This window comes from Paraburkholderia sp. RL17-337-BIB-A, assembly GCF_046025895.1.
In the GTDB taxonomy this organism is placed as follows: Bacteria; Pseudomonadota; Gammaproteobacteria; order Burkholderiales; family Burkholderiaceae; genus Paraburkholderia; species Paraburkholderia fungorum_C.
The window spans coordinates 3,733,790-3,849,132 of the sequence record NZ_JARESY010000001.1 but is presented as its reverse complement, the minus strand read 5'-3'; the positions used below and the strand labels follow the sequence as shown (position 1 = coordinate 3,849,132).

92 protein-coding genes, 1 tRNA gene, 14 pseudogenes and 1 riboswitch (2 of these 108 running past the window's edge) are annotated in these 115,343 nt (G+C 62.0%); of the genes and pseudogenes, 55 read left to right on the top strand and 52 right to left on the bottom strand.

Translation table 11 applies throughout. From position 1 onward, the window contains the following. Window positions 1-137, top strand: partial view of a DedA family protein gene (locus tag P0D84_RS17265; protein WP_408338273.1) — the 3' portion only. 535 nt of this gene lie to the left of the window's left edge; only the last 137 of its 672 coding nucleotides appear in the window; its start codon lies beyond the left edge, outside the window; it ends in the stop codon at window positions 135-137. A 167-nt stretch (window positions 138-304) separates the two neighbouring features. Here the strand turns inward: P0D84_RS17265 and P0D84_RS17260 are convergent, their stop codons facing one another. From P0D84_RS17260 to ydfG, 12 genes are all read right to left on the bottom strand, one after another. Continuing rightward, window positions 305-1,117, bottom strand: a complete 813-nt coding sequence (locus P0D84_RS17260) for a mechanosensitive ion channel family protein (protein ID WP_408338271.1) — start codon at window positions 1,115-1,117, stop codon at window positions 305-307. A gap of 192 nt (window positions 1,118-1,309) precedes the next feature. Next, window positions 1,310-1,774 carry a hypothetical protein gene (locus tag P0D84_RS17255; protein WP_408338269.1) on the bottom strand — a complete coding sequence of 155 codons (465 nt, stop codon included), beginning with the start codon at window positions 1,772-1,774 and terminating at the stop codon, window positions 1,310-1,312. Between the two features lie 266 nt (window positions 1,775-2,040). Next, entirely contained in the window at window positions 2,041-2,700 is a 660-nt protein-coding gene (locus P0D84_RS17250) for a hypothetical protein (protein ID WP_408338267.1), read from the bottom strand. Window positions 2,701-2,931: 231 nt separating this feature from the next. Further along, a tRNA-Lys gene (locus P0D84_RS17245) sits at window positions 2,932-3,007 on the bottom strand. Window positions 3,008-3,215: 208 nt separating this feature from the next. Further along, on the bottom strand, window positions 3,216-3,965 hold the full coding sequence (gene ybgF, locus P0D84_RS17240; protein WP_408338265.1) for a tol-pal system protein YbgF: 750 nt from the start codon (window positions 3,963-3,965) through the stop codon (window positions 3,216-3,218). A gap of 19 nt (window positions 3,966-3,984) precedes the next feature. Beyond that, a complete protein-coding gene (pal, locus tag P0D84_RS17235; protein ID WP_408338263.1) occupies window positions 3,985-4,494 on the bottom strand; it encodes a peptidoglycan-associated lipoprotein Pal in 510 nt (169 codons plus the stop codon). A 32-nt stretch (window positions 4,495-4,526) separates the two neighbouring features. Further along, window positions 4,527-5,819: a Tol-Pal system beta propeller repeat protein TolB gene (gene tolB / locus P0D84_RS17230; protein ID WP_408338261.1), complete on the bottom strand. Its 1,293-nt coding sequence runs from the start codon at window positions 5,817-5,819 to the stop codon at window positions 4,527-4,529. Between the two features lie 139 nt (window positions 5,820-5,958). Further along, window positions 5,959-6,957 (bottom strand): cell envelope integrity protein TolA, encoded by a 999-nt coding sequence (gene tolA, locus P0D84_RS17225; RefSeq protein WP_408338259.1) that lies wholly within the window; start codon window positions 6,955-6,957, stop codon window positions 5,959-5,961. Continuing rightward, a complete protein-coding gene (gene tolR / locus P0D84_RS17220; RefSeq protein WP_408338257.1) occupies window positions 6,954-7,397 on the bottom strand; it encodes a protein TolR in 444 nt (147 codons plus the stop codon). Before tolR ends, tolA begins: the two co-directional genes overlap by 4 nt. 10 nt (window positions 7,398-7,407) lie before the next feature. After that, a complete protein-coding gene (gene tolQ, locus P0D84_RS17215) occupies window positions 7,408-8,085 on the bottom strand; it encodes a protein TolQ (RefSeq protein ID WP_012431821.1) in 678 nt (225 codons plus the stop codon). 155 nt (window positions 8,086-8,240) lie between these two features. Then, window positions 8,241-8,720, bottom strand: coding sequence for a tol-pal system-associated acyl-CoA thioesterase (gene ybgC, locus P0D84_RS17210; RefSeq protein ID WP_408339876.1), 480 nt, complete (start codon window positions 8,718-8,720; stop codon window positions 8,241-8,243). A gap of 80 nt (window positions 8,721-8,800) precedes the next feature. Next, window positions 8,801-9,547 carry a bifunctional NADP-dependent 3-hydroxy acid dehydrogenase/3-hydroxypropionate dehydrogenase YdfG gene (gene ydfG / locus P0D84_RS17205; protein ID WP_408338255.1) on the bottom strand — a complete coding sequence of 249 codons (747 nt, stop codon included), beginning with the start codon at window positions 9,545-9,547 and terminating at the stop codon, window positions 8,801-8,803. A 238-nt stretch (window positions 9,548-9,785) separates the two neighbouring features. Next, window positions 9,786-9,894: riboswitch (ZMP/ZTP riboswitch) on the top strand. Window positions 9,895-10,060: 166 nt separating this feature from the next. Between ydfG and glyA the strand changes: the two genes are divergently transcribed. The 7 genes from glyA to P0D84_RS17170 all read left to right on the top strand — a co-directional run bounded on the left by glyA (window position 10,061) and on the right by P0D84_RS17170 (window position 14,840). Further along, complete coding sequence (glyA, locus tag P0D84_RS17200) at window positions 10,061-11,308, top strand: serine hydroxymethyltransferase (RefSeq protein ID WP_408338253.1); 1,248 nt, start codon at window positions 10,061-10,063, stop codon at window positions 11,306-11,308. A gap of 6 nt (window positions 11,309-11,314) precedes the next feature. Further along, on the top strand, window positions 11,315-11,797 hold the full coding sequence (nrdR, locus tag P0D84_RS17195; protein ID WP_091796645.1) for a transcriptional regulator NrdR: 483 nt from the start codon (window positions 11,315-11,317) through the stop codon (window positions 11,795-11,797). Window positions 11,798-11,995: 198 nt separating this feature from the next. Then, a complete protein-coding gene (locus P0D84_RS17190; protein ID WP_408338251.1) occupies window positions 11,996-12,562 on the top strand; it encodes a GspH/FimT family pseudopilin in 567 nt (188 codons plus the stop codon). Between the two features lie 83 nt (window positions 12,563-12,645). Next, the gene (locus P0D84_RS17185) at window positions 12,646-13,017 is read left to right on the top strand and encodes a hypothetical protein (protein ID WP_408339874.1); all 372 of its coding nucleotides are present in this window, start codon (window positions 12,646-12,648) and stop codon (window positions 13,015-13,017) included. Next, complete coding sequence (locus tag P0D84_RS17180) at window positions 13,014-13,823, top strand: PilW family protein (protein WP_408338249.1); 810 nt, start codon at window positions 13,014-13,016, stop codon at window positions 13,821-13,823. The genes P0D84_RS17185 and P0D84_RS17180 overlap by 4 nt, the downstream gene beginning before the upstream one ends. 128 nt (window positions 13,824-13,951) lie before the next feature. Further along, window positions 13,952-14,398, top strand: coding sequence for a pilus assembly PilX family protein (locus tag P0D84_RS17175; protein WP_408338247.1), 447 nt, complete (start codon window positions 13,952-13,954; stop codon window positions 14,396-14,398). 10 nt (window positions 14,399-14,408) lie between these two features. Further along, window positions 14,409-14,840: a type IV pilin protein gene (locus tag P0D84_RS17170; protein WP_408338245.1), complete on the top strand. Its 432-nt coding sequence runs from the start codon at window positions 14,409-14,411 to the stop codon at window positions 14,838-14,840. A 71-nt stretch (window positions 14,841-14,911) separates the two neighbouring features. Here the strand turns inward: P0D84_RS17170 and P0D84_RS17165 are convergent, their stop codons facing one another. From P0D84_RS17165 to P0D84_RS17155, 3 genes are all read right to left on the bottom strand, one after another. Next, complete coding sequence (locus P0D84_RS17165) at window positions 14,912-15,391, bottom strand: DUF3318 domain-containing protein (RefSeq protein WP_408338243.1); 480 nt, start codon at window positions 15,389-15,391, stop codon at window positions 14,912-14,914. Between the two features lie 125 nt (window positions 15,392-15,516). Then, window positions 15,517-15,903, bottom strand: a complete 387-nt coding sequence (locus tag P0D84_RS17160; protein WP_179736340.1) for a phage holin family protein — start codon at window positions 15,901-15,903, stop codon at window positions 15,517-15,519. Between the two features lie 140 nt (window positions 15,904-16,043). Further along, a complete protein-coding gene (locus P0D84_RS17155) occupies window positions 16,044-16,346 on the bottom strand; it encodes an ElaB/YgaM/YqjD family protein (RefSeq protein ID WP_028198798.1) in 303 nt (100 codons plus the stop codon). A 358-nt stretch (window positions 16,347-16,704) separates the two neighbouring features. On the opposite strand from P0D84_RS17155, the gene P0D84_RS17150 reads away from it, so the two are divergent. Then, complete coding sequence (locus tag P0D84_RS17150; RefSeq protein ID WP_408338241.1) at window positions 16,705-17,343, top strand: peroxiredoxin; 639 nt, start codon at window positions 16,705-16,707, stop codon at window positions 17,341-17,343. 170 nt (window positions 17,344-17,513) lie between these two features. Here the strand turns inward: P0D84_RS17150 and P0D84_RS17145 are convergent, their stop codons facing one another. Then, entirely contained in the window at window positions 17,514-18,704 is a 1,191-nt protein-coding gene (locus P0D84_RS17145) for an acyl-CoA dehydrogenase (protein WP_408338239.1), read from the bottom strand. 103 nt (window positions 18,705-18,807) lie between these two features. Between P0D84_RS17145 and P0D84_RS17140 the strand changes: the two genes are divergently transcribed. Then, the gene (locus P0D84_RS17140; RefSeq protein WP_408338237.1) at window positions 18,808-19,593 is read left to right on the top strand and encodes an IclR family transcriptional regulator; all 786 of its coding nucleotides are present in this window, start codon (window positions 18,808-18,810) and stop codon (window positions 19,591-19,593) included. 44 nt (window positions 19,594-19,637) lie between these two features. Here the strand turns inward: P0D84_RS17140 and P0D84_RS17135 are convergent, their stop codons facing one another. Then, window positions 19,638-20,471, bottom strand: coding sequence for a diguanylate phosphodiesterase (locus P0D84_RS17135; RefSeq protein WP_408339872.1), 834 nt, complete (start codon window positions 20,469-20,471; stop codon window positions 19,638-19,640). Window positions 20,472-20,836: 365 nt separating this feature from the next. Between P0D84_RS17135 and P0D84_RS17130 the strand changes: the two genes are divergently transcribed. The 3 genes from P0D84_RS17130 to fahA are packed head-to-tail and all read left to right on the top strand — an operon-like array spanning window position 20,837 to window position 24,921. Next, complete coding sequence (locus P0D84_RS17130; protein WP_408338235.1) at window positions 20,837-22,201, top strand: MFS transporter; 1,365 nt, start codon at window positions 20,837-20,839, stop codon at window positions 22,199-22,201. A gap of 48 nt (window positions 22,202-22,249) precedes the next feature. After that, window positions 22,250-23,596: a homogentisate 1,2-dioxygenase gene (gene hmgA, locus P0D84_RS17125; RefSeq protein WP_408338233.1), complete on the top strand. Its 1,347-nt coding sequence runs from the start codon at window positions 22,250-22,252 to the stop codon at window positions 23,594-23,596. After that, on the top strand, window positions 23,593-24,921 hold the full coding sequence (gene fahA, locus P0D84_RS17120; RefSeq protein ID WP_408338231.1) for a fumarylacetoacetase: 1,329 nt from the start codon (window positions 23,593-23,595) through the stop codon (window positions 24,919-24,921). Before hmgA ends, fahA begins: the two co-directional genes overlap by 4 nt. Before the next feature lie 779 nt (window positions 24,922-25,700). Here fahA and P0D84_RS17115 read toward each other — a convergent pair. From P0D84_RS17115 to P0D84_RS17105, 3 genes and pseudogenes are all read right to left on the bottom strand, one after another. Next, the gene (locus tag P0D84_RS17115) at window positions 25,701-26,867 is read right to left on the bottom strand and encodes an MFS transporter (RefSeq protein ID WP_408338229.1); all 1,167 of its coding nucleotides are present in this window, start codon (window positions 26,865-26,867) and stop codon (window positions 25,701-25,703) included. A gap of 37 nt (window positions 26,868-26,904) precedes the next feature. Further along, complete coding sequence (locus P0D84_RS17110; RefSeq protein WP_408338227.1) at window positions 26,905-28,071, bottom strand: MFS transporter; 1,167 nt, start codon at window positions 28,069-28,071, stop codon at window positions 26,905-26,907. 224 nt (window positions 28,072-28,295) lie between these two features. Beyond that, window positions 28,296-29,118 (bottom strand): annotated as a pseudogene (locus P0D84_RS17105) (crotonase/enoyl-CoA hydratase family protein). Between the two features lie 76 nt (window positions 29,119-29,194). Here P0D84_RS17105 and P0D84_RS17100 point away from each other — a divergent pair. Beyond that, window positions 29,195-29,836, top strand: coding sequence for a plasmid fertility inhibition factor family protein (locus P0D84_RS17100; RefSeq protein ID WP_408338225.1), 642 nt, complete (start codon window positions 29,195-29,197; stop codon window positions 29,834-29,836). Here P0D84_RS17100 and P0D84_RS17095 read toward each other — a convergent pair. Then, window positions 29,833-30,831, bottom strand: a complete 999-nt coding sequence (locus P0D84_RS17095) for a 2-hydroxyacid dehydrogenase (protein ID WP_408338223.1) — start codon at window positions 30,829-30,831, stop codon at window positions 29,833-29,835. The two genes, P0D84_RS17100 and P0D84_RS17095, sit on opposite strands and share 4 nt — an antisense overlap. Before the next feature lie 550 nt (window positions 30,832-31,381). Between P0D84_RS17095 and aspT (P0D84_RS17090) the strand changes: the two are divergent. The 4 genes and pseudogenes from aspT (P0D84_RS17090) (at window position 31,382) to P0D84_RS17075 (ending at window position 37,999) form a co-directional block, all read left to right on the top strand. Beyond that, a pseudogene (aspT, locus tag P0D84_RS17090) lies at window positions 31,382-33,063 on the top strand (aspartate-alanine antiporter). Window positions 33,064-33,193: 130 nt separating this feature from the next. Further along, window positions 33,194-34,876 (top strand): aspartate-alanine antiporter, encoded by a 1,683-nt coding sequence (gene aspT / locus P0D84_RS17085; protein ID WP_408338221.1) that lies wholly within the window; start codon window positions 33,194-33,196, stop codon window positions 34,874-34,876. Between the two features lie 112 nt (window positions 34,877-34,988). Then, entirely contained in the window at window positions 34,989-36,653 is a 1,665-nt protein-coding gene (locus P0D84_RS17080) for a bifunctional aspartate transaminase/aspartate 4-decarboxylase (RefSeq protein ID WP_408338219.1), read from the top strand. A 113-nt stretch (window positions 36,654-36,766) separates the two neighbouring features. Then, complete coding sequence (locus tag P0D84_RS17075) at window positions 36,767-37,999, top strand: pyridoxal-phosphate-dependent aminotransferase family protein (protein WP_408338217.1); 1,233 nt, start codon at window positions 36,767-36,769, stop codon at window positions 37,997-37,999. Between the two features lie 776 nt (window positions 38,000-38,775). Here P0D84_RS17075 and P0D84_RS17070 read toward each other — a convergent pair. Continuing rightward, entirely contained in the window at window positions 38,776-39,987 is a 1,212-nt protein-coding gene (locus P0D84_RS17070; RefSeq protein ID WP_408338215.1) for an MFS transporter, read from the bottom strand. Window positions 39,988-40,377: 390 nt separating this feature from the next. On the opposite strand from P0D84_RS17070, the gene xdhA reads away from it, so the two are divergent. The 3 genes from xdhA (at window position 40,378) to xdhC (ending at window position 44,985) form a co-directional block, all read left to right on the top strand. Further along, a complete protein-coding gene (gene xdhA / locus P0D84_RS17065) occupies window positions 40,378-41,907 on the top strand; it encodes a xanthine dehydrogenase small subunit (protein ID WP_408338213.1) in 1,530 nt (509 codons plus the stop codon). A gap of 109 nt (window positions 41,908-42,016) precedes the next feature. After that, window positions 42,017-44,383, top strand: coding sequence for a xanthine dehydrogenase molybdopterin binding subunit (gene xdhB / locus P0D84_RS17060; protein WP_408338211.1), 2,367 nt, complete (start codon window positions 42,017-42,019; stop codon window positions 44,381-44,383). Between the two features lie 32 nt (window positions 44,384-44,415). Further along, entirely contained in the window at window positions 44,416-44,985 is a 570-nt protein-coding gene (gene xdhC / locus P0D84_RS17055) for a xanthine dehydrogenase accessory protein XdhC (protein WP_408338209.1), read from the top strand. A 32-nt stretch (window positions 44,986-45,017) separates the two neighbouring features. Here xdhC and P0D84_RS17050 read toward each other — a convergent pair whose 3' ends face one another. From P0D84_RS17050 to P0D84_RS17040, 3 genes are all read right to left on the bottom strand, one after another. Continuing rightward, the gene (locus tag P0D84_RS17050; protein WP_408338207.1) at window positions 45,018-46,001 is read right to left on the bottom strand and encodes a LysR substrate-binding domain-containing protein; all 984 of its coding nucleotides are present in this window, start codon (window positions 45,999-46,001) and stop codon (window positions 45,018-45,020) included. Window positions 46,002-46,220: 219 nt separating this feature from the next. Beyond that, a complete protein-coding gene (locus P0D84_RS17045; RefSeq protein WP_408338205.1) occupies window positions 46,221-46,865 on the bottom strand; it encodes a 2-hydroxychromene-2-carboxylate isomerase in 645 nt (214 codons plus the stop codon). A gap of 167 nt (window positions 46,866-47,032) precedes the next feature. Further along, window positions 47,033-48,523 carry a TAXI family TRAP transporter solute-binding subunit gene (locus P0D84_RS17040; RefSeq protein ID WP_408338203.1) on the bottom strand — a complete coding sequence of 497 codons (1,491 nt, stop codon included), beginning with the start codon at window positions 48,521-48,523 and terminating at the stop codon, window positions 47,033-47,035. 809 nt (window positions 48,524-49,332) lie between these two features. Between P0D84_RS17040 and P0D84_RS17035 the strand changes: the two genes are divergently transcribed. Beyond that, complete coding sequence (locus P0D84_RS17035; protein WP_408338201.1) at window positions 49,333-49,680, top strand: BON domain-containing protein; 348 nt, start codon at window positions 49,333-49,335, stop codon at window positions 49,678-49,680. Between the two features lie 364 nt (window positions 49,681-50,044). Next, complete coding sequence (locus tag P0D84_RS17030) at window positions 50,045-50,293, top strand: hypothetical protein (protein ID WP_408338199.1); 249 nt, start codon at window positions 50,045-50,047, stop codon at window positions 50,291-50,293. Between the two features lie 61 nt (window positions 50,294-50,354). On the opposite strand, the gene P0D84_RS17025 is transcribed toward P0D84_RS17030, so the two are convergent. Then, window positions 50,355-51,143, bottom strand: a complete 789-nt coding sequence (locus P0D84_RS17025) for a sulfite exporter TauE/SafE family protein (protein ID WP_408338197.1) — start codon at window positions 51,141-51,143, stop codon at window positions 50,355-50,357. A gap of 155 nt (window positions 51,144-51,298) precedes the next feature. Then, window positions 51,299-52,225: a LysR substrate-binding domain-containing protein gene (locus tag P0D84_RS17020; protein ID WP_408338195.1), complete on the bottom strand. Its 927-nt coding sequence runs from the start codon at window positions 52,223-52,225 to the stop codon at window positions 51,299-51,301. 63 nt (window positions 52,226-52,288) lie between these two features. Here P0D84_RS17020 and P0D84_RS17015 point away from each other — a divergent pair. Further along, window positions 52,289-53,222, top strand: a pseudogene (locus P0D84_RS17015) (DMT family transporter). A 51-nt stretch (window positions 53,223-53,273) separates the two neighbouring features. Here P0D84_RS17015 and P0D84_RS17010 read toward each other — a convergent pair. Further along, the gene (locus P0D84_RS17010; RefSeq protein WP_408338193.1) at window positions 53,274-53,966 is read right to left on the bottom strand and encodes a LysE family translocator; all 693 of its coding nucleotides are present in this window, start codon (window positions 53,964-53,966) and stop codon (window positions 53,274-53,276) included. Window positions 53,967-54,346: 380 nt separating this feature from the next. On the opposite strand from P0D84_RS17010, the gene P0D84_RS17005 reads away from it, so the two are divergent. Beyond that, window positions 54,347-55,240 carry a LysR family transcriptional regulator gene (locus P0D84_RS17005; protein WP_408338191.1) on the top strand — a complete coding sequence of 298 codons (894 nt, stop codon included), beginning with the start codon at window positions 54,347-54,349 and terminating at the stop codon, window positions 55,238-55,240. 140 nt (window positions 55,241-55,380) lie between these two features. Here P0D84_RS17005 and P0D84_RS17000 read toward each other — a convergent pair whose 3' ends face one another. Then, a complete protein-coding gene (locus P0D84_RS17000) occupies window positions 55,381-55,518 on the bottom strand; it encodes a hypothetical protein (protein ID WP_408338189.1) in 138 nt (45 codons plus the stop codon). 42 nt (window positions 55,519-55,560) lie between these two features. On the opposite strand from P0D84_RS17000, the gene P0D84_RS16995 reads away from it, so the two are divergent. From P0D84_RS16995 to P0D84_RS16985, 3 genes are all read left to right on the top strand, one after another. After that, window positions 55,561-56,535, top strand: a complete 975-nt coding sequence (locus P0D84_RS16995; RefSeq protein WP_408338187.1) for a hydroxymethylglutaryl-CoA lyase — start codon at window positions 55,561-55,563, stop codon at window positions 56,533-56,535. Further along, window positions 56,535-57,782: a CaiB/BaiF CoA transferase family protein gene (locus P0D84_RS16990; protein WP_408338185.1), complete on the top strand. Its 1,248-nt coding sequence runs from the start codon at window positions 56,535-56,537 to the stop codon at window positions 57,780-57,782. The genes P0D84_RS16995 and P0D84_RS16990 overlap by 1 nt, the downstream gene beginning before the upstream one ends. A gap of 363 nt (window positions 57,783-58,145) precedes the next feature. Further along, window positions 58,146-59,630: an MFS transporter gene (locus tag P0D84_RS16985; RefSeq protein WP_408338183.1), complete on the top strand. Its 1,485-nt coding sequence runs from the start codon at window positions 58,146-58,148 to the stop codon at window positions 59,628-59,630. A 47-nt stretch (window positions 59,631-59,677) separates the two neighbouring features. Here the strand turns inward: P0D84_RS16985 and P0D84_RS16980 are convergent, their stop codons facing one another. Continuing rightward, complete coding sequence (locus P0D84_RS16980) at window positions 59,678-59,818, bottom strand: hypothetical protein (RefSeq protein ID WP_179736412.1); 141 nt, start codon at window positions 59,816-59,818, stop codon at window positions 59,678-59,680. Window positions 59,819-60,228: 410 nt separating this feature from the next. Between P0D84_RS16980 and P0D84_RS16975 the strand changes: the two are divergent. Together P0D84_RS16975 and P0D84_RS16970 are read left to right on the top strand one after the other, a co-directional pair. Beyond that, a pseudogene (locus tag P0D84_RS16975) lies at window positions 60,229-61,354 on the top strand (IS110 family RNA-guided transposase). Between the two features lie 267 nt (window positions 61,355-61,621). Further along, window positions 61,622-62,497: pseudogene (locus P0D84_RS16970) on the top strand (IS110 family transposase); the annotation flags it as partial. Between the two features lie 580 nt (window positions 62,498-63,077). On the opposite strand, the gene P0D84_RS16965 reads toward P0D84_RS16970, so the two are convergent. Beyond that, window positions 63,078-63,641, bottom strand: a complete 564-nt coding sequence (locus P0D84_RS16965) for a tyrosine-type recombinase/integrase (protein WP_408338180.1) — start codon at window positions 63,639-63,641, stop codon at window positions 63,078-63,080. 255 nt (window positions 63,642-63,896) lie between these two features. Further along, on the bottom strand, window positions 63,897-64,874 hold the full coding sequence (locus P0D84_RS16960) for an IS5 family transposase (RefSeq protein ID WP_408338178.1): 978 nt from the start codon (window positions 64,872-64,874) through the stop codon (window positions 63,897-63,899). Window positions 64,875-64,946: 72 nt separating this feature from the next. Here P0D84_RS16960 and P0D84_RS16955 point away from each other — a divergent pair, with 72 nt between their 5' ends. After that, window positions 64,947-65,276 (top strand): reverse transcriptase N-terminal domain-containing protein, encoded by a 330-nt coding sequence (locus P0D84_RS16955; protein ID WP_408338176.1) that lies wholly within the window; start codon window positions 64,947-64,949, stop codon window positions 65,274-65,276. 228 nt (window positions 65,277-65,504) lie between these two features. Here P0D84_RS16955 and P0D84_RS16950 read toward each other — a convergent pair whose 3' ends face one another. After that, the gene (locus P0D84_RS16950; protein WP_408338174.1) at window positions 65,505-65,861 is read right to left on the bottom strand and encodes a MerR family transcriptional regulator; all 357 of its coding nucleotides are present in this window, start codon (window positions 65,859-65,861) and stop codon (window positions 65,505-65,507) included. Between P0D84_RS16950 and P0D84_RS49065 the strand changes: the two are divergent. From P0D84_RS49065 to P0D84_RS16930, 5 genes and pseudogenes are all read left to right on the top strand, one after another. Beyond that, window positions 65,836-66,087: pseudogene (locus tag P0D84_RS49065) on the top strand (IS91 family transposase); the annotation flags it as partial. The gene P0D84_RS16950 and the pseudogene P0D84_RS49065 sit on opposite strands and share 26 nt — an antisense overlap. A gap of 384 nt (window positions 66,088-66,471) precedes the next feature. Next, window positions 66,472-66,835, top strand: a pseudogene (locus P0D84_RS16945) (transposase); the annotation flags it as partial. Window positions 66,836-67,120: 285 nt separating this feature from the next. Beyond that, window positions 67,121-68,289, top strand: a pseudogene (locus P0D84_RS16940) (IS4 family transposase). A gap of 107 nt (window positions 68,290-68,396) precedes the next feature. Next, a complete protein-coding gene (locus P0D84_RS16935) occupies window positions 68,397-71,561 on the top strand; it encodes an acetoacetate--CoA ligase (RefSeq protein WP_408338172.1) in 3,165 nt (1,054 codons plus the stop codon). Window positions 71,562-71,731: 170 nt separating this feature from the next. Next, window positions 71,732-72,334, top strand: a pseudogene (locus tag P0D84_RS16930) (IS110 family RNA-guided transposase); the annotation flags it as partial. A 174-nt stretch (window positions 72,335-72,508) separates the two neighbouring features. Here P0D84_RS16930 and P0D84_RS16925 read toward each other — a convergent pair. Beyond that, window positions 72,509-73,618 (bottom strand): IS110 family RNA-guided transposase, encoded by a 1,110-nt coding sequence (locus tag P0D84_RS16925; RefSeq protein ID WP_408338170.1) that lies wholly within the window; start codon window positions 73,616-73,618, stop codon window positions 72,509-72,511. Between the two features lie 1,393 nt (window positions 73,619-75,011). Here P0D84_RS16925 and P0D84_RS16920 point away from each other — a divergent pair. Next, window positions 75,012-76,472 (top strand): tyrosinase family protein, encoded by a 1,461-nt coding sequence (locus P0D84_RS16920; protein WP_408338168.1) that lies wholly within the window; start codon window positions 75,012-75,014, stop codon window positions 76,470-76,472. Between the two features lie 100 nt (window positions 76,473-76,572). On the opposite strand, the gene P0D84_RS16915 is transcribed toward P0D84_RS16920, so the two are convergent. Next, window positions 76,573-76,755 (bottom strand): hypothetical protein, encoded by a 183-nt coding sequence (locus P0D84_RS16915; protein ID WP_408338166.1) that lies wholly within the window; start codon window positions 76,753-76,755, stop codon window positions 76,573-76,575. A 672-nt stretch (window positions 76,756-77,427) separates the two neighbouring features. Here P0D84_RS16915 and P0D84_RS16910 point away from each other — a divergent pair. After that, window positions 77,428-77,793: a hypothetical protein gene (locus P0D84_RS16910; RefSeq protein WP_408338164.1), complete on the top strand. Its 366-nt coding sequence runs from the start codon at window positions 77,428-77,430 to the stop codon at window positions 77,791-77,793. Here P0D84_RS16910 and P0D84_RS16905 read toward each other — a convergent pair. From P0D84_RS16905 to P0D84_RS16890, 4 genes and pseudogenes are all read right to left on the bottom strand, one after another. Then, window positions 77,772-78,259 (bottom strand): annotated as a pseudogene (locus P0D84_RS16905) (IS3 family transposase); the annotation flags it as partial. The gene P0D84_RS16910 and the pseudogene P0D84_RS16905 sit on opposite strands and share 22 nt — an antisense overlap. Window positions 78,260-78,347: 88 nt before the next feature. Beyond that, window positions 78,348-79,160, bottom strand: a complete 813-nt coding sequence (locus P0D84_RS16900) for a group II intron maturase-specific domain-containing protein (protein WP_408338162.1) — start codon at window positions 79,158-79,160, stop codon at window positions 78,348-78,350. Between the two features lie 66 nt (window positions 79,161-79,226). Next, a complete protein-coding gene (locus P0D84_RS16895) occupies window positions 79,227-80,243 on the bottom strand; it encodes an IS630 family transposase (RefSeq protein WP_408338160.1) in 1,017 nt (338 codons plus the stop codon). Continuing rightward, the gene (locus P0D84_RS16890) at window positions 80,240-80,671 is read right to left on the bottom strand and encodes a reverse transcriptase domain-containing protein (protein WP_459252206.1); all 432 of its coding nucleotides are present in this window, start codon (window positions 80,669-80,671) and stop codon (window positions 80,240-80,242) included. Before P0D84_RS16890 ends, P0D84_RS16895 begins: the two co-directional genes overlap by 4 nt. Before the next feature lie 29 nt (window positions 80,672-80,700). On the opposite strand from P0D84_RS16890, the gene P0D84_RS16885 reads away from it, so the two are divergent. Next, window positions 80,701-80,988, top strand: coding sequence for a Y4bD/Y4pK family protein (locus P0D84_RS16885; protein WP_408337079.1), 288 nt, complete (start codon window positions 80,701-80,703; stop codon window positions 80,986-80,988). Between the two features lie 52 nt (window positions 80,989-81,040). Next, entirely contained in the window at window positions 81,041-81,373 is a 333-nt protein-coding gene (locus P0D84_RS16880; RefSeq protein ID WP_408337077.1) for a DUF6788 family protein, read from the top strand. A 24-nt stretch (window positions 81,374-81,397) separates the two neighbouring features. Here P0D84_RS16880 and P0D84_RS16875 read toward each other — a convergent pair. Then, a pseudogene (locus tag P0D84_RS16875) lies at window positions 81,398-82,510 on the bottom strand (transposase); the annotation flags it as partial. Between the two features lie 191 nt (window positions 82,511-82,701). On the opposite strand from P0D84_RS16875, the pseudogene istA reads away from it, so the two are divergent. The 4 genes and pseudogenes from istA (at window position 82,702) to P0D84_RS16855 (ending at window position 85,613) form a co-directional block, all read left to right on the top strand. Further along, a pseudogene (istA, locus tag P0D84_RS16870) lies at window positions 82,702-84,200 on the top strand (IS21 family transposase). Continuing rightward, on the top strand, window positions 84,197-85,030 hold the full coding sequence (gene istB, locus P0D84_RS16865; RefSeq protein ID WP_115531504.1) for an IS21-like element helper ATPase IstB: 834 nt from the start codon (window positions 84,197-84,199) through the stop codon (window positions 85,028-85,030). Before istA ends, istB begins: the two are co-directional and overlap by 4 nt. Beyond that, the gene (locus P0D84_RS16860; RefSeq protein WP_096509064.1) at window positions 85,027-85,338 is read left to right on the top strand and encodes a hypothetical protein; all 312 of its coding nucleotides are present in this window, start codon (window positions 85,027-85,029) and stop codon (window positions 85,336-85,338) included. Before istB ends, P0D84_RS16860 begins: the two co-directional genes overlap by 4 nt. A gap of 116 nt (window positions 85,339-85,454) precedes the next feature. Beyond that, window positions 85,455-85,613: a hypothetical protein gene (locus P0D84_RS16855; protein WP_162826291.1), complete on the top strand. Its 159-nt coding sequence runs from the start codon at window positions 85,455-85,457 to the stop codon at window positions 85,611-85,613. 97 nt (window positions 85,614-85,710) lie between these two features. Here the strand turns inward: P0D84_RS16855 and P0D84_RS16850 are convergent. Beyond that, a pseudogene (locus P0D84_RS16850) lies at window positions 85,711-85,929 on the bottom strand (IS4 family transposase); the annotation flags it as partial. Window positions 85,930-86,196: 267 nt separating this feature from the next. Here P0D84_RS16850 and P0D84_RS16845 point away from each other — a divergent pair. Further along, on the top strand, window positions 86,197-88,269 hold the full coding sequence (locus P0D84_RS16845) for a recombinase family protein (RefSeq protein ID WP_408337075.1): 2,073 nt from the start codon (window positions 86,197-86,199) through the stop codon (window positions 88,267-88,269). Window positions 88,270-88,653: 384 nt separating this feature from the next. On the opposite strand, the pseudogene P0D84_RS16835 reads toward P0D84_RS16845, so the two are convergent. The 5 genes and pseudogenes from P0D84_RS16835 to P0D84_RS16815 form a co-directional block, all read right to left on the bottom strand. Further along, a pseudogene (locus P0D84_RS16835) lies at window positions 88,654-89,592 on the bottom strand (IS630 family transposase); the annotation flags it as partial. Window positions 89,593-89,901: 309 nt separating this feature from the next. Then, window positions 89,902-91,434, bottom strand: coding sequence for a transposase family protein (locus tag P0D84_RS16830; RefSeq protein WP_408338158.1), 1,533 nt, complete (start codon window positions 91,432-91,434; stop codon window positions 89,902-89,904). Between the two features lie 901 nt (window positions 91,435-92,335). Further along, window positions 92,336-92,776, bottom strand: coding sequence for an IS3 family transposase (locus P0D84_RS16825; RefSeq protein WP_408338156.1), 441 nt, complete (start codon window positions 92,774-92,776; stop codon window positions 92,336-92,338). A gap of 109 nt (window positions 92,777-92,885) precedes the next feature. Continuing rightward, on the bottom strand, window positions 92,886-93,500 hold the full coding sequence (locus P0D84_RS16820; protein WP_408338154.1) for a transposase: 615 nt from the start codon (window positions 93,498-93,500) through the stop codon (window positions 92,886-92,888). Further along, entirely contained in the window at window positions 93,446-94,150 is a 705-nt protein-coding gene (locus P0D84_RS16815) for an IS110 family RNA-guided transposase (protein ID WP_408338152.1), read from the bottom strand. The genes P0D84_RS16820 and P0D84_RS16815 overlap by 55 nt, the downstream gene beginning before the upstream one ends. Before the next feature lie 195 nt (window positions 94,151-94,345). Between P0D84_RS16815 and P0D84_RS16810 the strand changes: the two genes are divergently transcribed. Next, complete coding sequence (locus tag P0D84_RS16810) at window positions 94,346-95,491, top strand: ISAs1 family transposase (protein WP_408331415.1); 1,146 nt, start codon at window positions 94,346-94,348, stop codon at window positions 95,489-95,491. A 94-nt stretch (window positions 95,492-95,585) separates the two neighbouring features. On the opposite strand, the gene P0D84_RS16805 is transcribed toward P0D84_RS16810, so the two are convergent. Then, window positions 95,586-95,915, bottom strand: coding sequence for a transposase (locus P0D84_RS16805; RefSeq protein WP_408338150.1), 330 nt, complete (start codon window positions 95,913-95,915; stop codon window positions 95,586-95,588). A 101-nt stretch (window positions 95,916-96,016) separates the two neighbouring features. Then, window positions 96,017-97,600, bottom strand: a complete 1,584-nt coding sequence (locus tag P0D84_RS16800) for a hypothetical protein (protein WP_408339868.1) — start codon at window positions 97,598-97,600, stop codon at window positions 96,017-96,019. Here P0D84_RS16800 and P0D84_RS16795 point away from each other — a divergent pair. From P0D84_RS16795 to P0D84_RS16785, 3 genes are all read left to right on the top strand, one after another. Beyond that, a complete protein-coding gene (locus P0D84_RS16795; protein WP_408339940.1) occupies window positions 97,521-97,979 on the top strand; it encodes a hypothetical protein in 459 nt (152 codons plus the stop codon). The genes P0D84_RS16800 and P0D84_RS16795 overlap by 80 nt on opposite strands. Window positions 97,980-98,177: 198 nt before the next feature. Continuing rightward, entirely contained in the window at window positions 98,178-98,336 is a 159-nt protein-coding gene (locus P0D84_RS16790) for a hypothetical protein (RefSeq protein WP_408338148.1), read from the top strand. 479 nt (window positions 98,337-98,815) lie between these two features. Continuing rightward, complete coding sequence (locus P0D84_RS16785) at window positions 98,816-99,901, top strand: glycosyltransferase family 4 protein (protein WP_408338146.1); 1,086 nt, start codon at window positions 98,816-98,818, stop codon at window positions 99,899-99,901. 49 nt (window positions 99,902-99,950) lie between these two features. Here P0D84_RS16785 and P0D84_RS16780 read toward each other — a convergent pair whose 3' ends face one another. The 4 genes from P0D84_RS16780 to P0D84_RS16765 form a co-directional block, all read right to left on the bottom strand. After that, entirely contained in the window at window positions 99,951-102,332 is a 2,382-nt protein-coding gene (locus P0D84_RS16780) for an RICIN domain-containing protein (RefSeq protein WP_408338144.1), read from the bottom strand. A 151-nt stretch (window positions 102,333-102,483) separates the two neighbouring features. Beyond that, the gene (locus P0D84_RS16775; protein WP_408338142.1) at window positions 102,484-102,936 is read right to left on the bottom strand and encodes a GDP-mannose mannosyl hydrolase; all 453 of its coding nucleotides are present in this window, start codon (window positions 102,934-102,936) and stop codon (window positions 102,484-102,486) included. Window positions 102,937-103,005: 69 nt separating this feature from the next. Further along, window positions 103,006-103,155: a hypothetical protein gene (locus P0D84_RS16770; RefSeq protein WP_408338140.1), complete on the bottom strand. Its 150-nt coding sequence runs from the start codon at window positions 103,153-103,155 to the stop codon at window positions 103,006-103,008. Between the two features lie 254 nt (window positions 103,156-103,409). Next, window positions 103,410-105,713 (bottom strand): hypothetical protein, encoded by a 2,304-nt coding sequence (locus P0D84_RS16765; RefSeq protein WP_408338138.1) that lies wholly within the window; start codon window positions 105,711-105,713, stop codon window positions 103,410-103,412. Between the two features lie 799 nt (window positions 105,714-106,512). Here P0D84_RS16765 and P0D84_RS16760 point away from each other — a divergent pair. The 6 genes from P0D84_RS16760 to gmd all read left to right on the top strand — a co-directional run. Next, on the top strand, window positions 106,513-107,499 hold the full coding sequence (locus P0D84_RS16760) for a helix-turn-helix domain-containing protein (protein WP_408339866.1): 987 nt from the start codon (window positions 106,513-106,515) through the stop codon (window positions 107,497-107,499). A 106-nt stretch (window positions 107,500-107,605) separates the two neighbouring features. Then, the gene (locus tag P0D84_RS16755) at window positions 107,606-109,207 is read left to right on the top strand and encodes a sugar phosphate nucleotidyltransferase (protein ID WP_408338136.1); all 1,602 of its coding nucleotides are present in this window, start codon (window positions 107,606-107,608) and stop codon (window positions 109,205-109,207) included. A gap of 55 nt (window positions 109,208-109,262) precedes the next feature. After that, complete coding sequence (locus tag P0D84_RS16750; RefSeq protein WP_408338134.1) at window positions 109,263-110,648, top strand: undecaprenyl-phosphate glucose phosphotransferase; 1,386 nt, start codon at window positions 109,263-109,265, stop codon at window positions 110,646-110,648. A gap of 67 nt (window positions 110,649-110,715) precedes the next feature. After that, window positions 110,716-111,855 (top strand): polysaccharide biosynthesis/export family protein, encoded by a 1,140-nt coding sequence (locus tag P0D84_RS16745; protein WP_408338132.1) that lies wholly within the window; start codon window positions 110,716-110,718, stop codon window positions 111,853-111,855. Between the two features lie 48 nt (window positions 111,856-111,903). After that, on the top strand, window positions 111,904-114,138 hold the full coding sequence (locus P0D84_RS16740; RefSeq protein WP_408338130.1) for a polysaccharide biosynthesis tyrosine autokinase: 2,235 nt from the start codon (window positions 111,904-111,906) through the stop codon (window positions 114,136-114,138). 91 nt (window positions 114,139-114,229) lie between these two features. Then, on the top strand, window positions 114,230-115,343 hold the 5' portion of the coding sequence (gene gmd, locus P0D84_RS16735) for a GDP-mannose 4,6-dehydratase (RefSeq protein ID WP_408338128.1). The gene runs 5 nt beyond the window's last position; the window shows 1,114 of its 1,119 coding nt (coding positions 1-1,114); it begins with the start codon at window positions 114,230-114,232; the stop codon falls past the right edge of the window.

The window sequence follows — 115,343 nt, the reverse complement described above, 5'->3', positions numbered from 1 at the left end:
TCGGCAACATTCCGTTCATCCGGCAGTATCTGAATGTGATCGTGCTGGTGGGTATCGGCGCGGCCGTGGTACCGGTTGTGTTAGGTGCGTTATGGAAGATGACGCGTAAGAACTCGACCAAGGCGGGCACCCGCTGACGCTTCACGTTGCATGGAGCACACGAACAAACGGCGTCGCGAATCTCGCGACGCCGTTTTCATTTCGGGTCCTGATTCAGCCGAGCCGGATCGCGGAAGTTGTGAGCAAATTTGTCAACCCGGCGAGCTGCGACCTCGATCATTCGTGTACCTAACCTTGGTCGCGTTCACGTCACCACGCGCGGCGCAAGCGGCGTTTCCGGCGTCGGATAGCCGGCTTCCTTGAAGGTCTGAACGATCGCGCGATTGGTGTCGAAGTAGACTTGCCAATAATGCTCATTGTTCGTATAGGGCCGCACGCATAACAACGGTCCCTCCGGCGTGAAGCTCAGCACCTCGATATCCGGCGCGGGGCTTTCGGCCACGTTCGGAATCTGCGTGACGGCCGCCTTCAGCCGGTTCATTGCATCCGTAGGGTCGACGCCGTTGGCGATCTTCGCTGTCAACTCGACACGCCGTACCGGCAGTACGCTGTAGTTCGAGATTGTGTCGGAAAAGATCTTGTTGTTGCCGACGATGGTCGTCACGTTGTCCGGCGTCACGATGGTCGTGCCGAACAGTCCCAACTCGGAGACCGTGCCGGTCACGCCGCCGGCAGTGACAAAATCGCCCACCTTGAACGGCCGCAGCACCTGCATGAAGATGCCAGCCGCGAAGTGGGCGAGCAAGCCGCCCCACGCAGTGCCGATCGCGAGACCGAGACCGGCGAGCAATGCGGCGAACGAGGTAGTCTGGACGCCGAACACCTGCAGGATCGCGAGGATCAGCAGCAGATTCAGCAACGCGCCGAGAATCGAACCGAGGTAATGCGCGAGGGTTGGATCGACGCGGCCGTTTTTCGACAGCAGTTTGCGAAGCAAGCCGGTTATCAGGCCGATGACCCAGCGGCCAACGACCCACAACACGATCGCGCCGAGTACCTTGGTGCCGAGGTCGATGCCTCGGGTCATGATGAACACGCGTACGGTTTCGAGATCCAAGATGTTCCTCGTTGGTTAAGTTGCCTTCGACTGATTGAACGGCGGTAGTGCAATACAGCGGCAAATGCCCGGTGGCGGGCGCAAACGGTAACTCTCGGTCTTCGGAAGTTATAGGCGACGGGGCGCCCATACGCAAGGTCCGTTCCTGGCGATGATGCGCAATGCGTGGCGGGGAAAATGAGCCGCGTGCGGTTACATCGGCAGATGTGATTCGGAATACGGCGACGTGCGAATGACCAGTGTGTTCATGTTAGCTTTGGCGGTGCGCATGCGACGTGTGGCGTACCGCCACGCCAATGCGGCAATGGCGGCCAGCACATACGTGCTGGCGCGTTCGAAGAATGCGCTCGAGTTGCTGAACTTGCCGTAGCGGTTCTGCGCGTCGGCGAACACGAGAAAGGTCAGCGCGGCATCGAGCAGCAAGGCGGTCCAAGCCAGCGCGATGAAGATGTGCGCACCATTGAGCGCGGCGCCGGGTACGAGCCGGTTGCACAGATGACACGCGAACAGCACGATAGCCAGCAAGGCAAGGTTCGCGACGAGGTCGAACAGAAAATTAGTCATGTTGACGGAATGAAAGCGCAGAGATTTGCGGCGTTGGCAAAGCGTCTGCTCACGCAGCATTGCAGCGTGATGCGCAGAATCGGCGGCGATCATTGCACGTCTTTACGTCTCAATAAATATCAATGTTCGGAGTCCGTTGCATCGGTTTCGTATTGAAGAGACGTGATGTAAGAGCTCCTGCATGGTTGTGTGGGGCATGATGATTGGCGCTGTGAGAAACTTTCGCGCCGATGCACAAGATCGAGGCGATATCGATCGGATTCCGTCGATGTCGCACGTCCGGAGCGGTACCGGTGCCGTCGAAACTATGCTGCGCGAGTCGCTCGTGCGCCAGCGTTTGCCGGGACTTTGCCCGCTGATCAGAAGTGGTACGAAAGACCAATTTGCAGCGTCGGATACCATCGATAGGGCGAGGCTTTGTCCCTCAGTTGTTGCAAGCCCGTCGAGGCAATCTCCTGGCTCATGGCAGGACCCGCGGCCTGAGCCAGGGCCGGTGACAATGTATAGGACGATCTCGGCACGCCATACGCGACGCCGAGATCGACCACCAGACCGAATCCCTTGGCCGCGGGTCGCAAGCCATAGCCCACCCCCAGATAAGGCATGACGGTCGGGTACTTGACGGTGGCGGTCGCATACTCGCCCGGAAAGGCCGGCGTTCTCTGGCCTTTGAATATGTAGGTGCCGTTCGTGGGAACGGAATTGCCGCTCACTTCGTCGTCCGTGAAGCGAAGGCCGGCGGTGACGCGAAAGCCGCTGTTCGACCACGGGAACAGATCGCCGTAGATGCCTCCCTGGCGAAGCCGCAAGTCGTCGGCATAACGATTTCCGCCCACCGTAAAGTCATGCGAGAGATTGATCGCGTTGAAGTCCGCGTGCACGCCGAACCAGGAAGTGACGTTCAGTGCCGCGCCAATGCCGACACCAAGCGTTCCGCCCTCCAGGAATACTTCCTGAGCGTGCGCCGTTTCGATCGAGATCGCCAAACCTACTACCCAGATTACTTTTGCAGTGTTCATGGGCGGCCCCCTGGGCGGGTTGGGCCGCGGGATCGTGCGTCCCTTGGCAGCCCTGTCTTGTGGTCTTTTTTGCGGCGCTTCTTATCGCGCCGTGACGCGATCATGCGTGCGCAAGACGGGGGCGGTCTGTGGGGTGTCGAACTATTTGGGGGATCGAGCGAAGAGGGTGGCGCGCGGGCCAGAAAAAGAAAAGGGCTTGCGACGCTGACGCGTGCAAGCCCTTGAATCTTTTGGTAGGCCGTACGGGATTCGAACCTGTGACCAACGGATTAAAAGTCCGCTGCTCTACCAGCTGAGCTAACGACCCAAAAGAGAAGCGAGATTATAGCGATAGCAGCCATGGGCTGTCAACCCATGGTGGTAAGCCAAACTATCCCTACTTCAGATAGTGAAAAGCCCGAGGTATCGCTACCCAGGGCTTTCCAGCGAGAGGCGCGCGTGGCTGGTTAATTTGCGAACCGCGATGTGAACTGCGTGGCCACTGCGCGTGATGCCAACTGCTAAAGCTTGTACGACTACTTGATCTGCGACAGCTTGCTCTGAGCCGACTGCGCGACGTCCGAGCCGCTGTATTGCGCGACGATCTGCTCCAGCGTCTTCTTGGCCGCAGCCTTCTGACCTTGCTCGAGCTGATTGTTCGCAATCGCAAGCAGCGCTTCCGGTGCACGCGGATGCTGCGGGTAGTTCTTCACCACACCTTGCCAGATCGCCGTCGAGCCCTTGTAATCACGCAGCGCATACAGCGCATTGCCGAGCCAGTACTGCGCGGTCGGCTGGTAGGGGCTGTTCGGGAACTTGGAGATGAAGGTGCGGAACGACGCCGCCGCATTCTTGAAGTCGCCGTTACGGAACTGCTGTGAAGCCGCATTGAACGAATCGGTTTCACCCGGCTGCACCTCGCCCTGGACGCCGTCCACGGTCTGTTGCTGCGGCTCGAATTTCTTCAGCCGCGTGTCCAGATCTGTGTAGTAGTCCTTCTGCTGCTTTTGCAGCGTGGTGAGCTGGTTGCCCATATCTTCGTTCTGCCCACGCAACGTCGCGACCTGCTGATTCAGCTGGTCGAGGCGGTTGGACTGATCGAGGATCGTGCGCTGTGCAGCCGACAGTTGGCTCGAAAGGCTATCGGTCTTCGAACGCAGATCGAGAATGGCCTGACGGGCCTGATCGTCGTCGAAGATCCCTGCGTGCGCAGGCACAGCCGCGAAGGCCGTGCCTGCGACGCAGGCCGCTGCGGCAAACCGCAGCCAGGAGAAACGATGCGTCATTCGGCTCATCACCCGTTACTTACTGTTGGTATACGAGGTCGGCGCGGCGGTTTTGTGCCCACGACGATTCGTCATGACCGGTAGCTTGCGGCTTTTCCTTGCCGAGGCTCACGGCTTCCATTTGCGAGTCCGTCACGCCCATCAGCGACAGCGAACGGCGCACAGCTTCAGCACGCTTCTGGCCGAGTGCCAGGTTGTACTCGCTGGTGCCGCGTTCGTCGGTGTTGCCCTGGATCAGGACGTGACGTTGCGGATGGCTCTTCAGGTATTGCGAGTGTTGTTGCAGCAGCGATTGGTAGTCGTCCTTGACCGAGTAGCTGTCGAAGTCGAAGTAGATGCTGCGCTTGGCGAGCGGGCTATTCGGATCGTTCAGCGGATCGACGTTGACCTGAGCGACATCGGTCGGGTTCGGTTGCGTTGAAACAGCGCCGCCCTTGTTAGCGTTTTCGTCGAGCTTGACGCCCGAGTGACACGCGGCCAGCAAACCGACCATCAATACGGCAAATGCGAAACGAAGTTTTGAAATCATTTGGTAACTCTCCTTGTGTTGTTGCATGAACGTTATTGCATAAATGGGCCCCAGGACGGTTCGCGTACGCTGCCGCCCTGAACGGACAGGACCTGCCGAGTGCGACCGTCGGTCGATACTGCGGCCAACACGCCACGGCCGTTCACCTGTGTGGCGTAAAGAATGTACTGACCGTTCGCCGCGAAGCTCGGCGATTCGTCATGTGTGGTGTCCGTCAGGCCCGTGGCGGTATTGCCTTGCAGGTCCTGAATGTACAGCTTGAACCCGCCGCCGACGCGCGAGATATAGGCGAGCTGCTTGCCATCCGGGCTCACGCGCGGGCTGGTGTTGTAGCTGCCCGTGAAGGTCACGCGTTGTGCGGGGCCGGCGCTTTCGCCCTGGGCCGACATTTTGTAGATCTGCGGTTGGCCGCCACGGTCGCTCGTGAAATAGATCGACTGGCCGTCAGGCGAGAAGCATGGCTCGGTGTCGATCGAGCTGCCTTGCGTCAGGCGCCGCAGGCCGCTGCCGTCCGCATTGACCGCGAAGATCTGCGTATTGCCGGTGCGCGAAAGCGCGACGGCGAGTGTACGGCCATCCGGCGACCAGGCCGGCGCGCTGTTGTTACCCTTCTGGTCCGATACGATCACGCGACGGCCCGTAGGCAGGTCGTGGATATAGACGATCGGCTTCTTCTTTTCGAACGAAACGTAAGCGACCTTGGTGCCGTCAGGCGACCATGCCGGCGAGATGATCGGCTCGGGGCTCGACAGCGCGATGTGCGCGTCCTGGCCGTCCGAATCGGAGATCTGCAACTGATAACGGCCGCCCGTCTGGATGACGTACGAGAGGCGCGTGGCGAATACACCGCGGCCGCCCATCAGCTTCGCGTAGATGTAGTCCGCGACCTTGTGTGCGCTCATGCGCAAGCCGCTTTCTGGGCTCACGAGTACGAGGCCGCCGAGGCTTTCGCCCTTGACGGTGTCGTACAGCTTGAAGCGCACTTCGAACTGGCCGTTCGGCAGACGGTTCACGCTGCCCGACACGAATGCGTTGGCGCCCTTGGCTTTCCAGCTGCCGAGGTCGACGGAATCCGTTTCGGAGACTGGCGTGCTGCCCGCGTCGATATTCGTGAATTTGCCGCTGCGTTGCAAATCCTGACGCACGATCGTGCTGACCTGCTGCGGCGAATTCGCTTCATTGGCGAAATTCGCCGTTGCGATCGGAAACTGGGTGGACCCGACGCCTGTCACGAGGACGTTGAGTTGTGCGTGGGCGGCACCGCCGACGGCGATCAGGCACGACGCTACAAGTGTCCGCAGGCCTAGCTTGGTCATCAAACTCATGCTGTATGGTTTCCCCAAAAACGGTTTTACTAACACTTCACGACAGCAGACAGACCCGCAAACAACTAATTCGTTCCCGGGTGCGCCGCGCTGGGCGGGGCGCTGCGTCTGCTGTCAACTGACTGTCAAACTATTGCAATCACCCTGCCGGGCGCATCGTAATCTTGAAACTGGTGGGCGTTTTCCCGTCGATATCCTGAGGCATCGGATTCGAACGCTGGACAGCCCGCAGTGCTGCATCGTCCCACGCCGCGTTGCCGCTACTGCGCGAAATTTGCGCGTCCAACAGCGTGCCGGTCGGCGAGCAGCGTACGGAGATGACCGTCTCCAGGCCATCCGTTTCGCCGCCCCACGAGATGTTCGGACGCACCACACGACGCACCTTGTCCGCGTAACCCGGCGATGTCGCCGTGCCACCCGAACCACTGCCAGTGCCGCTCTTCGCAAGCCCATTGCCGGTCGAACCTTCGGCGCCCGCCGAACCTTGCAGCTGGGCAAGCCGCGCACGACGTTCCGCGTCCAGCTTCTTGGCTTGCGCTGCAGCGTCTGCTTGCGCCTTGGCCTTCGCTGCTTTCTGCGCGTCGGCCTCGGCCTGTTTCTGCTGCTCCTGCTGTTGTTCCTTCAACTGCTGCTGCTTCTGCTGGTCGGCCAATTGCTGTTGTTTCAGCCTGTCGGCCTGCTGCTGTTGCTGCAACTGTTTCTGTTTGGCCGCCGCTGCTTTTTGCGCGGCCAGTTGCGCTGCCTGATCAGCCGCCAGTTGCTGCTGACGCTTCGCCTCGGCCTCCTGCTGGGCTTGCAGCTTCTGCTGACGCTGCTGCTCGGCCAGTTGCGCCTGACGGGCCGCTTCCTGTTGCTGGCGTTTCTTTTCCTGCAGCGCGATGTCGGCCTGTTCGTCCGGCAGCGGCGGGGCAGGGGCGACGGGAACAGGCGGCGGTGGAGGCGGGCGTGGAATCGCCGAATCCGGCACCTCGGTCCACAGTTCTGCCTCCGCGCCAGCCGGCGTGCTGTTCTGCCATTGAATGCCGTGATACAGGAAGAATCCCAGCAGCGCGTGCATTACCAGGGCGAACACAAAGGCTCGCCAGGTGCCGCGTTCACGCGGCGGCTGAAGCGGGTATTCGGAATTCTTGCGGATCATTGTGATTTGACGAGCAATCCAACGCGCTTGACGCCCTGAGCTTTCAGATCGGACATCACGTTCATCACGACTTCGTACTTCACGGTTTTGTCGGCGGCGATCACGACAGGCTGATCAGGGTGTGACTGCGCGCGGTCGGCGATAAACCCGTGCAGATCGGCCTTGCTCATGTTTTCCTGTTGCTGCGCGCCGGAATCGTCCTTGTATTTGACGCTCATATTGCCGTCCGCGCGGATGTTCACGATCACGGGCGGAGTTTGCTGCTGCGGCGCGGCGCCGCCGACAGTCGGCAGATTGACGATCGACGGGGCGACGAGCGGCGCGGTCACCATGAAGATCACGAGCAATACGAGCATCACGTCGATGTACGGCACGACGTTGATGTCGGCCATCGCGCGGCGCTGACGGGAGCCGCGCATGCTGGAGGAAGAGCCTGCCATCGTGGACCCCTTACTGTGCCTGACGCTGCAAAATGTTCGAGAACTCTTCGATGAAGGTCTCGAAGCGGATCGCCAGACGGTCGATGTCGTGTGCGTAGCGGTTGTAGGCGACCACCGCCGGAATCGCGGCGAACAGGCCGATTGCGGTGGCGGTCAGCGCTTCTGCAATGCCCGGTGCGACGTTCGCAAGCGTTGCCTGCTGCACGTTGGCGAGGCCGCGGAACGCATTCATGATCCCCCACACCGTGCCGAACAGACCGATATACGGGCTGACCGAACCGACCGACGCGAGAAACGCCAAATTTGCTTCGAGCACGTCCATTTCACGCTGGAACGCGGCGCGCATGGCACGGCGCGCACCGTCGAGAATCGCGCCGGAATCGTTCAGGCGCTTTTCCTTGCCCTTCAGAAATTCGCGCATGCCGGATTCGAAAATCCGTTCCAGTGCGCCGATCGTGTGGCGGTTGTTGGCGGCGCTCTGATACAGCGCCTGCAGGTCGCCGCCCGACCAGAAATCGCGTTCGAAGCGTTCAGTTTGCGCGCGTGCCCGGCGGATCGCAAACCACTTGCGGAAGATGAAAGTCCACGACAACAGCGACAACAGAAGCAGCAGCGCCATGACGGCCTGCGCCAGCAGGCTCGCATTGAGTACGAGAGAAACGATCGACAGATCTTGTGTAGTGTTCATAAAGGTTCGTTTTAACGTCCCGGAAGGGGGCGTCCGGCTGCAAGGTCACTCGAAGCTTGCCGTGAGCAAAACGGAAGCATCGGCGATATTGCAAGCCGAACCATGCTTTGTGTTGCTTGATCGATACGAGTTCACTGGCCCCGTAACAACGGGATTCAGTCGTTGTCCGTTGACATGCCGCGGTCGTTCACGTTCGGCCCGCGCCGCAACGCAGCGAGAACCGGCGGAGGAATCGCGGCCGGCCGCAGCGCAATGCGCTCGACGCAGCCGACCCGGATGGAACCGGAAGCAAGCAACGTGCCGTCGCGCCACGCTTCCTGTGCAAAATCGACGGAAGCCCGGCCAAGACGCTCGATTCGGCTCACTACTTTGACGACATCGTCGAGGCGGGCCGGCGCCCGATAATCGACTGCGGTGCTGCGCACGATGAAAATGGCCCCCGCTTCACCGGCGAGCCGGTTCTGGTCGACGCCGCACGCGCGCAGCCATTCGGTGCGCGCCCGCTCAAAAAACTTCAGGTAATTCGCGTAAAACACGATGCCGCCGGCGTCGGTATCTTCGTAATACACGCGGATTGGCCACGTGAAGCCGATTTCCGTACCGGGCTGGATGGTCGACATATTCATGCCGCGCATTTTACCGGAACGCATACCCTGAGGTCTGTTTCAAGATGTGCGCCCCGCCTGGCTTGCCTCAACGGCGCTTTCGGCCGTGATTAACCGCGATGGATGGTCAAGCCGGCAAAAGATTGGGCCACCGGCATCAGCTCGATCGTGTTGATATTGACGTGCGCCGGACGCGTGGCAATCCAGTAGATCGAGTCGGCGATATCTTCCGCCGTCAGCGGTTGCACGTTCTGGTAGACGTTGGCCGCTTTTTCGTCGTCTCCGCGAAAACGCACGTTCGAAAACTCCGTGCCGCCGCACAGGCCCGGCTCGATGTCGGTCACGCGCAGTGCGGTGCCGGCCAGATCGGCGCGCAGGTTCAGGCTGAACTGACGCACAAACGCCTTGGTGGCGCCATAGACATTGCCACCCGCGTACGGCCATCGGCCGGCCACCGAACCCAGATTGAAAATGTGCCCACGGTTACGCTCCACCATTCCGGGCAGGAGCGCATGCGTGACCTGCACGAGGCCCGTGCAGTTGGTGTCGATCATGGTGTTCCATTCGTCCAGATTCGCTTTTTGCGCCGGCTCGACGCCGAGCGCGAGGCCGGCGTTATTGACGAGTACGTCGAGTGCGGCGAAGTCGGCGGGCAGCGAGGCCGGCACGGCTTCGACGGCGGCGCGGTCGCGCACGTCGAGCTCAAACGGCAGGAGGGCGTCGCCGAGTTCGTCGGCGAGTGCCTGCAGGCGGTCTTTGCGGCGCGCGGTGGCGACGACCCGATGGCCGCCCTTGACGAAGGCGCGAGCGATAGCGGCGCCGAATCCCGCGGACGCTCCGGTGACGAATACGATCATTGCAGTTCCCTGGCTGGTAAATGAGAAAGGCCCCAAGCCTACTTCCAATGCGGCGCCGCGGCAAGGATGAACCAGCCTTACAAGGGGCTGCGGCAGGGACGCGGAGCGGATTGCGGGCGCCCTTTCATCAGATGTTTGCGCGCCGCTTGCGGCGCCGCTGTGACCGGCTGTGTGAGCGCCCACCGGCCCAGCAGGAAGCCGGTTGCCTATTCGATCCTCTTCCAATAAACTAACGCGCTCATCCCTGTGTGACTGGCGATAGAACCGGTTCAAGCAATCGGGTTCAAGGTGGAGCAACCCACCGTGAAGCGCAGGGAGCCGTTTTGCCGTTCGCCTGGGCAGCCGTGATCCGCGCGCATTGATCTGCGCTGACGGTGGCTGTCCTGCCTCGCGTGTGCGGCGATTCTCCATCCGCCACGTCAGGGCTGGCCCAGCCGCCAGCAGCGCTGCGTACCCTCTACGCAAGATTCGGCGCACGATCCGGTCAACCTGAACACACTCAACGGAATCCGTATGTTTGACAGAGCCCAAAGCACCATCGCCAATGTCGATCCTGAACTCTGGAAGGTTATCGAGCAGGAAAATCGCCGTCAGGAAGAGCACATCGAACTGATCGCGTCGGAAAACTACACGAGCCCGGCCGTGATGGCTGCGCAAGGCTCCCAACTCACCAACAAATACGCCGAAGGGTATCCGGGCAAGCGCTACTACGGCGGCTGCGAATATGTCGACATCGCCGAGCAACTGGCGATCGACCGCGTTAAGCAACTGTTCGGCGCCGAAGCCGCCAACGTGCAGCCGAACTCCGGTTCGCAGGCGAACCAGGGCGTGTTCTTCGCCATGCTCAAGCCGGGCGACACGATCATGGGCATGAGCCTCGCGCACGGTGGCCACCTGACTCACGGTTCGCCGGTCAACATGTCGGGCAAGTGGTTCAACGTGGTGAGCTATGGCCTGAACGAAGCCGAAGACATCGACTACGACGCGGCTGAGAAGCTCGCGCAGGAACACAAGCCGAAGCTGATCGTGGCCGGCGCGTCGGCGTTTTCGCTGCGCATCGACTTCGAACGGATGTCGAAGATCGCGAAGTCGGTGGGTGCGTATTTCATGGTCGACATGGCGCACTATGCCGGCCTCGTCGCCGCGGGCGTCTATCCGAACCCGGTACCGCACGCCGATTTTGTCACCACCACCACGCATAAGAGCCTGCGCGGCCCGCGCGGCGGTGTGATCCTGATGAAAGCCGAGTTCGAAAAGCAGATCAATTCGGCCATCTTCCCGGGCATTCAGGGTGGTCCGCTGATGCACGTGATCGCCGGCAAGGCAGTCGCGTTCAAGGAAGCACTGTCGCCGGAGTTCAAGGCATATCAGCAGCAAGTGGTCGAGAATGCGCGCGTGCTGGCTGAAACGCTGGTCAAGCGCGGCCTGCGCATCGTCTCGGGTCGTACCGAAAGCCACGTGATGCTGGTCGACTTGCGCGCCAAGAAGATCACCGGCAAGGCCGCGGAAGCTGCGCTCGGCGCGGCGCACATCACGGTCAACAAGAACGCGATCCCGAATGACCCGGAAAAGCCGTTCGTCACGAGCGGTGTGCGTCTCGGCTCGCCGGCCATGACCACGCGTGGCTTCGGCGTCAAGGAAGCGGAGCAGGTAGGTAACCTGATCGCCGACGTGCTGGACAACCCGGAAGACGCAGCCACGATCGAACGTGTGCGCGCGCAAGTCGCCGAGCTGACCCAGCGCTTCCCGGTTTACCGCTAAGCCGCCATGCACTGTCCCTTCTGCCGTCACGCCGATACGCAAGTTGTGGATTCCCGCGTATCCGAAGACGGCGCGACGATACGCCGGCGCCGCCGCTGCCCGGCCTGCGACAAACGTTTCACGACGTATGAGCGGGTTGAGCTGGCGTTGCCGTCGGTCGTCAAGAAGGACGGCAGCCGCACGGAATTCGATCGCCGCAAGATCGTCGCAAGCATGCAACTGGCGCTGCGCAAGCGCCCGGTAGCAGCGGACGCGATCGACGCGGCCGTCGCGCGCATCGAATATCAACTGCTCGGCAGCGGCGAGCGCGAGGTGCGCAGCGAGCGCCTCGGCGAACTCGTGATGAACGAGTTGCGTGCGCTCGATACTATTGCCTATGTTCGTTTCGCCTCTGTCTACCGGCGCTTCGAAGACGTCTCCGAATTCGAGGACGTGATCGAAGAATTCCGTCGCGCCTCTTCTCCTCCCAAGCCACCCCGCAAGCGCTGATTGCTGTCGCGCCTGAAGTTGCGCTCCAGGCTCTGTTCTCTTCCGCGTAAGTTCGCGCATCCACATCTCCGCTCCCGTTATGTTCGTCACGCGTGCATTTTTGCGCGGGATAGCGTCTGAGTGCCACCTGGCCATTCGGCCGATTGTCGACCCGTTTGCGAATCGCTAGATTGGCTGCATTCTTTGAAACGATCAGGGATGCAGATGAAATGGGATGCAGTCTGTTTGAGGCCGCGCCGCGGCTTTACGCTTGTCGAAACACTGGCTGTTGTCGCGCTGCTGGCGATAATCGCGGTGATGGCGACGCCGGCGTTCGTCGCATGGCACTTGCGAGACCAGGTTGACGCACGCGCGAAAGCGCTTGCCTCCACGCTCGCCTATGCGCGCAGTGAAGCAATGCGCCGCGGCGCTCGCGTCACCGTATGCCGAATCGACGCGGCGCGGCATTGTCTTGCCACCGGGCAAGCGTGCGGCAACGGGGTTGCCGACTGGTCGTGCGGCTGGGCCGTATTGGCCGAACGAGGCGGCACGCTCTCGCTACTGCGCGCGCATCCTTTGCTGGCGGCGGTCAGTATCACTGGAACGCAGACGAATCTCACGTTTACGCCGCCGGCGGGGCAGTTGATCGGCACCTTTCGCAGCTTTGATATCGCACCGCGCGTGCCGTCGAAAGCGACCCAGGGCGACAAATGGCGGCGTTGCATCCGCATCGCGGCGGGCGGGCGTGCGCGGATTGTCGAGGGCGCGTGTGGAGCGGTATCGTGAGCCGATATTCGTCGAGCCCGTGGGCACGCAGTTGCCCCGCAAGGCACTCAACAACGCATAGAGGCAGTTCGCTGATCGAAGTGATGCTGGCCGTCGCCCTGATGGCAGTGACGGCGCTCGGGCTGCTCGCCGGCCAATTGTGGACCGCGCGCGAAGCCCGTGCGATGGCGATGCGCGAGCACGCCGCATGGATAGCCGATTCCGCCGCCGAAGCGATGCGCGAGTCCTCGGCCGGCGACGCTGCGATCAGACAATGGAGCGCGCGTGCAACGGCCCTGCTGCCGCACGGCGAAGCTTCGGTAGGGGAACGCAGTGGCGTGTCCATCGCAAGTGTCACGTGGAGGGCTCTGCACGACATGCCGCGCGCCGACGATGTCATCGACAAGCCCGAGTCGTGCGGTGGTGCGGATGTTCCCACTGGCACCTCATGCGTTGCGCTGGCGTTCGCAAAATGACGCAACGTATCTCTATCGCGCTTGGCCACACGCTCGTCGAGTTCGTGATCGCAATTGCGTTGGGGCTGGTCGTGACGGCCGGCGCGGTCTCGCTTTATACAACGCAGCGTCATGTGTTCGAGCGCTCGAACGACGCGATGCGGATCCGCGAAGCCGGCCTGACCGCACTGACGCTGATGGGCCAGCAACTTCAAATGGCCGGCTTTGTACCCGTGGACGTCGTGAGGTTCACTAGTCCGCCGCCGTTGTTCGGTTGTTCGGGCAGTCGCCCGACCGGTGCGGACGACAACCTCGCCTGCGAGGCGTTGCCGAGCCGCTCGGACGGTATCGCGGTTCGTTATGTCGGTGACAACGTTTCGACCTGGCCGTCAGCGACCGGCCAATCAACCGACTGCCTCGGCCAGGCCGTAACGAACAACGATGCGGCACTCGGCGGGCAGGGCGTGTTGGTGGTCAACCGATACTTCGCGAGGGTCAGCGGGTCGACGGGCGAGCCGGAACTTTACTGTGAGGGCAATGGCAAGGCGGGGTCCGCGCAACCGCTGGTCGAAGGTGTCGAACGCGTACGACTCAAGTACTGGCTAGCCGGCGGGCTGAGCGCAATAGACGCGTCGGCGATAGCGGCCGATCAATGGGCAAGGGTCGTCGCCGTCGATCTTTGTGTGCTCGTTCGCGGTGCCCCGCAAGGACGGAGCACGCGCTACGCCGATTGCGATGGCGTGAGCGCTGTGGCTACCGACATGCGGGCACGGCAGGCTTTCTCGCGGCGAGTGGCGATACGCAATCACGCGGAGGATTCTCTGTGACAGACGGACCTTACAGTACAACGAACCGCGCGACATCGGCTCGGCGAAATCCCGATGGTCATGCCGTTCGGAGATCACGCGTTCACAACAGCGGCACCGTCCTGCCGATCGTCCTGCTGATTTCCGCGATGATGTTGACCACCTCCGCGGCCTGGTTTGAAACCTCGCTTGTTGCGGCGCGGGGCGCCAACAACATGCGCGACTATTTGCAGGCATTTCATGCCGCGGATTCGGCGCTGACCCTGTGTGCCCGGAGCGTGGTCGCTGCGGCAACTGTCGAACCGGAGCCCGTGGCATCGCTCTCACCCGGCGAGCCGACGCAGTGGAAGCACGAAGCCGCTTTTGAGGCCGGCGCTGTCGCACCTATCGCGCAATGGCCCGGATCGTTGCGCCCGCCGCAATGTTTGATCGAAGCGTGGCGTCTTGCCACGCGCGCCGATGCCCGAGCCTATTTATTGACGTCCCGCGGCTTCGGCCGAACCAAAGAGTCACAGGTGTGGTTGCAGATGGAACTTGTGATCACAGGTGAACAGAGCGAGCGTCATTGGCGTCGTATCGCCGCACGCCCATTTTGACGGGAGGTTTATGACGAGATTGCACACATCCGCATTTACGCTACTCGAACTGATGATCGCGCTGGCGATAGCTGCCACGCTGCTCGGGTTTGCAGTGCCTTCGTACCGGAGTCAAGTCGCGCGAACACACAGGGTCGACGCGGCGTCCGCCCTTTATCGGGCAGCGCAATTCGTCGAGGGAGCGGCAAGCGATGGCACCGCGATATTGCCGCCGGGTCTGAATCAGGCGCCGCAATTCGGCACGCCGGTATACCGGTTGCACCTGCTGCCGGTGGACGACACAAACGGCGGCTATTCACTAGAGGCAGCGCCGATCGAAACCGGCCCCATGCGCGACGACGCTTGCGGCGTTTTCACGCTGGATGCGACAGGGCTGCGAGGGAATAGAAGCAGCGCAAACGGCGTGGCGCCGGCAAATGGCGAGTGCTGGAACACAAGCTAGGGAGCGCTGTTGGACATGGCGCGGCAATGCCAGACGATGAACCTGATACTCGGGCGCGTACTACCCGGGCCTCAGTACCCGCTATCAACCGCCTCTTCCTTTTTGCCGGCGGACGCAGCGGACTCATTCTTCATCTGCTGCCAGATTCGATATGCTTCCCAGCCGGCAAGCGCAAGGCTGCCCCATTTGAGCGCCGGCTTCGCCCCCGCTGCGATAGTCGCGCGCAGTGGCTTGGCTAACACCAGCGAAGCGATCGAACTGATGAGCGGATACTGTTTGAGGAGCGCGCCGATGCTGCCTGCGTTGATAAAACTCGCCTTCGAGCCCCTGCCCACACGCATGCCGCCGAAGCCCGGCAGAATGAATTTGAGCCAGCTGAAATGCGTGACTGCCTGCCGCAATTCGATCGTCGCCTGAGCGAGTTCCATGCGCTCGACATCCGCGCGCACCAGCAGCAATTCCTTGCGCAGCGCTCGCAGGTGAGGCGTACTCAGATCTTTGGCTTGGTGGCGCTTGTTGCGGAACGCGGTATCGGAATGGGTTGAGCTCATGGCGTGTCGGCGGCAGTGGAGGTGGGGCAATAAAACTAAGCTGCAAATCGGTCGAAGTGTCTGCGAGGATTCACAAAGGCGCCGGACGTTTGAGGCACGCCCATGAGCCGGTTATACGCGCGGCTTCACGGTTTGCGGAACACGTCGCGATCTTTCTCGAACTCGGCAATCGTAGCTTCGAACACCATTGGCGCGTTGCGCAAACCACTGCGCGCTTTTAGCGCACAGGCTATTCCTGCGATGGCGTACACCGCCGTGATGCCGGCGAGCGCTTGCCATCGGTAGGTGTCCCAGAACGCGATGGCGATCAGCGCCGTCAATGCGATCAAGGCCATCGTCGCAAGCATCATGGCCGCGAGGCCGAGAAACAGCACGCCCAGCAGGCGGTCTTTTTCTTCGGCGAGTTCGATGCCGACCAGTTCAAGCCGCGTTTGCAGAAGAGCAAACACGGATCCAAAAATACGGCGCAACGGACTGTGTTCGCCGTGCTGCGATTGTGTTTCGATCGTCATGGCTTTGAGCGTTGCGCGTGAAGGCCTAACCGGCGCGTGAAAACGAGCGCGCCAAGAGAAGCGGACCGGCCAGGCTTGCGCCGGTCAACCCGATTCGCTGGTCTGCCGCGCACGCTTCGCGCGGCAGTGTCACCAGAGTGTTACTTGCGGTTGATCAACAGCCCCAACAGCACGCCGGCGCCAGCGGCGATGCCGATGGATGCCCATGGATGCTCATGCACGTAGTCGTCGGTAGCGCGTGCGGCCTTCTTGCCCTTTTCGACCACCACGACCTGCACGTCAGCCGCCTTTTCCTTAGCCTGCTTCAGGCGCGTGAGCGCCGTTTCACGCAGTTCCGAAGCGCGCTCGCCGGTGGCGCTCGCGGCCTGTTTCAGCAAATCTTCAGCGTCCGCGAGGACGGTTTTGATATCCGACATCAATCTCTCCTTGTTGACTTCCGACATTGACAGCTCCCCTTCGTCTCACGCCACGCGTGAATCGTAACCAAAGAAACGGCCGCTGGCGAGCGCAGTGCTCGGTTCGTTGAAAACAATCGCACGAACCGTTCCCGGTTGAAGTAAGGTTCCGAAAACTCCTCATCTGCTACACCCTACAGCAGAGTTTGCCTAAGATGGAGTTGATCTGTCCCGCAAAGTTTCCACTAAATCGGTGAAAATTACAAAAACGCATAAAGTAGTGACGCGATGTTGGTTCGGTATGTACCGTCGCTCCCGTATGCTGTAATTTGGCGAAGCGCGCTTGAGCAGAGCGTCGCGCGCGAATGCTCGCGCAGAATGTCCGAATACAACAAGGAGCTGCACTATGAGTTTACGTCTTGGCGACATTGCACCGGATTTCGAACAGGAGTCGAGTGTCGGCCGCATCAAATTCCACGAATGGCTGGGCGATAGTTGGGGCGTGCTGTTCTCGCATCCCGCTGACTTCACGCCGGTTTGCACGACCGAACTCGGTTTGACGGCGAAGCTGGCCGGCGAATTCGAAAAGCGCAATGTGAAGACGATCGCGTTGTCGGTCGACAGCGCCGAGTCGCACAAGGAATGGATCAAGGACATCAACGAGACCCAGGCCGCCAACGTCGGCTTCCCGATTCTCGCTGACGGTGATCGCAAGGTCGCTGAGCTGTACGACATGATCCACCCGAACGCCAATGAAACGCTCACGGTCCGGTCGCTGTTCGTGATCGATCCGAAGAAGAAGGTGCGTTTGATCATCACCTATCCGGCCAGCACCGGGCGCAATTTCGACGAAGTGCTGCGCGTGATCGACTCGCTTCAACTCACCGACAGCCACTCGGTGGCCACGCCCGGCAACTGGAAGCAGGGCGATGACGTGGTGATCGTGCCGTCGTTGAAGGACGAAGAAGTCATCAAGCAGAAATTCCCGAAGGGCTATAAGGCGCTGCGCCCGTATCTGCGGATGACGCCGCAGCCGAACAAATAAGCGGCGGATGGGTCACGAAAGGCGCCGTTAGCTGCAATGCGACGCCGTGACGCCGCAACGAAAAAAGGCCGGTTCGAAAATTGAACCGGCCTTTCGTTGTCTACTTCCGATTTGCTATCCAGCGGCCAAGTCGAAACGCCGCCATCAAAACAATCAAAACAATCAGCGCATCAGAAAAACGCCTGAATGCCCGTTTGCGCGCGCCCGAGAATCAGCGCGTGAATGTCGTGCGTACCTTCGTACGTGTTCACGACTTCCAGATTGACCAGATGCCGCGCGATGCCGAACTCGTCCGAGATACCGTTGCCGCCGAGCATGTCGCGAGCGAGCCGCGCAACGTCTAGCGCCTTGCCGCACGAATTGCGTTTCATGATCGAGGTAATCTCGACGGCGGCCGTGCCTTCGTCCTTCATGCGGCCGAGACGCAAAACGCCTTGCAGGCCGAGCGTGATTTCGGTTTGCATGTCGGCGAGCTTTTTCTGGATCAGCTGATTCGCGGCGAGCGGCCGCCCGAACTGCTTGCGATCCAGCACATATTGACGCGCCGTGTGCCAGCACGCCTCAGCCGCGCCGAGCGCGCCCCAGGCAATCCCATAACGCGCCGAGTTCAGGCACGTAAACGGACCGCGCAAGCCGCTGACTTCGGGGAAGCGGTTTTCTTCCGGCACGAACACTTCATCGAGCACGATCTCGCCGGTGATCGATGCACGCAAGCCCACCTTGCTATGGATGGTCGGCGCTGACAGCCCCTTCCAGCCCTTCTCGAGAATGAAGCCGCGGATCGAATCCTTGCCGTTCTCCTCGAGCTTCGCCCACACGACGAACACGTCGGCGATCGGCGAATTGGTGATCCACATCTTCGAGCCCGACAGCGAATAGCCGCCGTCGACCTTTTTCGCGCGCGTGATCATGCTGCCCGGATCGGAGCCGTGGTTCGGTTCTGTCAGCCCGAAGCAGCCGATCCATTCGCCGGTGGCGAGCTTCGGCAGGTACTTCTTTTTTTGCGCTTCCGAGCCGAATTCGTAGATCGGCACCATCACGAGCGACGATTGCACCGACATCATTGACCGGTAGCCGGAATCGACGCGCTCCACTTCACGCGCGATCAGACCGTACGCCACGTAGTTCAGACCGGGACCGCCGTATTGCTCGGGAATCGTCGGGCCGAGCAGGCCGAGTTCGCCCATTTCGCGGAAGATCTCGATGTCGGTCTTCTCATGACGGAACGCTTCGAGCACGCGCGGCTGCAGCTTGTCCTGCGAGTAAGCGGCGGCGGCGTCGCGCACCATGCGTTCGTCTTCGGTGAGCTGCTGATCCAGCAGCAACGGGTCTTCCCAGTGAAACTGCGCGGCCTCTGCCATGACGTATCTCCTGATTCCTTGCTTGACTAAACGTGTCCGAGCTTGACTTAAGTTCCGCTATGCGAAACAATGTTTTGCAAACCACGTCCGAGTGTACCACCCCATGACGCCCACATCTACTCTCTCCGACCCGCTCGACGAGCGCAAATTTGTCGTCGCCCTCGCGCGTGGGCTGGAGTTGCTACGTGCGTTCAAACCGGGCGAAACAATGCTCGGCAATCGCGATTTCGTCGAACGCACGGGGTTGCCCAAGGCGACCGTCAACCGTCTGGCCTACACGCTGACCGTGCTCGGCTATCTGCGGCTCGATGAAACCCTGGGTAAATATGCGCTGGACGCCGGCGTGCTGTCGCTCGGTTTCGCGCTGCTCTCGGGCACCGACACGCTCGAGCTCGCGCGTCCGCACATGCGCACCTTCGCGCGCGAAGTGGGCGCGGCGGTATCGCTCGGATGCCGCGATGGTCTCGACATGATTTATCTGGAGACGATCCGCAGCGAAACCGCATTGACGCTCGGGCTCGCATCCGGTTCGAAACTGTCGATGCTGACCAGTTCGATGGGACGCGCGTATCTGGCGGTACAGCCATTGGACGTGCGCGCCGCGTTGCTTGTCGAGCTTAAGAAGAGCGCCGGCAAAGAGGGCGCCGCGCTGCTGGCAGATGCCGAAAAGGAAATCGAAAGCTTCGCGCAGGAGCGCTGCTGCTATTCGTTCCGCGCGTGGCACGACGACGTGAACGCGGTCGCGGTGCCGTTTCGCGAACCGCGCGAAGGCCGCTGGCTGGTGCTGAGTTGCAGCGGGCCGGCGTCGTCGATGGGAGAGGATGTGTTTAGGGAAAACGTCGCGCCGCGCCTGAAGGCCCTGGCACGGCGGTTGGGCGATACCGGCTGAGGTGCAGGCCGGCGCATCGCAGCGCGGGCCTCACTCAGCCAGGTTCACATCGCCCGATCATGATAGTGCGCGTTGAACAACGGCCCTTGAACGAAGCGCACATCGTACTGTTGCAACGCGTCGAACTGCGGCTCATCCATCACGCGGTTGAAGATCAGCGGAATCCGCAAGCGGCTTGCATAGCCCACTAGCGGCTTCACCATCGCATCGCGCAACGCGGTCGCCGCATCCATCTTGATGAAGTCGAGCCGCGCCGTTTCCGACACTGACAGAATCTGCCCCGCGTTCGAAAGATTGCCCGCCACCTTGAAGCCGTAGCGCTGATAGCTCGTGGTCAGATAGCCGAGGAAGGTTTTATGCGCGACCGCCGCCGCCGGCAACTCGATCACCACGCGCGACGGGTTCAGTCCGAACGACACCAGCACGGTTGAGAAATGCAGGCCATGGTCGTACTTGACGCTCTTGAGCAGCCGCTCGTGCACCCGTAGAAACAGCAGCCCGTGCCGCTGCGCGCCGAAGAAATTGATCGCGTGCAGCGCGCGTGACATGCGGTCGAGGGCGACCAGATCCTGATCGTCGGCGACACGGTCGAATGGATCGAAGACATCAAAGGGCGCGCCGTCGAGACGTTGCGTGACCGCCTGAAACCCGAGTTCATCGCCGAAACGATCCACGCCCTCGGCGCCCGACGACAACGACTGCGCCAACGCATGCACGCTGATATCGAAGATCGGCTCATAGGCGCTGGCAAGTTCGACGCCGTCGAACTGAGCCACCGCGATCTCGCTATGCACGCCGGTTCCCATCGCCAGATGTTCGCCGAGAAATGGGTGGTCGGCGGCGCGTGCAATCAGGTTGGAGACGGTCGGCGGAATCATGTAGGCGAATGGATGGCGATAGGTGCGCGCTCGGCGCTCGGCAACGCGACTCGGTTGCCGCATCCTTTGATGGTAGCAGTCTGCGCCGCGCGCACTTGAACAAAATGCTCATAACGTTATCGGCAAACGCTTGTCGCAACCGGCTCCGAGGGCTTCCGCCGCTCGTTTTCAGGGTATACGTTAGTTTCACTATTCGTAATTAGTTTTACCATACGTAAATTGCAGCGCGGCTGCGATGGCGATCGCGTTGCCGTTTCCGTTTCCGTTTCCCTGGCGGGGAAAGGGTGCATGTCCCGATCGCCAACCGGGCGCGCGCCGTTATCTAGCAACTTACCAGGCAATCCACTCAGGATGAAGGGCACTCAATGAGCACCAAACCGGCCGCGGCCGCCACCAATGTGATCGAAGTCGAGCGCGTGCTCGGCGAGACGCATCACCCGGCATTCCAGTTGATGTTGCTCGCGCTATGCGGGCTATGCCTCGTGATCGACGGCTTCGACGCGCAAGCCATGGGCTACGTCGCGCCGAGCGTGATCGGTGAATGGCATGTCTCGAAGGCGGCGCTCGGCCCCGTGTTCAGCGCCAGTCTGTTCGGCATGCTGCTGGGTGCGTTGGGCTTGTCGGTGCTGGCTGACCGTGTCGGCCGGCGTCCGGTCCTGATCGGCACGACGCTTTTCTTCGCCCTGTCGATGTTAGCCACGCCCTTCGTCACGACGATCCCTGCATTGATCGCGCTGCGCTTCATTACCGGCCTCGGGCTTGGTTGCATCATGCCGAACGCAATGGCGCTGGTCGGCGAATTCTCAACGCCCGCGCATCGCGTCAAGCGCATGATGCTGGTGTCGTGCGGCTTCACGCTGGGCGCGGCTTTAGGTGGTTTCATCAGCGCGGCGATGATTCCTGCGTACGGCTGGCGCGCGGTGTTCTGGGTGGGCGGCGCGGTGCCCTTGCTGCTCGCGTTCGCGATGCTGGCGGCATTGCCGGAGTCGCTGCAATTCCTCGTTCTCAAGGGGCGCAGCGATCGCGCGTTGCGTTGGCTCGCCAAGTTCAATCCGGCGCTGCCGATCAATGCGGCCACACGTGTTGTCGTGCGTGAGAAGGGCAATGGCGGTGCGCCGGTCGCCGAACTGTTCCGTGCGGGCCGTGGCCCGGTCACGCTGATTCTGTGGGCGATCAGCTTCATGAACCTGATCGATCTTTACTTCCTGTCGAACTGGCTGCCCACTGTCATGCGCGACGCGGGCTACTCGCCGGGCACGGCGGTGATCGTCGGCACGGTGTTGCAGACGGGCGGGGTGATCGGTACCTTGCTGCTCGGCTGGTTCATCGAGCGCTTTGGTTTTGTGCGCGTGCTGTTCGTGTGCTTCGCGGGCGCGGCGCTGGCGGTCGGTACCATCGGCACGGTGGCACATGCGCTGCCGTGGCTCCTGATCGTCGTATTCGCGGGCGGCTTCTGCGTGGTCGGCGGACAGCCGGCGGTCAACGCGCTGGCCGGCCATTTTTATCCGACCACGCTGCGCTCGACCGGCATCGGCTGGAGCCTGGGTATCGGGCGCATCGGTTCGGTGATCGGACCGCTGGTTGGCGGACAATTGATCGCGCTGAACTGGTCGAACGAATCGCTGTTTCATGCGGCCGCGGTGCCGGTGCTGTGCTCCGCGCTGCTGGTAATCGCGCTGGCCGCGGCGACCCGGCAACGCGAACGGCCATCCGAGCCGCAGACAGCCTGAGGCAGAAAGCTCACGTCGACGGATTCAAGTATCAACGGAGAACTTTGTATGGATACCCCAACCCGCACGCCGAATACCGCCAGCTCGCGGCTCGAGATCGAGCCGGGCTATCAGTCGGGATTCGCGAACGAATTCGCCACGGAGGCCTTGCCGGGCGCGCTGCCCGAAGGCCGCAATTCGCCGCAGCGCGCGGCTTATGGCTTGTACGCCGAGCAGTTGTCGGGCACCGCATTCACTGCGCCGCGCGCCCATAACCGCCGTTCGTGGCTGTACCGGATTCGCCCGGCGGCAGTTCACAAGCCGTTCACGCAGTTGCCCTCGGACCGGCTCGTCGCCAACTTTGCCGAGGTGCCGCCGACGCCGCCCAACCAGCTGCGCTGGGACGCCTTGCCGATGCCCACCGAGCCGACCGATTTCGTCGACGGCTGGGTAACGATGGCGGGCAATGGTGCGGCGGAAGCGATGAGTGGCTGCGCGATTCATCTGTACGCAGCGAACCGCTCGATGCAGGATCGTTTCTTCTATAACGCCGACGGTGAATTGCTGATCGTGCCGCAGGAAGGCCGCCTGCATATCGCCACCGAAATGGGTCGGCTTGACCTCGGACCGTTCGAGATCGCGGTGATTCCGCGCGGCGTACGCTTCGCGGTGAGCCTGCCGGACGGCAACGCGCGCGGCTACATCTGCGAGAACTTCGGCGCGTTGCTGCGTCTGCCGGACCTCGGCCCGATCGGCTCGAACGGCCTCGCCAATCCGCGCGACTTCCTCACGCCGCATGCCGCCTATGAAGACCGCGAAGGCGACTTCGAACTCGTCGCCAAGATGAACGGCAATCTGTGGCGCGCGGACATCGGCCATTCGCCGCTCGACGTGGTGGCATGGCACGGTAACTACGCGCCATACAAATACGATCTGCGCCGCTTCAACACGATTGGCTCGATCAGCTTCGACCATCCGGACCCGTCGATTTTCCTGGTGCTGCAATCGCAAAGCGATACGCCGGGCGTCGATACGATCGACTTCGTGATTTTCCCACCGCGCTGGCTTGCCGCCGAAGATACGTTTCGTCCGCCCTGGTTCCATCGCAACGTCGCGAGCGAATTCATGGGGCTCGTGCATGGTGTGTACGACGCGAAGGCCGAGGGCTTCGTGCCGGGCGGCGCGAGTCTGCATAACTGCATGTCGGGTCATGGGCCGGACGCGGACACCTTCGAGAAGGCGTCGCATAGCGATACGTCGACGCCGAAGAAAGTCGGCGACACGATGGCCTTCATGTTCGAAACGCGCACGCTGATCAAGCCGACCCGTTTCGCGCTCGAAACCGCGCAATTGCAGGCGCATTACTACGAGTGCTGGCAAGGTCTCAAGAAACATTTCAACCCGGAGCAACGATGAGCGCATTGAGCGATCTTCAGGCGACGCTCGATCCGTCGCGCAAGAGCTGGGTCGAGTCGGCGAACGATTCGACTAACGATTTTTCGATCCAGAACCTGCCGTTTGGCATTTTCAGCAACCACGCCAACCCCACGAACCGCGTGGGCGTCGCGATTGGCGACGAGATCGTCGACTTGCATGTTCTCAAGACCGCCGGCTTGCTCAAGTTCCCGATCACACCGGCCGGGCAATTCGACGCGAGGCATGACCGGGTGTTTGAGCAGTGCACGCTCAACCCTTTCATTTCCCTCGGCCGCGATGCATGGCGCAGCGTGCGCATCCAGCTGAGCAACTTGCTGGCGCGCGACACCGCGACCTTGCGCGACGACGCCGCCTTGCGTTCGAAGGCACTGGTGCGTCAGTCCGACGCGCAACTGCATCTGCCTGTGCAGATTCCGGGCTACACCGATTTCTATTCGTCGAAGGAGCACGCGACGAATGTCGGCTCGATGTTCCGCGATCCGAAGAATGCGCTGTTGCCGAACTGGTCGGAGATGCCGATCGGTTACAACGGACGCGCGTCGTCGGTGGTGGTGAGCGGGACGCCGGTGCGCCGTCCCAACGGGCAGTTGAAACTGCCGGATCAGGAGCGTCCGGTGTTCGGCGCATGTCGCAAGCTGGATATCGAACTGGAGACAGGCTTTGTGATCGGTGCCGGCAATGTACTCGGCGAGCCGATTGCCTGTGCCGATGCCGAAGCGCATATCTTCGGCATGGTGTTGCTGAACGACTGGAGCGCGCGCGATATCCAGCAATGGGAATACGTGCCACTCGGCCCGTTCAACGCGAAGACATTTGCGACGACGATCTCGCCGTGGATCGTGACGCTCGACGCACTCGAACCATTTCGCGTCGAGCAGCCGACGCAGGAACCGCAGCCGCTGCCGTACCTGCGCCACGACGGCAAGCATGCGTTCGACATCTCGCTGGAAGTGACGCTGCGGCCGCGGGCGGCGAAGCAGGCAACCACGATCTCGCGGACCAACTTCAAGCACATGTACTGGACAATGGCGCAACAACTCGCGCATCACACGGTATCGGGCTGCAATACGCGGGTTGGCGATCTGATGGGTTCGGGCACGATCAGCGGCTCGACGGCAGACTCGTGCGGCAGTCTGCTGGAGTCGACATGGAACGGCAAGAACCCGCTGGAATTGAAGGAAGGCGGCACCCGGGCGTTCATCGAGGACGGCGACGAACTGACGTTGGCCGGCTGGTGTCAGGGTGATGGCTACCGCGTGGGATTCGGTACCTGTGTAGGGGCGATCCTGCCGGCCCACGGTTAAAGCGAAGAGGGTGGATGAAAGGCCGGCGGAATGCCGGCTCAGACTGCTGACCAACCCCACGTTTTTCGAAGCGTGGGGTTTTGTTTTTCAGGCGAGGCGAATTGCTGCGAGGCATGGTTTTTTATTGCGCGCGGTGCTCGGCGCGCCGCCAGTGAAGCAAATAGATGGAGAAGCTCGCAGAACAGCCCCCGCAACGGCATCGATCTTCGTTCGAACACAAGCGCGGCCGTATTGATCGGTAACATCGTGGAAGGCTTCAATGGGCCGGATGCATGCGGCATCGCGGCGGAGGGCCGAGTTGGCGGCGTCATCTAGGGCAACTTCTTGCGAGACTGCAAGACCGACATCGATCTATACCAGTGCAAATCCATGTCCGTGACGGCGAACAGTTCAACGGGTTGTTCGCGTCATTACGCCGTGGAAAGCAGCGAGCGCATCATTGTGGAGAACAACGCGAATTGCTAACGCAAGACAGCCGTTGCCGCGAAGAGTTTTCGACGCGACAACGCGCGATGCGGGCGCTCTTCTATAACCAGCGGAACCTATCAATAGAAGCGCCGAGTCAGTTATCGTCTCGTGGCGCTCTTGATCGCGCAACGCATAGCGCGCACACAAAGACGCCGATCGCCACGCCGACCAATAGACATGCGGCATGCGTAAAAAAACTGACCATCCCCTACTCCCTTAGCGGCAACAGCCATTTTTTTTACGCGTAAAACGACGCGATGGTGTGTCCGGAGTGCTGCACGGCACGAGGCCTCAATATACCGGGGAAATATTTATTGCGACATATCGGTTTGCATCGGCGCACGCCGTTTCTCCCACCAAACGGCGGCGAGAAATGCGAGCGCCGCTGCCATTAGCACAGCGACCATCGCATCGTTGCCGACAGCTTTCATCAGCGCACCCGCCACCAGCGGGCCGCCGAAACTCGCAGCGCTCCACGATGCGCCCACCAGCGAGCTGGCGGACACCAGCGCGATGCCGCGAAAGCGCTCGCCGCAAGCAACCAGCGACAAAGTGTAGATCGCGCCGGCCGCGGCACCGAGTACAAAGAGTAGAGGCCAGCACAGCCACGGCGAAGTGATCGCCCAAGGCAGCAACGGCAGCAGCAGCGCGACGATCACACCGCAGCCAACATGCACACGTTCACGCCCGAGCCGATCCGCGAGCCAGCCAATCGGAAATTGCATTGTCGTGTCACCGAGCAGGAGGGCCGACGCGAACAGCACGGCCAGCTCGCTCGTCATTCCGTGCGCCATCGCGAAGAGCGGCAGCAGCGACAGCGCGATGGTGTCGAACAACGCGAAGAAGCCGGTGCCGATGACTAGCGCCGGCATCTGCGGCAGCACATGACGCCAGCTGCCATGCGCCGCGTGTTCATCCTCCGACGCTTGCGGCGTCTTGCGGATGCTCGCGAGCGCCGGCAAGGCTAACAGGAAGATCGCGCCGCAAATCAGGAAGCGCCAGTGCGTGTAGTCGGTGATCTGGCTCACCAGCACCGGGCCCGACATCTGGAACAGCGTGAAGTTGGTTGCGTAAATCGCGACGACGCGGCCGCGCGTGGCGTCGTCGGCGAGCTGGTTGACCCATGCTTCGCCGATTGTGAAGAGCAGCATCAGCGCCGCGCCGCAGAGTATGCGCAACATTGCCCATAGCCACAGGCTCGAGGTGAGTTGCATTGACGCGGTGGCAAGCGCAACCACCAGCACTGCGCTGACAATCACCTGGCGGCCGCCAAAGCGCGCCGCGATCCAGCCGGCGATCGGCACGACGATCAGGCCGCCGCCTGCTTGCGCGGCGGTCAGCAGGCCGACCACATCGGTGCCATAGCCGGCTTGCGTCAGCGCGAGGGCGGTGAGGGGAAGCGTGGCGCCGCTGCCAAGTCCGACGACGGCGACGCTCAGGATCAGCGCAAGGAAATCGCGGGTGAAGATGACTTTCATCGGCCGAGATGCTACTACGGCCGCGGGTCATTCGTACTTACCCCGCCACCGCCATCCGTTGCGCGCGCCGGTCGATCGACACCGACCACAACGTCAGCAGCAGCGCGCCGATCGAAGTCGCCACGCCGACCCACGGCAGCATGGTAAGCGGTGCGCCCGCGCCGATCGCCATGCCGCCGAGCCAGGCACCCGTTGCATTGCCGAGATTGAACGCGCCTTGATTCAAGGTCGATGCCAGATTCGGCGCATGGCTCGCGCGGTCGACGATCAGCATTTGCAGCGGCGGCACGATCGCGAAGGCCAGAATGCCCCACACGAAGATCGTGATCATGGCCGGGATTTCAGCGTGCATCGTGCCGGCGAAAATCGTCAGGATCACGACGATAGCCAGCAGAAACGCAACCAGCGAGGGCATCAGCCGCCAGTCCGCGAGCTTGCCGCCGAGCGTGCTGCCCACCGTCAAGCCGAGGCCGAACAGCAACAGCACGAACGTGACGGCATGCGGCGTGAAACCGCTGACGTCTTCGAGAATCGGCGTGATGTACGTGAAGGTGGAAAACAGGCTGGCCGACGCCAGCACGCTGATGCCAAGCACCATCAGCACTTGCGGGTTTTTCAGCACGCTGAATTCGCGGACGAGGCTCGCTTTCTGCATCTCGATCTTCGCCGGCAGGCATACCGCGAGCGCGCCCGCCGCGAGAATGCCGATGCCGGTGACCGCCCAGAAGGTGGCGCGCCAGCCCACCGCCTGGCCGAGCGCGGTACCGAGCGGCACGCCAAGCACGTTGGCGAGCGTCAAGCCGGTGAACATCAACGCGATGGCTTGCGCGCGGCGATTCGGTGCGACGAGTCCTGCCGCGACCACCGAACCGATGCCGAAGAACGCGCCATGGCAAAACGCCGTGACGATGCGCGCGGCAATCAACACCGCGTAGCCCGGCGCGATCGCGCACAGCAGATTGCCGACGATAAAGACACCGATCAGGCTCATCAGCGCCTTCTTGCGCGGCATGTTGGCCACGGCGATCGCGACGATCGGCGCGCCGATGGTGACGCCGAGCGCATAAGCCGACACCAGCATGCCGGCCGCCGGAATAGACACGGACAGATCGCGCGCGACATCGGGCAGCAATCCCATGATCACGAATTCAGTGGTACCGATTCCAAAAGCGGCAACGGCAAGGGCGAGCAGGGGTAAAGGCATGATGACGGAGTGTGATCGGCGCGACGGGAAGCGTCGTGCGGCAGGCGCGCGTTTTCGGGGCGAGAACGCATGCGCGATGCGAGGGGAAAGCAGTAGGGGATTCTACCTAAGTCAAAACAGCCTTGCTGAGCGTCGCGGCGGATGTTGTTGTTTGAAAGCACATACGGAGGGCGCTTTTTGCCGTGCCGCCTTGCCGTTCCCTCTGCTCGCGGAACGGCGCTGTCTTACTGCGTGCTTTCGTCTGACTTGAGGGTGTTGCCATGACGGCCGGCGCCTTCGGCGAAACGTGCGGCGCCTGCAACGCCCTCGTCGAATACCGCCTGATAGCCGCCAGCGCCTTCACGCTGCAACGCCAGGGCGAGATCATCGAGCGTGCTGTTTTCCAACGCGGAGTGGCGGTCCGCCAGCAGCGCCGCCTGCGGCAAGGCTGCCAACTCGGCGGCCAGTCGTTCAGCCGCTGCGTGCTTCGCCCCTAGGCACGACACGGTTGGCGAGCCCGAAGGCGAGCGCTTCCTGCGCCGCTACCGCGCGACCAGTCAAAATCAGGTCGAGCGCGCGCGACAGCCCGATCAGACGCGGCAAGCGGATCGTGCCGCCATCGATCAGCGGAATCCCGACGCGCCGGCAGAACACACCGAGCACGACGTCTTCTTCGACAACGCGCAGATCGCACATCGCGGCCAGTTCGAGACCGCCCGCGACCGCATAGCCGGCAATCGCGGCGATCACCGGTTTGCTGAAACACATGCGCGTGGGTCCCATTGGACCGGGACCGCTGCCGTCGGCGTGCAGTTCATTGCGGCGGGTCTCGTCGGCGAGCGCGGTGAGGTCCGCGCCGGCGCAGAAGGTGCCGCCCGCGCCGAACAGCACCGCCGCGCGCCATGCCGGTTCCGCTTCGAAGCGGCGGAAGGCGGCGCTCAGCGCTTCCGCGGTAGGACGGTCGACGGCATTGCGCCGCGTGGGACGGTCGAGCACGATGGTGGCGACGCCAATGTCCGAGTTGGACTCGATACGCACATGGTCATTCAAATTTTGCGTGGCTATCATCGTTGTGTCCGTAAAGGTTCGCGTCCGGTCACTCGCGCCGGGTGCTCATGCAGTGCGATTAATACCATTGGTTGTCATGCATCTTTCACAATCGGCTCGTAGCGTAAGTGCACTTCTAACGTGCTGGCGTTTTTTAGCCCGCGTATCGAGCCTGCCTTTGCCCTTGACCAATTCATCATCCGCAGCCGCGCCGGCGTGTGCCGAGACGATCTGGACCGTGCCCCTGCACGAGCATCCATGGTACGACCATGTGCGCCTGAAACGCGTCTTCGTCACCGACGGCACGCGGCATCATGTCGTTCTGGTCGACGTGCGCAAGCTGCTGGAATGCGCGGATCGCGACAACACCGATTATGTGTTGAAGCCGGTCGCCGAATGGCATTCGGGCAAGGTGCGCGGTATCCGCGAATTTCTCGATCCAGACAATTCGCGCACTCCGCAGATGCCGTACGTGACGATCTCGACACGTCGCGCGCCGGGTCTGTTGGGCTGGTTCGGTTTCGAGCGCGAGGGCGTGGTGGCGTTTCGCAACGGGCAGCATCGCGCGCGTTATCTGGCCGACGCGGGGGCGCGCTGGTTTCCGGTGGAAGTACACGAACGCGAGGCGGCCTTGCTGCGTGCGATGTGCGGCGCAGCGGACGACGCCCGCACGGCGATCCGCCCGACCACGGTAGACGGCGCGGCGGATGCGGTGGCCGGCGACAGCCCGCCCGGCTAGCCGCGCGCGTGCACCACATTGCGCGGCGTGCCGGCCTGCCATGCCGCGACGTTATCGAGCGTGGTCTGCGCGATCTCGTTCATCGCCTCGCGCGTGAAGAATGCCTGATGCGCCGTGACGATTACGTTCGGGAACATCAACAGGCGTGCGAGCACGTCGTCCTGGAGCGGCAAATTCGAGTGGTCCTCGAAAAACAGGCCGCCTTCTTCCTCATACACGTCGAGCCCGAGATGGCCGAGCTGGCCGTCCTTCAACGCCCCGATCAGCGCATTGCTTTCGACAAGGCCGCCGCGGCCGGTGTTGATCAGCATTGCGCCACGCTTCATCTTCGCGAGCGCGGGCCCGTCGATCAGATGGTACGTGCCAGGCACTAACGGACAATGCAGGCTGACAACATCGCTTTCAGCCAGTAGCGTATCGAGCGGCACATAGCGCGCGCCGAGCGCGAGCAGGTCGTCGGCCGGCGTGCCGGGATCATGGGCGAGCACCTGCATGCCGAAGCCCGCCATGATGCGGCCGAACACGCGGCCGATCATACCGGTGCCGACCACGCCCGCCGTCTTGCCGTGGAGGTCGAAGCCGAGCAGCCCATGCAGCGAAAAATCGCCTTCACGTGTGCGCGCGGCCGCGCGCGGCAAGCGCCGGTTCAGCGCCAGAATCAGACCGACCGCATGTTCGGCGACCGCGTGCGGCGAGTAGGCCGGCACCCGTGCAACGGACACGCCGAGACGTTCGGCTGCGGCGAGGTCGACGTGATTGAAGCCCGCCGAACGCAGCGCGATCATGCGCGTGCCGCCTGCGTGGAGACGCTCCAGAACGGCGGCATCGACGTTGTCGTTGACGAATGGGCAGACCACTTCATAGCCTTGCGCGAGGATCGCGGTTTCGCCATCGAGGTGCGATTCCTGGAAGTGCAGTTCAAAGCAATGGTTGCCGTTGGCCTCGGCGAACGTGTCGCGATCGTACTGACGGCTGCTGAACAGGACCATGCGCATGAGTGGCTCCGGAAGGAAGCATGCCGGCGCGGCAATTTCGATTCATTCGCGGCGCCGCATGGAGGCAGGTCAGTATATCGGCCCTTTTATGCGAATGACCACCGTTTGCGATGCGCAGTTCGAAAATGATTCCGACCTTTACTAAAGATCATGTTTTGCGAAGCAAAAAGGGTCGTAATTGAAAATAATATTGACAGGCATGGCGAACTACAATAATTATTAAAAAAGACGTCTCAAAAAAGCACCTTCGTGCGGTAGAAGAATGAACCATCAGCAAAGTATGTGGTTTTCAGAACGTCGGGCAAACCTCGCGAGGAACAGCGTGACTGTTGAGCTTGCTAAAAAGCATTTCTCTGTTGTCGCTGCAGTGCGGCATATCCTATTTGACGCCGGAAGCGTCATGCCAATGCCATAAAGTTTCCATTCAATGGAATCTGCTTATGCCGGGTGAGTAATATCTGAGTCGTCGCGACCCGGATTGAATTCATTTTCAAATTCCAGAGAGATTTGTTCAGCTTTCTGCTAATAAACCGCAAATCGGCGAGCCAACATGATCGGTGAATTGCTGAAATCTCAACCGGAGATCGCGCTGTTCGCAAGCCTTGCAATCGGATATTTCATTGGTCGTTTCGCGTGGGGCCAATTCAACTCGGCGGCGTCTGCGGGACGTTGATCGTGGCCTTGCTATTGGGTCAGACGGGCGCGCGGCTCGCCCCCGATCTGAAGAACATCGCCTTTGCGCTGTTCATTTTTGCGCTGGGCTTTACCGGCGGACCGCAGTTCTTTGCCAACATTGGCCGGGGCTGGCGTTATGGCTTGCTGTCGGTGGTCGAGATCGTCTCGGTGCTGGTGCTGATCATGATCGCGGTCTTCGCGATGCGGCTCGACGCCGGCACGGCGGCCGGCTTGCTGGCCGGCGCCGCGACGGAGTCGGCTGTGATCGGCACGGCTTCGGAGGCCATTGCTAAGCTCGGTTTCAGCGACGCGGAGACAGTGCGTCTGCAGGCCAACATCGTGACCGCGTACAGCGTGAGCTATCTGTTCGGCCTGATCACCATCGTCCTGTTCACGAGCCAGTTCGCGCCGCTGCTGCTGCGCATCAATTTGCGCGAAGAAGCTGAGCGCGTGTGGCACAAGCTCGGCGGTGACAGTGCATTCGGCGAAGGTCAGCGCGCCGCGGCGCCGGCGCTCGTGGGCCGCGCATTCCGGGTCGGCATGGCGGCCGGCTCGACGATCTTTACGCTCGAACAGCAGCACGGTTTTAATCTGACGATTGAGCGGCTTCGGCGCAACGGAGCCGACGTGCCGGTCGAGCCGCACCTGGTGTTGAGCGCCGGCGACCTGATTCTCGTGGCCGGGCGGCGCGAAGCGATCGTAGCCGCGGCTGCCAGCCTCGGCGAAGAAGTGGCGGACGCCGGCTTCGGCCAGCTCGTGGCGGAGAAGCTCGACGTCGTGCTGACGCGCAGCGAGGCGCACGGTCTGACGGTCGCGCAGCTACGCGAACGGGCCAAGCCGGAAGAAGGGCGCGGCGTTTATATCGCGGCCGTCACGCGGCTCGAAACCACGGTGCCCGCGCTGCCCGGCACCGAACTCAATCGCGGCGACGTGCTGACGCTGGTGGGCGCGAAGGCCGACGTCACGCGCGGCGCGCGGCATCTGGGCTACGTACTTGCCGCGACCCAGAAAACCGACTTCGTTTATCTCGGCCTGGGCGTGCTGGTCGGCATGGCGATTGGCCATCTCGGCGGACGCATCGGTGGTGTGTCGATCGCGCTCGGCACGGGCGGCGGATGTCTGCTGTCGGGGCTGCTGTTCGGCTGGATCCGTTCGCGCTATCCATTAGTCGGTTCGTTGCCTTCGGCCGCCGCGCAAATTCTCAAGGACTTCGGCCTTGCCACCTTCATTGCCGCCGTCGGGCTGTCGGCGGGACCCGATGCCATCAAGCTGGTGCGCGAATACGGTTTGGCGCTGCCCGTCGCCGGCATTCTGATGGTGCTCGTGCCCGGCTTGCTGTCGCTCTGGATCGGCCGCGTGTTTCTCAAGCTCGAGGCGCCCATGCTGCTCGGCGCCATTGCCGGTCAGCAATGCAGCACGCCGGCGGTCAGCGCGCTGGTCGGCGTGACCGGCAACTCGACGCCCGTGATCGGCTACACGATCACCTATGCACTCTCGAACATTCTGTTGCCGTTGATGGGGCCGGTTGTCGTCGGTCTCGCCGGGAAATTCGGCTAGGCGGCCAGATGGGCTGCGCGCGGTGCACCACGCCGCGCGCAGCCGACACGGCACGCGGACATCGACACGAAATCCGCGTGGACATGCAGCATCCAGTACTCAGTATCTCAAACTATCCAGCGAGGGCACGATGGACTGGCTACATCACATTCTTCAGAAATCACCGGAGATCGCGCTGTTTTTGTCGTTAGCAGCCGGTTACTTCATCGGGCAGATCAACTTCGGTAAGTTCCAGTTGGGCGGCGTAGGCGGTTCATTGCTGGCCGCGGTCGTGATCAGTCAAGCGGGCGTGACGATCGACAACGGCGTGAAATCGGTGATGTTCGCCGTGTTCATTTACGCGGTCGGCTATGACTCCGGGCCGGGCTTCTTCAACTCGTTGAACCGCAAGACGCTGCGCGAGATCGCCATGGCGATCTTTCTCGCGGTCACCGCGCTGATTACCGTGGTGGTATGCGCGAAGCTATTCCATCTGAACAAAGGTCTCGCAGCCGGACTCGCGGGCGGTGCGCTGACGCAGTCGGCGATCATCGGCACGGCCGGCGACGCCATCGCGCGTCTCGGTTTGCCCGCCGATCAGGTCAAGTCGCTGCAATCCGACGTGGCGATCGCCTATGCGGTGACCTATGTGTTCGGCTCGCTCGGCGCGATCATCGTCTGCGTGAATATCCTGCCGAAGTTCATGGGGCAAAGCTTGCGAGATGCGTCGATCGAAGCGGAGCGCGAATTGTCCGCCGGTTCGCCCTCGCTCGGGGCCGGGCAAATTCGTGCGTTGCCCGAACTGGTGGGACGTGCGTACAAGATCGATGTCAGCGCCGGGAAAACGGTCAAGGCAGTCGAGACCCAGCATCAGGACCTGTTGACGATCGAGCGGATCAAGCGCGACGGTAAGGCCCTCGAGCCGACGCCCGATCTGGCGTTGCAACTCAACGACGAAGTGCTGGTGGTGGGCCGCCGTGAAGCGGTGGTCGCATTCGGCGCGAACGGCAACGAGATCGCCAACGTCGAGGACATTGGCGTCGTGATGCAGACCCGCGACGGCGTGTTCACACGCAAAGGCATGAATCACACGACGATCGCCGCCGCACGCGAAGTCGTGGATCGCGACCTGCGCCACGGCGTCTATATCCAGAGCGCCTCGCGTGCCGGCCAGCCGCTGCCGATCCTGCCCGAGACCAAGCTCGAACACGGCGACGTCATCACCTTCTACGGTTCGCCGAAAGACACCAAGCGCGCCGTCGATGCAGCCGGCTACGAGCTGCCGTACAGCAACAAGACCGACTTCATTTATATGGGCGTCGGCATCGTGCTGGGTCTGCTGATCGGCCTGATCGTCGTCGACGTGGGCGGCGTTCCGCTCACGCTCGGTTCCGGCGGTGGCTGTCTGCTGGCCGGCCTGCTGTTCGGCTGGATGCGCGGCAAGCATCCGATGTACGGCGCGATGCCGTCCGCGGCTTCGCAGTTGCTGAAGGACTTCGGTCTGGCGGCGTTCGTCGCGGTGGTGGGTTTGAATTCGGGCTTGCAAGCCGTGGTGACCGTCAAGCAGAGCGGCATGACGATCTTCCTGCTCGGGGCGGTCGTCACCGTGGTGCCGCTGGTGCTGACCATGCTGTTCGGCCGTTACGTGCTGCGCTACAACAACGCGGCCATCCTGGCCGGCGCGCTGACCGGTTCACGCAGTGCCAATCCTGCATTTGGCGGCGTGCTGGACAAAGCCGAAAGCGCCGTGCCGACTGTTCCATTTGCGATTACCTATGCGATTGCAAACGTCGCGTTGACGCTGCTCGGGCCGCTCGTAGTCGGACTGGTGTAGCCCGGTTTAGCCTGGTTTAGGACACGCATCTATCGATCTCTCTTACGCCGGCGGCAACTAAACGATCATTCGCGACGCCGGCGTCATTCACTTGCACATTGGAGAACGCATCATGGCAAAAGAGAAAAGCGGCAAGAAACAAGGCGACATGGCTCAAGCCGGCTTTGCAGCGCTTAGCCCGTTCGAACTCAAGGACGAACTGATCAAGGCCGCCGGCGGCGGCGCAGTAGAGCGTGCCGCCAATGCATCGATGCTCAACGCCGGCCGCGGCAACCCGAACTTCCTCGCAACGATTCCGCGCCACGGCTTCTGGCAGCTTGGTCTCTTTGCAATGCGCGAGTCGGAGCGTTCGTTTGCGTTCATGCCCGAGGGTGTCGGCGGTTTCCCGCGCCGTGACGGGCTCACGGAGCGCTTCGATCTGTTCCTGCGCGAAAACAAGGGCGTGCCCGGCATCGACTTTCTGCGCGGCGCGATCTCGTATGTGCGCGATCAGCTCGGATTGTCCGCGGGCGACTTCCTCTATGAAATGTGCGAGGGCATTCTCGCCTCGAACTATCCGGTGCCGGACCGGATGCTCAAGTTGTCCGAACTGATTGTCGGGCAATATCTGCGTAAGGAGATGATCGGCAACCATCCGTTCGTCGGCGAATTCGACGTGTTCGCCGTGGAAGGCGGCACGGCGGCGATGACGTATATCTTCAACACGATGCGCGAGAATCACCTGATCAAGCCGGGTGACACGATTGCGCTCGGCTTGCCGATCTTCACGCCGTACATTGAAATTCCGCGTCTCAACGACTATCAGCTGAACGTGGTCAACCTCGAAGCCACGGTTGAAAGCGGCTGGCAGTATTCGAAGAAGGAACTCGACAAGCTGCGCGATCCGAAGGTGAAGGCGTTCTTCCTCGTGAATCCGAGCAACCCGCCTTCGGTGAAGATCAACGACGAGAGCCTTCAATACATCGCCGAGATCGTCAAGGAAAGGCCCGATCTGATTCTGTTGACCGACGACGTGTACGGCACCTTCGCCGACGATTTCGTCTCGCTGTTCGCGCTCGCGCCGAAGAACACGATCCTCGTGTACTCGTACTCGAAGTATTTCGGCGCGACCGGCTGGCGCCTCGGCACAATCGCGACGCATCGCGACAACGTGCTCGACAAGCTGATCGGCGAACTGCCGAAAGAACAGAAGAAACAGTTGCACGAGCGTTATGAATCGATCACGACCGAACCGGACAAGCTGAAGTTCATCGACCGCCTGGTCGCCGACAGCCGCACCGTCGCGTTGAATCACACGGCTGGTTTGTCGACGCCGCAGCAGGTGCAGATGGTGCTGTTCTCGTTGTTCTCGCTGATGGACACGCCTGACGCGTACAAGAACGCGTTGAAGCGCCTGATCCGCAAACGCAAGCAGGCGCTGTACGAGGAGGTCGGCATTACGTTCGAGGACGACGATCCGAACCAGGTCGACTACTACACGATTCTCGACATCGAGTTTCTCGGCGAGCGGATGTTCGGGCGCGAGTTCGTCGACTGGCTGCTGAAGAACACCGAGCCGTCCGAGTTGCTATTCCGCCTTGCGCGTGAAGCGCGTGTGGTGTTGCTGCCGGGACGTGGTTTCGGTACGCAGCATCCGTCGGGACGGGTGTCGCTGGCTAATCTGAACGAATCGGACTATCGGCAGATCGGCCGCGCAATGCGCAAGCTGATCGAGGAATATGTCGAGCGGTATAACGCGGCAACCGGCAAGAAGCTCGATAAGACCAAGGTGAAGTGACAAAATCCTTGCGCAATCGCGCAGATCGGTGAATGATCGGACGAACGGCCCCGCCAGTGTCATTGCTGGCGGGGCCGCTTGTTCCTTTGCGCCCTGACATTCACGTACAGATCATGCCGACTTCATCCACTCCCTCCGCTTCCGCTGTTTCCACGGCAGTGCCTTGTCCGGTTGTCGAATCGCTCGACGCCATTCTTCCCGAAGAACCGTTACTGATGATGGGCGCCGGCCCCGTGCCGATTCCCGCGGCGGTAGCCAAGGCCAATACGGTGGTGATTAATCACCTCGGCAGCACGATGGTGAAGGTGATCGGCCAGGTGAAGACCATGGCGCGCTACGTCTTCCAGACGAATTCGAAGTGGGTGCTGGGCGTGGCCGGTCCGGGTTCGGCCGCGATGGAAATGGCGATCTCCAATCTCGCGTGGGAAGGCACGCGGGTGCTGAGCATCAAGAACGGCTTTTTCAGCGAACGGATGGCGGAGATGGGCCGGCGCGTGGGTGCGCGGGTGAGCACGCTGGATGTCGAAGACGGTACGGTAGCGAGGCTCGAAAGCGTGGCTGAAGCGATCCGCCGCGAGCGGCCGGAGATCGTGACGATCGTGCAGGGCGAGACGTCCAACACCGTGTGGAACCATCAGTTGAAGGACATCGCGGCGCTCGCGAAAGCCGCTGGCGCGCTGGTCATCGTCGATGCGGTGTGTACGCTGAGTACGATGCCGCTGGAGATGGACGCGTGGGGTATCGATGCGGTGATTACGGGTGGGCAGAAGGGATTGTCTTCGATCCCGGGTGTCTCGCTAATCGCGTTTTCGGATGAGGCATGGGCGCGCGTGAAGGGGCGCACGGCGCCGAATGCGCATTGGTGCCTTGATGCGTCGCTGGCGGAAAATTTCTGGCATAACGCGGGCTATCACTACACGGCGCCGGTGTCGGGTGTGTTGGCCTTGCACGAGGCTTTACGGTTGGTTTGTGCCGAGACGCTGGAGAAGCGCTTTGCGCGCCATTTGAAGTGCTCGGTGGCGCTTCAGGCGGGGATTACTGCGTTAGGCTTGCAGCTCTATGCGCCGGCGCCTTGCCGTTTGAATTCGGTGGTCGGTATCGTCGTGCCGGAGCGGCTGAGTTCTGCCGATATCTGTGGGCATATCTCGCGGCATCATCAGGTGGAAATCTCGGGGTCGTTTGGTTTGCCGATCGTTCGGATTGGGCAGATGGGTGAGCAGTGCCGGGAGCACAACCTGTTTCGAACCTTGCATGCGCTTGGGCGGACGATGGTGGATCTGGGGGTTAAGGTTGAGTTGCCGGCTGGTGTGGCGGCGCTTGAGCGGGGGTTGTCGGAAGGGAGGTGAGGTTTTTGGCCTTTGGCGGAGGGTGTTTGTTTGCCTACGGCGTTGGCCTTTCCTTGATTTCTTATTGGTTTATTAGCGTCGTCCCTGTGCGGGGCGGCACTTACTTTCTTTGCCGCCGCTCACACCGCCAGCGCATAAGCGGGTCCCCCGCACCGTTGCGGTAGTGGTGCATCTGGAATCCGTGCCCTCGCACATTCGGCGCGAGTGACAAAGGGCTCATCAGCTCCCACTCCGCACTGCGTGCGTCGCGGATGGGTTTGCATGGGAAACCAGGGGGCTTCGTTTGCGCGTGGTGGGGGACATGCGTTTTGCCTCGGCGATGCGCCCAAGCGCAGCGGCAAGCGAGGAGATCGACAGAGGCGAAGAAGCGATACACGCTGATTTACCGCGCCGAATGCAGCGTGAGTGCAAAAGCGTGGTGGTCGGTTTTTGAAGCGTCCTTCGGCGCGCGCAGCGTCGCCGGAAGTATGACGGCTGTGTCACTCACGCCGAATGTGCGAGAACGCAGACTCCAGATGCACCACTACCGCGACTGTGCGGGGGACCCGCTTAAGGGTTGGCGGTTTGAGCTGCTTTCTCTTGCCTACTTCTCTTTGCAGCCGGCAAAGAGAAGTAGGTGCCGCCCCGCACAGGGGCAACGCTAATAGACCAATAACAATTCAAGGAAAGGCCAACGCCGTAGGCATACAACCAAAAAACGCCGCGCAGGCAACCAACTCAAGCAATGCCCAACGCCGCAGGCGTGCAGACAAACTGCGCCGAGCAGGCAAAAAAGGTCAAGTCGCCGCAGGCGCATTCGGCGCCCGCGAATTGCGCAAATACATCATGGTCGACAACACGACTCCCAGCGCGGAAGCCACTGCTGCAAAAAGAAACACCTGCGCATAGCCGAACTCCCCCGCGATATACCCAGCCAACGGCCCGGTAATCCCCAGCGAGAGATCAAGAAACACAGAATAGGCCGACAAAGCCGCACCACGGCTAGCAGGCGGCACAAGCCCAACCGCTTCAACCCCAAGCGCCGGAAACACCAAAGCAAACCCAAACCCCGTCAACGCCGCCCCAGCAAGAGCAATATGCGGCTCAGGCGCCAACCACAACATCAACAATCCCGCACATTCAAGCGAAAACGAAGCAATCGCAACCCGAAACCCACCATAAGCCTTAATCGTATTAGCAAACAACAACCGCGCGCCGATAAACAGCGTGCCAAAAACAGTCAACGACAAAGCCGCATTAGGCCAATGCCGCGCCGCATAAAACAGCGTAATAAACGTCGCAATCGACCCAAACCCAGCCGACCCCAACGCCAACCCAATCCCATGCGGCAACACCCGCGTAAACACGCTCCTATACGACATCCGCTCGCCATGCACGATCGGCACCGGCGCTATAGGCCGCGCCAGATAAAACCCAAGCGCCCCCAGCAAAACCACCAGAATGCCCACCGCGGCAAATCCGACTGAGTGCGTAATCGCGACCCCAAGCGGCGCGCCAATCGCGAGCGCGCCATAAGTCGCGATACCGTTCCACGAAATCACCCGCGCATTGTTGCTCGTGCCCACCCGCCCAATGCCCCACAGAATCGCGCCCGTCCCGCACAGGCTTTCGCCGAACCCGAGCACAAGACGGCTGCACACCAGCAACCCCAAACTCACCACCGGCCAACGCCCACACAACACAGCCAGCAGCAACAAAACCCCGCTCGCGCCGCAACCCAGCAAGCCGATCGTCACCGTCCGCTTCGGCCCCAACGTATCCGCCGAGCGCCCAGCCAGCGGCCGCGATGCCAAGGTCGCCAGATACTGCACGCTGATTGCCGCGCCCGCGAGGATCGCGCTGTAACCCAGGTCGTCGTGGACGTAGCCGGGCAGCACCGCGAGCGGAATGCCGATCGTCAGGTAGCAAAGAAACGTAAAAAAGACGACCGGAATGATCTGCATGGTCGTCGCAAATTCGCTGCGAGGTGTCGCTGAGTCGGTGGACATGGGGAAAACGAGACTTGAAAACGGCGGGAAGGCGTGATTTTCCCATGGAACCGATTCTCTTGCAGGGATTGCTTAATAATTTCGCTGGCGAAAAAAAGGTGCCGGAGTCATATAGTGGTTCATTTTCTCCCTTCATGAACGGTCTTTCCATGTGCAGCGTATGAACAGAATAGGACCGTTCATGGCAATAAAGATATAGTTTTAAAAAAAATATGGCAAAACAGCCACGTCAACATAAGTCAACCAACCCTCAAACCCATCTCGATATCGTCTAGCGGATATGTCCCGCATGTGGTACCTGCTATGGGTTGTATTTATTGACGGTGATAGTTTTCGAACCATCATCGCAGCACGTCCCCACGGACACAGAACATTCGAGAGTAACGAGACATGACTGAGCCGATTCGCTTCTATCACCGCAACGCGATCCGCGAGATCAACGACGCGCCCGTGACCCGCACCGTCCTGCAGTATCTGCGCGAGGACGTACATTGCACCGGCACCAAGGAAGGGTGCGCCGAAGGCGACTGCGGCGCATGCACGGTCGTGATCGGCGAGCGCAACGCGGCGGGCGGCGTCGACTTCAAGGCGGTGAATGCCTGCATCCAGTTCGTGCCGACGCTGGACGGCAAAGCCCTCTTCACCGTCGAAGACCTGCGTCAGCCGGACGGCTCGCTGCATCCGGTGCAGGAAGCGATGGTCGAATGCCACGGTTCGCAGTGCGGTTTCTGCACGCCGGGCTTCGTGATGTCGATGTGGTCGCTGTACGAAAAGCACGGCCACGAACACAGCTGCGCGAACAAGACCGTACCGTCGCGCGAGACGATCAGCAACGCGCTGACCGGCAATCTGTGCCGTTGCACTGGCTATCGTCCGATCGTCGACGCAGCAGTGCGGATGTTCGAAGCGCCCGCGCCGAAAGCTCCGGTCAATATCGAAGCGCTGTCGAAAACGCTCGCCACGCTCGAACGCCAGGACACGTTCCACTACCAGCATGCCGGCCAGCAATTCGCCGCGCCGCGCACCGTCGACGCCCTCGCGAAAATCAAGGAAGCCGAACCGGCTACCCGCATCCTCGCCGGCAGCACGGACATCGGCCTGTGGGTCACCAAGCTGATGCGTGAGTTGGGCAACATCGTCTACGTCGGCCAGATCGCCGCACTGCAAAAGCTCGAAACGAATGACGACTGGATCGAGATCGGCGCGGGCGTGACCGTCGAAAGGGCGTACGCGGAAATCGCGAAGCAGTACCCGGAACTCAACGAAATGTGGCAACGCTTCGCGTCGCTGCCGATTCGCAATGCCGGCACGCTCGGCGGCAACATCGCCAATGGCTCACCAATCGGCGATTCGATGCCTGGCCTGATCGCCCTCGGTGCGCATGTGATCGTGCGCGGCGGCGAGATCGAACGCGAAATGCCGCTCGAGGATCTGTACCTCGCGTATCAGAAGAAGGACATGGCAGAGCACGAGTTCGTCGTCGGCCTCAAGGTGCCGACGCGCACCGGCGCGCGCAAGAATCTGCAATTCCGCACCTACAAGCTGTCGAAGCGTTTCGACTCGGACATCTCGGCCGTGTGCGCCGCGTTCTCCTTTATCGCCGACGGCAACGTGATCCGCGAGCCACGCATCGCGTTCGGCGGCATGGCCGCCACCTCGAAGCGCGCGACGCACGCCGAAGCCGTGCTGCGCGATGCCGAATGGCACGAAGCCACCGCGCAGGCCGCGATGCTCGCGCTCGGCAACGACTACGCGCCGCTGTCCGACATGCGCGCGACCAGCAACTATCGCCTCGAAGCGGCGAAGAACACGCTGTACCGCTTCTGGCTCGAAACGCGTCCGAACAATCCGCTGCCCAAGAGCGCGCTGGATGTTCGTGCCGTTGCCGCCGCTTGCGCCCCGGCCAGCGCGAACGCGTGAGACGCAGCAGAGCGGCCCCAACCCTGGCGCTATGCGCGAGGCCCCCGAGGGGGATCGGAAAGCTTGGGGCGGCCCGGCGTCTTCTTAGAAGGATACGGAGAACACAACAATGAATCAGCAAGCAGAACCGTTCCTGAAAGACCTTCAGGATTTCGACGACTTTACCCAGGTCCACATCTCGCGTCCGCACGAGTCCGCGCATCTGCACGTGAGCGGCCGCGCCACTTACACCGACGACATCCCCACGCTCGCCGGCACGCTGCATGCCGCGCTCGGTTTGTCGCAGAAAGCGCACGCGAAGATCGTCTCGATGTCGCTCGACAAAGTGCGTGCCACGCCCGGCGTGGTCGCGATCTTCACCGCGGACGATATCCCCGGCGCCAACGATGTGGGCCCGATCATCCACGGCGACGATCCGATTCTCGCCGACGGCCTGGTGCAATACGTCGGCCAGCCGATCTTCATCGTGGTCGCGACCTCGCATGAAATTGCGCGCCTCGCTGCGCGCCGCGCCGAAGTCGTCTACGAAGAGCTTCCGGCCATTCTCACCGCGCAACAGGCCCGCGCCGCGAACCAGCACGTCTTGCCGCCGATGAAACTCGCGCGCGGCGAAGCCGGTACGAAGATCGCCCGCGCGGCGCATCGCGAAGCCGGCGAGATGCTGCTCGGCGGCCAGGAACAGTTCTATCTGGAAGGCCAGATTTCGTACGCGGTGCCGAAGGACGATGACGGCATGCACGTCTATTGTTCGACTCAGCACCCGACCGAAATGCAGCACCTGGTCGCGCACGCGTTGGGTGTGGCATCGCATAACGTGCTGATCGAATGCCGCCGGATGGGCGGCGGTTTCGGCGGCAAGGAATCGCAATCGGGTCTGTTCGCGTGCTGCGCGGCGCTCGCTGCATGGAAGCTGCTGTGCCCGGTCAAACTGCGTCCGGATCGCGACGACGACATGATGGTCACCGGCAAGCGCCACGATTTCCACTACACGTATGAAGTGGGCTACGACGACAAGGGCGTGATCGACGGCGTCACCGTCGACATGACTTCGCGCTGCGGTTTCTCCGCCGACCTGTCCGGTCCGGTGATGACGCGCGCGCTGTGCCACTTCGACAACGCGTACTGGCTCTCCGACGTGACGATCGACGGCTTCTGCGGCAAGACCAACACGCAGTCGAACACCGCGTTCCGCGGCTTCGGCGGTCCGCAAGGCGCGTTCGCGATCGAGTACATCATGGACAACGTCGCGCGTTCGGTGGGCGAGGATTCGCTCGACGTGCGCCGTCGCAATCTGTACGGCAAGACCGAGCGCAATCAGACACCGTATGGTCAGGTGGTCGAAGACAACGTGATTCACGAGTTGATCGACGAACTCGAAGCGACCAGCGAATACCGCGCGCGTCGTGCGGCCATCAACGAGTTCAACGCGAACAACGCAGTGCTGAAGAAGGGCCTGGCGCTCACGCCGGTCAAGTTCGGCATCGCGTTCAACGTGACCCACTTCAATCAGGCCGGCGCGCTGGTGCATATCTACACCGACGGTTCGGTGCTGGTGAACCACGGCGGCACCGAAATGGGCCAGGGGTTGAACACCAAGGTCGCGCAGGTCGTAGCTCATGAATTGGGCCTCGGCTTTAACCGCATCCGCGTGACGGCGACCGACACGAGCAAGATCGCCAATACGTCCGCGACCGCTGCATCGACGGGTTCGGACCTGAACGGCAAGGCTGCGCAAGATGCCGCGCGGCAGTTGCGCGAACGTCTGTCGGCTTTTGCCGCCGAGCGTTTCGGCGCAGGGCAGGTGGCCGCCTCGGAAGTGCGTTTCGCGCACGACCGCGTGGTGGTCGGCGAAGTAATCGTGCCGTTCGAAGAAGTGATCGCGAAGGCCTACCTTGCGCGTGTCCAGTTGTGGTCCGACGGCTTCTATGCAACGCCGAAGCTCTACTGGGATCAATCGAAGCTGCAAGGCCGGCCGTTCTACTACTACTCGTACGGCGCCGCCGTGTCCGAAGTGGTGATCGATACACTGACCGGCGAAATGCGCGTGCTGCGCGCGGACGCTTTGCATGACGTGGGCGCATCGCTGAACCCGGCGCTCGACGTCGGCCAGGTGGAAGGCGCGTTCATTCAGGGCATGGGCTGGCTCACCACCGAAGAACTGTGGTGGAACGCCGGCGGCAAACTGATGACGCACGCACCGTCCACCTACAAGATTCCGACCGTCAACGATACGCCGCCCGATTTCCGTGTGCGCCTGTTCAAGAACCGCAATGCGGAGGACAGCATCCATCGTTCGAAGGCGACCGGTGAGCCGCCGCTGCTGCTGCCGTTCTCGGTGTTCTTTGCCGTGCGCGATGCCGTGTCGGCCGTGGGCGACCACAAGGTCAATCCGCCGCTGAACGCGCCCGCGACCAGCGAGGAAATCCTGAAGGCAGTCGGCGCGGTGCGGGCAGCGACCGCGGCGGCTCGGCAGTAGTGCCACTATCGAAACCAACTGGAATGATCGCGATGAACGCCTTTTCTTCCGTTCAGATCGGCCGGCGCAGCGCCGTACCCGCGCCGCGTCCGGCGCCGATGCATATCGTGCTGTTCGGCGCGGGGCACGTCGGCCATGCGCTCGTCACGCTGCTCGGCAGCTTGCCGTGCGTCGTCCAGTGGGTCGATGAGCGCGACGAACTGTTCCCCGACGAAACCCCCGCCAACGTACAGATCGAAGCAACCGACACACCCGATGCGATCGTCGACACGGCGCCCCCCGGCGCGTATTTTCTGGTGATGACGCACAATCACGCGCTCGATTTTTCGCTCGCCGCGCGCATCATGCGGCGACGCGATTTCACCTACTTCGGCATGATCGGCTCGAAGACCAAGCGCGTGAAATTCGAGCGTCGTCTGCTGGATCGAGGCGTGGATCTGGATCGGCTGGTGGAGATGACCTGCCCAATCGGCGTGACCGGTATCGTCGACAAGGCACCGCCGGCGATTGCCGTTGCGGTGTGCGCGGAACTGCTGCAGGTTCGCTCCCGGCAGGCTGTGGCGCAAGCAGGAGTGACGCAGAAGCTCTACGCGAGCGTGTAAGCGGGCCGAGCAAACGAGACTCAACCCGACCTTCAACCCGCCGCGGCCGACTTTTCCTTTTTCGGCGCTCGCTTCGCGCCCCGCACTTTCCGCGCGACCAATTCATCCGACACTTGCGACATCAACGTACGCAACCAGCCGACGTCGCTCGGCCGGTCCGGCTGCGGATGCCATAGCTGATAGCACTTGATGCGCGGAAACGGAATCGGCACTTCGACCACCGCGAGCGGCAGCATGCTCGCATAGTGCGCCGCGAACCGGCGTGTGGTCGTGAAGATCAGATCCGATTGCAGCAGCGTTTGCGGCACGAGGCCGAAGTAGGGCAGCGTGGCGACGATGCGCCGCTCGGCGCGAGCCCGCGCAAAACCGATGTCGACCGCGCCGCCGCGCGTGCCGCTATATGGCGTCGGCGCCAGATGCGGGGCGGCGAGGTACGCTTCGCGCGTCATCGGCGTGCGTGTCAGCGGATGATCGGCGCGCATCATGCACACCACCGTATCGGAGAACAGATCGCTGCGTTCGAAACGCGGATCGGGCTTCGGCCAGTTGCCGATCACCAGATCGAGCTCGCCCGCATCGAGCGCGGCCGAATGGTCGAGCATCGGGCCGAGCGAATCGATCTCGAGGCGCGCATGCGGCGCCGCCTCGCGGAACTGCGCGATCACGGTGGGCATGAAGAAGTCGTTCAGATAATCCGGCGCGGCCACGCGAAAGGTGCGGCGCGAGCGGCCCGGATCGAAGTCGCCGTGCGGCGTTGCCACGAAATCGACTTCGCGCAGCACACGTTGCGCCGAGCCCAGCAACGATTCGCCGTATTCGGTCGGCACCATGCCTGATTTGCCGCGCACGAGGATCGGGTCGTTCAGCGTCTCGCGCAGTTTGCGCAGCGCGGTGCTGATCGCGGGCTGGGTCTGATTCAGACGCAGTGCGGTTTGTGTGACGCTGCGCTCGACAAGCAGCGTGCGCAGCACACGCACGAGCCAGATATCGAGGGAGGCGGCGGAGTCGTCGTCCATGGTTTAGGCGATGCAGGCAGGTCGGATCCGGAGGAAGCCTCGTACGGAGCCGCCCGCGAGCCAGATCGCGAGAGCGAGGCGCAAAGGTTATAACCTTAGGCCCGTTTGCCGTGCGGCGGCATAGCGGACGCAGTATGGCCGGCATCAGGACGGCGCTTTTGATGCAATCTCGTCTGAAACGGCATGCCTGTTCGCACGAGTATTACGTTTTGCCTTCGCTCAAATGTCTGCGATGCCTGAAGGCAGTGAACTGATCCGCTTCACTTCACCTGAGTCGAGCCAGTTCGGTGTGCGTGCGCAATACAGCACCATCGGCAATGCGTCTTCGCCCCAGAACAATTGGTCGTTCAGACGGAAGGTGGGCACGCCGTAGACGCCCAGGCCGATTGCATCCGCGGTGTTGCGCTGCAATTGCGCTTTCACTTCTTCGTTCTTGATGAGTTCCGGACCGTCCGGCATGCCGACGCGCGCGCACAACTCGGCGAACGCGGCGTCGCTCGACGGATCGCGGCCTTCACGCCAGATGAAACGGAAAATCTCGCGCACGAAGCTGATGTCGCCCTTCGCCGCGGTGGCGAGCAGAAGCGGCTTCATGGAGTCGAACGGATGCGCCGGCGGCATCTTGAACGGAATGCCGAGTTGCTCCGCGCGAAACAGCGCGTGGCGATACAGGAAGGTGCGCTTCGCGGGCACGCTGTAAGCGGGCCGCTGGCCCCAGTGGCGATACAGGTCGTTCAGCACGACCGGTGCGAACGCGAAGTCGAAGCCCGGCCATTTGTCGTGTTGCTCGAGCAACAGGTACGTGAACGGCGAGACAAAATCGTAAAACCACAGCGGTTGCCTGGCGTCGATGCCAACGGTCATAAATCTCTCCCGGATTGCCTGTTCCGAACGGGTCGTCTGCTAAACCGTCGGAATTGTAATGATCTTACGCGGTGCAGCCGCCGCTTGCACCCGTCAATATGCTTTTGGGGCCGCGGCGGCCGGCACGGCGGACGTCGAACTCGACAGTACGGTGGCGATGCGCGGCCCTAAGCGGGGCGGCCGGCCGGAGGCTCGTGGGCCTCGGCGGCGCCTCGCGCTTCAGGGGAAGCTATTGCGTCATCGGCTTCTGAAGCACGCGCTCCAGCAGGCGGCAGTGACCCCTCGCCGGGTTCGCCCGCTGCGTCGCGCTGAGCCTCGCGGGTGTGGGTGAGCCGCTGGCGCACGAAGCCGATGTGCTCGCGCAGCACATAGAACTGGTCCGCATAGGCGAGCGGCATTTTCAGGCCGTTCACCGATTCTTCAATCGCATCGAGGCGCTCGATTAGCGCGGCGCGTTCTTCAGCCGAATGCTCGCTGAGCGCACTGCGCTCGATCGCGATCAGCGCGCCGTACCAGCGGTAGATGCGCGATTTCACCCGCCACGCGTACAGCGCCGGCACGAGACGCAGGGCAGGAATCAGCAGCACGATCAGCGGCACCACGACCACCAGCAGCCGGTCCGCGAGACTCGCCAGCCAGAACGGCAGGATCCGGTAGAGGAAGCTCTTGCCCGACTTGTAGTAACGGGCGGCGTCGTCGCTGATCGGGAAATCGTGGGCGAGCGGCGCGGGGAATTCACCGGCGCGCTGCATGATGTTCGCCTTGCCGTGGACTTCGCGTGCCGCTTCGATCAGCAGATCGGACAGCGCGGGGTGCAGCGAGTCGCGCGCCACCAGTTCGGCGGTCGGCGCCACCATATGAATTGGCGCGGAGGGCAGATTCTTGCCGAGGTCGAACGCGCCCATCGGCATTTCGAGCTGCGTCAGATACGGAAAGCGCCGCGTGTAGGCATCGGCCTGGGTGAAATCGTAGAACTGCACATTCGGCGTGCGATAGAGCTTGCCCATTACCGCCGGTTGCGCCGAATCGCCGGCCAGAAAAGCCGCGTCGACTTTGCCGGCGACGAGCGCGTCAGCAGCGTCGTCGCCCGAGAGCGGCAGCAGTTTGGTGGGGCCGCTGCCCGGCACGATGCCGTTTGCCTTGAGCAACGCGAGCGCCAGTTCGCGCGTGCCGCTGCCTTCCGCGCCGACCGCGAGGCGCAAGCCCTTAAATTCGGAAAGCCGCGTGACAGTCGGCCCGTGATAGAAGATCGCCAGCGGCACGTACGCCACGCTGCCGAGCGACATCAGACCTTGGCTCGCCGGACCGGGCGCGACGCCGTCCTGCACGAAGCCGACATCGACATTCGACTTCGGGTCGGAGAGACGCTTGAGATTCTGCAGCGAGCCTTCCGAAGACAATACGCTCAGGGTGATGCGGTTGCGCGCCAGAATCGTCTTGTACTTCTGCGCTGCATTCCAGAAGGTGCTGCCTTCGGGGCCGGCGCTGATCGTCAGGGTGCTGGGCGGAGCGGGCTGGATCAGGCGCACGGCGACCCAGATCGCCGCGGCGGCGATCAGCAGGATCGGCCCGAACGAGACTGCCAGATCGCGCCAGGAGATCGCCACGAAACGGGCGACGAGACGGGGAGGGGGTTTGCGGCCGGTGGCTGGCTTCATCAGATGACGTGACGGCGACGGTCGAAAGTGAACAGGATGGCGGCGCTCTGCGGCGCGCGAACCGGGGCGAGGCGCTCGTGCCATGGCGGGCTGGCCGGCGCGAAGGACACACAAGACGCGCGGCAACGCGCGTCGCGCCGATGGTACCTGAGAATAGCGCGGCGGCGGGGCGTCCGGCCGGGGCGGGCGCCGTCAAACCCGTAACAAATCGTGAACGGCGCGTGAAAGGCCGATGAACGGCCATGAATTGCCAAAGAGTCGCCCATGAACCGCCCAAGAGTCGCCCAGAGTCGCCCAGGAGTCGCCCAGGACTCGCCCGAGACCGCCCGAGAGCCGCCAATGACCGCCCAAGAGTCACCCGTGAATTGCCCAAGCGTCGCCCACGAACCGCCGCCGGCCCAAAGAATGAACGCCGTATGAATAAAACCCGCTGAACGCCCCCTGGCAACCCGCAGGCACGTCGAGGTACGACTAAACCCTTTGCGCTTCTGGCGCGGCTAGATTAAATTGTCGATCGCTGCCGCGAACATACGTTTGCGCGGCGTGACCCGGCATGACAGACAAGAACCGGGCGCGCTGGCGGACTTCGCGGCTTGCCGGCTCCCGTACCGCATTGCATGCGTGGCATCGCATGCCACTAACTGTGCGGCAAACTTCAGCCGGCCTCTCTCGCCTCTCGCACATCGTGTTACAGCCATAGTCGGCCGTTGCTGAGTCGCGCCTTGCCGCGCGCGAAGCATGGCCGCCGGAAGTCGTAACGAAGCCGCTTATGCATGCGGTCCAATGTGTAGCTAAGGAGAAGAGAAACTATGAAATCGGTCGGTTTTCTGAAAACGCTGGGCTCGGTCGTGGCAATGGTGGTGGCGTGCAATGTGTACGCTCAGGCAAGCGATGCAACAGGCACGACCGCGGCGCCGGCTGCAAGCACCAAGGCCAGCAAGCATGCCAATACCCAACTGGGTCGCAAGGTGCGCAGCGCGATTGGCAAGGTGCAAGGCGTCGACGTTTCCAACATCGCCGTGCGCGCGCGTGGCGGCGCGGTGACCCTGACGGGTACGGTGCCCGACCAAGGCCAGATCGACGCTGCCGGCGAAGCGGCCAAGGGCGTCGCCGGTGTGACGTCGGTGTCGAACAAGCTGAACGTGATGCAGCAGTAAGACCGCTGCCATGAGCAGGCCGCAATAGTCGGCTTGCCATGGGCGCTCGCAACAAGCGCATGAAGTGCATGAAGCGCCGGCAGGCGCTTAAGGCTGCACCCGGCTGCCAGCGATTCGATAGCGTCGCTATGTTTGAGTGTGATGAATGAGCGTGGTGCATGCCAGCGTGAGGGTTCCGGCGGAATAACCGGAGCCCTTTTTTTTGCGCTTTATTTTCCCCGGTGATGATTTATGACGCGGCGATGATGGGTCTGGTCAGTGCCAGGCCGAGCGCCCGCACGGCAACGGTCCGTCTGTGCGCTGCGACACACAATTGACGCGCCCCGAAGCGTACTGTGATGCAAGCGGAACCGGAGTCAACGCCATGGAAACCACGCTTTTGCGCTATACCGATCTACCGATCGGCGATCGGGCGGCTTTCGAACTGGTGTGCGCGCGGCACGGGTTCGCGCCGGCGCATTTCGACATCAGCGCCCGTACGGATCCGCGCGATGTCACGCATGAGCGCCTCGTTACGATTCGGCGCGGCGGCTGGGCGCAGTCCTATCAAGACCATCACGGGCAATGGGTCAGACAGTTCGAGTCCGATCTGACGTGCAGATTTTTTAAGTAAAGACTGCGTGGTGCGTCGGAGTTTTTGGCAGCACCCCACGCAGACTATTGAAGCCGCCGCTTCACGCCAGCACGAGACGCACGCCGACCAGCGTGAGCGTAGCGGCGAGCACGTTGCGCAGCAGCGCTTCCGGTGCGCGCGACGACAGATAGCTGCCGATCGCGATGCCCGGCAACGACCCCACCAGCAGCGACAACAGCATCGACCAGTCGATCGAACTCAGCAGCCAATGCCCCGCGCCCGCCAGCAACGTGAGCGGGACCGCGTGCGCGATATCGGATCCGACGATGCGCGTGGTCGGCAGTAACGGATACAGCAGCAACAACACCGTCACGCCGATCGCGCCCGCTCCCACCGACGTCAGCGACACCAGCACGCCCAGCACCGCGCCGGTCAGCATGGTGAGCGCGAGCGTACGGCCTTGCCTGGGCGCGCGCTGACGGCGCGCGCCGAGCGCCGCGAGTTGTGGGCGGAAAATCAGCGCGACGGCCGTCACCAGCAGGGCGGCGCCGAGCACGATCTGAATCAGCCGGCTCGCGCCCGGCGTGTCCATCCCGTAACGATGCAGCAGGATCAGCGTGATGGTCGCGGCCGGCACGCTGCCGGCCGCGAGACGCAGGGTGATCTGCCAGTCGACGGAGCCTTTCAGGCCGTGCACCAGCGTGCCGGTCGCCTTGGTGGCGGCCGCATATAGCAGATCGGTGCCGACCGCGGTGGCCGGATGCACGTTGAACAGCAGAACCAGGATCGGCGTCATCAGCGAGCCGCCGCCGACGCCCGTCAGTCCGACAAGAAAGCCGACGAACAGGCCGGAGAAGGAATACAGCAGTTCGATGTGGGGAAGAGCCATTGAGCAGACCGCTTAGGGTCGGGTGGGTTGGACAGATTGGGCGGCAAGGCCGGCGCGCGCATGCCCGCGAGAGCCGGCGATTGTCGGCGACAGGCCCAGGGCGGCGCGGCGAAAGCCGCTATTGTCGCAAAACCGCCGCGCTTGCGTGAAAAGCGCTACGACAGGTCGTGCTGCGCCGCTTGCATCCGCTCGATCAGCGCCAGTACTTCGGGGCGGCTCTCGCCCTTCGCATGCACGAAGTAGTATTTCAGCGGCGACGCGACTTCGTGGCGGCTCACCCGCACGAGACCGCTCTTGCGCAGATACGCGTCGGCGAACGGCACGCGCGCCAGTGCCACGCCGAGTCCCGCTTCGGCGGCGGCTAGCACCAGTGTGTAGTCTTCGAAGCGCCGATCTTGCGCGCGCGGCTTCAACGGAATAGCGAGCGCGTCGAACCATGCGCGCCAGCCGGTCACATCCGAGTCGTGCAACAGCGGCACATCGAGCAGCGCGGCATCGCCCCGTTTATGCCGTAGCTTCGCCAGTTGCGCGGCAAGCGTGGGATGCGCGACCGGATAGAGCGTCTCCGGCAGGAACGGCTTGACTTCGAGCTGACGCCAACTGCCGCGCCCGTAGCGAATCGCCAGATCCGCTTCGCCGCCGGCGAGGTCCACGTTGCGATGGTCGATATCGAGCTGGATGCGCAGCGCTGGGGCTGCGCTTTCAAAGGCCGCCTGGCGCTCGAAGAACCACAGCTTGGCGAATGCGGGCACCACGCTCAGCTTGACCAGCTGCGGGCTGCGCGGCGAGCGCCACTGATCCGCCGCGCTGTCGATGATGCCGAACGCCTGCTCGATCCGCCCCACGAAGCGCTGCCCGTCCGGCGTCAGCCGCACGCCGCGCGCATGGCGTTCGAACAAGGTCATGCCGAGCCAGTTTTCGACCGCGGCGACCCGCCGGCTGATTGCGCCGTGCGTCAATCCGGCGACCTCGGCGGCGGCGAGAAACGAGCCTTCGCGGGCGACGGCGCAGACCGTTTCGAGGCTCGCAAGCGGCGGCCGCGCCGACGAAGCCGGTGGCGTTGGTGAGGAGGTGTGAGCCATATTCACATCACGATTTTCATTTGTGCGCTAGCTTAGCAGCTCGCGGCGCGGCACCATTTGCGCATGAACACATTGACTTCATCCCCATCGCCGCGTTCCGCGCGGCAACCGCTACTGGCGGCAGGCGCGGTCGCCTTCACCATCGTCTCGTGGGCGTCCGCTTTTCCATTCATTCGTATCGGCTTGCAGGGTTTGCCGCCTTTGCAATTGGCGGCGGCGCGTTTTGCCACCGCGGCGCTGCTGGTGATCGCGTGGCTCGCCTACCGGCGCCCGCGCTTGCCGACATGGCGCGACGGTCTGCGTTTCGTACTGTGCGGCTTTCTCGGCATTGCGCTTTACAACGCGCTGCTCAATACCGGCGAGAAAACGGTGGCGCCAGGCGCGGCGAGTTTTATCGTCAATACGCTACCGATTTTCACCGCGCTGCTGGCGGCCGTATTTCTCGGTGAGCGGTTCAATCGTTGGGGATGGTTCGGTTCGCTAATCAGTCTTGCCGGTATTGCCGTGATCGCGCAGGGCCAGCCCGGTGGCCTGACGCTCGGCGCGGGCAGTACGCTGATTCTTGGCGCGGCGCTGTGTTCGGCGAGCTACTTCGTGTTGCAGCGGCGTCTGATTCCGGTCTATGGGGCGCTGACCTGTACCGCGTACACGTTGCTGGCGGGCGCGATTGCTGGCGCCGTGGCTGCCGGGCGCGTTGAGTTCGCTGGGTGGCGCGCCACATGGCACGTTGAGTTCGCTTGGCGGCGCACCGCGTGGCACGTTGCAGGCGGTGTTGGTGCTCGGCGTGTTTCCCGCGGCGCTCGGCTACGCGACGTGGACGTTCGCGCTGGGCTACTTCGGCGCGGCGCGCGCGGCCAACTTCCTGTATCTGACGCCGGCGGTGGCGACGGCATTGTCCGCTTTGCTGACCGGCGAACGCCCGGGTCTCGCGACGCTATGCGGTGGTTTGATGGCGATTGCCGGTGTGGTGTTCGTGGCGCTGCGTGGCCGCTCGTGAGTCTGAAGGCGCGACGCTGAGCGCCGCCTGCGCGGCGTCGTTAAGCCTTATTCAAAGCGCACGGCGAATCTCGACGATGCCGAAGGCCGCGAGCGTGAATCCGACCATCCGGTCGATCGCCACGCGCAGCTTGCTGCCGATCGCATGACGTGCGAGCGACACTACGGTCACGAGGAAACACCACCACGCGATCGAACCGCAAAATACGCCGCCTACGGTGGTCAGTGCGATGCTCGATGAAAATGCGCCGCGCGGGGCGAGCGTCGTAAATAGTGCGGCGAACATGATGACGGTTTGCGGGTTGGTCAATGTGAGCAGCAGTGAACTCGCGTAGGCGCGCAGCGCGCCGGCGCGGCCCACCTGGGCGAGCTTGCTGTCACTATTGCCATTGCCATTGCCATTGCCATTGCCATTGCCATTGCCATTGCCGGCGCCGTTGGCCACATCTACGACGGGCGCTTTTTGCAGCAAGGCTCGCACGCCGAGATAAAGCAGAAACAGACCGGCCAGCAGATGCAAGGGCCGGTCGTAGGCCAGCATGAACTGCGAAATGCCCACAAGGCCGAGCGCCGCGATCAAACCATAAACCGCATCGCCGGTCGCGATGCCAAAGCCGATTGCGAGCCCTGCGCGCGGACCGCCCGTCAGCGTGCGGCGAATGCATAACATGCCCATTGGGCCGACCGGTGCGGCAATCGCGAGGCCGACGCCGGCGGAGGTGACAAAGAGACTGGCGGTGGACATGGACAAGCCTTGATGGGTTGTTCTGTTTGGTGGTGGTTGCGTGCGCGGCGGTTCTCGCGTGCGGGCAGGTGAGGCCTCCTGCCGGCGCGTCCCCCAGCATAGCCAGATCGAAAATCCGGAGCAAGACTGCAGGCTTAAAACGGCGCGAACCAGCACCGCGTCGAACTGCATCACGAACTGCATCAGTCTGCACACGATCGACACTCGCGAGGCCGCGCTGCCTCAACCTGCGCAGTTTGGCACACGATCTGCCTCCACAACCTGGCGCGCAATCAACGGCGCACACCCGCATGCCGACCGTGGATACCCTGGAATGAACTCGCCCTCCGCCTTCCTCGGGCATAATTTTCCCACGTCAAACACCGGGGGCACGCTCGTTCATGTGGCAAATCGATCAGGTGACGTTGCGCTTGTTCATCGCCGTTTGCGAGGAAGGCACGATTGCGCGCGCGGCTGAACGCGAGTTCATCGCGCCGTCCGCGGTCAGCAAACGGCTCACCGATCTCGAAGCGCTAGTCGACGTCGCGCTGCTCTCGCGCAGCCAGCGCGGTGTGCGCGCGACCGCTGCCGGCGAGGCGCTGCTCAGGCACGCGCGGCTCATCATGCGCGGCCACGAACGGTTGCAGGCGGAGCTCAGCGAATACGCGGCCGGCGCGCGGGGTCAGGTGCGGGTGCTGGCGAATGTGTCGTCGATGGTGGAGTTTCTGCCCGAGGCGCTCTCGGTGTTTTTGAAAGCCAATCCGCAGGTCCGTGTCGATGTCGAAGAGCGCGTCAGCGCCGAGATCGTGCGCGGTCTGGAAGAAGGGGTGGCCGATCTCGGCATTTGCCGCGACGTGGTGCCGATGGGCAGTCTCGAGGTGCTGCCGTATCGCTCCGACCATCTCGCGCTGATCGTGCCACGCGATCATCCGCTGGCAGGAGAGGCGGCGGTCGGCTTCGAGCAGACGCTGGCATTTGACCATCTCGGGCTTGCGACGAACGCTTCGGTGAACGCGCTGATGCAGCGCATTGCAGTGGAAAAAGGCAGCGAACTCAACTATCGAACCTACGTGTCGACCTTCGACGCCGCCTATCGTTTTATCCAGGCAGGCCTTGCTGTCGCGATCCTGCCGAGCGAGGCACTCCCCAGGCATGCCGCCGATGAATACGGCATCGTCGCGGTGCCATTGCGCGACGCGTGGGCAGGGCGGCGCTTCGTGATCTGCATCCGCGACCGCCATGCGCTGACGCTGACGGCGTCCCATCTGCTCGATCATCTGTTGCGATCGGTTTGATCTCTCGCGGCGGTTTGTCTTTGATGCGCAATTGAAACGCCGACTGAAAGCTTGCTCAACGGCCGTCCAGCACCTCCCACGGTCCCCCGACTATTTCCGACCGCTCTCACAACGTCCTTCGGTTTCCCTGTGAAAAGCCCTTAGGGGTTTCCCCTTTGCGGCGCGGCACGCCCGTCCCGCATGCATTTGCCGCCATCGCGGGCGGCGATGGAGTACGTCGTCAACGCAGACTTTGCCTCGTGGGCGCGGGCGGGCACGCTGTCGCTCAACTGCTTCATTCCCTGCACTCCACGCAAGATTCAAGACCGGGATTCAAGACCATGAGTGACACCCGAGAGCGCGTCGTCGTGACCGAAGTCGGCATGCGCGACGGCCTGCAAAGCATCGCGCGCACGATGCCCACCGACTTCAAACGGCGCTGGATCGACGCCGCGTATGCCGCCGGCGTGCGGCATATGGAAGTCGCTTCGTTCGTACCAGCCAAGCTACTGCCGCAAATGGCCGACGCCGACGAAGTGATCGCCCACGCACTCACCTATGACGATCTGATCGTGACGGCGTTGGTGCCGAACCTGAAGGGCGCGCAACGTGCGCTCGAGTCCGGCGTCCATCGGATCGTCGCACCGATTTCGGTGAGCACGGCGCATAGCCTTGCCAATGTTCGCAAGACGCCGGTCGAGATGATCGAGTCGTTTGCCGCGATGCGCGAACTGATCGACAGCGCGGCTGGCGCGAATGCGCGGTGCGTGGAATTGATCGCCGGATTGTCGACGGTGTTCGGCTGCACGCCACAAGGCGCTGTGCCTTACGCCGATATCGTCCAGCTCGTGCGCGCCGCGTTGCGGGCAGGCGCCGACGTCATCGCGCTCGGCGACACCACCGGTGAAGCGACGCCGCGCCAGGTCGGCGAAATCATCGAACGGGTGCGAGAGGTCGCGGGGAGCAAGCTGCGTTCACTGCATTTCCACGACACGCGCGGCCTCGGTCTCGCGAACACACTGATAGCGCTGCAGCACGGAATCCGCGAATTCGACGCGTCGCTGGCCGGCCTCGGCGGCTGTCCGCATGCGCCGGGTGCGACGGGCAACGTGAACACCGAAGACCTCGTGTTCATGCTCGACAGCATGGGTTACGACACTGGCATCGACCTCACCAGACTCATCGCGTCGCGCGACGTGCTCGCCGACGCGCTGCCTGGCGAACCACTGTACGGTTATTTGGCGCGAGCCGGTTTGCCGAAGCAGTTTATTGCCGCTGCTCAACGTTTTGAACCTTCTGAATCACGGGTGCTGTAATGACTCCAGTTTTTTCTCCGTCTGCTCCTTCGGCAACGGCTTCTTCTTCGGAGCAACACGGTGCGTTGCCGCTTGCCGGCATCCGCGTGGTCGAGTTGTCGCATATGGTGATGGGGCCGACCTGCGGGATGATTCTCGGCGACCTCGGCGCCGAAGTCATCAAGGTCGAGCCGCCGCGCGGCGACGGTACGCGCCGTTTGCTCGGCACCGGTGCGGGTTTTTTTCGCACCTTCAATCGCAACAAGAAGAGCGTCGCACTCGATCTCGATAGCGAAGCGGGACTGGCCGCGCTGCACAAGCTGGTCGATACCGCGGATGTATTCGTCGAGAACTTCAAGCCGGGCCGCATGGCGAGCCTGGGTCTCGATTATGCTTCGCTGCGCGAACGCAATCCCAGGCTGATCTACGTCTCGCACAAAGGCTTTCTGAACGGTCCGTACGAACACCGTCTCGCTTTGGACGAAGTCGTGCAGATGATGGCCGGCCTTGCCTACATGACCGGACCGGTAGGCCGTCCGTTGCGTGCGGGCAGTTCGGTCAACGACATCATGGGTGGCATGTTCGGCGCGATCGGCGTGCTTGCCGCATTGCACGAACGGCATACGAGCGGACGCGGCAAGGAAGTGCAAAGCGCGCTGTTCGAAAACTGCGTGCTGCTTTCCGCGCAACACATGCAGCAGTTCGCAGCGACCGGCGTGGCCGCTGCGCCGATGCCCGAGCGCATCAGCGCATGGGCCGTCTACGACGTGTTCAGGCTTGCCAACGACGAGCAGATGTTCATCGCCGCGACCGGCGACGGGCAGTGGCGCGCGCTATGTGCGATTCTCGGCCGCGCTGATCTGTTGGCCGATCCGCGCCTCGCGACTAACAACGACCGCGTGCTGGCGCGCGAGTGGTTGCTGAAGACGCTTGGCGAAACACTGAGTCACTTCGAAGGCGCTGCGCTCGTACCGCTGTTCGAACGCGACCACATTCCGTTCGCGTCGATCACGAAACCCGAAGACCTGTTCGACGATCCGCATCTGAACGAGAGCGGCGGCCTTGCGCGTTTGACCCTCGATGACGGCACCGAAACCGCAATGCCCTTGCTGCCGATTTCGATGGACGGCGCGCGTCTGCAACCGCGCCAGCCGATCGCGAAGATCGGTGAGCACACCGCAGACGTGTTGCGTGGGTTGGGTTACGACGAAGCGCAGATCGCGGCGTTGGGCGGTGGCGTGGCGCAGTCGTGCCAGGAAGTTGAGTAAGCGTGGCGATCGGTGGGACGGCGCGCAAAGCCGGATGAGTCTGGCGGCCGGCGAGGCGTCGAGTCCCGCAAATGAAGGGGTGTGGCGCTCTTGTCCGCAGGCGCTCGATGCGTCGAATGCAGTCAAGCAACTCTCATCCGGCGTCAGACCTGAATTCAGCAGCCATTTTGCATGGGATCGGAGTAGTCGCTATGGGACCAGAGTAGGCGCTAAAGCGCCGACTTTGGTCGACACGCTAACTCCGATTGACAGCTTTGCATGGGACCGGAGTAAGGGCTAAAGCGCCAACTTCGATCGACAGCTTTGCATGGGATCGGAGTAAGCGCTAAAGCGCTAACTCCGATCGACAAAAGGAGACAGACGATGAAATCGTCGAATCAGGCGGTGTATGCGACAGCGGTCGGCGATGCCGGCGCGCTGGGTGATTTGCCCTCAGGCGCCGGCGTATCGGCGGGAGGCCGCGCGGAAGAGATCGCGCTCGACGGCGCGCGTATTTCCGCGCGGCTCGACCGCTTGCCCGCGACGCGCTCGATCTGGCAACTGGTGATGCTGTTGAGCCTTGGCCTCTTCTTCGAACTGTACGACCTGATGTACTCCGGCTACATCGCGCCGGGCCTCGTGCGCAGCGGCATTCTCACCGCGACGACGCATGGCCTGTTCGGCACCAGCGGTGTGGCGAGTTTCATCGCGGCGTTATTCGCGGGCCTGTTTATTGGCACGGCGGCATGCGGTTTTCTCGCCGACCGCTTCGGTCGACGCGCGATCTTCACATGGTCGCTGCTGTGGTACACCGCGGCCAACGTCATCATGGCGTTCCAGGACTCGGCGCTCGGGCTCAATCTATGGCGCTTCATCGCGGGGATCGGTATCGGCGTGGAGATCGTGACGATCGGCACGTACATCTCCGAGCTCGTGCCGAAGCACGTGCGCGGCCGCGCGTCGGCGTTTTCGCAGGCGGTCGGTTTCTGCGCGGTGCCGATCGTCGCGTTTCTCTCGTACTTGCTGGTGCCGCACCGTTACTTCGGGCTCGACGGCTGGCGTCTGGTCGTGCTGACTGGCGTCATGGGCGCGATCGTGGTGTGGTGGATTCGTCTGCGCTTGCCGGAGAGCCTACGCTGGCTCGCACAGAAAGGCCGCATCGAGGAAGCCGATGCGGTGATGAAGCGGCTTGAAGCACGCGTCGAACGCGAATATGGACGGCCTTTGCCGGAGCCGGCGTTGCCCGAACCGGTGCGCGCGCGTGCGGCGTTTCGCGATCTGCTGGTGCCGCCGTATCGCAAACGCACGCTGATGCTGATCATTTTCCATGTGTTTCAGACGATGGGTTATTACGGCTTCGCGAACTGGATTCCAACGTTGTTGATCAAGCAGGGCATTACGGTTACGACGAGTTTGATGTACGCGAGCGTGATTGCGATTGCAGCGCCGCTTGGGCCGTTGTTGGGCATGCTGATTGCCGACCGCTTCGAGCGTAAGACGGTGATTATCTGCATGGCGGCGGTGAACGTGGTGTGCGGGCTGTTGTTCAGTCAGGCGCGGGAGACGGTGCTGCTGGTGAGCCTGGGTGTTTGCCTTGTGCTGGCGGGCAATATTATTTCGTATAGCTATCACGCTTATCAGGCGGAACTGTTTCCGACCAGTATCCGGGCGAGGGCCGTGGGGTTTGTTTATTCGTGGAGCCGGATTTCGGCGATGTTTTCCGCGTTTGTGATTGCGGGGTGTTTGAGCCGGTTCGGCGTGGACGGCGTGTTTGTGTTTATTTCGGGCGCGATGGTGGTCGTCATGCTGGCCATCGGCGCGCTTGGGCCGAAGACGCGGGATGTCGCGTTGGAGGATATCTCGAGGTAGAGGTTGGTGCCCGCCTGGTGGGGCGGGCTTGCTCGTTTAGTGCGTCTTTAGTGCTTCTTCTGGGTTGCCGATACGGTCGGCGCTACTCGGATCGGCGGCGCGCCCGACGGCGTGGTAGCCGGTTGAGGCTTCTTCGCCTGTTTCGGTTTCTTTACTTCGCGGTTACTGCGCATTTGACCTTTTGCCATGATGGACTCCCCAGTAGGCTTTTGTCGCTCCGCAACGGAGCAGCAGGGTAGTGTGCGCTGGAATTTGCCTTTTATGGGGGAGTTTTTGGTTTTTTTTGCTGTCAGGGTTGTTGTTGGCTGTACGCCTGGCGGGGTGCTTGATCTGGTTGCCTGCGCGGCGCTTGTTCGTCTGTGTTGGTGTTGGCCTTTCCTTGATTTGCTATCGGTCTATTAGCGTTGCCCCCGTGCGGGGCGGGCACTTACTTCTCTTTGCCGCCGCCGCAAAGAGAAGTAAGTCAGTATGACTCCCTGTGGATAGCGGCAAGGCTGGCCTTCGCGGGGAGTACAAGACGCGGGTTAGCATTGCTGCCAGAGCCGCAATGCATGGGCACGGAGCCCGTGCAAAGGCTGTTTCCGGCACGGAGGCCAGCATGGAAAACCATAGCACACTGTACGTTGGACTGGGTCCACAAGGATTCGATCACGGTTGCGCACGCGATTGGGCTGGGTGAGGTGGAGCAGGCGGGCAGGATCGGCACGACGCAGCGCGACATTGAACGGCTGGCCACACGGTTGAAGGCGAAGGCCTCGCATGTACATGTGGTCTACGAGGCAGGCCCTACTGGCTACGGGCTATACCGGCAGCTCGTGAACCAGGGCTTCGAGTGTATGGTCTGCGCGCCTTCGCTGATTCCACGCAAGCCCGGCGAGCGGGTGAAGACCGACCGGCGCGATGCGATCAAACTGGTGCGCTCGCTGCGCACGGGCGATTTGAGCGCGGTGCATGTGCCGGATGTCGAGGATGAGGCGTTTCGCGATCTGGCACGTGCCTGGTTAAGCGCGCGTGAGGATCTGGGGCAGGCGCGCCGGCGACTGAAATCGTTCCTGCTGGCGCACGATGTGCGTTACAGCGGGCGGGCCGACTGGAGCGTGGCGCACCGGCGGTGGATCAGCGCGTTCACCTTCGCGAGTGAATGGCAACAACTGGCCTTTAACGAACACCGGCGCGCCATTGAGGACCGGCTTGCCCAATGCGAACGGCTGGAGGGGGCATTGCGCGAGGCACTGCCGGGCTGGCGTTTCTATCCGGCGGTACTGGCGCTACAGGCCACGCGCGGCATCCAGTTCACGGCGGCCATTGGACTGATGTTTGAACTGGGGGACCTGTCGCGCTTCAATCATCCGCGGCAACTGATGGCCTGGCTGGGGGTGACACCGTCGGAGCATTCGTCGGGCGAGACACGCCGGCAAGGCAGCATCACCAAGACCGGTAATCGCTACGCGAGGAAACTGCTGATCGAATCGGCGTGGAGCTACCGGCATGCGGCGCGCGTGAGCCCGGAAATCCAGCGACGCCATGAGGGGTTGCCCAAGCCGATCGTCGATCGGGCGTGGGACGCCCAGGTGCGGCTGTGCCGGCGCTACCGCCGGCTGGTGAATCGCGGCAAGAGCGCACCCACGGCGATCGTGGCACTTGCCCGTGAGCTGGCTGGCTTTATCTGGGATATCGGGCGGATGGGCATGGCTGTCGCGGCGCGCTCAGCACCGCAGCGCTGAGCGCGCCGCGACAGCCATGGTGATATAGACGACAAATTGTAATGACAGCGTGTGTTCCCTCAGGGCGGCGCAGCCCGGTATGCGAGCAATCCGCGACTCTTGAGTGGCAACGGCTTCGGAGCGACTTGCGAAGTAAGTCAGCGGCAGGCTCATGTGACGGAACCTGTAATGCGGTAACCAACCCGCGGATATCAGATCCTGAAGCGAGGCCCTCGACAGGCTGACGCCTAAAATCAGCGTGCTGAGGTTTGCTCACAGGAGAACATCATGCGTACCGATCAGGCATACACGGGTGGTGGTGACGTACCGGTGCTGGCAGTGTCGCTGGAACTGGCGGCGGCCAAATGGAAAGTCGCGCTTCACGACGGCCGGCGCGAGAAGCCGGCCGTGCACACGGTCGCACAGCCGCAGGCCGCGGCGCGTTTGCAGGCGGTGCTGGACCTAATCGAGGCACTCAGGGAGAAGTGGTCGTTGCCGGCAGACGTACGGATAGTCGTCAGCTATGAGGCCGGGCAGGACGCGTTCTGGATCTGTCGCGCCCTGCAGTCCCGACACATTGAATGCTACGTTGTCGATCCGGCCAGTATTCCCGCCGAACGCCATCAGCGGCGCGCCAAGACGGACAGGATCGATGTCATCAAGCTCGTCATCAACCTGCGCGCGTGGCTGCGCGGCGAGCGCGACCGCATGCACGTGGTGCACGTGCCGTCACCTGAGGACGAGGCATCACGCCGGCTGATGCGCGAGCGCGGGCAACTGCAGAAGGAAGTCCTGCAGCACCGCGACCGGATGCGCAAGCTGCTGACCACGGTCGGCTGCTGGGACGCGGTCGACCACCGCACCTTCGCCGACCGGCTCGAGCGCGGCGAGGTACGCTGCCACGACGACGCGCCGTTACCGCGCGAGTTGCGTGAGCAGTTACTGCGCGAGTGCGAACGGCAGGCACTCGTCGAACAGCAACTTGCGGCGCTGGAGAAGACGCGACAGGCCAGCGTGCCGCCACTCGCGCGCCAGCGTTGTGATGCGCTGGCGCGCCAGAAAGGAATTGGTGAGGTAGGCGCTTCCCGTCTTGCCCTCGAGCTGTTCTGGGTGCGCCGGGAGACCGGCAAGGAGGAGGTGGTGCAAGTCCACTACGATGAAGGTGTAGCGAACCACATCGGCCCCGAGTCATGCGTGTCGTACCGCGAGGTGCAGCACGAAGCGTTGACAGGGGTACGCATAGGCCAGCTATTGAGCCACGATAGAGTTCTAGTCCCGGGTGCCGACGCTGTCCAGAAGGCGGAAGGCAACACGTCCGAGCGCGCCATCGCAAGTGTGCCTGGACGATCCGGCGTGGTCGTAGACCCTGGCATGTGCGCACGTTCCTTGCTCGGGAACCGGGAGATCTCCAGTCTGACCGTCGATGCTCACTCAGGTCGGCGGCCCGCATCGGGAAGGCGAGGAGCCGAAGCCGATGATGAACGGACGGGAGAAGTCAGACTCCGCCATATTAGCGATGAAACCTGCGAACAATGTCGGGAAACCGGCTGCGGAGTGGGTGGAGCGAAGGGCGGGGACCAAGGGGAACACGGGTCAGCCACACACGCGGCGGGCGCAGAACCGGGCAAGCGTGCCACAGGGGCTGGAACGTGTACGGCAAGCTGCAACGCAGCGGAAGAAGGAGCGGTTCATGTCGCTTCTGCACACGTCACGATCGACCGGCTTTGGGAGTCGTTCCTTGCGCTCAAACGCAATGCGGCTCCGGGAGTGGACGGCGTGACATGGAGGTACTACGAAGCAGGACTGGAAGAACACCTCCAGCGTCTGCACGCGCAAGTACAGAGCGCTTGGTACGAAGCGTGTCGATATCTTCGGCCGCGGCCATTACATACTTGCGAAGCAGATATCTCACGCCGAAGCGCGTAAGCTGCCCGCCATGGCTGTTGCGAAACAAGAAATCATCGTTTCCCTCGACAACATTACTGTGCGTCCTCGGTAAATCTCGCAGCAATCCGGCAGTACGCGCCCAGATCGGACAGAACCGTACCTTTCCTCCTTTGCCCTTCAGCCTGACTTGGCATGGCGACTGGAAACGTACATCGCAGCGCCGCAGATCGAGGATCTCCTGCACTCGAGCTCCAGTGTTGAACAGCACGGCGAATAGCGCGTAGTCGCGTTGGCCAGCTTCGGTGGAAAGGTCGATCTTGTCGAGGACCGCCTTAACCTCGAACGCTTCAAGGTATTCGACGGGCGCTTGCCTTGCTCCGCGCTTGAACGGTAGCGCCAATATCCGTTGCCATTCGACCATGTGCTCCGGATAGTGACCCGACAGGAATCGCGAGAACGTATGAAGTGCAGCCAGTCGAGCATTGCGGGTGCTTACGCTGTTGCTGCGCGATTCCTGGATGAACGTCAGGAATCGACTAAGGCTACGCTGAAGAAGCCACCGCTTTCGCCGACGGCTTGCAGCTAAATTTCGGAATGCGAGATCAGCGACGCGACTGGTTCGATTTCCTGGCCCCGCAGGGCCTTATAAGCGGGTCTCTCGACCCGCTTTGGCCGCTCATGGACGCACCTGTGCCATGAGTCGCTCGCGGCTCATGTAGATGTTGCTCAACGCCAGTGCGGTGAAGGCGCGCGTGGCGTTCTTCGCCAGGCCGCGATAGCGCACCTTGACGAAACCCCACAGCCGCTTGACCACCGCGAAGACGTGCTCGACCCGGGCGCGTATCCGGGACTTGCTACGGTTCTTCGTGCGCCTGGTCTGGTCGACTTCGCCACTGCGGTTGCGCACACGCTGGTTGGTAAAGTCCTTCGCTTTCGGCGCCTTGCTGGCGATGAGTTCCTTCTGGCTCGCATAGGCGCTGTCACCGTACACACGCCGCTCGGCGCCATGCAGCAAAGCCGGCAGCGGATGCTTGTCATGCACGTTCGCAGCGGTCACTACCGCGGTGTGTGCCAGTCCCGTCTGGCTATCCACACCGATGTGCAGCTTCATCCCGAAGTACCACTGCTGGCCCTTCCTCGTCTGATGCATTTCGGGGTCTCGTGCCTTGTCCGCGTTCTTCGTGGAACTGGGTGCACCGATGATGGTGGCGTCCACAATGGTGCCGGTGCCAACCTTCAGGCCACGCCCTTGCAGTACCTCGCCGACCTTGGCAAACAACTGCTCGCCGAGCTTGTTGCGCTCCAGCAGTCTGCGGAACCTCAACAGCGTCGTGCCATCAGGCACGCGCTCGCGCCCCAGGTCAATCCCGACGAATCGCCGCAATGCGGTGCTGTCCAGCAGCGCTTCCTCGCAGGCTTCATCCGCCAGGTTGAACCAGTGCTGCACAAAGTGCATCCGCAGCATGCGCTCCAGACCAACTGGCGGTCGTCCGCCTTGCCCCTTCGGATAGTACGGCTCGACAACCTCACACAACTGCGTCCACGGCACGATCTGCTCCATCGTCTCAAGGAACACATCACGTTTGGTTGGCCGACGGTACTGTTCAAATCCGGCGCCTTGATCGGCCGCCATCGCAAGGGTCTGTTGTTTCATCCGCATTTAACGATTCACCGCCCAACGGCGTTGACCTTTTTCAGCGTAGCCATAAGGTTATGTGAAGGGAAGATGCTCACGGGCTGGACCAGCGTGACCGAAGCCGCGCAGCTTCACATTACGAAGCACTACACATTAGCCAAGGCGGTTCGGGAAAATCGATGGGGCAAGGCGAAAGTCTTGCAACGTTTATTGACCCGCTCGCATAACGGCAAGATGCTGGCCGTGAAGCGGGTGACGGAAAATCGCGATAAGAGAACGCCGGGGGTGGACGGCGGGATCTGGTCATCTCCGGCGGCCAGATGGAACGGAATGTTGTCGTTGCGTCATCGAGGCTACCGCACGATGCCGCTGCGGCGTGTCTACATTCCCAAGAGTAACGGGGAAAAAAACCTCCGTTAGGAATCCCATGCATGAGATGTCGGGCGATGCAGGCTCTGTGGAAGCTCGCACTGGAACCGATCGCGGAGACCCTGGCGGATGTCAACTCCTACGGCTTTCGGCCCGAACGTTCGCCGCCGACGCCATCGAACAGTGCTTCAACGCTCTGGCGAGGCGAACCTCGCCGGAGTGGATTCTGGAGGGTGATATCCGAGGCTGTTTGGATCGTGCATCACAATGCCCTTTGGTTTATGAAGAGTGTTCGAAGAGGTGAGTCTGGTCGCTGACAGCCTTGATACGTAAGCCTTTGCGCCGCCCGCTGCAAACGAGGACAGCGTCGAGCTCGGCGCGCTTTACACGCTGCAACACGGTTTGACGGGTGACACCGAGCAACCGGGTGGCATCCTGCATCACGACGTAACCTTCCGGGCTGTGTTCAACGAAGCGGTTTCGTAACGCATCGGTGATGCGAATACGCCAGGGCGCGCCAGGCGTCGTTTGCTCTCCGGCGATGAAGCCGTCGTTGACCCAGCGATGTAGCGTGGACGGCGCTGTTCCCAGTGCGCGGGCGGCCTGGCGAATGCTGCCCGGCGGCTTCCACCGCATCCGCCACTATGGGCTGCTGGCCAATCCCGTGCGCCGGGAGAATCTCGCGAAGGTGCGTGGGCTGTTACACGTCGTGCCCGCAGCCAGCACGCAACCCGACGACACCGGTCCCGCTATGCGTCCCGCCTTCATCTGTCTCCACTGCGGCGCGCCGATGATCGTCATCGAGATCCTCCAACGCAGCGCACCGATCCGCGCACCACCCGCACAGCGAGCCGCAGCATGAGCACAGGTGTTTGGAGACGGTCAAGGCGACCGTCGGCTCTCCGGTAACGGGACCCGATAGCGGACGCTTGCGTCCCTCACACGGACCACGCGGCTGTGCGCCCGGCCTCCCGTCAGAAACGCGGGCCGAACAGCCTCGCCAACGTGCATCCCGTCGACATCAACCCGCTTTGCCCCAGCGCTGGGTCAGTCCAACACCGCGCCCGACCCCTTCAATCCCAATAGCGCTAACGATTCCGGCCGCGCCGGAACACTCCGCGGTTTCCTCCATCGGGGTTTGTACGACGCCTACCCGCATGCGCCCGTGGCTCGCGCTCATGTCCGTGGTCGAGGGCAGGCATCCTACAAATCTAAACACACTGAGACCTTCGTCAGTGGACCACGTTCGGGGCGACTCCTTCCTGAAGTCGCTCATAAAGCCTTCGCTTCAGCCTCGCATCCTGCTGACGCCGGTCTCGCCCCAGTCACCCGACGCTCAGGCTCGTCCGTCCGAGGCGAAACCCCGCCAGGCGAGGCAAAAAGGTTCTCAAGAGAGCGTTCTTCCTCTCGGCCTTTGCTGCCCTGCGATATCCGATATCGAGGATTTATCACGCTCGCAACGTCCAGCAGGACAGGCGCCATAAAAGGCCCTCATCGCATTGGCCAGACGACGCTGCGACGCTCTACTCGCCATGCTGCGAGCTCTACCGCCTACTACATGCCGCATAACGCGCGGCCGACCGCGAAACAAGTCGCACCAATCAGGTTGACAACACCCGCGACGCAGAGCGGCCGCCGGGATTATGGTTCTTCAGTCCAGTTTGGTCCGATGGCGCACAGATCGCACCATCGCAAACCAATAAATTTTATGAATCAGGCAGCGTTGTATCCAACGATTGAACTACTGTAAATAAATAACCACTAGTGTCCGGTTTATTTTAGGGGGACTGGCCGCACAGCCAGTCCCAGATTGGGTTTCGAAGGATTCAAGGGTGTCCACGATTTGAGTTTCCAGATTTGCGATGCTCCCGGATTTGACCGATCTGGGGTAACGCATGAACGTGGGCAAGACGCTGTTTGCACAAGTCATGGAGTACGTTCCGTGGAAGACGTTTGGGCGCATCGTCAATCGATATCGCGGCGATGCGGGCGTGCGTACGCTGGGCTGCGCCGACCTGTTTCGAGTGATGGCCTTTGCCCAGTTGACGTGGCGCGAATCCTTGCGCGATATCGAGGTGTGCCTGACGGTCAATCAGACCAAGCTCTTTCACATGGGCCTGAAGAACATTCCCGCCCGCCCGACGCTGTCGGATGCCTTGAATCTGCGGGACTGGCGCATCTATCACGAACTGGCGATGCGGTTGATTGCATGCGCTCGAACGCTTTATACCGAAGAGCCCCACGGAATCGAACTCGATGCGACGGTCTACGCGCTCGATGCGACCACCATCGATCTGTGTCTGAGCCTGTTCGACTGGGCACCATTCCGTTCGACCAAAGCCGCCGTGAAGATGCACACGTTGCTCGACCTGCGCGGCGCGATTCCGGCGTTCATCTACATCAGCGACGGCAAGATGCACGAGGTCAAGGTCCTGGATTTCATGCCGGTCGAGGCGGGTGCCCTTACGTGATGGACCGCGGCTATCTCGATTTCGCCCGACTGTACAACCTGCATCAGGCCGGGGCTTTTTTCATCACGCGTGCCAAGCGCGGGATGAACGCAAGACGCGTGTACTCGAGCCAGACCGACCGGACCACCGGCGTGGTCTGCGACCAGAAGATCGCACTGAATGGCTTCTACGTGTCGAAGGACTATCCCATTCATCTGCGCCGGATTCGTTACAAGGACCCCGACTCGGGCAAGACGCTGGTCTTTCTGACCAACAACATGACCTTGCCGCCGCTGATCATTGCGGCCCTCTAGAAGCGCCGCTGGCAGGTGGAACTGTTCTTCAAATGGATCAAGCAGCATCTGCGTATCAAGCGTTTTCTGGGCACCAGCGAGAACGCGGTGAAGACGCAAATCTGGTCGGCCGTGTCGACCTACACGCTCATCGCCATCGTCAGGAAGGAGCTTCATCTCGATGCCTCGCTCTACACATCGCTACAAATCCTGTCGGTCTCGGTTTTCGAGAAAACCCCTATATTGCAGGCCTTTTCTGAAACTCTCCAGAAGCCCGAACCACATGAAAGCTGCAACCAATTGAATCTATTCGATTTTTAACCGGACACTAGTGATAAATAACACGTCATGAACAGCTCCATTTTGCGACGCACGCAAGGGGCGTGCGACCGCAGAGTGCCGCTTGCACGCTACGAAGGAATCTGATAATGAGAGATCTGGAACGTCACGGCTCCGCCGCGCGCGTTATGTTTGTGCCGACCGAACAATGCATCGCAGCATCCCGGATGAGTGCGTTCACCGCGGCGCTCGAAGCACACACCGGCCTCTTGCTGGCCGACTACGCGAAGCTGCACGCGTTCTCGGTACGCGAGTATCGGACCTTCTGGCGATTTTTTCTCGGCTGGTGTGAAGACATCGATCGCGGCGGGGATATCGAGCCGGTCTGCGTCGGCGACGACTGCGAGCACGCCACCTTCTTCCCGCGCGTCGAGCTCAACTATGCGGACAATCTGCTCAGTCTGAGGGTAGCCAGCGCCGATGCGCCGGCGCTGTGCGAATGTCACGCCGACGGGCTACGGGTGCGAATCACGCGCGGCGAACTGCGCGAACGCGTCGCGCGTCTTGCCAGTGCACTCGAACGCCTGGGCGTGCGCAGCGGCGATCGGGTCGCCGCAGTGATGCATAACGACGCGCAGGCGGTGGTTGCCGCGCTAGCAGTCGCAGCGATCGGCGCCACGCTGTCGAGCGCATCGCCGGAGATGGGCGCCGACGCGCTGCTCGACCGCTTCGCGCCGCTCTCGCCACGCCTGCTGTTCGCACACACCGCAAGCCGGGGCTTCAGTACCGGCGGCACGCCGGCGGCAAACGTCGCGCAGCTGGCGGCCGCATTGCCTTCGCTTGAAGGGATCGTCCTGCTCGAAGACGGGCCGTTGCCGAGCAACGTCACCCTGCCGGTTCATTCGCTCGGCGCGCTGATCGCCGAAGCCGACGCGACGGCTTTCGTCTGGCGCCGCTTCCCGTTCAACCAGCCGCTCTTCATCATGTTTTCGTCAGGTACAACCGGCAAGCCGAAATGCATCGTGCACGGCGCCGGCGGCACGCTGCTCGAACACCTGAAGGAACACCGCTTGCATACCGACCTGCACTCGGGCGACAAGCTCTACTTCCACACCAGTTGCGCGTGGATGATGTGGAACTGGCAGTTGTCGGCGCTCGCGTCCGGGGTCGAAATCGTCACGTATGACGGCCCGCTCACGTCCGTCGATACGCTGTGGCAGCTGGTCGCCGACGAGCGGGTGAGCATGTTCGGCACCAGCCCAGCCTACCTGAAGATGTGCGAGCAGGCGGGCCTCGAGCCCGCACGCCAATTCGACCTGTCGGCGTTGCGCGCGATCATGTCGACCGGCGCGGTGCTGTACGACAGGCAGTACCACTGGGTGCGCGAGCATGTTGGCAACCTGCCGCTGCAGTCGATCTCCGGCGGGACCGATATCCTCGGCTGCTTCGTACTCGGCGATCCCAATCTTCCGGTGTATGCCGGCCAGGCGCAATGCAAGAGCCTGGCGCTCGACGTTCAGGCATGGGAGAACGGCGCGCCCGCTCACGGCGTCGGCCAACTGGTCTGCGCGAATCCCTTCCCGTCGCGGCCGCTCGGCTTTTTCGGGGATGCGGACGGCGTCCGCTTCCATGAAGCCTACTTCACGGCGAATCCAGGCGTCTGGACACATGGCGACCTAGTCGAGTTCTCGAGCCGAGCTTCAGCGCGCATGCACGGCCGCTGCGACGGCGTGCTCAACGTGAGCGGCGTCAACGTTGGTCCTGCGGAAATCTACCGTGTACTGAGCGACATCCCCGCTATCCGCGACGCGATGGTCGTCGATCGGCGTGCTTCGCCCACTTCAGCTTCCGGACAGGGCGCTGCGGTGGCCGCGGGCGCGGCGGTGCGTTCGCGCGAGCGCTGCATTGTTCTGCTTGTTGTGCTGCAGGACGGCGTCGCGCTCACTGGCGCGCTGCAGTCGCAGGTGCGCCGCGACCTCGCGCGCCGCGCGTCGCCAGCGCATGTGCCCGACGTAATCCTCGCAGTCGATGCATTGCCGGTCACGCACAGCGGCAAGCCGTCCGAAGCCGCCGCGCGCGATGCGATCAACGGGCTGCCGGTTGCCAACGAAGCGGCGTTGCGCAACCCAGCATGCCTCGACGTGATCCGCCAGCATCCAGCGCTGAACCTCGCGGTGCGCACGCTGCCGCCGCCCGGCACCACCCGCGAGACGCTTGGGCTTTATCTGCAGGCGCTATGGGAGAGCCTGTTCAGCTTCAGCCCGATCGCCTGCGACGACAATTTCTTCGATCTGGGCGGCGATTCGCTGCTCGCCGCCGAGCTGGCGACGCATGTGCATCAGGCAACCGGCCGCACGATTTCGCTCGCCACGCTGCTGGTCGCGCCGACCGTCGCCCAGCTTGCCAGCGTAATCGTGGACGATGCGCCCGACGCGCTGTCAGAATCTCTGGTGCTGATGCGCGCTGGCATTGGTACTGCGCTGTTCTTCGCGCACAGCATCACCGGATCGGTTATGGAATGCCGTGCGCTGATCGGTGCGTTGCAGAGCCCGCGGCCGGTCTACGGGCTCATCGCGGGTCGTCTCGAAGGCAATGAGGCTCCGCAAAAGGCCGTCGCCGAGATGGCGCGCGGCTACGTCGAGCAGATACGCGTCGTGCAGAAACACGGGCCGTACGCGCTGTCCGGCTACTCGTTCGGCGGGCTGATCGCGATGGAGATCGCGCAGCAACTGCATCGCGCGGGCGAGGAGATTGAGCTGCTGTGCATGCTCGACACTTACGTGGACGAACATTGTCTGCCGTGGGGTGCGTGGCTGCGTCATCAGGTTGGCTACGTCGCGCGGCAATGGCAGGCGCTGCGTGAGATGCCGGCGGCGCAGCGCGGCCGATTCGTGCGCGGCAAGTTCGCCAGGGCGCTAGATCGCGTGCGATTGCGGCTCGGCCGCACCGCGCACAAGCCCGCGCCTGAGGCAGTCGGGCTGCCGCCCATGCTGCTGCGCGTGCGCGAGATCATGCGGGTCGCGATGACGCGATACCGGCCGCGGCGATATAGCGCCGGCCCGATCCTGTATGTGGATGCGCTGATTCCGCAGGCGGACCGCGCCGATCCGATGCCACTGTGGCGACGTGTTGCGCGCGCCGGGCTGGAGGTCGTCGCTGTGGAGGGCGGCCACAACGACATAATCGTCGAGCCGTATATGCTGGCGGTCGTGCGGACGCTCGACGACGCATTGCGCGGCTGCGCGCCGCTGTCCCAACCGTCATCGCGCCCGCCGCAGACGGGTCCGTCGATGGACGGCGAATGCGCGATCTGAGAAGACGCGGCGCAGCGGCACGTCGTGACAGACCGGTGGACGGCAGCATCGAAACCGCGTTTGTGCCCATCCAAAGTCGGGTTCGCCTTACCATCCCCTGGCTTGGATCACCAGCGCCGCCTCCCGAATCGCCATAGCAGTCACGACGCCGGTGTATCAGCGCATCCCGCGGGTTCCTCCCTTGCCGGCAACTGCGTGAGCTGAAGCAGGACTGTCAGGTCATCGCGCCGTCACTGATTCCGAAGAAGCCGGGCGAGCGCGTGAAGACCGACCGGCGCGATGCCCTAAGCCTGGCGCGCCTGCATCGCGCCGGCGAGTTGAGCCCCGTGTGGATTCCGGATGAGGCCCAGGAGGCACTGCGCGATCTAACCCGTGCGCGTGAGGACATGAAGCATCTGCAGCGCCAGGCCAAGCAACGGCTGTTGTCGTTCCTGTCGCGCCATGGTCATCGCTACAACGGCCGCTCCAGGTGGACGCAAGCGCACTGGCGCTGGCTGGAAGGCATCAAGTTCGCCCGGCCTGAGCAACAGATCGTGCTGCAGGAATATATCGACACGGTGCAGGCCTGTAGCCAGCGCGTGGCCAGCCTCGACCGCGAAGTCGAGACAGCCGCGCACGCCAGCCCGGTTTGGCCGGTAATCGAGGCGTTGATGGCGCTGCGCGGCATCAGTCTGCTCGCGGCTGTGACGGTGGTCGCGGAACTCGGTGATCTCGCACGGTTTGCCAACGCGCCCCAACTGATGGCGTATCTGGGCCTGGTGCCCAGCGAACACTGATATGCGCGGGTTGGTTACCGCATGGCAAACGAAGCGTCGGGGAGCTGCCTCAATCTAGTTTCGAGGGTTGTGCTGTTTCCAGTTGCCTCCTAGTGTTACCACGAGGGTTCTCCCACCGTTGCCTGGTCCTGGCCCAAACATCCTGTTGCATGCTCGATCCTCTCATGCCGGCTAAGCTCGACTGAGGGGGATGACGTATTGCCCGATAGCCCAGATAAAGCCGACGAGCTCGCGCGCAATGGCGGTACAGACCTGGTTCTTGAGCTTGCCGCGTGCCATCAGGTTTCGAAAGCGTTGACACAGCCGCTTTTGCGCCGACCAGGCGATCTCCTGGACCTCCGGCGGTGTACGCTCGGCGCGCCGCTGCAGGATCGCGGTCTTTCGTGCGGCATGACGATAGGTCCACGCTGCTTCGATGAGTACCCGCCGGACATGGCCGTTGCCGGTCTTGGTGATGCCACCGCGGCGCTCGCGCTTGCCGCTGGAGTGTTCGCTGGGCACCAGGCCCAGACACGCCATCAGTTGGGGCGCGTTGGCAAACCGTGCGAGATCACCGAGTTCCGCGACCACCGTCACAGCCGCGAGCAGACTGATGCCGCGCAGCGCCATCAACGCCTCGATTACCGGCCAAACCGGGCTGGCGTGCGCGGCTGTCTCGACTTCGCGGTCGAGGCTGGCCACGCGCTGGCTACAGGCCTGCACCGTGTCGATATATTCCTGCAGCACGATCTGTTGCTCAGGCCGGGCGAACTTGATGCCTTCCAGCCAGCGCCAGTGCGCTTGCGTCCACCTGGAGCGGCCGTTGTAGCGATGACCATGGCGCGACAGGAACGACAACAGCCGTTGCTTGGCCTGGCGCTGCAGATGCTTCATGTCCTCACGCGCACGGGTTAGATCGCGCAGTGCCTCCTGGGCCTCATCCGGAATCCACACGGGGCTCAACTCGCCGGCGCGATGCAGGCGCGCCAGGCTTGGGGCATCGCGCCGGTCGGTCTTCACGCGCTCGCCCGGCTTCTTCGGAATCAGTGACGGCGCGATGACCTGACAGTCCTGCTTCAGCTCACGCAGTTGCCGGCAGATTGTGTAGCCGCACGGGCCGGCTTCGTAGCAGAACGCCAGCCGTCCCGTGCTCCGCTTGAGCTGTGCGACCAGCTTCGTGATGGCCTCCGGCGTGTTTACAATCTCGCCCATATACCGCACCTCGCCGGCCGTGTCGGCGACCGCCACGGCAATCGTTTCCTGATGTACATCCAGGCCCACGTACTTGCTAAACTTGTTCATGACCTGCCCCCTCAATGGCGGCTCTGAGCCGCGGCGTAACCCACCTCAAGCTTAATCCGCGTACCTTGAGGTGCGGCAGGTATAGGGTAGCCGCGCTTCCTCTCGGAAACGCGGCCCCCGAAGAACCGTACGTGCGAGCTTTCCCCGCATACGGCTCGAGCACAGCATGAAACGTCGCACTGACGCCGGTCTCGCCAGTTGCACGGGTCCTTCGCAAGCATCACGCTGTTGATTCGCCTCATCGCTGAGACGAAGAGCGCTGAACCGTAGTGTTACCGGTCTCTCACAAGCTTCCCCTCGATGAATCTCAAACGTGGACCTGCGACAGCTGCACCACGCGGAAGTCTGCACCCTTTCAGGTCGGGGCAAATCTTGAACCCCTATGTGACCCATTACAGGTCGCCGTTCGCTTGCTCCGCGTTCTCATATCCGCTCCCCCAACAGTTCCCCTCGCGAGTCACCTGCCATCGCTACAACATCCTCAGGCTATGGCGGAGAATCGGACTTACCGTGTTCCGCGTAAAAGACAAGAGCAGGTTAGGTTCCACCTATTCGCCGGCAATCCACTGTCCGTGTAGCCCCAGTATGGAAGGAGCTATCCGATTGCATGCCTTTTGGCTTAAGCCTCACAGCACCTTTGGCTTATTACATTTGACGACGTTTATCGGTGATTCGCTTTCACTAACCGTACTGCTCACCCTGGCACCTTATCCATCTGATGCTGATAGAAAGCATCTCGCCCTCACGGGGTCAATGCCGCACTCTCGTGCAGGTTACGTTGTCCCGGCGGCTTCATACCACCTCGTTACCGAGATCGCATGCGCCGGTAGGGTACGGCTGACGGAACAGCCGGTTCCTCTCTGGCACAGGCCAGCTGAAACAATCCTTTACGCGACCTCACGTCGCACCCATACATGATGTCTAGCGCAACAGCCCTTACACATAAACGGCGCACCTGGTTGCAAGTTGGCCGTTGGACATCGGAAGCCGCCGTTGACGTGGTGTCGGCTCCAACGGCTGTTGAGGTTCGCAGTATGCTGATTCCACGAGGCAGTGACCGGCCATGAAGCGTCATTCGCTTACTTACTGTAATTGCATGGGCATTCAAACGGCGACTCCGTTTCAAAAAGCGGCCGTCTCGACTGAGACTGTGAACGTATGTGCCATGTCGGTCGATCGTGAGACGAAGTCCGCGCTAACATCACTATGGCTCATAGGACGTGTGCGCTAGCGCACACAAGATGCCGGAGGCCTTAAAAGTCAGGTTGAAACTTTTGGGAAGTAGTCCATACTTCCAAACACCCTTCAGGCAGCCAGTCCGTCGTTCGAGGTAACGACAATACGGCGGACCCGAAACAGCCTGCTCTCTTTCCCACCGCCAGGGGAGTTCGCCATGATTTCCGCTCCATTCACGCGGCGCGCGTTCGTTAAAGGAACCGCGTCGGCAATCGCACTTGCATCACTCCCCAGGCTAGGCGTCGGAGCGACGCCCACCGTGATCAGGCTTGAGTGGCAAACGTTCAAGACGACGCCGCACTATGCATCGTATTTGAACGCGGTTCAAACGATGAAGGCCAATACCAATTCCGCCAAGCCCGCGTCCTGGCAGTACTGGGTCAACGTTCACCTCAATTATTGCCCTCACGATCTGCCGTATTTTCTGACGTGGCATCGCGGTTATATCTATTATTTCGAGCAGCAGTTGCGAACCGTATCCGGCGACAGCGGCCTGATTCTTCCCTACTGGGATTACTACACGTATCCCGTCATGCCGTCGGAATTCACGGATACTGCCAAGGGCAATCCGCTCTACGTTTCGCGAGTGAACACGAACGTCTATCAGGCGCTCTCTCTGAGTCCGTTCGGAACCAGCGTGACAAACTTTCAGCGTGGCCTGAGCAACGCATTCGAAACCTCGCTGGAGAGCGTGCCGCACGATGCGGTGCACGACATCATTGGCGGTTATATGGGCGACATTACGACGGCCCCGATAGATCCGATTTTCTATTTGCATCATTGCAACCTCGACCGCTTGTGGAACGCGTGGTCGCTGCGCTCGACGAGCAAGGTACCCGCGGCGAACAATAGTTACTGGAACGGTAGCTTCACATACGCAAACGGTCTGACAATGACGAAGTCCCGTACGCGCACGACGACGGGGCTGGGCTACGACTATGCCAACGACAAGATGCCCACCGTATTGCCGCCACAGGCGCGTGAAGGGAGGATTGTTCGTGTGCAAGGACAGACCATGCCGAATCAGACGCGCCCGGCAGTAGCCGCATTGACGACGACCCCGCCGCGCACCGTGTCCGCCACGCGCGAGTCGTTGGGGGGCGTGACGAGCGTGTCGCTAGGCACGAACTCCTTGAGCGCCGCCATTCCGCTTCAGTCAACCAGCACGAACACGCTGCAGAGTGTGCTCACGACTTCGCCTGCAGTGGGTCTGGGCAATTCGTCAGCGGCAACAACTGCGAGCCCACTGGCCGCGACCCGGGCCACGAAGTTCCCATACGTGAAGCTCGTTCTCGATGGCTTGGCCATTGCGCAGGCGGCCAAAGCCGGGGGGTTCTTCTACAACGTGTATATCAATTTGCCCGCTACCGGAGACGTGAATGCCGCAGGGGCGCCGCACTTCGTCGGCACGCTCGGCTCTTTCGAAATTTCGACCGCGGCACATCACGGCATGAACATGATGAGCTACGACGTGACCGATCTGCTGGCGCAGCAAGGTGTGACCAAACTGTCTCAGATCGTGGTTTCGTTCGTGCGTATCAATGCTGCCGGCTCGCCGAGCGGCAACGCGATCGCTATTCAGGAGATACGAATCGAGCTAGGCACGGATGCGCCATAGTGGATCGAGCGACGCGGCTACGATGGGTAGAGGACAACGACGCAGGTTGAAAGTCTCGAAGCGGCATACGCTCGAAGTCTCGCGGCGACTGGAGCGATCGTCATTTCGCGGTTTGAGAGACGCTCGTCTTCGGAATCGACATCAGCGGCGGCATGGGCGGCGGAATGATGTCTTCGGGGCGGCCCGCAGCGGTCGCGAATTCGCGGCTCAGGACATCGAGCGCGTAGTCGATGATAACGATCGGCAGGAGAACAAAGTCGCAATGTATAAAACAGATCGACATTGGACCGGAACCATGAAAAGTATGCGCGCCATGGACCCGTCAAAGCGTCGCCTTTGAACCAGTGCGTCGAACGCCTTTTTTGAACGAGATTCTTTTCCTGGTCGAGGTTGGCCTCGCCACGCCTCACACTTCACTGCGCTTCAAGAGGTAGGCGCGGCCGATTTGCCGGCCGACGTCCGTTGAACTGCGAAAGCAGACGGAGCCGTGGCGACGGCGAGAAGGGCAGTTCAGGGTCGCGTGCTGCCGATCGCAGCCTTTGGGAGTTCAGGCTGCGTATGCCCATTGCACGAGGCGGCATCCGGCCGATACTGTTGAAAAAGTCGGTGACTGTCGTTCTAACCCGGTTTTCATGGGTCGCTTTACCTTAGCCGATGCTCGCGAGCGGTTTGTGGGGCGATCTGAGAGGTCGAATTTTTCGCTTGCGGAGTTAGGGCGACGCGCTACGACTTTTTCAACAGTATCGGCCAAAACCCGTCATTCAGCATGAAGAAATACTTTGTCATAGGGCGTCCGGTTCACGTCGGATAACTGCCGTTCAAGAATGACCGGAAAACTTGCAATAGAGGTTGGCAGGCCAGACGGCCATGAGAGAATTCTTGCTCTTGCTCTTGCTCTTGCTCTTGCTCTTGCTCTTGCTCTTGCTCTTGCTCTTGTCCTCATCCTCATCGCCTCATGAAGATTCTCGAATACACAGGCCTCGACACCTCACGCGTCAAGGCCAGCTACGACAAGGTGTCCGCGGCCATCGCTCGCCACGACTTCCGTGCTGCCCAAGTCAAGAAGCTTGCCAATCTGAGCCACGGCAAGTTCTACCGGGCGAAGCTGGATGACGCCGACCGGCTGTTGTTCTCGCTGGTGCGCCACGGGGATGAAGTCTGCGCGCTGATGCTGGAAGTGATCGCCAATCACGCCTACGATAAGTCACGTTGCCTGCGCGGCGCGGCGATTGACGAGAGCAAAATTCCAGACATCAGCGCGGATGACGCCATCAGGGAGGCGCAAGCTCTATGTAGTGGTCAAGTTATTTCGGACAGGTAGATAGGGTCTTTTGCTGTCGGTTTCGCCTCGTAGGCAACGGGCGACAGATAGCCCAAAGTCGAATGCAAGCGTACGGCGTTGTAGAAACCGACGATGTACTGGTTGATGTCGCGCCGTGCTTCATCGTGGTTGGCGTACTGACGCTGCCATACGCGTTCCATCTTCAGATTCAGGAAGAACCGTTCCATCACCGCGTGTCCCAGCAATTTCCCTTGCGACTCATGCTGCAAACCACGTGATGCTGCTTCAGCAATGCCTGGTACTCGTCACTCGCGTACTGGCTGCCCCGGTCCGAATGCAGGACCAGTCCCGGCGCTGGTCGGCGCTGCTGTAGCGCCATGGTCAGTGCCGACACGACCAGTCCGGCCGGCATGGTGGGTGCCATGGACCAGCCGACCACCTTGCGTGAGTACAGGTCCAGTACGACTGCCAGATACAACCAGCCCTGCGCTGTGCGGAGTGGAGTGGAGTAAGAGGCAGAGCGTAGTCGAACTATCTCCCTGCCTCTCCTCCCCGAACCGGACTTGCGCCTCTCAGCGCATCCGGCTCTCCATTCAAGCGTTGCTCATAGCAAAGGCGACATCGGCGTGGCGCGACTCGATGGTGCTGCGTTTCTCATCGCGCAGGATGTACGGATTTTCGGACGGAGAACACGACCTGAATTGACCCTTGCGACTGGTAACAAGCCGCCGAAGCGCTACCGCCCCATACCACCCTCGACTGTTCTGGCCGTGCAGCACCCATGTTTTAGTCTGGCCCGGCTCTGGTGCCCGTATGTATTCGCGCATCAGCGACCGGCACCCGCGCCGATACCTGCGCGCAAGCCAGTAGCCGAATTTCCAGAAGACTGCGCGGTCCAATTTTCTGAACATGGTGGCCGTAAAGTCGGTGAATTGATAAAAGGCGGCCCAGCCGGCAAGCTGCCTATTCAGGCTTTCAATCAGGTCCATCCGGTTCATGCCATAGTTACCCGACAGTTGCTTGACGAGCCTCTCGACAAAGCCCCGATATTTCTCCCACGGAATCGTCGTCACAGGTCGCATGCGCCCGCGTGACCCACGCTTGCGGATGATTCGATGACCGAGGAAGACGAAGCCATCGTTCACATGCGTGATATGGGTCTTCTCCATATTCAGTGTGAGCTTCAGGTCGCCTTCGAGGAACTTGCGGCATGCGTCGCGTACTGCCTCGGCATGTCCGCGAGTACCCTTGACCACAATCACAAAGTCATCTGCATACCGACAGTAGGCAACAGCCGGTTTCCACTGCCGGTTTTCTCGTACAGTAATGGGGCGCTGTTTGAGAATGGCGAAGTTCCACGCCCACCGATCCTTCCGCACTTTCTTGCTCAGGTAATTCTTTTCCATCCACACATCGAACTCGTGCAACATGATGTTGGATACTGACGGGGGCATCAAATAGTGCGCGGTTGATCAAGCGGCATATCGAACATGTTTTTCCTTGAACAGGTTGCGAATCACGTGCGGCTCCTTTTGTCGACGATGCAGGTGGCTTCGGACGTCCCGGATCATTTCCTGTTTGCTGGCCGGACGGCTCTTGCCCAGCGCGTTGGTCTTCACGTCCTGATTCAGCTCGGGGCAGTAGCCCGGCAGTCGGATCAGACGCAGGCGATCGGCGTTTTCGGCGGCGAATTTCCTGACGGCGACAGATCGGTGGACCGGATGTCCGTCGACAATCAGATAGATCTTGCGGGTAGCCTGTTTGATCATGCGCTTCATGAACTCGATGAACGTCGCGTTCATGAACGTTCCCTCGAAGACCATGAAGCTCAGTTCGCCGCGGTTCGTGATCGCCGAGATCATGTTGCAGCCGAAGCGTTTTCCAGTCGCCCGCACCACCGGCGTCTCGCCCTTCAAGGCAAAGCTGGTCCCGCTGATGTGGTCGCTGCGCAAGCCCATTTCGTCGCCCCAGTAGATCGTCGCCTGTTCCTGCTTTGCCTCTTTCGCAATCTGCGGATAGTCTTCGTTGAGCCACCGATCGATCGCCGCGTCATTTCGCTCGTATGCTCGCCGCACCGGCTTCTGGGCACTCATGCCCCATGCCTTGAGATACCGGCCAGCCGTCCACTTCGATACCTTGGTACCGTACTCTCGCTCGATCAACTGCGCCGCCGATTCGCGGGTCCAGAGGTAGAACGGCAGCGCCAGTTGGTCCGGCATTCGCTCGACGATCAGCTTGCGGATTCGAACAGCTTGCGTATGCGTCAGGTGGCCGCTTCCCGGTCGGCGGCCGCGCTTGCCCTGCCTCAGCGCCCTCAAGCCGCCTTCTCGTGCCAGCCTCATCCAGTTGCCAACTGCGCGCAGGCTCACGCCATACGTTCGCGACGCTTCGACTCGTGTCATTCCGTCACGCACCGCCTGCACCACCATCTTCCTCAGGTGCGCCTGCGTTGCCTGATCCAGTTTTCGGGCATCAGTTTTCGTCTTCATACCCGTATAACGCGCAAGGCATTATTTGGTGCACCCGTCAGTAAGAGGGGTGAGATGACACCACCCTGAGGAACGCCTTCACTTGCGGCACGAAACAGATCACGATCAACGCAGCCCGCCTTGATGAACTTCCAGAGCAGGGCAAGGAAGCGCTGGTCGGCGATCCGCTTGCGGATTCCCTTCAGGAGCAGACGATGGTGAACGGTGTCGAAGTAGCTGGCGAGATCGCCCTCGATGACCCAGCGTCCGGAGACACTATGCTCGCCACCATCTTGCAACTGAAGCTTCACCGTGCGAATCGCGTGATGTACGCTGCGGGCCGGTCGAAAGCCATAGGAGGCCGCATGGAAATCACTCTCCCATATCGGTTCCATGACCATCAACATAGCCCGCTGCACGATCCGATCTCGCAGGCTCGGGACGGTCATCGCGAACTGCACAAGCGCTCAACGAGCATTTGGGTTGGGCTGAGATTCGTCACCCGTTCCATCCCCTCAGAGGTCAACGTTTTCCCGTTCTGAAGGAGCGCCGTGTCGCGGGCGTCGACACACTGCTCCTCGGTCATGTGGAACGCGGCAGCTTCAGCATTGCCCGCGAATGGACCGACTGGGGCGCACCCTTCGTCCAGGACGACGCCAGCATCACCGTGTGCCGATTCGATCTGGGCATGTTGCTGGAGCTGATCGACCTAGTCGACCAGCTTGCCGTTTCGTCCTCCAGGAAGTCATCCACCAAAGGAGCTTGATCAATGGATCGTCCTATCCTACTATCAGACCAGTCGTTAACGTGGTCCGCTTATGGAAGACACTCCATCATCCGCCTTACGCAGACGCCGCGCCCAATTGCTGAAGCAGATGCCGGCGTTGGAGACACTCCTGCGGGGCTCGCTCATCGAGCGCTACAAACGCTGCGGCAAACCTGGCTGCAAGTGCGCCGACGGTCCCGGTCATGGCCCCAAGTACTATCTGTCCGTGAGCTTTCCCGGGCGCCGACCGCAAATGGACTACGTGCCTCAGGCCGATTACGCCGACGTCACCGAACGCCTGGCGAACTATCACCGCGTCCGCGAGATCATCGAGGAGATCTGCGAGATCAACCGCGAACTCTTACGCCGCCGCGAGGCGCTCTGAGAGGCAGCCCTTCCAAGGTCTTTCTCAAGATGTTCCGCTGCGAGCAAGTTTGAGCAGGCGTGCCGTACTGTGATGAGCGCGCGCTACTGCGCCATCGACGTAGGGCGCGGATTTGCGGGTTTTGGGGCCACGCTTGCGGGTACGTACCTGAACCGGATCGACGTGGCGGGCCAGTTCGAGCAGTTTGCTGGCAATCGCGGCGGGCTCGGCATCGCTCCAGTGCGACCACTGCTGCGGCGGCAGCGCGATGAGCATGCCCTCATACTGGCCACGAATGTGCTGTGCGAGGTAATACGTGGAGATGTCCGGTGGCGACCCGCCCGCGTCACCGAGCGGAGCATGTGCGGTTTCGATGCTACGCTTGAGCATGGCCAGCACGTTGTAGGCCAGCACTGCGACAGTTAAGCCGAGCAGCGCGGCGCGCGGATGGCCCAAGGTGCGAATTTCGCTGTGCAGTACCGACTCGAGCCGCTGGAACATCCCTTCGATACGCCAGCGCTTGCGGTACAGCCGGGCAATCTCGTGTGCGCTCACTGCGGCAGGCAGATTGCTCCACAGCAGGATCACGGTGTCGCCCGCATCGGTCGGCTTGTCCAACTGCAGTTCGATACGCCGCCAGCCCTTCAGCCCGGACTTCAGATCAATTCGTTGCTCACGCACCCGCCCGGTCTCGATACGCGCACCGGCCACCCATGGACCACAGCCGGCAAGCGGCGGGCCGTTGCGGCCGTGTTCGCGCACGATGAAGCAGGCCTGCGCCTGGTGCCAGCCCTGCAGGATGGTACTGGTGCAGAAGTTCCGGTCAGCGAGCCACAATTCGCCCGCGCCGGCACATTCAATCAGCGGGGTCATGGCCGAGCGCTCTTGCGCATGCGCGTCCTCGATGGCGATCAGATCGGTGACCAGACCCAGATCCGGCTCGTAGACCACCAGCGCGTGCCCCGGCAACGCTGCGCCACGCTGCTCGCGCAACGCCGCCAGCCGTTTCTCGCTGGGCGCCAGATGATTGCCGTCGAGTACACGCAAACGCCAGCCGGGCAGGCTGGGCGCATATGGCCATGTCGCAACGACCGGCTCCAGACGTTGGGCGCTCCCCTGTACCAAGGCGCGAAGGATCGCGGGTTCGGTACGGTTGACTATCGCGCGTCAATCAAGATGAGAACAGCGCGTCAATCAGGATGAGAACTGGCGTGGCGGCAGCGGTGGAGGGCGTAGCCCGGAAACCGCTGCCGCCACGCCGCGCCGAACAGTCCCCGTCGTCGGGGAGCCTTGTCGGTGGTCGCGGTGGATCGGGTATGAAGGAACCTTCCATTTCACGGGAGGCTACGGTGCCCGGGCGTCACGTCAACGACCACCAGATGAGGCTCTATATGAAGTACAGAAGCAAGGAACAACCGACCAGGGCAGGCGCACGCGCCGGGTTCAGCGCCGCCACTGCCTATCGCATCGAACAGGACCCAAGACCGCCATCGAGGCGCCACGCACGCGTCGCCGTGCTGATCCCCTGGCAGCAATCTTTGACGCCGAGATCGTCCCGCTGCTCCAGTCCGCTCCCGGCATCCGGCCCGTGGCCGTACTGGACGAGATGCTTCGGCGCCATCCAGACCTCCCGGGCAACGTGCGTCGCACGCTCGAGCGGCGTATTCGCGACTGGCGGGCACTCCATGGCGAGGAGCGTGACGTCATGTTCCGCCAGGTGCACGAGCCCGGTCGCCTCGGATTGTCCGACTTCACCGAGATGGACAGCCTGGGCGTCACCGTGGCGGGTGTCGCGCTGGACCACCGTCTGTATCATTTCCGGCTGGCCTGCTCGGGCTTTGAGCACGCTCACGTCATCCTCGGCGGCGAGAGCTATGTCGCGCTGGCCGAAGGGCTGCAGAACGCGTTGTGGGTGCTCGGTGGCGCACCGCGCGAGCACCGCAGCGACAGCCTGTCGGCGGCGTTCCGCAATCTCGAACGCGAAGCGCGACGATCTCACCACGCGTTACGAAGCGCTCTGTGCTCACTACGGAATGCAGCCTACGCGCAACAACCGCGGCGTTGCCCATGAGAACGGCTCCATCGAGAGCCCTCACGGCCACCTCAAGAACGCGGTGCGTGATGCGTTGCTTTTGCGCGGCAGTAAAGACTTCGACGACCTCGATACCTATCGCCGCTTCATCGACGAGCACGTCTGTCGCATCAACGCGCGCAATGGCAAGCGCATTGAGGCCGAGCGCCCGCAGCTTCAGCCACTGCCGCCGCAGCGCACGACGGACTACGAGCAAACGCGTGTGTACGTCAGCTCCACCGGCGGCTTTGTCCTGCGCAAGGTGTTCTATACCGTCCCGTCCCGGCTGATCGGTCATCGACTGCGCGTGCGGCTGTATGACGACCGGCTGGAACTGTTCCTGGGCAGCACCGCCCTGATGACGCTGCAGCGCGGCCGTCCGGGTCCCAGTGGCAAGCACGGCCACGTCGTCAACTACACATCATCCACGCGCTGCGCCGCAAGCCCATGGCGCTGCTCAACCTGGTCTACCGCGATCAGGTCTTTCCGCGTGAGGCCTATCGATTGACCTTCGAACGCCTGTGCGAGCAACTGCCTGAGCGTGCGGCATGCAAGACCATGGTTGAACTGCTCAGCCTGGCCCACGAGCGCAACTGCGAGGCACAACTGGCGCAGGCACTCGAGCAGTGCCTGGCCGACGGGCAACTGCCCGATCTGCACGCGCTGAGTTCCCGTTTCGAAGCGAAACCCGCGAGCCTGCCGCAGGTGAACGTCCAGCTGCCTTCGTTGCGCGACTACGAGGCCCTGCTTGGCCTGCAAATGGAGGTGGCAGCATGAATCACGAATTCGACGCCACCCGCCTGTCGCTGCTGCTCAACGATTTGCGGCTGCCCGCCATCAAGCAGATCTGGTCGAGCTTTGCCGAGCGTTCCGACACGGAAGGCTGGCCCGCGGCGCGCCTGCTCATGGCGCTGGCCGAACACGAGATCGCCGAGCGCGATCGACGTCGCATCGAACGTCACCTCAGGGACGCCAGGCTGCTGCCGGGCAAGACGCTGGAGAACTTCGATTTCGACGCGGTGCCGATGGTGTCGAGAGCGCACGTCTCGGCGCTTTGCGCTGGCGACGGCTGGCTGCGCAACGGCGCCAACCTGATTCTTCTGGGGCCGTCCGGAGGCGGCAAGTCGCACTTGTCGTCGGCCATTGGACTGAGCCTGCTGGAGAACGGCTGGAAGGTCCTGTTCGCCCGTACCACCGATCTCGTGCAGCGGTTGCAGGTCGCACGCCGCGAGCTGTCGCTGGAGTCCGCCATCAACCGGCTGGATCGATTCGATCTCCTTATTCTGGACGACTTTGCATACGTCAGCAAGGATCAGGCCGAGACGTCGGTGCTGTTCGAGCTCATCAGCGCCAGGTATGAGCACCGCTCTCTTTTGCTAACTGCAAATCAACCATTTGGCGAATGGGACCGTATCTTCCCCGACCGGGCCATGACGGTAGCCGCCGTCGACCGGCTGGTCCATCACTCCACGATCTTTGAACTGAACGTCGAAAGCTACCGTAGGCGTACCGCCCTCGAGCGCAAGCAGCAGGGACCGGGACGCCCGGCCAGTATCGCGACACCAAACAACGTCGGCGTGCCGCCGCGCCCGGAGGATCAGCAATGAAGCACAACGCACATCTGCAGCTCGTAACGCGTGACGATACATCCGACAGTTCGACGACGAAGCCCATCGCACGCACGGCCGCACAACGGCAACGCGCATACCGCTTACGCCGCAAACGGGCCGTTATAGACGCCATTGGTGAGGAAGCCTGCGCGTCACGCGTTACGATGCTGGCCCTGCTCGGCGAAGGCTTGGCGGCATTGGATAACAGCGACACTTCGACAAGGCTCATTGAGAGCAAACGCCACTGCGTAAGGCGTGTGCTCCAGGCCATCGTCACGCGTTACGCAATCGATCTCACCGACTGACGCGCTGTTCTCATCCTGATTGTCGCGCGGCACAGAATGCCTGCAGCGTAACGCGTTGCGCTGCAGGCTCTGCCCGGCGACGGCTTGGCGGCATTGGACGCCGGCGACATTCCACGATGCTCATCGAGATCAAACGCGACAGCGTAAAGCGTGTGCTCCAGGCCATCGCCACGCATTACGCAATCGTCCTCACCGGCTCGGGCGCCGTTCTCATCCTGATTGTCGCGCGGCACACGCGCGCCAGCGTCAATCAAAAACTGCGCGTCAATCAATAAACGCTTGTCAGCGCCAATCAACATCGGCATCATCAACCCCGCCGCGACATTCTCATCCTGATTGTCGCGCGTCTCTCATCCAGATTGTCGCGCCACAGTTGACCTTATCGTACAGCGCTGCCAGCGACACCGGCAGGTGCTTGGCCTTCGTCGCCGCGGCGTACAGCGACGGGCTCAGTCCCAGAGACACCAGCGTCATCAGTTCCGCCACCGTCGAGAACAGCAGTTCCCTCGGATATTGCCGTTGCCGGTGCGCGGCAAACACCTCGTCAATCCACTGCGACGTCATAGCTCCCTCAAGCGCCACGCGTGCCATTACGCTCACCGGGGCTTCCCGCTCGAAATGCTTCATCACCTCTTCAAACATCGTTTTACGCCCGTCGTCCTTGAACAGATCGCCAGGTTACCAGGTTCACCGGACAAAGACCTTGAAAGGGCTGGCTCTGAGAGGCGGCGGTGAGCCAGTCGTCGCTGTCACTCACCCAATCCGTCGATCCTCACCTGGCCGGCGTACTCATCGCCAACATGCTCGAGGCCTGGATCACCGCCGGACCCGCGCTGGAACCGACCGAGGAGGCCGTCGATGAACAGCAAGATCACCTCGCAACATCACAGCAAGCCGGCGTACATCTATATTCGCCAGTCGACGCTGGCCCAGGTGCGACACCATCAGGAGAGCACCGAGCGTCAGTATGCGTTGAAGGACAAAGCACTGGCGCTGGGCTGGCCAGAGACCGCGATCCGCACGCTGGACCGCGACCTCGGTCAGTCGGGGGCGCAGATGACGGGCCGCGAGGACTTCAAGACGCTGGTGGCGGATGTCTCGATGGGGCAAGTGGGCGCAGTGTTTGCACTGGAAGTGTCGCGACTGGCGCGCTCAAACCTGGACTGGCATCGCCTGCTCGAACTGTGTGCGCTCACTCATACCCTGGTGATCGACGCCGATGGTTGCTACGACCCGGGCGACTTCAACGACGGCCTGCTTCTCGGTCTCAAAGGAACGATGGCGCAGGCCGAACTGCACTTCTTGCGCGGCCGCCTCCAGGGCGGCAAGCTGAACAAGGCCCAGAAGGGTGAGTTGCGCTTTCCGCTGCCTGTCGGATTGTGCTATACCGATGACGGCCGCATCGTCCTGGATCCCGATGACGAGGTTCGCGGCGCCGTGCAACTGGCATTTCGTCTGTTTCAGGAGACCGGCAGCGCATACGCGGTCGTCAAGCGTTTTGCTGAAGATGGCCTGCGCTTTCCAAAGCGGGCCTATGGAGGCGCCTGGGCAGGCCGACTCATTTGGGGGCGCCTGAGCCACGAACGCGTACTCGGTCTGATCAGGAATCCTTCCTATGCAGGAGTCTATGTGTTTGGACGGTACCAATATCGTCAGCGCATCACCCCACAAGGAGAGGTTCATAAGCGCGTGCAGCCGGTACCCAAGGCGGACTGGCGCGTCCATCTGCCCGACCATCACGAAGGATATATCACTCCGGAGGACTTCGAACGCAACCAGGCACGCCTGGCGCGCAATCGGACCAACGGCGAAGGTACCGTGCTCAGCGGTGCGGCACGTGAAGGGTTGGCACTGCTTCAGGGGATGCCGATATGCGGCCGCTGTGGCCGGGCGCTGACCGTGCGGTACCAGGGTAACGGTGGCCTTTATCCACAGTACCTGTGTAGTGCGCGTCGCCGCGATGGTCTGGCGACCACCGATTGCATGAGCATGCGCAGCGATCTCCTTGACAACGCGATTGGCGAGGCTGTACTCACCGCCCTACAGCCTGCCGAACTCAAGCTCGCCGTCACTGCCCTGAACGAACTCGAACAGCGCGATCGCGCCATCATGCGTCAGTGGCACATGCGCATTGAACGCGCCGAGTATGAGGTCGCACTCGCTGAACGGCGCTACCAGGAATGTGACCCGGCCAACCGTCTGGTCGCGGGCACCCTCGAGCGGCGCTGGAACGACGCGATGATTCGCCTCGAAGCAATCAAGACCGAAGCCAACCAATTCCAGAGCCAGAAGGCACGCGTCGCCACGTCCGAACAGAAGGCCCAGGTCCTCGCGCTGGCGCGCAATCTGCCGCGTCTCTGGCGCGCGCCAACGACATCAGCGAAGGATCGCAAGCGCATGTTGCGACTACTCATCCGGGACATCACGGTCGAGAAAGTATCTGCCGCGAGACAAGCCGTGCTGCACATCCGCTGGCAGGGCAGCGCGTGTACTGACATCACCGTGGACCTGCCAAAGCCAGCTGCCGACGCGATGCGTTACCCCGCCGCGTTCGTCGAGCGGGTGCGCGTACTATCGCAGCATCTGCCTGACCGGCAAATCGTTGCACACCTCAATCAGGAAGGGCTGCGCAGCGCCTCTGGCAAATCGTTCACGCTTGAAATGGTCAAATGGATCCGTTACCGGTATGAAATTGAAGCAACCTGCTTCAAGCGGCCGGACGAGCTCACGGTACAGCAGCTTGCCCATCGACTGACAGTCAGTCCACACGTCGTGTATTACTGGGTCGAGCGTCAAGTGGTCCAGGCCCGCAAGCTCGACGGGCGGGGGCCGTGGTGGATCACGCTGGATCCCGCCAAGGAGCAGCAACTGCGGGATTGGGTACGCACTTCAGGGCATCTGCAGCGGCAACATTCCAACACTCAACTGTGAGAGGTGCATTATGAAATCACCGTCGGAATGCCGAGTGGCCTGAGCTTGCCATTCGCTTTCGGTATATACACGCGTCGCGCGGGCAACGGGCTATACGAGCCCGTCAACAGCTCTTCGCGTATCGTTGCCAGTCTTGATGGAGATGAGCTTCCATCATTCGCCTGTCAACCCCGTCCACGCCCGGCGTGCGGGCTCTGCTGGATGCCAGCGTAATACGAGCCGCTTCACTCAGCCAATCCCGGTCGGCAATCAGTCTCAGGAGTCGATCGAACTTGCGCTCTTTGTTCTCCGTTGACCATGTCGCCAGTTTGCTTTGCATTTCACTGATTATCAAAGGTCTTCACCTCATTGCGGTCAGTTAATTAACCCAGCAAATCCACTTACTCATAGGTCAGAAACATAGCGGACAGATGGGTGCCTGAAGAAGGAGCGCACGAGAGTTGGGTCTCGTCCAATTTGAGCAAGCTGCTCGTGAATTCGCGGACCCAGCTTTTCGCCTTTTCGCAACGGGCGTCGCGCAACGCCGGTGCGCTTGACGTGACTCCACACCAGTTCGTCCGGATTGAGGTCTGGTGCATAACCCGGCAGGAAGTGCAAGGTCAGCTTGCCCTGGGTGCTTGCGACGTAGTCCTTGACGACAGCTTTCTTATGCGCCGGCAATCCGTCGACAATCAGATGAACAGCCTTCCTGCGATTGAACATTAACTTCCTGAGCAGCGTCACGAACAACTCACCGCTGAGCCCACCTTCGTAAGTTGCAAACCAGAACGCCCCTTTTGAGTTGACGGCGGACGCCGCGCTCATGCTTTGCCTCTGGCCGGGGCGTTCAACGACTGGCGTTTCGCCGCGTTGCGCCCAGGTCCTGCCGTGCACCGAGTCGGCCCGAAAGCCGGATTCGTCCCAGAAGAAGATGTCGGCACTTTCCTCGCGAGCCTGTCTGACAATGGCCGGATACGTGTCACGCTGCCAGCGCTCGATTGCGTCCGGATCTCGCTGGTAAGCACGCTGCAACGGCTTTTGCGGCGTCAGGTTTAAGCGCGCGAGCATCGCGCCAATCGACGCAAGGCTCAACGTGACACCGAAATCCCGCTGCACCAGTTCGCGAACCAGGTTGCGCGTCCACAGGCCGAAGTCAAATCCATACTGCATTGGATTCTTGCCATTGATCCAGCGCAGTACCTGTCGTTCCTGTGCTTGCGTAAGCTTACGAGGGCGGCCCGTGCCTTTGGTCGAGAGCAGCACACGCACCCCACGACCGCGACCGCGCGCCTGAGCCCGGATCTTGTATGCCCAGGAGCGATGCATTCCAAACGAGGCTGCAACATCGTGGATAACGTCAACTACGAAGTCCGCTCGTGTTGCCTCACGGAAGGATGTTACTCCGGGGTAATCGTCGCCTCCAGGTTGTTCTGCCATGGACTGGACCGGTAACCCGTTTTGATGGCGCCATGAACTGATGTCCAGGAGTTATCCACGGCCGGTCGGCGGGTCGCCTGTTACGACCACGGCGCCGGCCGGCGGTGGGTAACTCCGGCTCGTCATCACGCGGGTTGCTCCCTCCTTCATTTCCGGCGCGCCAGCGCCGCCCGGATTCACTCGGGCTCCACGCAACCCAGCAACGAATCCGGGTGTTCAGTGTTGCTGGCCCTGCGTAGCGGCGCCAGCTTCCACTGCGCCGGGCTCGCCCAGGATCCGGGTTACCAGTTCCCTGGCACGATTCGATCGCCATGCTTTCACGCGCCGCTGCAGGGTGCGAAGCTGGGCGCTCGAGTACATCATCGGTGCCATCCCGATCAGGCGGTTCTGCAACTGTTTCGCCGTGATGCCAGACTCCGTTTCCAGCCACTGCTCTATCCTGGGCCAGGTGTGCTCGAACGGATCCGGGCGCGTGCGCCAGTCATGGGGAACCCTGGCCTTCCTGTGATGGGTCGGGCGCACCTCGCCGGCCTGCCAGGCTGTGCCCAGGCTTGCCAGGAAGTCCGCCATCGGTACCTCGTCGTTCGGTCCGGCGCCGGTTGCGGCGCTGCCCGTAGCCGGGCATTCGGCCACCCGCCGCTGGGCCTCACGCATGCGGCGTAAAAGGTCAACCGGATCGAGCGCACGAAACTGTTCGCGCAGGCCCTGTTTGGTGGCCTCCGGCACCGAGGCCGCACGCAGGACTCGCTCGAGCGGCGTCAGGGGCGCTTCATAGTGCTTCGTGACCCGCGCCCCGTGGCGGGTCTTCGACTTCAGCTTGAACGACGGCTGGAAATAGTTGATGTACAGCCGCGAGACCCGGTACAGCGACGCCAGCGTTTCCGTGTCTTCCAGGCCCCGCAGCTTGCCATAGCCCACCAGCCGCCGCACGATCGAACCGTTCTTCTGCTCGACCCAGGCCTGGTCGTTCTTCTTGTAGGGACGCGAGCGGGTCAGTTCGATACGCGCGTTCTTGCAGAAGTCGAACACGGCTTCGTTCATGAAGGCGGTGTCGTTATCGCTGTCGAGGCCGCGCAGGGGAAATGGCAGTGCGCTACGGACGCGCTCGATGTGCTCAATGACGAACGCATGGTTGCGGAACGGCATCGCCAGACATTCGGTCCAGCCAGTCGCGATGTCGGTCATCACCAGGCTGTGCACAAAGTCACCATCGATCTTGGTGCCGCCGCAATGCTCGACGAAGTCGATCTCCAGATAGCCGGGCAGCGGATCGTTCCAGTCGGCAAAGGTCCGGACCGGGACCGCGCGGCGGATCGCATTCCCCACGCCTCCGGCACGCCTGCGTTGCCCTCCGAAGGCCTGTTCACGAACATCCCTGAGCAACCGGTCGATCGTGGCCGCGCTGATGCCGGCGAGCCTCTCACGCAGGGCGTCGGTCAGCGACAGATAACCGTGCCCGGTCATCGACTCGATCAACGTCGGAATCACCGCCTTCAGCCGCTTGCCGCAGATCCGGTCGGCCGCTTCCCACAGCGTGATCAGCGCTGCACGAACCTCATCATCGTAGCGCCGCTGTGGGCCGGGCTTCGCCTTCGGTGGCCGGGTCTCACGGCACAGCACGCGGATCGCATGCTTGCGGTGATAACCCGTCAGTTTGAGAAACTCATCCAGGATCTGGCGCTTGCCGTCCCGGCTGGCACGCTGGTATCGCTCTCCGACTGCCTCAATCAGTTCCCGTCGTGTCGTCATGCTGAGCTGCCTCGTCATAAGTCGCCCCCGCCAGCCATCTGACAGGTAGCAAATTACATGAGGCAACGACCCCGGCCTGGTAACAAATAACCTGAGTCAATGCGCCGGCCATCATAGTTGTCGCGCTGGCGGACTTCATAAGTGTCGCGCACCAAACATCGCCTGGATGTTCTCCCTCAGCCATGCGTTGAACTGCCAGGATGCGCATCTCCTCCAGCGTGTTGTGAGCCAGGCTCCGGCCATCTCGTTTCATGAGCGATCCTGTCAGTAGCCCTCGCTCAAGCATAGACCATATGTCCGCTAAATTCCTGACTTATGAGTAAACTGCCTCCCTTCGCCATGTAGCCGGCTTTCCCGACCTCGGACTACTACGGAGGCTCCGCCAGCCTGCACGTCATCGGGGGCACACTCCCTTGGCATCCGTGCAGGCCTTCCCCAGTTCACATGCTGGACTCAATGCATGGGCGAGGCTGCCTGTCGCAGTCTTTATCCTTGCTTGCCGCAAGTCGTCGCGAACACCACGGTCTAGCTGCGCACTCCCCGTGATTCCCTGCCGACCAGCATACATATCCAGTCAGCGCTCGTGCCGCCGGGCCATACGTGTGACCGGCCACAGTTCGCGTCCTGCCCGTAAAGCGGTGTGGGCAGGGGTGACATTTCAACCCTTAGATGCGGTTTAACAGGTTCGTGTTCCTAAACCGTCCCATGCTCAGCCTGGAGGCTCATCTTGGCGTAACCGCTTCGCCGCAAGCCCCGTTTCCCACGGACTACGTCACCTTGCCAGTGTCGGCAAGTCACCGCCGCTTCGGCTCACTTCCTCTCGCAGCAGAGGAAGGGCATACCCCGGTACTGCAACTTCAACACCTCCGGAGTCCTGCATTCCAAACATGCTCAAGCAGCTTCACCCCCAAACGGGCGGGCTACGCTGGCTGGGCGTACTATACGTGATGTCTGAAACCCACGCGCGATTGGGCTCGGCCACATCAAACTGCCGATCGAGCACGTTCTCCGCCACCGGTAGCGTATGCCTGCTGTCGGTCGTCGAGACGAACTTGCGCTTCCAGTTCGTGCGCAGGCCCGCCTGGCGCATCAGCGTACGCACCCGGTAACGACCAATCTTCAGCCCTTGCTCCCGCAGCGCATGCATCACGCGCCGGCTACCATAGCTCGCGCCACTGGCGGCAAATGCTGCCTTGACGTGAGTCTGCTCCTGCAGGCTCCTTGCGCTCGGCCTGGCACGCCGGTGCGCGTAGTAGCCAGAGCGGCTCACCTGCAAAACCCGGCAGGCGTGACTGACCGATACGGCCTCCTGTTGCAAGTGAGTTACCACGCGGTAAGTCACTTCAGTTCCCGTGCAAAGAAGGCCGACGCTTTCCTGAGAAACTCCCCTGAGTCAGCTCGCTTTGGCCTGAAGGACATAGCCCAGGACTCGGCCCGGCGCGTGAGGTTGTTCAGGACCCGCTGCCGGTAACGTTCCTCATAATAGGCTGCGCGTGGATCGACATAGTCCATGCCGTAGCGCAGCGTGTTGTAGAAGAGCGCCGCGATCTTGCGTGCGGTGGCAGTGACGGCCTTCGCCTTCCGATGCGGGCTGACAGGCGTCGATAGAAGCCGCCCAGAGCGGTGTCGGTCTTGCCGACCGTGACGGCGGTGAGCCGCAACGCGGCAGCGGCCTTGCTGGAGGAGCGGCGCGTTTTCGAAGACAGGATCTTGCCGCCCGAGATCTTGTTGCCAGGTGCGAGGCACAGCCATGACGTGAAGTGCTTCACGCTCGGCCAGCGGGACATGTCGTTGCCGCATTCGGCAATGAGCTTGAGCGCCACGTAGGGTCCCAGGCCGTGAATCTGCGTCAGGTCGACGCCGAGCATCCCGTACAGCGCAGCACGCACGTCGAATGAGAAGTCGTTTGACTGCTTGCGTCGATGTCGCGCTGCTGGCAGTGGCGCGGCGACGGGTTCGATGCCGGCCTGCAACTGCCTGAGCGCGATTTCGATCCGCTGATCGCATTGCGTCACCTGGGTCTGGTAGAAGTCGTACAGGGCCACGGCCTGGGTGAGCTCGAACACGTGTTCGGGCTCGATGGAGGCCTTGCAACGTCTGTCGCGATGCTGTGCGAGGACATCGGTATCGCGCTCGCAGCAACGATCGCCCGGATGATCTTCATACCGGTGACGCCTGTGATGTCCTGAACGACGTGATGCAACTGTACATTCATCTGCATCATTGCCTTCTGCATATGCTGGATATGGGACGCCGCATATTCCAGCAGGCGCTCCCGCTGCCGCAGATAGGATCGTAGCGTGGCCACGTCCTGTCGGGGGCGGAAGCTGGCGCGCAGCAGTCCGTACCGGTGCAGCTTCTGCAGCCACTGGGCGTCGTTCACGTCGCTCTTGCGTCCGGGCACGCTCTTCGCCTCGCGGGCGTTGACCAGCAATACCTCGAAACCATAAGACTCAAGGATTTCGAACACCGGAAGCCAGTAACTCCCGGTCGACTCCATCACGACAGTCGTGACCTTGACCTGCCTGAGCCACCTGGCAAGTTCGTGAAGATCGGCGGTAAAGCTGCGGAACGAACGCACTGGCTCCTCGACGCATTCGGGTCCAACTGCGACCACGTGAAACTGTGCGCCGACATCGATGCCTGCGGCGTGTGGATTGACAACGGACATATCGGTGCGGCGACCGACGGTTCGCCTCAGTTTGGGCTGTGCCATGTCTGGCCCTCCTGGTCATGGAAGTGCCAAAGGGCGGGACTGCGGTATCAATCACTTTCCTGAACGGGATCACCTCACGGTGTCACCAATGCCAGGGCCGGAGCGCCAAAACCCGTTTACAAGCAATGAGTTACAGCAACGAGTTGTAAGCTTGGCGGAAAAAGCGTTTACTTCTGGTTTTTCAGAGTAGCGCAAATGAGCCCGGGAAAACATCTGATCAGTCTGCTGTCGGCAATAGAAGATCCCCGCGTCGTTGGACGAACGTGGCACAAGTTGATCGACGTTCTGTCGATTGCGCTGTTCTCTGTGCTGGCCGGCGCACAAGGGTGGGACGAGATGGAAGAATGGGGGCTTGCCAACGAAGCGAGGCTTCGGCAATACCTCGAATTGCCCCATGGCATCCCGGGGCACGACACCATCCGACGGATCTTCGAGGTGCTCGATCCGAAGCAACTGGATGCGTGCCTGCTGAATTGGGTAGGCGAGGTGTGTCCGGATCTTCATTCGGTCATCGCAATCGACGGCAAGAGTGTGCGTGGTTCGGGCACGCACGCCAGGGGTGTGCGTGCCTTGCATAGCGTGACGGCCTACGCGAGTCTAAGTGGGCTGGTGCTGGCGCAGCAGCGCTGCGAGGAGAAGTCAAACGAGATCACTGCCATTGAAGCTCTGCTGCCCGTCCTGTCGCTCAAGGGCAGCCTGGTAACCATAGACGCCATCGGCACTCAGGTGGCCATCGCCCAGAAGATCACTGAGCGTGGTGGCGACTATCTGCTGGTTGCGAAGGATAACCAGCCCGGTCTGGCTCAGGCCGTTGAAGACTATATGCGAATCGGCAAAGCCCACGATTGGGCGCACATGAATCCATCGATCTTTGAGACGCTGGATAAAGGGCATGGTCGCCTTGAAACCCGTCACTGTGTCGCAGTGGCAGCGCCGGACTATCTCAGCGAACTGGACCGCTGGCCCAGGCTTAAGAGCCTGGTGCGCATTGAGCGGACACGCGAGATCGCGGGCCAGGTCAGCTCGCAGACGCAGTACCTGATCAGCTCCGCAGCACCCGACGCCAAATACCTACTTGAGGCGAGCCGCATGCACTGGGCCATCGAGAATGGTTTGCATCATTGCCTTGACGTGACCTTCCGCGAGGACGCCAGCACCGTGCGCTTGCGCAATGCGACGGCCAATTTCGCCACCTTGCGCCGCATCACTTTGAATTTGCTGCGCATGCGGCCCGAATCCGGTAAGAAAAAGCGCAGCGTGGCCGCACGTCGCAAGGTCGCCGGCTGGAATCCCGACTACTTATTCGAGTTACTCCAGCTCACGCGACTTCCCAGAATTTGATGCTCCGGCCCTGTCACCAATGCCGGGGCCGCATCAGTCCCTGGACCATGTTTTTTAACGGGATCAGTCACCAGTAAGCGGACGGCCGCTCCCTTCAGCGTGGCCAGTGTAGGACTTTCCCGGAGTTTCTGCTCCTTGGGGAGGGCATGGCCCTTTGGATGTTTTTTAACAGCATGTTGTCCTCGCGCAATTGCCGGTTCTCTGCTTCGCGTTGCCGGATGCGCTGCTGTTCCGCCGTCAGCGGCTCGCCCTCGCCGGGACCGCCAGCACGTTCCGCATCGTACTGCGCTACCCAGCGCCGCAGGGCTGTATCAACCAAGTCCATCGACCGGCAGACTTCGCCGACCGATAAGCCCTGGTCTCGAACCATCCGTACCACTTCCAGCTTGAAGCTGGCGTCAAATTGTCGGCGCCTTCTTGTCATCTATCGTTTTTCCTCATCGATTCAGGATTGTCCTCCTATCGACCTGTCCGAGGAAATTAGACCACTACAAAGGCCACGCAGCCAGATCAAAGGAAAGCGACTTACATCCCAACATACTCCACCGGCACGGTCGAATTCCCCTTAGCAACAGAAGCATTATTCGACACCACATAAACTGGCGACTCGGTCAAATTAAGCGTCAGCGAACCATTACTATAATTCGCACTAGTCGCATTCCCCATCATATCGACCACCTTCACGGTGCCGCTCGTACCCGGAGCATCCACCGCAAGGCTATACGGCGCGCTATAAGTCGAGCTGAACCCAACACTAGCATCCCACACGCTATTGTTGTGCGCCCACAAGGCGGTGATCACCGCACCATTGCCCACCTGCTGGAACGCATACGCGTAGATACCGGTCGGCGTACCATTCACCGCTCCGAGCGTGGTGGTGCCGTCGAGCGTGTGCGTCATCGCGCTGATCGCCATGGCAACCGGCTTCGGACTAATGTTCGTCGCGCCAAATGCCCCCTGCGCGTCAATCAGATCGAAGAACGTACCGTAGCCGACCTCGCCCGGATAGTCCGCCCCATAGAACACGTAGGTCTGATCCGCGCCTTCGCCGAGCGTGATGATGTGCATGCGCGCCGCGACCGCCGCCTGTGCATACAGCACGTTCGCGCTCGGATAGTTCGGCCCGTACGAGCTGCCAAGGTCATAGCTGATGCCCGCTTCCGTCGAGAACAGATGCATGCCCGGGCGGTAATCGGCGGCCATTTCCGCGCGCAGATCACGCATCTGGCCGCGCAGCGATCCTTCGGCGGTCGACGGGTCGCTGTCATAGCGCTCCGGCGGATGCGACGGCGAAGTACCCGCGTCGTAGTAACCGTGCGTCGCGACGGCGTCGATGTATTGGCCGAAGCCGAGCGGCGCGAGGCGCTTCAGACGCGTCGTGGTCAGGCTCGGGAACGCATCGGTCGGGCCCATCACCACTGCGTGCGGATCAGTCGAGTGGATGCCTTGATAGACGGACTGATACAGCGCCACGAAGTTGGCGTCCGTGTCGGTCCAGAACTCATTCGGTTCCCACGTCACCTGATAGTAGTTCGCCGACTGGGTCGGGAAGTACGCCGCGCGAATCGCGTTCGATTCCGTGCCGACGCGGCTCATGTAGCTCTGGTAATACGAGAGGCTGGTCGGCGCGCTCGTGTCGTCCTGGAACGCACCGGTGCTGCTCGCCCACGCGGGAATGCCGTCGAGACGGATCAGACGCATCACGTTGCCGCTCTTGTAGAACGGATCGAGATTGTTGGCCGAAGGATTGAAGGTGTTCGCTGCGTTCGGTTCCATCGTCGAAAGCTGGCGGTCGTCGATCGTCGACGAAATACCCAGTGCGGCGAGCAGCGGACCGTTGTCGTTCGCGCCCTGCATGCCGAAGCGGTGCTGTTCCTGACGCGCGTAGTTGACCGCGGGAATGACGCCGGACAGGTTCGGTGTCACGCCGAAGGTCGCGATGCCCACCGGACGCGTGCCGGCTTGCGGCAACTGGCCACCATTCTGGGCGAGCGTGCCCGTCGCGGCGAAATAGCCGGCGAGCGTCGAGGTGCAATTCAACGTGATGGTCTTCGAGCCACTCGGGACGGCGGTGCTGCCGCTCGCCGCGACCCTGCCAATGGTGTCCATGACGGCCCATTTCAGCGTGTCGGCGCTCGGCACGTTAGTGGTGAAAGCGAGCTGGAACGTGCTGCCGGCGGCGAAGATACGTGTGCCGTCCGCGCTCGGCGTGTCGGCGGAAAGGGTGGCGCTGCCGGAACCCGCCGAGACGGCCGGCGATGCGCAGCTCAGTGCCGCGACGGTGTTACCCGCGCCGTTCACCGTGGCGGCACCGCCGGTGCTGCTGTTTCCCGCGGCAGCCGAGTTCGGCGCCGCGGCGGCGCTTCCGTTGGCCTGGGTTGCTGCGTTGCTGCTGGTGCTATCACCGCCGCCGCCGCCACCGCCGCAGGCTGCAAGTGCCAGGGAAAGTGTCGAGAGTAGGAGTAGTTGCGATTTCATCAATCTTTAACCAATGCGTTAGCGGAACATTCGTTCGCCTCTTCGCGCGAAGCGCGTTCGGAGACGGAGCGAACATCCGGGTTCAATTGCAGGCCAGCCGAAGCCATTGCGTCGGTACTGGCCCTCGTGTGCGCATAACGGGTCCATTGCGCGAAAGTGATGGCTTCCCGGGGTTCGGCCGCAAACGCATTCCTTTGCAGAGAAATTCATGTCATACGAATCCGCGCCGCTCGTCATGGCGGATTTGGCGGAATCGGACGACCAGGGAAGGTACGACGAAAACAACCACGGTCTTACGGACAGTGCAATTCACATCGCAGTACTCGAACTTTCAGCACTGATCAATGAATTTTTTACTGTTCTGTAAGCAGGGAAAGCTCTAACGGGAATAATCGACCGTCACCATACGGCATTAGCATATTTAAAAGAAGTAACGAGTCGTTACATATGAACAATAAGCCAGTACTAATTGCATTGATCTAACGAAAGAATACGTATGTCTAGACCAGTCTTTATCCGCCATCCTCAATAGGGGTCGAAAAGATGTGAAACGGATACCTAACTAATTCATATCGGTGTAAACCGTAGGGAAATGGGCGTTAGCGCTCATTTCGACGCCGATGGAAACTAGGAGTTGGCGAAAAAGTGCTGGGCCTTGGGTGTAACGTTTCCTCGCGATAGTGACTTCGCAGCGGAACTGTCGCTGTTTTACGAAAGATGAAGCCGCGCCCCGCGAAAGGGGGCACCAGATAAACGGTGATGGGTGCCAATGGTTTTGGGGCCGGCACGTGCCGGTTGGCATGCCATCCGCTGCGCAAAAAATGCGGTTATCCAGAGAGATAAATCGTGAGAATTCTTCAGTTGGTTCACGCACCGCGACTATCCGGGGCAGAGGTGCTTGTAAAGGGTGTGGCGATTCATCATCAGCGCGCCGGCCATGAGGTCTGCATTACCTCACTGCTTCCGCAGCAGGACGATTTCGCGGGCATTCGCGCGGAGCTTCAGGCTGCGGGCGTCACGTGCCTGTTCCCGAGCACGCGTTACGGCAGGGCGGGCAAACTGCTGCACCTGTATCGCGTGGTGCGTCAGTTCCGCCCCGACTTCATCGTGGCTCACGCCACGCTCGCTGCACTCTATGTGCGGCTTCTGCCCGTGCACACGCCGATCGTCTGGGTGATGCACTCCGGCGTCAACGATTTCGAGAACAGCGCGCTCAAGCGGGCCGAGCGGCTGTTGTCACGGCGGGCGCGAGCGATCATCGGCGTGTCGCAGCAGAATATCGACGACTACCTGCGAGAAATCGGCAAGCATCCGGCAATGGTCGTGATTCCGAATGGCGTGGACGCGTCGCTGTTCGCGGAGGACAACAGCGCGTCTGCGCCGGATATCGACGTGCCCGCGAAGCAGATCGTGCAGCTAGGCCGCTATATAGAAGGCAAGAGCCAGTTGCACACGATCCGCGCGTTCGAGCGCGTCCTGCAGAGCGAGCCCGAAGCACGCCTGCTGCTGTGCGGTGTTGTCGAAGATATTGCCTATCACGCGGCCGTGGTGTCGCTTGTTCAGCAACTCGGCTTGGAGAGCCGCGTGACGGTATGCGGACCGCGCCTCGACGTCGCCGCGATCCTGCGCGCTTCGCGTGTCTTTGCCATGCCCTCGCGCTTCGAGGCACAGAGCGTCGGTTTCCTGGAGGCGCTCGCCTCGGGTATCCCGGTCGTGGCGAGCCGGATTGCGTCGTTCGGTTTTGCCAGTGGCTTTGCCGGTGTCAATCTCGTCGATACGACCGATCCTGAGGCCTATGGCCGTGCCTTGCTCTGCGCGCTCGACATGCCGCGTGCGAACCGGCAACTGGCCGGATACACGTTGCATGACACGGCGGAGCGCTACATGACGATCGCGCGCCAGTTCGTCCGGCCACTGCATGTTTCGGCCTGAACCGAGTCGGATCGATCGGCTCGCTACTGTGCCGACCTACTGAACCAATCTACGGCGCCAACCGATCGATCCTCACCGTCTCCGAGAACAATCCCGGCAGTTGACCGAGGTCCTCGGGCGCGCCCAGCGCGAAGCCATCGCCGACCGGATAGCGCGTCAGTGCCGGTGCGCCGCCGGTGAAATAGAAATCGCCAAGCGTCGCGTCGACTCTTCGATAGAGCACGAGCGCCGCATTGCGCCTGTCACGCACGAAAGCCGGAAAAACATCCGACCACGACATGCCGCGCAGTTTCGCTGCCTGGACCGGTTCGCTCTTCGTGTTCGCCGTGTCTAGCGTGTCGATGTCGATGACGGCGTCCTCATTCGTGGCGTCGAGATGCGGTGTCAAAAGAATCAGCGTGGTGCCCGCTTTGCCTTGCACAGGCCCGACCGCCATCTTGACGAACCCGGGTAGGAAACTGGCCGGCAATAGTTTGCGTTCGCCGATGCTCATGCGCGTGCCGTCGTTGGCGATTGACGTGAGCGCGAGCCGGCCGTTCGCACCATCCGTCGCGACCAGTGACGCGCGTGAGCCTGGAACCTGGACCGGCAGAAGGGTTGCGTTTTGCGCCAGATTTTTTGCCTGTGCCATCAGTGTCGGTGTCGAGCCGGCCGAGCCCGTGGAAGACGCCAGCCACAAGTCGAGCCCGCTATCGATCCGTCTCTGTGCGATCAGCACGCCGCTACGTCCTGTTCCGTTGAAATCCGCCGCCACATATTGCTGCGTCAGCCCAGGCCTGAACGTATTGCTGGTCTGAAGCCAGAGACGTGGGGCTTCGAAGCGATCGCCTGTACTGCGAAGTAACCAGAACGCCGTGCCGCCGTGGCGCGCGGTGATCACCATCAAATCCGCTTTGCCGTCGCCCTCGAAGTCGCCGAGCAGGAAGCGCGCGCTGTCGAAGCACAACGCATCTTCCGCGCAACTCGGCGCCGTGGCGCGTGGATCGAAGGGCATAGCGCTCGCAAACCAAAGAGCCGGCGGCGACGCTTTCACGAGCGACGCCGCATACACCTTGAATCCGGGTCCATCGTGTTGCCGCTGCACATAGATCGCGGCTTGCTCGCCCGTGCCGGCGATGTCGCCAACCATGGCGGCAGCGAGCCGCAGATCGGTTGCCTGGGTGCGTTGCGTGGTCGACCAACGGTAGCGTGTAGTAAGCGAGGAGCAGCCACGCATGGTCAGCTTGCCGTCGTTTTCGCCGAGACAGTGCCGTAGCGGCGTATAGACGAGGCCGAAGTCCCACGGTGTCCAGCGTTGCGCCATGTCCCATTGATCGCAGGTCTCGGCGATCAGATAGCCGTCGCGTTCGGCGATGCATTGCGAAGTCGCGACGCTGACAAGCGCGGCGTTGCGCGTATTGCCGGGATAGACGGTCAGCGGGTCCCAGCGCCATTGTTGCGCGGATGAGCCGGTGCACGCGGCGAGTGTCGGTGCCTGGCCGCTGCCCGCTGAGGTCAGACAACGGCTCGACGCCGCATTGAATAGTTGAATGGGATGCGACTGGAAATCCGCGACGCGCCGATCGCTGCGATCGGTGAAGGCATAGCGGCGCGCGACCCAATTGCCGTCCCATTGAAATTCACCGAATACGTGCGAAAACTCGCTTCCGTCGATGGAAAAATAGCTCGCGACGATGTCACGCTTGCGCTGAACTTCAGCCGCAGGAACGTTGCCGGGCCAGTCGCCGGTCGGGTAGGTGATGTGGTATTCGATCGGCACGCTTTTACTCAGCGTCTGCGCGACATGGCGCGTGATGCGGGCGGCGTAGATATGATCGGGATGCTCGAGAAACGGCACGGTGTCCGGATTGAGCGTGTAGATCTGCGAGGCCTCGGCGAGTATCGCTTTCAGTGTGGCCGACAGCGAATCCCGATCGTATTGCACACGCACCGAACCGTCGGCGTTCATCGGGTAGGTGGTGACTGTGGCGCGCTGTTCCCACAGGAGGCCGAGCGGCACACGGCCGCCGCGCACGGCGCCGCCGGGCAACCGCAGTTCGAGCAGGCGGACCTGCGGCTTCGCCTTCAGCACCATCTGATGCACAAGCTTGCCCGCGATCGGAATGTTTGTTTCGATCCATTCGTCAGGCACCCCCGCCATGCGTGCATAAGCTAGCCGCGAAGCGCGCTCGCGTGTCAGCACATAAGCGAAATTCGCACCGTTGGCGCCGCCGATCAGATGCACGGTGGTAATGCACCAGCCGGCGTCGAGCCGCTCAGTGATGGCGGGGTCCACGAACAGCAGATCGTCATCGAGGTGCGCGACGACCGTGACCAGCGTACCGGCGTTGCAGGTCGCCGCGCGCGCCGAACCGGGAAGGAAAACGAAGAAAAGTAGCGCTACACAAGCAATGAATGAATCGCGAACGAGCCTGACTACCGATGATCGCATGTTGATTCGAGCCCTGACGGTGAGCTCGATCATACGGTATCGGCGTGGTGCGCCACGTTGGCGAACTCACAGTAGGCGTCACTTTGCGTGCCGGCTATCGGTCATGCGCACACCGGAGGCGTTGGCTCCAATGGCAGCCTTGGCGCTGATGCTAGCGGAAATAAGCCTTGGTGTTCTCGTGAACATCGGCGCGCGCGAGCAGCTCGGAAGGCGCGAGCCAGAGGTATTCGCTGTGCTGCTCGAGCCGGCCGACCGAGACGGTACTGGTGAATTGCAGCGCATAGGCGAGCACGATGTAGTGCGTCGACACGTCAGGCTCGGCTGCGAAGTTGTCGTTGTAGTGGTGTTCGAATACGCCCTCGAAGCGTGCGCTCGAACGCGCCAGCCTCGCGATACCCAATTCGGCGTCGGCAACGCGCGTGAACGCCGCGTCGAGCGTTTCGTCTTTATGAATGCGCCCGCCGGGCACGAACCATGTGCCGCGGGCAGGGCGATTGCGACGGTGGCCGATCAGCACGCGGCCTTCGGCGTCGCTGACGATCAGATCGATCGCGACCAGCGGCGTCAGACGCAGCACGTCCAGGAAATCGATCTCGGTCAGCATGTCATCTCCTGCGGGGCGTGCGCCGGTTGAGCGCGGGGTGATGGTTGATCGTAAGGGAACCTGAAGGCGCTAGTAGTCGCCGTGGTGTTCGTCGTCCCGGGTGAGACGGTCTGAACCATTCGCCAGCAGCAGTGCCACCAGAATCGCGCCGATCGTGGCGAAGAGAAACGCCCCGACCATTGCGGCTAGCACCAGCATTGTCCATGCGAGGCCGTTCATCTCTCGGCTCCAGCGCGTTGATATGCATGCAAAACAGTCTCCTGCATGCGAAGCAGTTTCCGTTTGGATTTTACGGGTGTAAGAAACGACCTGCCCTGTCACATCACGCCGAAGTATCGGCGCGTCTCGACAGTGCGTGATGTCCGAAGATCGGCTGCCGTTTGCCTATGCGCATCATGCACGACAAAGCACAGCACAGCACAGCACAGCACAGCACAGTACGGCACGGCACGGCAAAGCACACCACGGCAAAGCTAGCGAGCAACGTAACCCTCCGGAGTCGTCACCACGTCCTTGAACACCCCGGCGTTGGCGGAGACCACATAGATGGGTGTCGGCGACAGCTTGAGGCTCGCGAAACCGTCACGATACGGCAGAGTCGAGGCGTTGCCCATCATGTCGAACACCGTCACCTCGCCCGACGTGCCGGGCGCATCCACCCGCAGGCGATAGTCCGCGCTCTGGCTCGCGCTGAAACCTGTTTTGGCGTTCCACGCGTCGTTGTCATGCGTCCACAGCGCGGTCACGATCTTGCCGCCGCCGAGCCTACGGAATGCATAAGCGTATACGTCTTTAGGCAGACCCTTGAGCGGTCCGAGCGTATCCGTGCCGTCGATGATCCGAGTCATCGCCGCCACCGCGAGCGCGGCAGGTTTGGGGCTGATGTGAGCGGCGCCGTAAGCGCCCTGCGGATGATCGAGTTCAAAGAACACCCCGTAACCGGGCGCGGCGTCCGGCATGTCCGCAAGGTAGAAGACGTAGGTCATGTCCGCGCCTTCGCCGAGCAGGATGAGATGCGTGCGCGCCACGACCGCCGCTTGCGCATACAGGACGTTCGCGCCCGGATAGTTCTTGCCGTACGCCTGGCCGATGTCGTAGCTGATGCCCGTTTCGGTGACGAACAGCGGCGCGCCGGGCTTCAGATACTGACGCAGCTCGTGGCGCAGCGCCCGCATCGCGGCGGGCAGCGCGCCTGGCACGGTGCCTTGATTGCCTGAGTCGGCGACTCGCTCGGGAGGATGCGACGGTGTCGTGCCGATATCGTAATAGCCGTGAATGGTCATGCCGTCCATATAACGGCCGATCCCCTGCGGACCAAGACGGCGCATCCACGTCACGTTGGCTTGTACTGAGGCGTAGGTCACACCCATCACCACCGCGTGCGGGTCCGTCTGATGAATGCCTTCCCAGACGGCCTTATACATGGCGATGAAATTCGCGTCGGTATCGCGCCACGGTAGCCCACCATCGGCGTCCGGCTCCCATGTCAGCTGATAGTAGTTGTCGCGCTGTTTGGGGAAGTAGGTCATCCGCGTGCGGTTGGACTCGGCGCCCACTTTTGCCATGTAGTCCTTCATTTGCGTGAGCGAGGTTGGCGCATAGCTGTGCGTCTCCTTGCCGGTCGGGCTCGCCCACTGCGGAATGCCGTCAAGCTGGATCAAGCGCATGATGTCGCCGCGCCGGAAATAGGGGAGCAACTGTTTGCTCGCGGGATCGAACGTGCCCGCTTTTTTCGGCTCTTCCATATACCAGTTGCGGTTGTCATTCGCCCAGGAAAGGCCGAGCGCCGTATAGGCCGGCCGATAGCCGTCGCCATCGCAGCAATGCTGCCCAGGCGCGAGATAAGCGGTGCCCTGTCCACCGAATCGATGCAAGTCTTCATACGGAAAGCGCACGGCTGGTAAAGCCGCTGAGGTGTCGGGCAATACGCCGAAGGTGGCGATCCCCGCAGGGCGTGTGCCACGCGATTCGAGCTGGCCGTGTGCGCGCTCCAGCGAAGCAGAGACGGCGAAGTAGCCCGCCACCGTCGACGCGCAACTGAGCGTCGATAGCGTGGCGCCCGCCGCAATGGGGAAGTGGCCGCTGGCGCGCACGGCATTCCAGCTGTCGCGAATCTGCCAGTTGAGCGTGTCGTTTTGCGTCGGACGTGTTGTGAAAACGAGTGCGAACGGTTTGTCCGCGGCGAAGAGGCGCGTGCCGTCGCTCGGCGTGTCCGCTTCCAGCAGATCGCCGTTGGCGGCTGCGCGCACCTGTGAGGAAGGCGCGGCACAGCGCAGGCCCGTTCCGGGCGGCGCCTTCAATGCAGTGGGTACGTTGGCCACCGATTCCGCGCCGGCGGCCGGCGCGCTGTCCTGGTTCGCCGAAGCTGCCGGCACCTTCGCCGCAGCGCCCGCATCGGCAGGGATGAGCGCAACCGCGCAGCGCTTCTCCACGCCCGGCGCTGGATCGCCGAACACACCGTTATTGCAATCCGCGCTGTTCGAAAACGTCTTTATGACATGTTGCTCGACCGTGCCGTAAAGCACGTCACGTGTACCGCTGAACCGGCAGGTGCCGTACTCCGCCGCGCAGGGTGTCCACGTTCTGCCGTCAACCGTCAGATCGGGGTTGCTCGCGGCGCCGGAACCGGCCGAAGCCGCTGCCGCGTTGTACGGGGCGAGGACCGGGCCAAGGAGGATAAACGCCGCTGTCGAGGCAGCGGCACGCAGTGCAAACCCGTGAGTGGCAAAGGCGCCGACGAGTGGTCGCAGCGCGCGATGTTCGCGTACATTCGACATGTGTTCCCCGTGTCGTTCGACGTTTACGTTCCGGCAACTAGGCGACGCGCAATGGCTAGTTGACCAGGCCAGACCCGCTTCAGGCTACCTCACATCGCAATGTGTTGCGGAAACCGCATAGGCTATTTCCGCAATGTGTTGGCGGAATCGTACCGGCTGTCATCCGACACAATCCGCCGTTGGCCCGCCTATTGCCTAGCGGTCTAAAGTTGCCTTATTTCGGTGTTTCACGTTTGAAACATTAATCGTCCTGTTTATATTCAGCTGATCCAATAACAATGAATTAAATAATTGTGTTGCCAGCGAAAGTGCTTATATTGGAGACTGTTTTTTACACATCTCAGCCGACTGCATATATCGTCGGAAGAAAGTCCCTTTGGCATCCTGGAAGAGCAATAGCCGGCGCGGCAAGGACAGCTGCCCTCATTCTGGCGGTGTGCGGGGAAGAAGTTACCTCAAATCTGCGGAATGATGGGGCGGAACAAGGTGAAACTGAAGCATTTCGAGCAGCGACTGTGTGTGCCAACGCACAAAGAATTGCATTAATTAGCATTAGAATTCGCGAAACGTAAATTCATTCATATGCAGAAAAAGCATTTAATTCATTGAAAAAATAGTAGTGGCGGGATTGTTCCGAAAATCACTGGCTGGCCACCATATCGAAACGCCAACATGTCTGCACTTTCGGTCATGGCGGCTAAATGCTTGATTGCGGATGGCTATGATGCACTGCACAGAGCATGCCCTGTGCGGCGTTCAAGGTTGAAAAGTAGCTCCGTTTTCTGGTGAGAGGATGACTATGACCTGCGCGAGTCTCGAATCTGCAATGTTGCGCTGGGTGCACGCGCCGAACAAGGGTATGCGTCGCATCGCGATACTGATGTTCAAGGACTGCTCGCTGCAGGGCGCGGGCGTGGTTGCCGAGGTGTTTCAGGCCGCGAACGAACTGGCATCGTCCGGCTCGGGCGGTTGGTTGTACGACGTTTCCTTCCTGTCGGCCGACGGCGGCATGGTGACCTCGTCATCGGCACTGCGGGTCTGGACCGACGGACTCGACGCGCGGCATTACGGCGGCTTCGACGCATTGTATGTCGCCGGCGGCAAAGGCGCGGGCGCCGCGGCCGGCGACGAGCGTCTGATTGCCTGGTTACGGCGCGTTCGCCGCAACACCGGCATGATCCGGCCGATTGCGGAAGGGCGTGCGCTGCTCGATGCGGCCTATGTGCCGGACAGCAAGGAAAGCGCCGACTTCCGCCAGCAGCAGCCGATGCCGCCGCGCCAGACCGAACAGAACGGCGATGCGGGCGACCGGCTCGAATCGATGCGAAGCGCGCTCGCCATGATCAAGCGCGATCTCGGCGGTGCGACCGCCCGCACGGTGGCCGAGCGTCTGCTCGCCGATTCGTGCTCGAACCTCACACCGCTGCTTGGTGAAGACGGCGGTTTGAGCCCGGGCGACAAAGTGCGCGCGGCGGCTCGCTGGCTGCAAGAGAATTGCCAACAGTCGATTTCGATCGCCGATGCGGCGCAGTTCGCCGCGATGAGCGAGCGCAACTTCCTGCGCCGCTTCAAAATGGAAATGGGTATCACGCCCTCGAGTTTCCTGTTGCACGAGCGCCTCGCGGTGACCTGCAGCCTGCTGACCGAGTCGGAATTGCCGGTGGACAAGATTGCCCGGCGCACCGGCATGGGTAACGGTGACCGCCTGGCGAAGGTTTTCCGCAAGCGCATGAGAATTTCCCCAACTGAGTTCCGGATTCAAAGCCGCCGGATGGTCGGCGGATAGCGTACGTACGCGCCGCGAGCCAGCTTTTCGCGCGTATCACGGAATATTTCGGTCATGGCTTCGTTAGGTATTTCGTTTTCTTCAGAACGTTATAAGGAATGCGAATATGTTGACTCAGGGAGTGGAGGGCGCTGGGTCGGTGAACCCGGACGGCGCAGGTGCCGGGGCCGCCGGTACGCATTGCGCGCGCATCGTCCCGGTCATCCTTGCCGGTGGCTCAGGTACGCGTCTGTGGCCGGTGTCGCGTGAGAACTTTCCGAAGCAACTGATCGACGTCGTCGGCTCCGACTCGTTGCTGCAGGCAACCGCGCGGCGGATGGACGGATTTCCCGCCGGCTGGAACGTGGACGCGTCGCCGATCATCGTGTGCGGCGAAGAACACCGCTTTGTGATTGCCGAGCAGCTTCATGAAAACGGCGTGGACGCACGACTGATCGTCGAGCCTGCGCGGCGCGATACGGCCCCGGCTTTGACGCTCGCGGCGTCGCTCGCGTGCGCCGACGGCGGCGACGCGATTCTCATTGTGATGCCGTCTGATCATTCGATCGCGGATATACCCGCGTTGCAGGGCGCGCTGGAACGTGCCGCCAGGTACGCGGACCGGGGCTCGGTCGCCACGCTCGGCGTGCCACCCGCGCGTGCCGATACGGGCTTCGGCTATATCCGCATCGGCGCGCAATTGCCCGACGGCGGCCATGCGATCGACGGCTTCATCGAAAAGCCGGCCGAGGAGATCGCCGCGCAGTACGTCGCGGCGGGCACGTATTGGTGGAACGCCGGCATCTTTGTCGTGCGGGCACGCGTGTGGCTCGAGACGCTGAAACGCCTGCAACCGGAGATGCACGCCGCTTGCGAGCGTGCGTTCGTGAACGGCCGCAGCGAGGGCGCGTATTTCCGTCCGCTGCTCGATGCTTTCCTGGCAACGCCAGCCGACTCGATCGACTACGCCGTGATGGAGCGTCTCACGGACGGCGGCGAACAGAGCGAGCTGGGCAACGCGAGCGCCCTGGACGAGGCGGCCGCGACTCAGGCCACGGACCCGCAAGCGTCGTCCGCCGCGAATCCCGCAGGCGTCGTCGTGCGGCTCGATGCGGGCTGGTCGGACCTCGGTTCCTGGGACGCGGTCTGGGCTGCGATGGAGAAGGACGCCAACGGCAACGCCGGGCGCGGCCGCGTGACGTTCGAAGGCGCGGTGTCGAGCTATGCGCATTCCGAAGGGCGGTTAGTCGCCTGTGTCGGCACGGCCAATGTGGTGGTCGTCGAAACAGCGGATGCCGTGCTGGTGGTCGACCGTGCGCACGTGCAGGACGTCAAGGGTCTGGTGTCGCGCATCAAGGCGCAGCACGCCCCCGAAGCCGATGCGCATCGCAAGGTGCGGCGCCCCTGGGGGTTCTACGACTCCATCGATCACGGCGAACGCTTCCAGGTGAAGCGCATCGTCGTTACGCCGGGCGCGAAGCTGTCGCTGCAACTGCACCACCACCGCGCCGAACACTGGGTTGTCGTGCGCGGCACAGCGCTCGTCACGCGTGGCGATGAGCAGTTCCTGCTCAGTGAAAACGAATCGACCTACATTCCGCTCGGCACACGTCACCGGCTCGAAAACCCCGGCAAGGTGCCGCTCGAAATCATTGAAATCCAGTCAGGCACCTATCTCGGTGAAGACGACATTGTGAGGTTCAACGACAACTACGGCCGCTGCTCCTAACAGCGCTCCCGGAATGATGCGGAAAAGAACGAACGGCAAGAACGAGGTAAGCAAAATGCGCAAGTTTCAGGATTTACTCGCGCGAGTTTTCGATGTCGCGTTGGTGCTCGTGGGGGCGGCGGTGGCGTCGCAGATCCGCTTCGACTACCTCGCTCAATCGGGGTTCTATTGGGCGCTCGTGATGTTTTCCGCTGCCTTCGCGCTGGCCATCTTTCCCGCGTTCGGCGTGTATGAATCCTGGCGCGGCCGTTCCAAGCTCTCGCTCGCCGGGCAGGTGGCGCTCGCGTGGCTGATCGTGCAGGGCAGTGCGCTCGTGCTGATGTATTCGCTGCATCGCATCGACTTCGTGTCGCGGCTGTGGTTCTCGTACTGGACCGCGGTGACGGGCGGCCTCCTGATCGCTTACCGGCTGATAACGCATGCGGTGCTGGCGCGTGCGCGCAGTGCCGGCCTGAATCTGCATCAGGTCGCGATCGTCGGCAGCGGTTCGCAATGCGACGCGATCATCCGCCGGATCGATTCGGCACCGACCACCGGTTTTCGCGCCACCGCCGTCTATAACACGCGTCCGGACGTGTCGCCCGTCACCAGTCCGCGCGTGCCGGTGTACGACAGCGTGGACGCGCTCGCCGACTATATCCGCACCAACGACGTGCACGAACTGTGGCTGATGGTTTCGCTCACCGAGGAGCCGTTGATTTGCGCGCTGGTCAGCGAGTTCCGCGACGACCTGGTGAATATTCGCTTCATGCCTGACGTGCGCAGCCTCGCGCTCTTCGAAGGCAGCGGCGTGATCGATCTGCTCGGCGTGCCGGCCATCAACCTGGTCGCCTCGCCGCTGTCGGCCAGTTCGATGCTGAAGAAGGAAATCTTCGACCGCCTGTTTGCCGCCACTGCGCTGATCTGCCTCGCGCCGCTCATGCTCGGCATCGCGATCGCGGTGAAGCTCTCGTCGCGCGGCCCGGTTTTCTTCAAGCAGAAGCGCAAAGGCGCGGACGGCCGCGTCTTCACGATCTACAAATTCCGCTCCATGCGGATGCATGCCGAGCAAAAGGGCACGGTCAGGCAGGCGACGCGCAATGATCCGCGCGTCACGCGAGTCGGCGCATTTCTACGCCGCACGAGTCTCGACGAACTGCCCCAATTCTTCAACGTGTTGCGTGGCGACATGTCGGTCGTCGGACCGCGTCCCCATGCACTCGAGCACGACGACCTCTATCAGAAAGTGGTCGCGGGCTACATCAATCGCTATCGGATCAAGCCGGGCATTACGGGTTGGGCGCAGATCAACGGCTTTCGTGGCGAAACCGACCGCATCGAGAAGATGGAGCGTCGCGTCGAACATGACCTGTACTACCTGGGGCATTGGTCGTTCGCGCTCGATATGCGGATTATCGGCGCGACGATTGTCGCCGGACTGGTGCATCGAAACGCTTACTAAGTAGTTAACAAGTACGCTGGGCGCTGCCTCCCCCGAGGACAGTTCGCTGGCGCAAGGAGGAAACACCATGAGCTCGCTTGGTATACGCACGGGAAGTCTCGTGATTTTCACAGCTACAGCACTGCTTTCCGGATGCGGGGAAGTACCGGGTCAACGGATGATCACGCCGGCCGCTATTCAGGACACGGGCGGGGACTACAGCACCGAAGCATCACAGCAACAGCAGATACCGATTACCGATATCAACCTCGCGCTGCTGCGCAAGATGAACCAGGCGCAGACGTCCTCGCCGCTGCCGACGCAGACCATGGCGCTGTTCGGCAAACCGACGACATACAAGGTCGGCCCGGGCGACGTGCTGCAGATTGTCGTGTGGGATCACCCGGAACTCGCGGCGGCGCTCGGCCAGCCCGCGCAGAACGCGAAGACGTCGGATGCCGCTCCCGGTTTTCTGATCGACGAAAACGGCGATGTTCAGTTCCCCTACGCGGGCACGGTGCATGTGGCTGGCAAAGACGTCGCGACGATCCAGAAGGAACTGCACAAGCGTCTGAGTAATGTGTACCAGAAGCCGGAAGTGACCGTGCGGGTGGCTTCATTCCGGAACGCGCAGGTCTTCGTCGACGGCGAAGTACGCACGCCGGGAGCCCAGTCGGTCACCGATATTCCGCTGACGCTGACGAGTGCGATCAGCCAGGGCGGCGGCTTCAGCGCCAATGCGGATCGCAGCCGCGTGGAGTTGATCCGCAACGGCGTGACGTATCCGCTCAACGTGGACGACATGGTCAAGCGCGGCCGCAATCCGTCGGAGATTTACCTTCAGGCCGGCGACATGGTGCGGGTGGCATCGCGTGAAGACAGCGGCGTGTATGTGATGGGCGAGGTCAACAAACCGGCGACCATCCTGCCGATGCGGAACGGTTCGCTGACACTTTCGCAGGCCATTTCCGACAGCGGAAGCTTCGACTCGAACACGGCGGCGGCCAAACAGCTGTTCGTGATCCGCAATTCGACCAGCGACTCGCCACAGGTCTACCACCTCGATGCGACTTCGCCGGTGTCCATGATCCTCGCCAATCAGTTCGAGCTCCAACCGAAGGACGTCGTGTATGTCGGTCAAGGGGGCTTGGTCCGCTTCAACCGTGTGCTGAACCTGCTGCTGCCGGCTATCAATGCCGCGGTCACCGGTGTCGTGCTCGCGAAGTAACGATACGAATCCAGACCTTGAACCGCCGGTCTTTGTTGGGTGAACAAAATGGCAATCAACTTCGGAAACCGCTACACCGACGTGTCCGGACCGGACGAGCTGCATCTGTCGGACTATCTGCGCACGATCGTGAGGGGTTGGCGCACGATCGTGATGGTGACGCTGATCGCGCTCGCGCTGGGGTGCGCGTACGCCTTCCTCGCGCCGCCGACGTATCGCGCGGATGTGCTGTTCCACGTCGAGGATAAAACGGCCAATGGCAATGCGAACGGCAAGGATTCCTTGCCGCCGCTCACGGGCATGTTCGATACCAAGCCCTCGACGGCGGCGGAGATCGAGTTGCTGAAGTCGCGTCTCGTCACCGAGGAAACGGTCAAGAACCTGCACCTCGACATTTCGGCTGCGCCGCGCACCCTGCCGTTCATCGGCGGCATGATCGCGGGCCTGGTGAACGGACAATGGGCCTTCAAGTTGCCGTCGTTCATCAACCTGTCCGACTACGCATGGGGTGACGAGAGCATTGCCGTGTCGCGCTTCGATACGTCGAAGGACTTTTACGACACGACCTTCACGCTGATTGCGGGCGATGGCGGTTCGTACGTGCTGCGCGACAAGAACGGGATCGCGATTCTCTCTGGCCATGTCGGCGAGACCGTGGAAACCGATACCGCCGACGGTCCAATCGCGTTGCACGTCGATAAGCTGGTCGGTGCGCCCGGCTCGCGTTTCGAGCTGCAGCGCGCCTCGACGCTGGGCACCGTGGACCGCTTGCAAAAGGCGCTGGTGGTCGCGGAGACCACGCTGCAGTCGGGCGTGATTCGCACGAGTCTCGAAGGTGGCGACCCCGCGCTGACCGCGGCGATCGTCAACAGCATGGCACGCGAATTCGTGCGGCAGGACGTGGAAAGCCGCTCGACCGAGGCGGAGCACATGCTGGCCTTCCTCGACCAGCAATTGCCGGGCTTGCGCAAGGAACTCGACGAGGCCGAGCAACGCTACAACAAGTTCCGCAACGCGCACGGCACGGTCGATCTTGGCGAAGAAAGCCGCCTGCTGCTCCAGCAGGTCGTCGACAACAAGACGAAGCTGCTCGATCTGCAGCAGCAACGCGCGGAGATGTCGCAGCGCTTCACGGCGAATCACCCGGCGGTAGCCGCGCTCGATGCACAGATCGCGGCGTTGCAGGGCGCGGCGGCCACCATGAACCGCAGTGTGGCCGTGATGCCGGATACCGAGCAGACCGCGTTGCGTTTGCTGCGCGACGTGCATGTCGACACGGAACTCTATACCAATCTGCTGAACAGCGCGCAGCAACTCCGGGTGGCGAAAGCCGGCCAGGTGGGCAACGTGCGCGTGGTGGACTTCGCCGAAACGCCTGACGAGCCGGTGCGTCCGAAGCGCGTGCTGGCGATCCTGATCGCGCTGGGCGGCGGCTTGCTGATCGGCATCATGCTGACCTTCTTCAAGCGCGCGATGTACGGCGGCGTGGAACGGCCGGATGAACTCGAAGCGGTGCTCGGCGTGCCGGTGTTCGCGATCGTGCCGCGCAGCCAGACTCAGTTGCGTTTGCAGGAAAACGTCATGTTGCGCCGTCGCGGGCTGCATGTGCTCGCGCAGCAGGCGCCGGAAGACATCGCCGTGGAAGGCGTGCGCAATCTGCGGACCTCGTTGCAGTTGTCGCTCGATCACGCCGAGAACAATGTGGTGATGATCACAGGTTCGCGGCCCGATACCGGCAAGTCGTTCCTGTCGGTGAACCTGGCGGCGCTGGTGGCCTCGGCGAACAAGCGGGTGCTGATTATCGACGGCGACATGCGGCGCGGCGACGTCCATTCGCATTTCGGCGTCGGCCATCAACCGGGCCTCTCCGACGTGCTGAGCGGCGGCGATCTGACGGCGATGATCCAGCGCGACGTGTTGCCCGGACTCGATGTGCTCGCCAAGGGCACCTTGCCTTCGCATCCGTCTGAACTGCTGATGAGCAAGCGCTTCGAAACGATGCTCGAGGAATTGAAGTCGCACTACGACCTCGTGATCGTCGACACGCCGCCGGTACTCGCCGTGACCGACTCGACGGTGATCGGCAAGTACGCCGGCACGACGCTGCTGGTGGTGCGTCACGGCCGCCATCCGCTGAACGAGATTGCCGAGACGGCCAAGCGGCTGCTCAACGGCGGCGTCTCGCTGAGAGGCGTGCTCCTGACCGACGTGCCTCAGGAAGGGGCTTTCCTCGGTTCCGGCTATCAGGGGGGCTACTACGGATACGACAGCATTGCCGGCTAAGGGTTGACGCAGCGTCGGCTCCGCACGGGGCCGCTCGCTCGACTCGTGCCATGGCACCGGCATCGCAAAGTTTAACGAGAGGGATAGCTCCATGAAACGCAAGGTCGCGCTGATCACCGGCATCACTGGACAGGACGGGTCGTATCTGGCCGAGCTGCTGCTCGCCAAGGATTACGACGTACATGGCATCAAACGCAGGTCATCCCTGTTCAATACAGACCGGATCGATCATCTCTATCGCGATCCGCACGACCCGGATCAGCGACTCTTCCTGCATCACGCCGACCTGACCGACTCGACCAGCATCCTGCGCGTGATCCAGCGGGTCGAGCCTGACGAGATCTACAACCTCGCGGCGCAGAGCCATGTGGCGGTTTCGTTCGAGGAACCGGAATACACGGCCAATGCCGACGGTCTCGGCGCGCTGCGGATTCTCGAAGCGATCCGGATTCTCGGGCTTCAGCACAAGACGCGTTTCTATCAGGCTTCGACCTCGGAGCTGTACGGCCTCGTGCAACAGATTCCGCAATCGGAGACCACGCCGTTCTATCCGCGCAGCCCGTACGCGGTGGCCAAGCTGTTCGCGTACTGGACCACGGTCAATTACCGGGAGGCTTACGGGCTCTATGCCTGCAACGGAATTCTGTTCAATCACGAATCGCCGGTGCGCGGCGAGACTTTCGTGACGCGCAAGATCACGCGCGCCGTGGCACGCATCGCGGTGGGCATGCAGAAGATCCTCTATCTCGGCAATCTGTCGGCGTTGCGCGACTGGGGTCATGCGCGCGACTACGTGGAGATGCAATGGCGCATGCTGCAACAGGAACAGCCGGAGGATTACGTCATCGCCACCGGCGTGCAGTACAGCGTGCGTGACTTCGTCCGCCATGCCGCGGCCGAACTGGGTGTCACCGTGCGTTTCGAAGGCACCGGCGTGGATGAAATCGGTATTGTCGACAAGGTGGAAGGGCGCGAGATCAAGATGTCGCCCGGCGACGTGATCGTGCGCGTCGATCCGCGCTACTTCCGTCCCGCCGAAGTCGAGACGCTGCTGGGCGATCCGTCGAAAGCGCATGCCAAACTCGGCTGGCAGCCGACCACGTCGTTCGCCTGGCTCGTCAAGGAAATGGTGCGCGCGGACTATCAGATTGCAAGACGTGACGCGCTTGTCACGCTGGCCGGTTTCACGGCGCTGGAACATCACG

What these genes read in the sequence shown, in the direction of transcription:
- P0D84_RS17255 (WP_408338269.1), bottom strand. Translation starts at nt 1,774, where the DNA reads ATGATCGCCGCCGATTCTGCGCATCACGCTGCAATGCTGCGTGAGCAG.
- P0D84_RS17250 (WP_408338267.1), bottom strand. Translation starts at nt 2,700, where the DNA reads ATGAACACTGCAAAAGTAATCTGGGTAGTAGGTTTGGCGATCTCGATC.
- ybgF (WP_408338265.1), bottom strand. Translation starts at nt 3,965, where the DNA reads ATGACGCATCGTTTCTCCTGGCTGCGGTTTGCCGCAGCGGCCTGCGTC.
- pal (WP_408338263.1), bottom strand. Translation starts at nt 4,494, where the DNA reads ATGATTTCAAAACTTCGTTTCGCATTTGCCGTATTGATGGTCGGTTTG.
- tolB (WP_408338261.1), bottom strand. Translation starts at nt 5,819, where the DNA reads ATGAGTTTGATGACCAAGCTAGGCCTGCGGACACTTGTAGCGTCGTGC.
- tolA (WP_408338259.1), bottom strand. Translation starts at nt 6,957, where the DNA reads ATGATCCGCAAGAATTCCGAATACCCGCTTCAGCCGCCGCGTGAACGC.
- tolR (WP_408338257.1), bottom strand. Translation starts at nt 7,397, where the DNA reads ATGGCAGGCTCTTCCTCCAGCATGCGCGGCTCCCGTCAGCGCCGCGCG.
- tolQ (WP_012431821.1), bottom strand. Translation starts at nt 8,085, where the DNA reads ATGAACACTACACAAGATCTGTCGATCGTTTCTCTCGTACTCAATGCG.
- ybgC (WP_408339876.1), bottom strand. Translation starts at nt 8,720, where the DNA reads ATGCGCGGCATGAATATGTCGACCATCCAGCCCGGTACGGAAATCGGC.
- ydfG (WP_408338255.1), bottom strand. Translation starts at nt 9,547, where the DNA reads ATGATCGTATTCGTCACCGGAGCGTCCGCGGGATTCGGCGCCGCTATC.
- glyA (WP_408338253.1), top strand. Translation starts at nt 10,061, where the DNA reads ATGTTTGACAGAGCCCAAAGCACCATCGCCAATGTCGATCCTGAACTC.
- nrdR (WP_091796645.1), top strand. Translation starts at nt 11,315, where the DNA reads ATGCACTGTCCCTTCTGCCGTCACGCCGATACGCAAGTTGTGGATTCC.
- P0D84_RS17190 (WP_408338251.1), top strand. Translation starts at nt 11,996, where the DNA reads ATGCAGATGAAATGGGATGCAGTCTGTTTGAGGCCGCGCCGCGGCTTT.
- P0D84_RS17185 (WP_408339874.1), top strand. Translation starts at nt 12,646, where the DNA reads ATGCTGGCCGTCGCCCTGATGGCAGTGACGGCGCTCGGGCTGCTCGCC.
- P0D84_RS17180 (WP_408338249.1), top strand. Translation starts at nt 13,014, where the DNA reads ATGACGCAACGTATCTCTATCGCGCTTGGCCACACGCTCGTCGAGTTC.
- P0D84_RS17175 (WP_408338247.1), top strand. Translation starts at nt 13,952, where the DNA reads ATGATGTTGACCACCTCCGCGGCCTGGTTTGAAACCTCGCTTGTTGCG.
- P0D84_RS17170 (WP_408338245.1), top strand. Translation starts at nt 14,409, where the DNA reads ATGACGAGATTGCACACATCCGCATTTACGCTACTCGAACTGATGATC.
- P0D84_RS17165 (WP_408338243.1), bottom strand. Translation starts at nt 15,391, where the DNA reads ATGAGCTCAACCCATTCCGATACCGCGTTCCGCAACAAGCGCCACCAA.
- P0D84_RS17160 (WP_179736340.1), bottom strand. Translation starts at nt 15,903, where the DNA reads ATGACGATCGAAACACAATCGCAGCACGGCGAACACAGTCCGTTGCGC.
- P0D84_RS17155 (WP_028198798.1), bottom strand. Translation starts at nt 16,346, where the DNA reads ATGTCGGAAGTCAACAAGGAGAGATTGATGTCGGATATCAAAACCGTC.
- P0D84_RS17150 (WP_408338241.1), top strand. Translation starts at nt 16,705, where the DNA reads ATGAGTTTACGTCTTGGCGACATTGCACCGGATTTCGAACAGGAGTCG.
- P0D84_RS17145 (WP_408338239.1), bottom strand. Translation starts at nt 18,704, where the DNA reads ATGGCAGAGGCCGCGCAGTTTCACTGGGAAGACCCGTTGCTGCTGGAT.
- P0D84_RS17140 (WP_408338237.1), top strand. Translation starts at nt 18,808, where the DNA reads ATGACGCCCACATCTACTCTCTCCGACCCGCTCGACGAGCGCAAATTT.
- P0D84_RS17135 (WP_408339872.1), bottom strand. Translation starts at nt 20,471, where the DNA reads ATGATTCCGCCGACCGTCTCCAACCTGATTGCACGCGCCGCCGACCAC.
- P0D84_RS17130 (WP_408338235.1), top strand. Translation starts at nt 20,837, where the DNA reads ATGAGCACCAAACCGGCCGCGGCCGCCACCAATGTGATCGAAGTCGAG.
- hmgA (WP_408338233.1), top strand. Translation starts at nt 22,250, where the DNA reads ATGGATACCCCAACCCGCACGCCGAATACCGCCAGCTCGCGGCTCGAG.
- fahA (WP_408338231.1), top strand. Translation starts at nt 23,593, where the DNA reads ATGAGCGCATTGAGCGATCTTCAGGCGACGCTCGATCCGTCGCGCAAG.
- P0D84_RS17115 (WP_408338229.1), bottom strand. Translation starts at nt 26,867, where the DNA reads ATGAAAGTCATCTTCACCCGCGATTTCCTTGCGCTGATCCTGAGCGTC.
- P0D84_RS17110 (WP_408338227.1), bottom strand. Translation starts at nt 28,071, where the DNA reads ATGCCTTTACCCCTGCTCGCCCTTGCCGTTGCCGCTTTTGGAATCGGT.
- P0D84_RS17100 (WP_408338225.1), top strand. Translation starts at nt 29,195, where the DNA reads ATGCATCTTTCACAATCGGCTCGTAGCGTAAGTGCACTTCTAACGTGC.
- P0D84_RS17095 (WP_408338223.1), bottom strand. Translation starts at nt 30,831, where the DNA reads ATGCGCATGGTCCTGTTCAGCAGCCGTCAGTACGATCGCGACACGTTC.
- aspT (WP_408338221.1), top strand. Translation starts at nt 33,194, where the DNA reads ATGGACTGGCTACATCACATTCTTCAGAAATCACCGGAGATCGCGCTG.
- P0D84_RS17080 (WP_408338219.1), top strand. Translation starts at nt 34,989, where the DNA reads ATGGCAAAAGAGAAAAGCGGCAAGAAACAAGGCGACATGGCTCAAGCC.
- P0D84_RS17075 (WP_408338217.1), top strand. Translation starts at nt 36,767, where the DNA reads ATGCCGACTTCATCCACTCCCTCCGCTTCCGCTGTTTCCACGGCAGTG.
- P0D84_RS17070 (WP_408338215.1), bottom strand. Translation starts at nt 39,987, where the DNA reads ATGTCCACCGACTCAGCGACACCTCGCAGCGAATTTGCGACGACCATG.
- xdhA (WP_408338213.1), top strand. Translation starts at nt 40,378, where the DNA reads ATGACTGAGCCGATTCGCTTCTATCACCGCAACGCGATCCGCGAGATC.
- xdhB (WP_408338211.1), top strand. Translation starts at nt 42,017, where the DNA reads ATGAATCAGCAAGCAGAACCGTTCCTGAAAGACCTTCAGGATTTCGAC.
- xdhC (WP_408338209.1), top strand. Translation starts at nt 44,416, where the DNA reads ATGAACGCCTTTTCTTCCGTTCAGATCGGCCGGCGCAGCGCCGTACCC.
- P0D84_RS17050 (WP_408338207.1), bottom strand. Translation starts at nt 46,001, where the DNA reads ATGGACGACGACTCCGCCGCCTCCCTCGATATCTGGCTCGTGCGTGTG.
- P0D84_RS17045 (WP_408338205.1), bottom strand. Translation starts at nt 46,865, where the DNA reads ATGACCGTTGGCATCGACGCCAGGCAACCGCTGTGGTTTTACGATTTT.
- P0D84_RS17040 (WP_408338203.1), bottom strand. Translation starts at nt 48,523, where the DNA reads ATGAAGCCAGCCACCGGCCGCAAACCCCCTCCCCGTCTCGTCGCCCGT.
- P0D84_RS17035 (WP_408338201.1), top strand. Translation starts at nt 49,333, where the DNA reads ATGAAATCGGTCGGTTTTCTGAAAACGCTGGGCTCGGTCGTGGCAATG.
- P0D84_RS17030 (WP_408338199.1), top strand. Translation starts at nt 50,045, where the DNA reads ATGGAAACCACGCTTTTGCGCTATACCGATCTACCGATCGGCGATCGG.
- P0D84_RS17025 (WP_408338197.1), bottom strand. Translation starts at nt 51,143, where the DNA reads ATGGCTCTTCCCCACATCGAACTGCTGTATTCCTTCTCCGGCCTGTTC.
- P0D84_RS17020 (WP_408338195.1), bottom strand. Translation starts at nt 52,225, where the DNA reads ATGGCTCACACCTCCTCACCAACGCCACCGGCTTCGTCGGCGCGGCCG.
- P0D84_RS17010 (WP_408338193.1), bottom strand. Translation starts at nt 53,966, where the DNA reads ATGTCCACCGCCAGTCTCTTTGTCACCTCCGCCGGCGTCGGCCTCGCG.
- P0D84_RS17005 (WP_408338191.1), top strand. Translation starts at nt 54,347, where the DNA reads ATGTGGCAAATCGATCAGGTGACGTTGCGCTTGTTCATCGCCGTTTGC.
- P0D84_RS17000 (WP_408338189.1), bottom strand. Translation starts at nt 55,518, where the DNA reads ATGAAGCAGTTGAGCGACAGCGTGCCCGCCCGCGCCCACGAGGCAAAG.
- P0D84_RS16995 (WP_408338187.1), top strand. Translation starts at nt 55,561, where the DNA reads ATGAGTGACACCCGAGAGCGCGTCGTCGTGACCGAAGTCGGCATGCGC.
- P0D84_RS16990 (WP_408338185.1), top strand. Translation starts at nt 56,535, where the DNA reads ATGACTCCAGTTTTTTCTCCGTCTGCTCCTTCGGCAACGGCTTCTTCT.
- P0D84_RS16985 (WP_408338183.1), top strand. Translation starts at nt 58,146, where the DNA reads ATGAAATCGTCGAATCAGGCGGTGTATGCGACAGCGGTCGGCGATGCC.
- P0D84_RS16980 (WP_179736412.1), bottom strand. Translation starts at nt 59,818, where the DNA reads ATGGCAAAAGGTCAAATGCGCAGTAACCGCGAAGTAAAGAAACCGAAA.
- P0D84_RS16965 (WP_408338180.1), bottom strand. Translation starts at nt 63,641, where the DNA reads ATGGTCGAATGGCAACGGATATTGGCGCTACCGTTCAAGCGCGGAGCA.
- P0D84_RS16960 (WP_408338178.1), bottom strand. Translation starts at nt 64,874, where the DNA reads ATGAAACAACAGACCCTTGCGATGGCGGCCGATCAAGGCGCCGGATTT.
- P0D84_RS16955 (WP_408338176.1), top strand. Translation starts at nt 64,947, where the DNA reads ATGCTCACGGGCTGGACCAGCGTGACCGAAGCCGCGCAGCTTCACATT.
- P0D84_RS16950 (WP_408338174.1), bottom strand. Translation starts at nt 65,861, where the DNA reads ATGCGGTGGAAGCCGCCGGGCAGCATTCGCCAGGCCGCCCGCGCACTG.
- P0D84_RS16935 (WP_408338172.1), top strand. Translation starts at nt 68,397, where the DNA reads ATGAGAGATCTGGAACGTCACGGCTCCGCCGCGCGCGTTATGTTTGTG.
- P0D84_RS16925 (WP_408338170.1), bottom strand. Translation starts at nt 73,618, where the DNA reads ATGAACAAGTTTAGCAAGTACGTGGGCCTGGATGTACATCAGGAAACG.
- P0D84_RS16920 (WP_408338168.1), top strand. Translation starts at nt 75,012, where the DNA reads ATGATTTCCGCTCCATTCACGCGGCGCGCGTTCGTTAAAGGAACCGCG.
- P0D84_RS16915 (WP_408338166.1), bottom strand. Translation starts at nt 76,755, where the DNA reads ATGTCGATCTGTTTTATACATTGCGACTTTGTTCTCCTGCCGATCGTT.
- P0D84_RS16910 (WP_408338164.1), top strand. Translation starts at nt 77,428, where the DNA reads ATGAAGATTCTCGAATACACAGGCCTCGACACCTCACGCGTCAAGGCC.
- P0D84_RS16900 (WP_408338162.1), bottom strand. Translation starts at nt 79,160, where the DNA reads ATGGAAAAGAATTACCTGAGCAAGAAAGTGCGGAAGGATCGGTGGGCG.
- P0D84_RS16895 (WP_408338160.1), bottom strand. Translation starts at nt 80,243, where the DNA reads ATGAAGACGAAAACTGATGCCCGAAAACTGGATCAGGCAACGCAGGCG.
- P0D84_RS16890 (WP_459252206.1), bottom strand. Translation starts at nt 80,671, where the DNA reads ATGACCGTCCCGAGCCTGCGAGATCGGATCGTGCAGCGGGCTATGTTG.
- P0D84_RS16880 (WP_408337077.1), top strand. Translation starts at nt 81,041, where the DNA reads ATGGAAGACACTCCATCATCCGCCTTACGCAGACGCCGCGCCCAATTG.
- istB (WP_115531504.1), top strand. Translation starts at nt 84,197, where the DNA reads ATGAATCACGAATTCGACGCCACCCGCCTGTCGCTGCTGCTCAACGAT.
- P0D84_RS16860 (WP_096509064.1), top strand. Translation starts at nt 85,027, where the DNA reads ATGAAGCACAACGCACATCTGCAGCTCGTAACGCGTGACGATACATCC.
- P0D84_RS16855 (WP_162826291.1), top strand. Translation starts at nt 85,455, where the DNA reads ATGCTCATCGAGATCAAACGCGACAGCGTAAAGCGTGTGCTCCAGGCC.
- P0D84_RS16845 (WP_408337075.1), top strand. Translation starts at nt 86,197, where the DNA reads ATGAACAGCAAGATCACCTCGCAACATCACAGCAAGCCGGCGTACATC.
- P0D84_RS16830 (WP_408338158.1), bottom strand. Translation starts at nt 91,434, where the DNA reads ATGACGACACGACGGGAACTGATTGAGGCAGTCGGAGAGCGATACCAG.
- P0D84_RS16815 (WP_408338152.1), bottom strand. Translation starts at nt 94,150, where the DNA reads ATGGCACAGCCCAAACTGAGGCGAACCGTCGGTCGCCGCACCGATATG.
- P0D84_RS16810 (WP_408331415.1), top strand. Translation starts at nt 94,346, where the DNA reads ATGAGCCCGGGAAAACATCTGATCAGTCTGCTGTCGGCAATAGAAGAT.
- P0D84_RS16805 (WP_408338150.1), bottom strand. Translation starts at nt 95,915, where the DNA reads ATGACAAGAAGGCGCCGACAATTTGACGCCAGCTTCAAGCTGGAAGTG.
- P0D84_RS16800 (WP_408339868.1), bottom strand. Translation starts at nt 97,600, where the DNA reads ATGGACACCATTGGCAGGGTCGCGGCGAGCGGCAGCACCGCCGTCCCG.
- P0D84_RS16790 (WP_408338148.1), top strand. Translation starts at nt 98,178, where the DNA reads ATGTCATACGAATCCGCGCCGCTCGTCATGGCGGATTTGGCGGAATCG.
- P0D84_RS16780 (WP_408338144.1), bottom strand. Translation starts at nt 102,332, where the DNA reads ATGCGATCATCGGTAGTCAGGCTCGTTCGCGATTCATTCATTGCTTGT.
- P0D84_RS16775 (WP_408338142.1), bottom strand. Translation starts at nt 102,936, where the DNA reads ATGCTGACCGAGATCGATTTCCTGGACGTGCTGCGTCTGACGCCGCTG.
- P0D84_RS16770 (WP_408338140.1), bottom strand. Translation starts at nt 103,155, where the DNA reads ATGAACGGCCTCGCATGGACAATGCTGGTGCTAGCCGCAATGGTCGGG.
- P0D84_RS16765 (WP_408338138.1), bottom strand. Translation starts at nt 105,713, where the DNA reads ATGTCGAATGTACGCGAACATCGCGCGCTGCGACCACTCGTCGGCGCC.
- P0D84_RS16760 (WP_408339866.1), top strand. Translation starts at nt 106,513, where the DNA reads ATGACCTGCGCGAGTCTCGAATCTGCAATGTTGCGCTGGGTGCACGCG.
- P0D84_RS16755 (WP_408338136.1), top strand. Translation starts at nt 107,606, where the DNA reads ATGTTGACTCAGGGAGTGGAGGGCGCTGGGTCGGTGAACCCGGACGGC.
- P0D84_RS16750 (WP_408338134.1), top strand. Translation starts at nt 109,263, where the DNA reads ATGCGCAAGTTTCAGGATTTACTCGCGCGAGTTTTCGATGTCGCGTTG.
- P0D84_RS16745 (WP_408338132.1), top strand. Translation starts at nt 110,716, where the DNA reads ATGAGCTCGCTTGGTATACGCACGGGAAGTCTCGTGATTTTCACAGCT.
- P0D84_RS16740 (WP_408338130.1), top strand. Translation starts at nt 111,904, where the DNA reads ATGGCAATCAACTTCGGAAACCGCTACACCGACGTGTCCGGACCGGAC.